Annotated in this window: 112 protein-coding genes, 3 tRNA genes and 1 pseudogene (2 of these 116 running past the window's edge); 51 read left to right on the plus strand and 65 right to left on the minus strand. The window is 62.8% G+C overall.

From position 1 onward, the window contains the following. Window positions 1-3,070, minus strand: partial view of a DUF3971 domain-containing protein gene (locus tag EJ079_RS27285; protein WP_127810666.1) — the 5' portion only. The gene continues 311 nt to the left of window position 1, outside the view; the window shows 3,070 of its 3,381 coding nt (coding positions 1-3,070); it begins with the start codon at window positions 3,068-3,070; its stop codon lies off the left edge, out of view. 95 nt (window positions 3,071-3,165) lie between these two features. Here EJ079_RS27285 and EJ079_RS27290 point away from each other — a divergent pair, with 95 nt between their 5' ends. Both EJ079_RS27290 and EJ079_RS27295 read left to right on the plus strand, forming a co-directional pair. Further along, entirely contained in the window at window positions 3,166-3,633 is a 468-nt protein-coding gene (locus EJ079_RS27290) for a peroxiredoxin (protein WP_127810667.1), read from the plus strand. A gap of 151 nt (window positions 3,634-3,784) precedes the next feature. Then, window positions 3,785-5,089, plus strand: coding sequence for a M23 family metallopeptidase (locus EJ079_RS27295; RefSeq protein WP_127810668.1), 1,305 nt, complete (start codon window positions 3,785-3,787; stop codon window positions 5,087-5,089). A 49-nt stretch (window positions 5,090-5,138) separates the two neighbouring features. On the opposite strand, the gene EJ079_RS27300 is transcribed toward EJ079_RS27295, so the two are convergent. Next, a complete protein-coding gene (locus EJ079_RS27300) occupies window positions 5,139-6,368 on the minus strand; it encodes an amidohydrolase (RefSeq protein WP_127810669.1) in 1,230 nt (409 codons plus the stop codon). Next, complete coding sequence (locus EJ079_RS27305; RefSeq protein ID WP_127810670.1) at window positions 6,355-7,533, minus strand: M24 family metallopeptidase; 1,179 nt, start codon at window positions 7,531-7,533, stop codon at window positions 6,355-6,357. Before EJ079_RS27305 ends, EJ079_RS27300 begins: the two co-directional genes overlap by 14 nt. A gap of 221 nt (window positions 7,534-7,754) precedes the next feature. Here EJ079_RS27305 and EJ079_RS27310 point away from each other — a divergent pair, with 221 nt between their 5' ends. From EJ079_RS27310 to EJ079_RS27330, 5 genes are all read left to right on the plus strand, one after another. Next, window positions 7,755-8,921: an ROK family transcriptional regulator gene (locus EJ079_RS27310; RefSeq protein ID WP_127810671.1), complete on the plus strand. Its 1,167-nt coding sequence runs from the start codon at window positions 7,755-7,757 to the stop codon at window positions 8,919-8,921. Next, window positions 8,918-9,682, plus strand: a complete 765-nt coding sequence (locus EJ079_RS27315) for an ATP-binding cassette domain-containing protein (protein WP_127381266.1) — start codon at window positions 8,918-8,920, stop codon at window positions 9,680-9,682. The genes EJ079_RS27310 and EJ079_RS27315 overlap by 4 nt, the downstream gene beginning before the upstream one ends. Before the next feature lie 39 nt (window positions 9,683-9,721). Continuing rightward, on the plus strand, window positions 9,722-10,762 hold the full coding sequence (locus EJ079_RS27320) for a sugar ABC transporter substrate-binding protein (protein WP_127810672.1): 1,041 nt from the start codon (window positions 9,722-9,724) through the stop codon (window positions 10,760-10,762). 147 nt (window positions 10,763-10,909) lie between these two features. After that, a complete protein-coding gene (locus tag EJ079_RS27325; RefSeq protein ID WP_013532177.1) occupies window positions 10,910-11,905 on the plus strand; it encodes an ABC transporter permease in 996 nt (331 codons plus the stop codon). Window positions 11,906-11,918: 13 nt separating this feature from the next. Continuing rightward, complete coding sequence (locus EJ079_RS27330; RefSeq protein WP_127810673.1) at window positions 11,919-12,689, plus strand: SDR family NAD(P)-dependent oxidoreductase; 771 nt, start codon at window positions 11,919-11,921, stop codon at window positions 12,687-12,689. A gap of 63 nt (window positions 12,690-12,752) precedes the next feature. On the opposite strand, the gene EJ079_RS27335 is transcribed toward EJ079_RS27330, so the two are convergent. After that, window positions 12,753-12,828 (minus strand) — tRNA-Val (locus EJ079_RS27335). Between the two features lie 216 nt (window positions 12,829-13,044). Here EJ079_RS27335 and EJ079_RS27340 point away from each other — a divergent pair. Further along, window positions 13,045-13,121 (plus strand) — tRNA-Asp (locus tag EJ079_RS27340). A 145-nt stretch (window positions 13,122-13,266) separates the two neighbouring features. Here the strand turns inward: EJ079_RS27340 and rbsK are convergent. From rbsK to ugpC, 3 genes are read right to left on the minus strand one after another with little or no spacing between them, the layout of a single operon-like run. Continuing rightward, window positions 13,267-14,211 (minus strand): ribokinase, encoded by a 945-nt coding sequence (gene rbsK, locus EJ079_RS27345; RefSeq protein ID WP_127810674.1) that lies wholly within the window; start codon window positions 14,209-14,211, stop codon window positions 13,267-13,269. Window positions 14,212-14,215: 4 nt separating this feature from the next. After that, window positions 14,216-14,668: an RbsD/FucU family protein gene (locus tag EJ079_RS27350; protein ID WP_127266590.1), complete on the minus strand. Its 453-nt coding sequence runs from the start codon at window positions 14,666-14,668 to the stop codon at window positions 14,216-14,218. A gap of 21 nt (window positions 14,669-14,689) precedes the next feature. After that, window positions 14,690-15,748: a sn-glycerol-3-phosphate ABC transporter ATP-binding protein UgpC gene (gene ugpC / locus EJ079_RS27355; protein WP_127266589.1), complete on the minus strand. Its 1,059-nt coding sequence runs from the start codon at window positions 15,746-15,748 to the stop codon at window positions 14,690-14,692. A gap of 288 nt (window positions 15,749-16,036) precedes the next feature. Between ugpC and EJ079_RS27360 the strand changes: the two genes are divergently transcribed. The 3 genes from EJ079_RS27360 (at window position 16,037) to EJ079_RS27370 (ending at window position 19,855) form a co-directional block, all read left to right on the plus strand. Beyond that, a complete protein-coding gene (locus tag EJ079_RS27360) occupies window positions 16,037-17,701 on the plus strand; it encodes a sugar ABC transporter substrate-binding protein (protein ID WP_013532183.1) in 1,665 nt (554 codons plus the stop codon). A gap of 88 nt (window positions 17,702-17,789) precedes the next feature. Further along, window positions 17,790-18,911: a sugar ABC transporter permease gene (locus tag EJ079_RS27365; RefSeq protein ID WP_127273345.1), complete on the plus strand. Its 1,122-nt coding sequence runs from the start codon at window positions 17,790-17,792 to the stop codon at window positions 18,909-18,911. Between the two features lie 26 nt (window positions 18,912-18,937). Next, window positions 18,938-19,855 carry a carbohydrate ABC transporter permease gene (locus tag EJ079_RS27370; protein ID WP_127268003.1) on the plus strand — a complete coding sequence of 306 codons (918 nt, stop codon included), beginning with the start codon at window positions 18,938-18,940 and terminating at the stop codon, window positions 19,853-19,855. Window positions 19,856-20,115: 260 nt separating this feature from the next. Here EJ079_RS27370 and EJ079_RS27375 read toward each other — a convergent pair whose 3' ends face one another. Further along, a complete protein-coding gene (locus EJ079_RS27375) occupies window positions 20,116-20,859 on the minus strand; it encodes a creatininase family protein (RefSeq protein WP_127395744.1) in 744 nt (247 codons plus the stop codon). A 3-nt stretch (window positions 20,860-20,862) separates the two neighbouring features. After that, window positions 20,863-21,429 carry an SIS domain-containing protein gene (locus tag EJ079_RS27380; RefSeq protein WP_127395745.1) on the minus strand — a complete coding sequence of 189 codons (567 nt, stop codon included), beginning with the start codon at window positions 21,427-21,429 and terminating at the stop codon, window positions 20,863-20,865. Window positions 21,430-21,607: 178 nt separating this feature from the next. On the opposite strand from EJ079_RS27380, the gene EJ079_RS27385 reads away from it, so the two are divergent. Continuing rightward, entirely contained in the window at window positions 21,608-22,630 is a 1,023-nt protein-coding gene (locus tag EJ079_RS27385; protein WP_127810675.1) for an aldo/keto reductase, read from the plus strand. Window positions 22,631-22,776: 146 nt separating this feature from the next. Here the strand turns inward: EJ079_RS27385 and hupB are convergent, their stop codons facing one another. Beyond that, window positions 22,777-23,049, minus strand: coding sequence for a DNA-binding protein HupB (gene hupB / locus EJ079_RS27390; RefSeq protein ID WP_127268007.1), 273 nt, complete (start codon window positions 23,047-23,049; stop codon window positions 22,777-22,779). Window positions 23,050-23,346: 297 nt separating this feature from the next. Next, the gene (lon, locus tag EJ079_RS27395) at window positions 23,347-25,758 is read right to left on the minus strand and encodes an endopeptidase La (RefSeq protein ID WP_127810676.1); all 2,412 of its coding nucleotides are present in this window, start codon (window positions 25,756-25,758) and stop codon (window positions 23,347-23,349) included. A gap of 231 nt (window positions 25,759-25,989) precedes the next feature. Here lon and EJ079_RS27400 point away from each other — a divergent pair, with 231 nt between their 5' ends. After that, the gene (locus EJ079_RS27400) at window positions 25,990-26,607 is read left to right on the plus strand and encodes a hypothetical protein (protein WP_127320391.1); all 618 of its coding nucleotides are present in this window, start codon (window positions 25,990-25,992) and stop codon (window positions 26,605-26,607) included. Window positions 26,608-26,716: 109 nt separating this feature from the next. On the opposite strand, the gene clpX is transcribed toward EJ079_RS27400, so the two are convergent. Next, window positions 26,717-27,991, minus strand: coding sequence for an ATP-dependent Clp protease ATP-binding subunit ClpX (gene clpX / locus EJ079_RS27405; RefSeq protein ID WP_013532190.1), 1,275 nt, complete (start codon window positions 27,989-27,991; stop codon window positions 26,717-26,719). A gap of 297 nt (window positions 27,992-28,288) precedes the next feature. Continuing rightward, window positions 28,289-28,918: an ATP-dependent Clp protease proteolytic subunit gene (locus tag EJ079_RS27410; protein WP_127412021.1), complete on the minus strand. Its 630-nt coding sequence runs from the start codon at window positions 28,916-28,918 to the stop codon at window positions 28,289-28,291. A gap of 338 nt (window positions 28,919-29,256) precedes the next feature. Between EJ079_RS27410 and EJ079_RS27415 the strand changes: the two genes are divergently transcribed. After that, complete coding sequence (locus EJ079_RS27415; protein WP_127810677.1) at window positions 29,257-29,847, plus strand: hypothetical protein; 591 nt, start codon at window positions 29,257-29,259, stop codon at window positions 29,845-29,847. Between the two features lie 16 nt (window positions 29,848-29,863). On the opposite strand, the pseudogene EJ079_RS27420 reads toward EJ079_RS27415, so the two are convergent. Beyond that, window positions 29,864-30,966: pseudogene (locus EJ079_RS27420) on the minus strand (FAD-dependent oxidoreductase). 103 nt (window positions 30,967-31,069) lie between these two features. On the opposite strand from EJ079_RS27420, the gene EJ079_RS27425 reads away from it, so the two are divergent. Beyond that, window positions 31,070-32,320, plus strand: a complete 1,251-nt coding sequence (locus tag EJ079_RS27425) for a cytochrome P450 (RefSeq protein ID WP_127810678.1) — start codon at window positions 31,070-31,072, stop codon at window positions 32,318-32,320. Between the two features lie 73 nt (window positions 32,321-32,393). Here the strand turns inward: EJ079_RS27425 and EJ079_RS27430 are convergent, their stop codons facing one another. From EJ079_RS27430 to EJ079_RS27460, 7 genes are all read right to left on the minus strand, one after another. Beyond that, entirely contained in the window at window positions 32,394-32,744 is a 351-nt protein-coding gene (locus tag EJ079_RS27430; protein WP_127810679.1) for a cupin domain-containing protein, read from the minus strand. Window positions 32,745-32,750: 6 nt separating this feature from the next. Then, window positions 32,751-34,031: an O-acetylhomoserine aminocarboxypropyltransferase gene (locus EJ079_RS27435; RefSeq protein ID WP_127370880.1), complete on the minus strand. Its 1,281-nt coding sequence runs from the start codon at window positions 34,029-34,031 to the stop codon at window positions 32,751-32,753. A 225-nt stretch (window positions 34,032-34,256) separates the two neighbouring features. After that, window positions 34,257-34,778: a CoA-binding protein gene (locus EJ079_RS27440; protein WP_127269926.1), complete on the minus strand. Its 522-nt coding sequence runs from the start codon at window positions 34,776-34,778 to the stop codon at window positions 34,257-34,259. Then, window positions 34,765-35,529: a GNAT family N-acetyltransferase gene (locus EJ079_RS27445; RefSeq protein WP_127810680.1), complete on the minus strand. Its 765-nt coding sequence runs from the start codon at window positions 35,527-35,529 to the stop codon at window positions 34,765-34,767. Before EJ079_RS27445 ends, EJ079_RS27440 begins: the two co-directional genes overlap by 14 nt. Then, on the minus strand, window positions 35,526-36,302 hold the full coding sequence (locus EJ079_RS27450; protein WP_127329671.1) for an AAA family ATPase: 777 nt from the start codon (window positions 36,300-36,302) through the stop codon (window positions 35,526-35,528). Before EJ079_RS27450 ends, EJ079_RS27445 begins: the two co-directional genes overlap by 4 nt. Further along, window positions 36,302-36,724, minus strand: a complete 423-nt coding sequence (locus EJ079_RS27455; protein ID WP_127322812.1) for a VOC family protein — start codon at window positions 36,722-36,724, stop codon at window positions 36,302-36,304. Before EJ079_RS27455 ends, EJ079_RS27450 begins: the two co-directional genes overlap by 1 nt. 10 nt (window positions 36,725-36,734) lie before the next feature. Then, entirely contained in the window at window positions 36,735-37,556 is an 822-nt protein-coding gene (locus EJ079_RS27460) for an enoyl-CoA hydratase (protein WP_127810681.1), read from the minus strand. A 150-nt stretch (window positions 37,557-37,706) separates the two neighbouring features. On the opposite strand from EJ079_RS27460, the gene EJ079_RS27465 reads away from it, so the two are divergent. From EJ079_RS27465 to rpsI, 3 genes are all read left to right on the plus strand, one after another. Then, on the plus strand, window positions 37,707-38,171 hold the full coding sequence (locus tag EJ079_RS27465) for a PaaI family thioesterase (protein WP_127810682.1): 465 nt from the start codon (window positions 37,707-37,709) through the stop codon (window positions 38,169-38,171). A 215-nt stretch (window positions 38,172-38,386) separates the two neighbouring features. After that, window positions 38,387-38,851, plus strand: a complete 465-nt coding sequence (gene rplM, locus EJ079_RS27470) for a 50S ribosomal protein L13 (protein ID WP_013532205.1) — start codon at window positions 38,387-38,389, stop codon at window positions 38,849-38,851. Between the two features lies 1 nt (window position 38,852). After that, window positions 38,853-39,335, plus strand: coding sequence for a 30S ribosomal protein S9 (gene rpsI / locus EJ079_RS27475; protein ID WP_023810272.1), 483 nt, complete (start codon window positions 38,853-38,855; stop codon window positions 39,333-39,335). Between the two features lie 194 nt (window positions 39,336-39,529). Here rpsI and EJ079_RS27480 read toward each other — a convergent pair whose 3' ends face one another. Beyond that, window positions 39,530-40,429 carry a LysR family transcriptional regulator gene (locus EJ079_RS27480; protein WP_127810683.1) on the minus strand — a complete coding sequence of 300 codons (900 nt, stop codon included), beginning with the start codon at window positions 40,427-40,429 and terminating at the stop codon, window positions 39,530-39,532. 91 nt (window positions 40,430-40,520) lie between these two features. On the opposite strand from EJ079_RS27480, the gene EJ079_RS27485 reads away from it, so the two are divergent. After that, on the plus strand, window positions 40,521-41,408 hold the full coding sequence (locus EJ079_RS27485) for an aldo/keto reductase family oxidoreductase (protein WP_127810684.1): 888 nt from the start codon (window positions 40,521-40,523) through the stop codon (window positions 41,406-41,408). A gap of 158 nt (window positions 41,409-41,566) precedes the next feature. On the opposite strand, the gene EJ079_RS27490 is transcribed toward EJ079_RS27485, so the two are convergent. Together EJ079_RS27490 and EJ079_RS27495 are read right to left on the minus strand one after the other, a co-directional pair. Beyond that, on the minus strand, window positions 41,567-42,625 hold the full coding sequence (locus EJ079_RS27490) for a glycerophosphodiester phosphodiesterase family protein (protein ID WP_127810685.1): 1,059 nt from the start codon (window positions 42,623-42,625) through the stop codon (window positions 41,567-41,569). 97 nt (window positions 42,626-42,722) lie between these two features. Continuing rightward, window positions 42,723-43,931: an acyltransferase gene (locus tag EJ079_RS27495; RefSeq protein ID WP_127397416.1), complete on the minus strand. Its 1,209-nt coding sequence runs from the start codon at window positions 43,929-43,931 to the stop codon at window positions 42,723-42,725. 123 nt (window positions 43,932-44,054) lie between these two features. On the opposite strand from EJ079_RS27495, the gene speB reads away from it, so the two are divergent. The 3 genes from speB to EJ079_RS27510 are packed head-to-tail and all read left to right on the plus strand — an operon-like array spanning window position 44,055 to window position 46,858. Continuing rightward, a complete protein-coding gene (speB, locus tag EJ079_RS27500) occupies window positions 44,055-45,062 on the plus strand; it encodes an agmatinase (RefSeq protein ID WP_127810686.1) in 1,008 nt (335 codons plus the stop codon). A gap of 30 nt (window positions 45,063-45,092) precedes the next feature. Then, entirely contained in the window at window positions 45,093-46,019 is a 927-nt protein-coding gene (argC, locus tag EJ079_RS27505) for an N-acetyl-gamma-glutamyl-phosphate reductase (RefSeq protein WP_127810687.1), read from the plus strand. Then, window positions 46,016-46,858, plus strand: coding sequence for an aminoglycoside phosphotransferase family protein (locus EJ079_RS27510; RefSeq protein ID WP_206622045.1), 843 nt, complete (start codon window positions 46,016-46,018; stop codon window positions 46,856-46,858). Before argC ends, EJ079_RS27510 begins: the two co-directional genes overlap by 4 nt. A gap of 27 nt (window positions 46,859-46,885) precedes the next feature. Here the strand turns inward: EJ079_RS27510 and EJ079_RS27515 are convergent, their stop codons facing one another. Further along, window positions 46,886-47,977, minus strand: a complete 1,092-nt coding sequence (locus tag EJ079_RS27515; protein ID WP_127810689.1) for a COX15/CtaA family protein — start codon at window positions 47,975-47,977, stop codon at window positions 46,886-46,888. A gap of 198 nt (window positions 47,978-48,175) precedes the next feature. Here EJ079_RS27515 and EJ079_RS27520 point away from each other — a divergent pair, with 198 nt between their 5' ends. After that, complete coding sequence (locus EJ079_RS27520) at window positions 48,176-48,391, plus strand: DUF2842 domain-containing protein (RefSeq protein ID WP_023810263.1); 216 nt, start codon at window positions 48,176-48,178, stop codon at window positions 48,389-48,391. Between the two features lie 15 nt (window positions 48,392-48,406). Here EJ079_RS27520 and EJ079_RS27525 read toward each other — a convergent pair whose 3' ends face one another. Beyond that, window positions 48,407-49,465 (minus strand): polysaccharide deacetylase family protein, encoded by a 1,059-nt coding sequence (locus tag EJ079_RS27525; RefSeq protein WP_127810690.1) that lies wholly within the window; start codon window positions 49,463-49,465, stop codon window positions 48,407-48,409. A gap of 91 nt (window positions 49,466-49,556) precedes the next feature. Here EJ079_RS27525 and EJ079_RS27530 point away from each other — a divergent pair, with 91 nt between their 5' ends. Both EJ079_RS27530 and EJ079_RS27535 read left to right on the plus strand, forming a co-directional pair. Beyond that, on the plus strand, window positions 49,557-50,780 hold the full coding sequence (locus tag EJ079_RS27530) for a GNAT family N-acetyltransferase (RefSeq protein WP_127810691.1): 1,224 nt from the start codon (window positions 49,557-49,559) through the stop codon (window positions 50,778-50,780). 4 nt (window positions 50,781-50,784) lie between these two features. Continuing rightward, window positions 50,785-51,621, plus strand: coding sequence for a GNAT family N-acetyltransferase (locus tag EJ079_RS27535; RefSeq protein WP_127810692.1), 837 nt, complete (start codon window positions 50,785-50,787; stop codon window positions 51,619-51,621). 46 nt (window positions 51,622-51,667) lie between these two features. Here the strand turns inward: EJ079_RS27535 and EJ079_RS27540 are convergent, their stop codons facing one another. Next, window positions 51,668-53,938 carry an exopolysaccharide transport family protein gene (locus tag EJ079_RS27540; RefSeq protein WP_127810693.1) on the minus strand — a complete coding sequence of 757 codons (2,271 nt, stop codon included), beginning with the start codon at window positions 53,936-53,938 and terminating at the stop codon, window positions 51,668-51,670. 260 nt (window positions 53,939-54,198) lie between these two features. Here EJ079_RS27540 and EJ079_RS27545 point away from each other — a divergent pair, with 260 nt between their 5' ends. From EJ079_RS27545 to EJ079_RS27565, 5 genes are all read left to right on the plus strand, one after another. Continuing rightward, window positions 54,199-54,762, plus strand: a complete 564-nt coding sequence (locus EJ079_RS27545; RefSeq protein ID WP_013532220.1) for a polysaccharide biosynthesis/export family protein — start codon at window positions 54,199-54,201, stop codon at window positions 54,760-54,762. Between the two features lie 10 nt (window positions 54,763-54,772). Beyond that, window positions 54,773-55,903 carry a glycosyltransferase family 4 protein gene (locus tag EJ079_RS27550; protein WP_127810694.1) on the plus strand — a complete coding sequence of 377 codons (1,131 nt, stop codon included), beginning with the start codon at window positions 54,773-54,775 and terminating at the stop codon, window positions 55,901-55,903. 94 nt (window positions 55,904-55,997) lie between these two features. Continuing rightward, window positions 55,998-57,533 carry an undecaprenyl-phosphate glucose phosphotransferase gene (locus EJ079_RS27555; RefSeq protein ID WP_127267065.1) on the plus strand — a complete coding sequence of 512 codons (1,536 nt, stop codon included), beginning with the start codon at window positions 55,998-56,000 and terminating at the stop codon, window positions 57,531-57,533. After that, a complete protein-coding gene (locus EJ079_RS27560; RefSeq protein ID WP_127397444.1) occupies window positions 57,530-58,798 on the plus strand; it encodes an O-antigen ligase family protein in 1,269 nt (422 codons plus the stop codon). The genes EJ079_RS27555 and EJ079_RS27560 overlap by 4 nt, the downstream gene beginning before the upstream one ends. 56 nt (window positions 58,799-58,854) lie before the next feature. Next, window positions 58,855-58,931 (plus strand) — tRNA-Pro (locus tag EJ079_RS27565). 116 nt (window positions 58,932-59,047) lie between these two features. Here the strand turns inward: EJ079_RS27565 and EJ079_RS27570 are convergent. Both EJ079_RS27570 and EJ079_RS27575 read right to left on the minus strand, forming a co-directional pair. Beyond that, window positions 59,048-59,509 (minus strand): YbaK/EbsC family protein, encoded by a 462-nt coding sequence (locus EJ079_RS27570; protein WP_127810695.1) that lies wholly within the window; start codon window positions 59,507-59,509, stop codon window positions 59,048-59,050. Window positions 59,510-59,696: 187 nt separating this feature from the next. After that, window positions 59,697-59,981 (minus strand): helix-turn-helix transcriptional regulator, encoded by a 285-nt coding sequence (locus EJ079_RS27575; protein WP_127810696.1) that lies wholly within the window; start codon window positions 59,979-59,981, stop codon window positions 59,697-59,699. 284 nt (window positions 59,982-60,265) lie between these two features. Between EJ079_RS27575 and EJ079_RS27580 the strand changes: the two genes are divergently transcribed. Both EJ079_RS27580 and EJ079_RS33430 read left to right on the plus strand, forming a co-directional pair. Continuing rightward, window positions 60,266-60,880 carry a hypothetical protein gene (locus tag EJ079_RS27580; protein WP_127810697.1) on the plus strand — a complete coding sequence of 205 codons (615 nt, stop codon included), beginning with the start codon at window positions 60,266-60,268 and terminating at the stop codon, window positions 60,878-60,880. Window positions 60,881-61,080: 200 nt separating this feature from the next. After that, entirely contained in the window at window positions 61,081-61,272 is a 192-nt protein-coding gene (locus EJ079_RS33430) for a hypothetical protein (protein ID WP_164781747.1), read from the plus strand. Window positions 61,273-61,615: 343 nt separating this feature from the next. Here the strand turns inward: EJ079_RS33430 and EJ079_RS27590 are convergent, their stop codons facing one another. From EJ079_RS27590 to EJ079_RS27620, 7 genes are all read right to left on the minus strand, one after another. Continuing rightward, the gene (locus tag EJ079_RS27590; RefSeq protein ID WP_127270978.1) at window positions 61,616-61,918 is read right to left on the minus strand and encodes a hypothetical protein; all 303 of its coding nucleotides are present in this window, start codon (window positions 61,916-61,918) and stop codon (window positions 61,616-61,618) included. A gap of 93 nt (window positions 61,919-62,011) precedes the next feature. Next, window positions 62,012-62,551 (minus strand): MerR family transcriptional regulator, encoded by a 540-nt coding sequence (locus EJ079_RS27595; protein ID WP_127270980.1) that lies wholly within the window; start codon window positions 62,549-62,551, stop codon window positions 62,012-62,014. Window positions 62,552-62,676: 125 nt separating this feature from the next. Beyond that, the gene (locus EJ079_RS27600; protein ID WP_013532231.1) at window positions 62,677-63,000 is read right to left on the minus strand and encodes an integration host factor subunit alpha; all 324 of its coding nucleotides are present in this window, start codon (window positions 62,998-63,000) and stop codon (window positions 62,677-62,679) included. Between the two features lie 103 nt (window positions 63,001-63,103). Continuing rightward, window positions 63,104-64,075 carry a beta-ketoacyl-ACP synthase III gene (locus EJ079_RS27605; protein ID WP_127320649.1) on the minus strand — a complete coding sequence of 324 codons (972 nt, stop codon included), beginning with the start codon at window positions 64,073-64,075 and terminating at the stop codon, window positions 63,104-63,106. 9 nt (window positions 64,076-64,084) lie between these two features. After that, window positions 64,085-65,155: a phosphate acyltransferase PlsX gene (gene plsX, locus EJ079_RS27610; RefSeq protein WP_127396161.1), complete on the minus strand. Its 1,071-nt coding sequence runs from the start codon at window positions 65,153-65,155 to the stop codon at window positions 64,085-64,087. A 113-nt stretch (window positions 65,156-65,268) separates the two neighbouring features. After that, window positions 65,269-65,817, minus strand: a complete 549-nt coding sequence (locus tag EJ079_RS27615; RefSeq protein WP_027162417.1) for a DUF177 domain-containing protein — start codon at window positions 65,815-65,817, stop codon at window positions 65,269-65,271. After that, complete coding sequence (locus EJ079_RS27620) at window positions 65,814-66,362, minus strand: ubiquinol-cytochrome C chaperone family protein (protein WP_127329707.1); 549 nt, start codon at window positions 66,360-66,362, stop codon at window positions 65,814-65,816. The genes EJ079_RS27615 and EJ079_RS27620 overlap by 4 nt, the downstream gene beginning before the upstream one ends. 114 nt (window positions 66,363-66,476) lie before the next feature. On the opposite strand from EJ079_RS27620, the gene EJ079_RS27625 reads away from it, so the two are divergent. Continuing rightward, window positions 66,477-66,989 (plus strand): outer membrane protein assembly factor BamE, encoded by a 513-nt coding sequence (locus EJ079_RS27625; RefSeq protein WP_127267855.1) that lies wholly within the window; start codon window positions 66,477-66,479, stop codon window positions 66,987-66,989. Window positions 66,990-67,267: 278 nt separating this feature from the next. Here EJ079_RS27625 and EJ079_RS27630 read toward each other — a convergent pair whose 3' ends face one another. Next, complete coding sequence (locus EJ079_RS27630) at window positions 67,268-69,409, minus strand: sodium-translocating pyrophosphatase (RefSeq protein ID WP_127381998.1); 2,142 nt, start codon at window positions 69,407-69,409, stop codon at window positions 67,268-67,270. Window positions 69,410-69,766: 357 nt separating this feature from the next. On the opposite strand from EJ079_RS27630, the gene EJ079_RS27635 reads away from it, so the two are divergent. Both EJ079_RS27635 and EJ079_RS27640 read left to right on the plus strand, forming a co-directional pair. Beyond that, on the plus strand, window positions 69,767-69,967 hold the full coding sequence (locus EJ079_RS27635) for a type II toxin-antitoxin system HicB family antitoxin (RefSeq protein ID WP_127329711.1): 201 nt from the start codon (window positions 69,767-69,769) through the stop codon (window positions 69,965-69,967). After that, window positions 69,964-70,170 carry a type II toxin-antitoxin system HicA family toxin gene (locus EJ079_RS27640; protein ID WP_127396164.1) on the plus strand — a complete coding sequence of 69 codons (207 nt, stop codon included), beginning with the start codon at window positions 69,964-69,966 and terminating at the stop codon, window positions 70,168-70,170. Before EJ079_RS27635 ends, EJ079_RS27640 begins: the two co-directional genes overlap by 4 nt. A gap of 11 nt (window positions 70,171-70,181) precedes the next feature. Here the strand turns inward: EJ079_RS27640 and EJ079_RS27645 are convergent, their stop codons facing one another. The 18 genes from EJ079_RS27645 to EJ079_RS27735 form a co-directional block, all read right to left on the minus strand. Continuing rightward, complete coding sequence (locus EJ079_RS27645; RefSeq protein ID WP_127810698.1) at window positions 70,182-70,931, minus strand: ABC transporter permease; 750 nt, start codon at window positions 70,929-70,931, stop codon at window positions 70,182-70,184. Next, the gene (locus tag EJ079_RS27650) at window positions 70,928-71,866 is read right to left on the minus strand and encodes an ABC transporter ATP-binding protein (protein WP_127267858.1); all 939 of its coding nucleotides are present in this window, start codon (window positions 71,864-71,866) and stop codon (window positions 70,928-70,930) included. Before EJ079_RS27650 ends, EJ079_RS27645 begins: the two co-directional genes overlap by 4 nt. After that, on the minus strand, window positions 71,863-73,026 hold the full coding sequence (locus EJ079_RS27655) for an ABC transporter permease (protein WP_127810699.1): 1,164 nt from the start codon (window positions 73,024-73,026) through the stop codon (window positions 71,863-71,865). The genes EJ079_RS27650 and EJ079_RS27655 overlap by 4 nt, the downstream gene beginning before the upstream one ends. A gap of 55 nt (window positions 73,027-73,081) precedes the next feature. Further along, window positions 73,082-73,993: an ABC transporter substrate-binding protein gene (locus tag EJ079_RS27660; protein WP_127397086.1), complete on the minus strand. Its 912-nt coding sequence runs from the start codon at window positions 73,991-73,993 to the stop codon at window positions 73,082-73,084. A 177-nt stretch (window positions 73,994-74,170) separates the two neighbouring features. Further along, a complete protein-coding gene (locus EJ079_RS27665) occupies window positions 74,171-75,388 on the minus strand; it encodes an MFS transporter (RefSeq protein ID WP_127810700.1) in 1,218 nt (405 codons plus the stop codon). Further along, on the minus strand, window positions 75,385-75,885 hold the full coding sequence (gene nusB, locus EJ079_RS27670; RefSeq protein ID WP_127322245.1) for a transcription antitermination factor NusB: 501 nt from the start codon (window positions 75,883-75,885) through the stop codon (window positions 75,385-75,387). Before nusB ends, EJ079_RS27665 begins: the two co-directional genes overlap by 4 nt. Beyond that, window positions 75,882-76,376, minus strand: coding sequence for a 6,7-dimethyl-8-ribityllumazine synthase (ribH, locus tag EJ079_RS27675; RefSeq protein ID WP_127810701.1), 495 nt, complete (start codon window positions 76,374-76,376; stop codon window positions 75,882-75,884). Before ribH ends, nusB begins: the two co-directional genes overlap by 4 nt. A gap of 256 nt (window positions 76,377-76,632) precedes the next feature. Beyond that, a complete protein-coding gene (locus tag EJ079_RS27685) occupies window positions 76,633-77,250 on the minus strand; it encodes a riboflavin synthase (RefSeq protein ID WP_127810702.1) in 618 nt (205 codons plus the stop codon). A 12-nt stretch (window positions 77,251-77,262) separates the two neighbouring features. After that, entirely contained in the window at window positions 77,263-78,378 is a 1,116-nt protein-coding gene (gene ribD / locus EJ079_RS27690; RefSeq protein WP_127810703.1) for a bifunctional diaminohydroxyphosphoribosylaminopyrimidine deaminase/5-amino-6-(5-phosphoribosylamino)uracil reductase RibD, read from the minus strand. Window positions 78,379-78,380: 2 nt separating this feature from the next. Then, window positions 78,381-78,860 carry a transcriptional regulator NrdR gene (gene nrdR, locus EJ079_RS27695; protein ID WP_023810227.1) on the minus strand — a complete coding sequence of 160 codons (480 nt, stop codon included), beginning with the start codon at window positions 78,858-78,860 and terminating at the stop codon, window positions 78,381-78,383. A gap of 157 nt (window positions 78,861-79,017) precedes the next feature. Further along, window positions 79,018-79,668: a hypothetical protein gene (locus EJ079_RS27700; protein ID WP_127810704.1), complete on the minus strand. Its 651-nt coding sequence runs from the start codon at window positions 79,666-79,668 to the stop codon at window positions 79,018-79,020. 76 nt (window positions 79,669-79,744) lie between these two features. After that, the gene (gene glyA, locus EJ079_RS27705; protein WP_013532252.1) at window positions 79,745-81,058 is read right to left on the minus strand and encodes a serine hydroxymethyltransferase; all 1,314 of its coding nucleotides are present in this window, start codon (window positions 81,056-81,058) and stop codon (window positions 79,745-79,747) included. A 179-nt stretch (window positions 81,059-81,237) separates the two neighbouring features. Beyond that, on the minus strand, window positions 81,238-82,884 hold the full coding sequence (locus EJ079_RS27710; RefSeq protein WP_127810705.1) for a Na+/H+ antiporter: 1,647 nt from the start codon (window positions 82,882-82,884) through the stop codon (window positions 81,238-81,240). A 141-nt stretch (window positions 82,885-83,025) separates the two neighbouring features. After that, window positions 83,026-84,279: a L,D-transpeptidase family protein gene (locus tag EJ079_RS27715; protein WP_127329923.1), complete on the minus strand. Its 1,254-nt coding sequence runs from the start codon at window positions 84,277-84,279 to the stop codon at window positions 83,026-83,028. A gap of 357 nt (window positions 84,280-84,636) precedes the next feature. After that, window positions 84,637-85,047, minus strand: a complete 411-nt coding sequence (locus tag EJ079_RS27720) for a hypothetical protein (RefSeq protein ID WP_245481746.1) — start codon at window positions 85,045-85,047, stop codon at window positions 84,637-84,639. Between the two features lie 173 nt (window positions 85,048-85,220). Continuing rightward, window positions 85,221-85,736 (minus strand): winged helix DNA-binding protein, encoded by a 516-nt coding sequence (locus tag EJ079_RS27725; protein WP_008875359.1) that lies wholly within the window; start codon window positions 85,734-85,736, stop codon window positions 85,221-85,223. Between the two features lie 238 nt (window positions 85,737-85,974). Next, window positions 85,975-86,397: a DUF6163 family protein gene (locus EJ079_RS27730; protein ID WP_127272646.1), complete on the minus strand. Its 423-nt coding sequence runs from the start codon at window positions 86,395-86,397 to the stop codon at window positions 85,975-85,977. Beyond that, the gene (locus tag EJ079_RS27735; protein ID WP_127810706.1) at window positions 86,394-87,437 is read right to left on the minus strand and encodes an enoyl-CoA hydratase/isomerase family protein; all 1,044 of its coding nucleotides are present in this window, start codon (window positions 87,435-87,437) and stop codon (window positions 86,394-86,396) included. Before EJ079_RS27735 ends, EJ079_RS27730 begins: the two co-directional genes overlap by 4 nt. 196 nt (window positions 87,438-87,633) lie before the next feature. Between EJ079_RS27735 and EJ079_RS27740 the strand changes: the two genes are divergently transcribed. The 5 genes from EJ079_RS27740 (at window position 87,634) to EJ079_RS27760 (ending at window position 91,159) form a co-directional block, all read left to right on the plus strand. After that, a complete protein-coding gene (locus tag EJ079_RS27740) occupies window positions 87,634-88,461 on the plus strand; it encodes a DUF2066 domain-containing protein (RefSeq protein WP_127810707.1) in 828 nt (275 codons plus the stop codon). A gap of 89 nt (window positions 88,462-88,550) precedes the next feature. Continuing rightward, a complete protein-coding gene (gene hemB / locus EJ079_RS27745) occupies window positions 88,551-89,588 on the plus strand; it encodes a porphobilinogen synthase (RefSeq protein ID WP_127810708.1) in 1,038 nt (345 codons plus the stop codon). Between the two features lie 40 nt (window positions 89,589-89,628). Beyond that, window positions 89,629-89,925 (plus strand): nucleotidyltransferase domain-containing protein, encoded by a 297-nt coding sequence (locus tag EJ079_RS27750; RefSeq protein WP_127810709.1) that lies wholly within the window; start codon window positions 89,629-89,631, stop codon window positions 89,923-89,925. Next, a complete protein-coding gene (locus EJ079_RS27755; RefSeq protein WP_127810710.1) occupies window positions 89,925-90,275 on the plus strand; it encodes a HepT-like ribonuclease domain-containing protein in 351 nt (116 codons plus the stop codon). The genes EJ079_RS27750 and EJ079_RS27755 overlap by 1 nt, the downstream gene beginning before the upstream one ends. Window positions 90,276-90,511: 236 nt before the next feature. Further along, window positions 90,512-91,159: a dihydrofolate reductase family protein gene (locus EJ079_RS27760; protein WP_127270469.1), complete on the plus strand. Its 648-nt coding sequence runs from the start codon at window positions 90,512-90,514 to the stop codon at window positions 91,157-91,159. 48 nt (window positions 91,160-91,207) lie between these two features. Here the strand turns inward: EJ079_RS27760 and ppk2 are convergent, their stop codons facing one another. Further along, on the minus strand, window positions 91,208-92,128 hold the full coding sequence (gene ppk2 / locus EJ079_RS27765) for a polyphosphate kinase 2 (RefSeq protein WP_127270468.1): 921 nt from the start codon (window positions 92,126-92,128) through the stop codon (window positions 91,208-91,210). 277 nt (window positions 92,129-92,405) lie between these two features. Here ppk2 and EJ079_RS27770 point away from each other — a divergent pair, with 277 nt between their 5' ends. Further along, window positions 92,406-93,449 carry an aldo/keto reductase gene (locus tag EJ079_RS27770; protein WP_127323004.1) on the plus strand — a complete coding sequence of 348 codons (1,044 nt, stop codon included), beginning with the start codon at window positions 92,406-92,408 and terminating at the stop codon, window positions 93,447-93,449. A 176-nt stretch (window positions 93,450-93,625) separates the two neighbouring features. Beyond that, window positions 93,626-93,778 (plus strand): hypothetical protein, encoded by a 153-nt coding sequence (locus EJ079_RS27775; protein ID WP_013532262.1) that lies wholly within the window; start codon window positions 93,626-93,628, stop codon window positions 93,776-93,778. Between the two features lie 66 nt (window positions 93,779-93,844). Here EJ079_RS27775 and EJ079_RS27780 read toward each other — a convergent pair whose 3' ends face one another. Then, on the minus strand, window positions 93,845-94,078 hold the full coding sequence (locus tag EJ079_RS27780; RefSeq protein ID WP_244506945.1) for a DUF982 domain-containing protein: 234 nt from the start codon (window positions 94,076-94,078) through the stop codon (window positions 93,845-93,847). Window positions 94,079-94,191: 113 nt separating this feature from the next. Beyond that, complete coding sequence (locus EJ079_RS27785; RefSeq protein ID WP_127810711.1) at window positions 94,192-94,857, minus strand: GntR family transcriptional regulator; 666 nt, start codon at window positions 94,855-94,857, stop codon at window positions 94,192-94,194. Between the two features lie 180 nt (window positions 94,858-95,037). Here EJ079_RS27785 and EJ079_RS27790 point away from each other — a divergent pair, with 180 nt between their 5' ends. Further along, window positions 95,038-96,300, plus strand: coding sequence for a multidrug efflux MFS transporter (locus tag EJ079_RS27790; protein WP_127810712.1), 1,263 nt, complete (start codon window positions 95,038-95,040; stop codon window positions 96,298-96,300). 38 nt (window positions 96,301-96,338) lie between these two features. Continuing rightward, a complete protein-coding gene (locus tag EJ079_RS27795; RefSeq protein WP_127810713.1) occupies window positions 96,339-96,713 on the plus strand; it encodes a DUF423 domain-containing protein in 375 nt (124 codons plus the stop codon). Between the two features lie 34 nt (window positions 96,714-96,747). Here EJ079_RS27795 and EJ079_RS33605 read toward each other — a convergent pair whose 3' ends face one another. Both EJ079_RS33605 and EJ079_RS33610 read right to left on the minus strand, forming a co-directional pair. After that, entirely contained in the window at window positions 96,748-96,897 is a 150-nt protein-coding gene (locus tag EJ079_RS33605; protein WP_127321981.1) for a hypothetical protein, read from the minus strand. 62 nt (window positions 96,898-96,959) lie between these two features. Further along, window positions 96,960-97,103, minus strand: a complete 144-nt coding sequence (locus tag EJ079_RS33610; protein ID WP_126068772.1) for a hypothetical protein — start codon at window positions 97,101-97,103, stop codon at window positions 96,960-96,962. Between the two features lie 155 nt (window positions 97,104-97,258). Between EJ079_RS33610 and EJ079_RS27810 the strand changes: the two genes are divergently transcribed. Next, complete coding sequence (locus EJ079_RS27810; protein ID WP_127810714.1) at window positions 97,259-98,338, plus strand: substrate-binding domain-containing protein; 1,080 nt, start codon at window positions 97,259-97,261, stop codon at window positions 98,336-98,338. Window positions 98,339-98,340: 2 nt separating this feature from the next. Here EJ079_RS27810 and EJ079_RS27815 read toward each other — a convergent pair whose 3' ends face one another. Beyond that, window positions 98,341-99,597 carry an OpgC family protein gene (locus EJ079_RS27815; RefSeq protein ID WP_127810715.1) on the minus strand — a complete coding sequence of 419 codons (1,257 nt, stop codon included), beginning with the start codon at window positions 99,595-99,597 and terminating at the stop codon, window positions 98,341-98,343. A 202-nt stretch (window positions 99,598-99,799) separates the two neighbouring features. On the opposite strand from EJ079_RS27815, the gene EJ079_RS27820 reads away from it, so the two are divergent. Continuing rightward, entirely contained in the window at window positions 99,800-100,468 is a 669-nt protein-coding gene (locus EJ079_RS27820; RefSeq protein ID WP_127810716.1) for an alpha/beta hydrolase, read from the plus strand. A gap of 26 nt (window positions 100,469-100,494) precedes the next feature. Here EJ079_RS27820 and sthA read toward each other — a convergent pair whose 3' ends face one another. Further along, window positions 100,495-101,883, minus strand: coding sequence for a Si-specific NAD(P)(+) transhydrogenase (gene sthA, locus EJ079_RS27825; RefSeq protein WP_127267508.1), 1,389 nt, complete (start codon window positions 101,881-101,883; stop codon window positions 100,495-100,497). Window positions 101,884-102,091: 208 nt separating this feature from the next. On the opposite strand from sthA, the gene EJ079_RS27830 reads away from it, so the two are divergent. The 3 genes from EJ079_RS27830 to EJ079_RS27840 all read left to right on the plus strand — a co-directional run bounded on the left by EJ079_RS27830 (window position 102,092) and on the right by EJ079_RS27840 (window position 104,493). Further along, window positions 102,092-102,562 carry an RDD family protein gene (locus tag EJ079_RS27830; RefSeq protein ID WP_127322646.1) on the plus strand — a complete coding sequence of 157 codons (471 nt, stop codon included), beginning with the start codon at window positions 102,092-102,094 and terminating at the stop codon, window positions 102,560-102,562. Between the two features lie 140 nt (window positions 102,563-102,702). After that, complete coding sequence (locus EJ079_RS27835) at window positions 102,703-103,467, plus strand: arginyltransferase (protein ID WP_023810205.1); 765 nt, start codon at window positions 102,703-102,705, stop codon at window positions 103,465-103,467. Between the two features lie 129 nt (window positions 103,468-103,596). Further along, window positions 103,597-104,493, plus strand: coding sequence for a DMT family transporter (locus EJ079_RS27840; protein ID WP_127810717.1), 897 nt, complete (start codon window positions 103,597-103,599; stop codon window positions 104,491-104,493). 12 nt (window positions 104,494-104,505) lie between these two features. Here EJ079_RS27840 and EJ079_RS27845 read toward each other — a convergent pair whose 3' ends face one another. Both EJ079_RS27845 and parC read right to left on the minus strand, forming a co-directional pair. Continuing rightward, window positions 104,506-105,720: an AI-2E family transporter gene (locus EJ079_RS27845; RefSeq protein WP_127810718.1), complete on the minus strand. Its 1,215-nt coding sequence runs from the start codon at window positions 105,718-105,720 to the stop codon at window positions 104,506-104,508. 241 nt (window positions 105,721-105,961) lie between these two features. Next, a complete protein-coding gene (parC, locus tag EJ079_RS27850; RefSeq protein WP_127408842.1) occupies window positions 105,962-108,214 on the minus strand; it encodes a DNA topoisomerase IV subunit A in 2,253 nt (750 codons plus the stop codon). Here parC and EJ079_RS33440 point away from each other — a divergent pair. Beyond that, window positions 108,170-108,439, plus strand: coding sequence for a hypothetical protein (locus EJ079_RS33440; protein ID WP_145967439.1), 270 nt, complete (start codon window positions 108,170-108,172; stop codon window positions 108,437-108,439). The genes parC and EJ079_RS33440 overlap by 45 nt on opposite strands. Before the next feature lie 103 nt (window positions 108,440-108,542). Beyond that, window positions 108,543-109,733, plus strand: a complete 1,191-nt coding sequence (locus tag EJ079_RS27855) for a hypothetical protein (RefSeq protein ID WP_127395851.1) — start codon at window positions 108,543-108,545, stop codon at window positions 109,731-109,733. Between the two features lie 232 nt (window positions 109,734-109,965). On the opposite strand, the gene aspS is transcribed toward EJ079_RS27855, so the two are convergent. After that, window positions 109,966-111,536 carry the 3' portion of an aspartate--tRNA ligase gene (aspS, locus tag EJ079_RS27860; protein WP_164873999.1) on the minus strand. 217 nt of this gene lie beyond the right edge of the window, so only the last 1,571 of its 1,788 coding nucleotides appear in the window; the start codon falls outside the window, past its right edge; its stop codon occupies window positions 109,966-109,968.

The raw sequence follows: 111,536 nt of genomic DNA on the forward strand, positions 1-111,536 counted from the left end.
TGTCGATCTCGGCGTAGCCGCGTTCGAACTTCACCCGCGACGTGTCGAGCTTGCCCTTGACCGCCTGATTGAGGCTGCGGTTGTCACCGGCCGGCGTGGTAGACACGATGGAGGCCAGCTTCGGTTCGTTGACGACGAAAAAGTTGCTGGTGTCGACCTTGCCCTTGAGCGATCCGTCGCTCGGCCCGGCAAGCGCCAGGATGATCGTTCCGCCTTCCATATGCTCGTAGATATTGAGGAATCTCAGGATGGCGCCGGCGTCCGCGGACTGCATGTTGAGCGAGCGCTGGCCGGCACCGGTGGTGTTGCTGATTGAAATGGCGGCGCCCGAACTTGCCGTGGCGCTGACCTTCAGCCCGTTCACCCGCGAACCGGCAGCACTGTAGTCGAGCTTCAAATTGGACAGTTGCTCGTCATGGAAACCGGTCAGCCGGTCGACATCGGCGCTGACGGAAATGGCATCGGAACCGGTGGTCTTGGTAGCCGTGTCGACGTCCGAGGTGAACTGCTTGATCAGCGAGCGGGCATCGAGCGCGTTGCCCGATATGTCGACCGCATAGCCCTTGCCGGACCGCTTCACCGACACGGCAACGTCGTCGCCCCTGTTCAAGGTGACCTTGCTGAACCGCGCCGACGACAAGGCGCCATTGACCAGCACGATGCTGCCGTCGACGGAGAACGACTTTCCGTCGAGATCGAAGTCGGACAGCGTCGTGGTGTCGCCGGACTTGGTCATGACGAAGGTGACATTGGCAGGAACCCCTGCCCCCTTGCTCCAGCCGGCCCAGGGAATGTCCAGCCTGGCGTTGGTCAGATCGGCCGAGACGTTCTGGTCGCCGCCGCCGTTCTTGTCGATCGCCACCTTCACCGTTCCGGCAAGCAGCGGCTTCAGGCCGGGCATGGCGGCGGCGCGGATCTTGTCGTCAAGCACCAGAGCCACTTTGCGGCTGCGCGCCGGCCCGTCATCCCTGAGCGGCTCGACCAGATCGAGTTCGGCCGGAATGCCGTTCAGCAATGCCTTGGCGGAGATCACCGCCTTCTCGGGATCGACCGTGATCGAACCGTCGGCATCCGTTACGATCTGGCCCTCGAAGGGCTTGGCCAATGACATGCCGCTGTAGTCGAGCGATACCAGCCAATCGAGCTTCGAGGAGTCGACACCGGACTGCAGCGGAATATCCGCCTTGACGTGGCCGGTGACGCTGCCCGACAGGTCTTCCGGCAGGATGCCGACATGGCGCATGGCGTTGATCGGCTCGTAGGATGCGAGTTCGGCGACGGCGGACGCTTCGCCGTCGACGTCGATATCGAGCGCGCCGACGACCGGCGGGCGGTTGGCCGCCTTGACCGTCAGCGTGCCGTTGCTGGCCGCCACGGTGCGGCCGCTGGGCATGTAGACGGTGCCCGAGGATAGCGAGATATCGACATCGTTGCCGTGGAAACCGACGACGCCGACCGCGTCGCGTATCGGCGGAATGCGGCCGGCGGTGTCGAAGCGCGATCCCTCGATCTGGAAGCGGCCGAACACCTCATCGGCCGAAAGCGGCACGCCGTTGCCCAGGCGGCCCGGCACCACCTGGAACTGAAGGTTGGCGTCGACGACACGGCCGCCGAACAGATTGGCCAGCACCCAGAGCCGGGCATTGCGCGCCGAAAACCACGGCCACAGCTGCTTGACGTGAGAGACCTGCATGTCGTGGATGTTGAACGCCAGATTGATCCCCGGCACTTTGCCGTCGACGAACGCCACGGCGGCGGTGCCAAGCATCTCGCCGGAGCCGGCTGACCGGAGCGCGATCTGCTCGGCGACCAATTTGTGGCTCACCGTGTTGTAGACGCCGGCAATCCGGGCCAGGAAGGTGAGCGCCGGCTCGGGCGACTCCGAAGGCGCAAGCGACGATCCGTCGCTGGTCAGGTCGTAGCGATAGGAGGGTTCTTCACCCACCGCTCCGCTTGCCGGCTTCGGCCCGATCGAACCGGCGAAATCGAATGTCGAGCGGCCGGTCTTCAGCAGCAATCTGTCGACCTGGATCTTGTTGCTGCCCGCAACCAGCGTCGCATTGATATCGACGTCCGCCGGCAGCAGTCCTCGCGTGCCGAGATCGAGGACAGAACCCGTCGACGACAAAGCGGCCGTCAGCCGCGATGCGTTCGCGCCGAACCCTTCCGATCCCGTCAGCTTCAGCGCGACGGTTCCCAGCTTGCCGGCAGCGGCCGCCATATCGCCGGCATCGGCCAGATCGACGCTCGCATCCAGTGCCGTGACGCGGTGCGCCGCGATATCGCGGGAGGCGGAAGCGGCAACGGTAGCCGTCCTGCCGTCGATGTCCGCCGTGGACGAGAACTGCATGCCGCCCGGGCCCGACTGCACGACGGTGGCGTCGGTGATCTTGACGAGCTTGATCGCTCCGGTTTCAGGCAGCACGAATTCGACATTGCGAAGATCGATCCGGCGCAGCGAATCCTCCCGCACGGCATCGAGTGCGTGGTTGATGTTTCCGAACACCGCGGCGGACAGCTTCTCCGGATCGATGAGGCCGTCCGCATTGCGCAGGCCGGCGGTCCAGTCGCCGCCGGACGGCATCGCAGCCACGACGATGCGGGCGTCCGAGATCCTGGCGCTGGTCAACCGCACGTCCCCCCACAGCAGCGGGAACAAACGCACGCCGAAGCGCACGCGGCCGGCATCGGCCATCGGCTTGCCGTCCGAAGTCTTCAAGCTGACGTCGCTGACCTGAAGCGCGATGAAACTCGAACCGTCGAGCGTGATGCGGGCAGGCCCGACCGCGACATTGACATCGACGCCCGCCAGTTTCTCGAGCGCCGTTTCCGCCTCGGTGCGAAGCCGGTCGGCTCCGATGCCGGAGGCGCCAACCAGATAAACGAGTACGGCGGCCAGCAGCACGAAAGCGACCAGACCGGCGAACAGTCGCGACAGGATGCGAAAACCGCGTCCGATCGAAGCCTGACCGAGCGGCGGCACACGGCAGGCGGACGGAAAGGTCCCCAGGTCGGTGATCTCATCACGCCTGAACCGGATCTTCTCGTGCTGCGGTCGCTCCTGATCCACGCAATTTTCCGTTGTACGAAGTCGATCGTGGACGAATCCCCGTCCGACACTATATCGGTGTGGCTTCGCGCGTAACCTCAAACAAGGGCATCGGTATGGCTGACCTCGACGTAGGCGATCTCGCGCCGCAATTCGACCTGCCGCGGGACGGCGGCGGATCAGTCAGCCTTGCCGCATCGTCCGGCAAGCCCATCGTGCTCTATTTCTATCCGCAGGACGACACAACAAGCTGCACGCAGGAGGCGATCAGCTTCTCGCAGCTGAAGCCGGACATCGAGAAGGCCGGCGCTGTGGTGATCGGCCTGTCGCCCGACCCCGTCAAGAAGCACGACAAGTTCAAGTCGAAGTACAATCTCACCATCGACCTCGCCGCCGACGAGGAGCGCAAGGTGATCGAAGCCTACCATCTGTGGGTCGAGAAATCGATGTATGGTCGCAAGTATATGGGGGTCGAGCGCGCGACGTTCCTGATCGGCCGCGACGGGCGGATCGCCAGGATTTGGCGCAAGGTCCGCGTCAAGGGCCATGCGGAAGAGGTGCTCGAGGCCGTTCGCGCGCTTTGAGGTTTTGCCGGCGAGGTTGGCCCGGTTTCCCTTACAACCATACGCACGCCTGGCGGGCGTTCGCTGCGGGCAAGCCGGCCCTGCAAGCCTTTGTTAACCTTAATAATGTGTAGTCAAGCTGTCGTGGTGTCGTAAACGAAAGCTTGGTCCCGTGAACGCAACCGGTCAGTCCGCAGTCTTCGGCACGCGTAAGGAGCCCCATACGGTCATCATCGCCCGGGGCAACGAGATCAGACATTTCACGATCCGACCGTGGCTGGCGGCCTTTGTCGGCTCGGCGTTGGCCGCCATTGCCGTCGGCTACCTCATGGCCACCTCCTATCTCGTGCTGCGCGACGATCTGATCGGCGCCACCACGGCGCGCCAGGCGCGCATGCAGCAAGCCTATGAAGATCGCATTTCGGCGCTTCGCGCCCAGGTCGACCGCATCACCAGCCGGCAGTTGCTCGACCAGCAGCTGATGGAAACCAAGGTCAGCGAACTGCTTGAACGGCAGAGCCAGTTGAGCCAGCGTCACGGCCGCCTTGGCCCGCTGCTCGAACGCGCCGAGAGCGAGGTCGGGGCAGCGCCGGCCGAAGATCCGGCAGCGGTTGCGAAGCCGGACAAACGCGCCGAAGTGACCGGCAGTATTAAGGAGCCCGCGCGGAACTATGCGGTCGCCAGCCTGAGCGCCGGACCCGGCGCCGGCGACACAAGGCCGTTCTCGCTGTGGTCGACCCGCTCCGATCCGCTGCCCAACGATTCAGCCGCCGATCGTGCCGACAAGCTCTTCGTCTCGATCAACCAGTCGCTGAAATCCATCGAGAGCGACCAGTTGACCCGCATCAGCACGCTTGCCGACAATGCCTACAAGAGCGCCGATGCCATCACCCAAGCGCTCGAGGCGGCCGGACTGCCCGTCGACAGCGACTTTGGCAAGGGCGACAGCGATGTCGGCGGACCGCTGATCCCGCTCGACAGTTCGATGATGTTCGACAGCAAGGTCAAAGAGTTGGACGAAGCGCTTGACGCCCTCGACCATCTCAAGAAGGAAGCGCGCCAGTTGCCGCTGACCAACCCCGCACCGGGCCACTCCGTCACCAGCCCGTTCGGCGTGCGCACCGACCCGATCCTCGGCACCGCGGCACTGCATTCCGGCATGGATTTCAGGGCCCCGATCGGCATGGCCGCCAAGGTCACTGCACCCGGCACCGTCACCAAGGCCGGCTGGAACGGCGGCTATGGCCGCATGGTGGAAGTCGACCACGGCAATGGTTTTGCGACACGTTACGGGCATCTCAGCGAGATCGACGTCACCGTCGGCGAGAAACTGGACGCCGGCGCCGTCATCGGCAAGACCGGCAGCAGCGGCCGCTCGACCGGCCCGCATCTGCACTACGAAGTCCGCCACAATGGCGAAGCGATCGATCCCTTGCGCTTCCTCACGGTCGGCAAGAAGGTCGCCCAATATCTGTAAGAGATGCTAGGCTCCTGCCCCATGCGCCGATGACCATCATGATGGCTGACTAAGGCGCTCCCGTCGACAGAAACGCCGTCACTGCCGCAACCAGGGTGGCCGCGCCGACCTTCAACGCGGCCTCGTCGACACGAAACCGGGCGTGATGGAGCGGGAAGACCGATCCGATCTCCTCGTTTCGGATTCCCAGCCGAAAATAGACCGAAGGACGTTTCTCGCTGTAGTAGCCAAAGTCGTCCGCGATCGTCCATCCGGGCGTGCTGAGGACGTTGTCGGCACCGATGCAGGCCTTGGCGCTGGCGGCAATCAGCTCAGTCATCTCGACATCGTTGACGACACCAGGTTCGCCCTTGTGGATGTCGACCTCGACACGCGCGCCGTGGCTCGTCCCTATTCCCTCGGCTATCGTACGGACGCGGCGCCAGGCCCGCTCGCGGGTTGCATCGCTGCCGCTGCGGATGGTGCCTTTCAACGTGACCTTGCCGGCGGTGACATTATAGGCGTTGCCGCCATTGATGGCCGTCACGGAAATCACCAGCGGATCGTACGGGTCGATCTCGCGCGAAACGATCTTCTGCAATTCGCTCACCAGGGAGCAAGCCACGGCCAACGCATCGACACCTTCATGCGGTTTTGCCGCGTGCGCGGCCGAGCCGATGACGACCACATTGAACGTGTCACAGGCCAGAGTGTATGGACCGGAGCCGACGGCGATCTTGCCGGACGGCGTGTAGGGATCGACGTGGACGCAGATGGCGGCGTCGATGTCGTCCAGAAGCCCCTCTTCCACCACCCGCCTGCCGCCCGACGGTTCGTCTTCCTCGGCCGGCTGGAAGATCAGGCGAACGGTGCCGCCAAAACTGTCCCGCGACCGGTGAAGATGCGCGGCCACCGCGAAAGCCATCGATGCATGGGCGTCGTGACCGCAGGCATGCATCACGCCTGGATTCGTCGATGCATAATCGACGCCGGACTCCTCCTCGATCGGCAAGGCATCGATGTCGGCGCGAATGGCGATCTTTCGATTTGACGGCTTGCCGGTGCCGACAATATCGACGGCAAGGCCAAAGCCGGCAACGTCGCGAATGTCGGCAATTCCCTGATCCACCAGCATCTGCCTGAGATAGCGCTGCGTGCCGGCCTCCTGGTTCGAAAGCTCGGGATTGCGGTGCAGGTGGCGGCGGACCTCGATCATCCGATCGAGAATTCCGGCGTCGATATCGGTCGTCACGGTTTTCGCAACACCACCCGCCGTGGCCGAACCCTCAGGATTTGACATGGATCTCTCGCGGGAACTTCGTCAGGGTCTCATGGCCGGTTTCGGTGACCAGGATGGTCTCGCTGATCTCGATGCCCCAGCCGTCCATCCACATGCCGAGGATGGAATGAACGACATTGCCCGGTTCAAGCACGGTCTTGTCGCCCGGCCTGAGGCTGATCGTATGCTCGCCCCAGTCCGGCGGATAGGCGACGCCGATGGAGTAGCCGATGCGCGATTCCTTCTTCAGTCCGTAGCGCTGGATGACCTTGCGCCAGGCGGCTTCGACGGCTTCGGCTGATGTTCCCGGTTTGACCGCGTCGAGCACCGCATCCATGCCCTCGATCACCGCTTTTGCCGTGTCCGAAACATTTGTCGGCGTCTTACCAAGCTGCATGGTCCTGGCGAGGCCTGCGGCATAGCGGCGGCAGACGCCGGCAAGTTCCAGCGCAATCGTCTCGTTGTCTCCGAACCGCCTGTCGCTCCACATGATGTGCGGCGCCGAGGCATTCTCGCCACCGAGGATTGTCGGGGGAAGAGCGGTGATGTCGCCGGCAAAATCCGGGCTGCCCGCAATCTGCGCCGCCTGGATGGCGGCGATGGCATCGCACTCGCGAACACCCGGTGCGATCACCTCGAAGGCCCGCGTGACGGCCGCTTCGGCCAAGATGGACGCCTTGCGCAAATACGCGATCTCGGGCGCCGATTTGACCGCGCGGATCCAGTTCACCAGCAGGTCGGCATCGTGCCATTTCGCATTGGGCAGTCCCGCGACAAGCCGGGCATGCCCTTTCGGAGAGAAATAGTAGGCTTCGAGTTCGATGCCGATATGTCTGCTACCCCAGCCCTTCGAGACGATCCAGTTCGCGATCCAGTCCATGGGATGGCGATCGACGCGCTGAACATGATCTTCCGGAAAGCCAACCACGTTTTCCGGTTTCATCCAGGCGGTCAGAAGACCGCCGGCCGCATCCATGGCGCGCCCGATCCAGACCGGCTCGACCTCCTCGATTGGAACCAGCACCACCTGCGGCGTGTAGAACGACCAGCCATCATAGCCGGTGATGTAATGCTGGTTGGCAACGTCGTTGACGACAAGGAGCTCGAGACCGCGCTTCGCCATCTCGGTGCGGATCTTGCGAAGCCGCTGTTGGTACTCGTCGCGGGCAAACGGCAATTCGATCATCTTTGCTCCATCTTTGTCAGATCAACGGTCGCGGGGTTCGCTCACCATTGAAGGGGTTTCGCCACGGCGGCAATCGGCCAGGGCGACGCGTGGGCAGGTCCTGAACCGAATAGGCCCTACACGGCCTTCCCAGGAAAACTTCGTCGTGAATTTATTTTTGAATTCCATTTGACTGAATAAATAAGCAATGCAAAGCTGCGCTCTCCTAAGGGGCGCAAGGCATGGCACTGCGGGGGACCAATCAGGAGTTCGGGCGGCCGTACAATCGGCGCATCGTGCTTGAGTCCATCCGCCTTTATGGACCGATCGCCCGCGGCGAGATCGCCCGGCGCGTCGGCCTCACCGTCCAGACGGTGTCGACCATCGTTCGCGAACTGGAAGATCAGGGCTACATCCTGTCGCTGCGCGAAGAGCCGAAGGGGCGCGGCCTGCCGCCGGCGACGCTGCGGATCAACCCCGAGGGCGGCTATGCCGTCGGCATCCACATCACTCCGCTTGGTATCAGCGCCGCCTTGATCAATCTGAGCGGCGACGTGATCGAGAGCATTTACCGCGAAGCGCCGAATGCGACGCCGGACCACGCCTTCGAGCTGATCGGGGCGCTGGTGGTGGAATTGACCAGACTGCGGGCTGGCGGACGGGTGCTCGGGGTCGGCATGGCCCTGCCCGGCCCATTCGACGTGGAGTCCATGAGTTTCGTGGGGCCAACCACCATGACCGGCTGGAAGGATGTGGCGCTGCGCGAACGGCTGGCGGCCTCCACCGGATTGCCGGCCTTCTTTGAAACCGATATGGCCGCCGCCGCCATGGGCGAGCGCCTCTACGGCCTCGGCGCCCAGTTTTCCGAATATTACTATCTCTATTTCGGCGTTGGCCTTGGCGGCGTCATGGTTCATGAGGGCAGCGCCTTGCGCGGCGCCTGGGGAAATGCCGGCGAGATCGGGCACATTCCCGTTATTCCGGGCGGCGAGGCCTGCCCGTGCGGCAACAGCGGCTGTCTCGAAAGATATTTGTCGCTCGAGGCGCTCCGGCACTGGAACGGCAGCGAGGCGGATTGGGTCGCCGCAGTCGCACCGATCTTTCACAACGCCGTCGCCGTCATCGAGAACCTTTTCGACCCGGAGACGGTCATCCTCGGCGGGCTGGCGTCCACCGACCTGCTCGAAATGCTGGCTGGTTCGGCCGGAGGCCTGCACAACTCTGTCTCGGCCCGCAAGGACCGCACGACGCCCAGGGTTGTGGTCGCGCGCGGCGGACAGCATTCCGTGCTGCGCGGCGCCGCCGCCCTTGCGGTTTCCGGGGTGCTGTCACCTCGCTTCGGGCAGATGTTCGCGGCCGAACGCGAACGCGAGCGCGACCTTCTCAAAGGCAGGGAGATTGCGGCATGAGTGAACCCCTGCTGGTGCTCGACAACGTCACCAAGAACTATGGCGCGATCGAAGCGCTCAAGGGGATCAGCTTCTCGATCGGCAAGGGCGAGGTCGTGGCGCTGCTCGGCGACAACGGCGCCGGCAAATCGACACTGGTCAAAATCATATCAGGCGGGCTGGAGCCGACCTCCGGGCGCATGCTGTTCGAGGGCAAGGAATTCCTTGCCAAATCACCGGCCGAGGCCAAGGCGGCCGGCATCGAGACCGTCTACCAGGATCTCTCTCTGTGCACCAATGTCGACGTGGTCGCCAATTTCTTCATGGGCCGTGAGATCACACGCAAGTTTCTCGGCATTCCCGTGCTCGACGAGCACGCCATGGAAGCCGTCGTTGGAAAGGCGCTGGCCAATGCCGGCACCCGCATTCCCTCGCTGCGGGCCAATGTCGAGCATCTCTCGGGCGGCCAGCGGCAAGCCATCGAGCTCAACCGTTTCGTGCACTGGGGCGGCAAGCTGGTGCTGCTCGACGAACCGTTCGCCGCCCTCGGCGTCGAACAGACACGGCGCGGCCTCGACATGATCCGCCAGGTGGCGAACCAGGGCATCGGCGTCGTCATCATCACCCATATCATGCAGCAGGCTTTTCAGGTCGCCGACCGGATCGTGGTGATCCGCCAGGGCGTCGTGGCCGGCGATGTCGCACGCAATAAAACAAGTCCCGATGCGGTGATCAACATGATCACCGGTGAGACGCTTGCCGGTGCCGGACCGACAGGCTGAGGGACAAAAGAGGGGTCCGGCTTAAGAGGAGCGAACGACATGAAGCGAATACTTCTTGCTGTCTTCGGTATCCTTGCACTGGCCTTTGCCACGCTCACGCCGGCATTCGCCCAGTCCAAGGGTATCGTCTACTATATGGTGCCGACGCTGCTGGACGAGTTCCAGACCGGCTCGGTGAGCGCGCTGGAACTGTTCCTGAAGCAGACCGGCTACGAGATGAAGACGCTGAACGCCGACAACAAGACCGACGCCCAGCAATCGCAGATGAACGATGTCATCGCGCTGAAGCCGGCGGCCATCATCCTGGCGGCAGTCGACTTCAATGCCCTGAAACCGTCGATCGAGGCAGCCCGGGCCGCCGGCATCCCGGTGGTCGAGTTCGACCGCCAGATCACCTCGACGCCATCCGACTTCACCTCTGTCGCCGGAACGGTCGAGATCGGCTACGTCGCCGCCGACCAGGCCGAGAAGCTGCTGAAGGCAAAGCACGGTTCGGTGAAGGGCAAGGTGCTGCAGGTCCTCGGCGACCCCGGCGACCCCTATACGCTCGACATCCAGAAGGGCTTCGAGGAGAAGATGAAGGCGTTTCCGGACGTCAAGATCATCTCGCTTCCGGCCATGCAATGGGAAGCCAGCAATGCCGGCACAATCGTTGCCGACCAGATGCTGGCCAACCCCGACATCGACCTGATCTTCAGCCATGCCGCGCACCTTTCGGTCGCTGCCGTCGCCTCGCTCGAGGCGGCCGGCAAGAAGCCGGGCGACGTCATGCTGATGAGCTCGAACGGCGCTCCGGTCGGCCTCGACCTGATCCGCAAGGGTTGGCTCAACGCCGAAATCGAGCAGCCGCTCTACGCGCAGGCCGCGGCTGTCGCCATGTTCATGGACAAGATCGTCAAGAAGCAAGAGATCAAGCCCGGTGAATACGACGTACTCGGCTTGAAATCGACCGTGACCAAGGAAGCCTGGGGTCCGAACATCAAGATCCCCGGTGCCGCCATCATCAAGGAAAACGTCGACAACCCGGCCTTCTGGGGCAACCAGAAGCCGCCGACGGACACCGTCAAATCGGTCGAATAGTCATTGAAAGCGCTCCGGGCCGTTACGGCCCGGAGCCTGCCCTTTCACAACGCCGCGTCCAAAAGACGCCGTGGCGAATTTGAATCCGCGCCCGAACCCGACGAAATCGAATTGATTTCGCGGGGCATGCGCCAACCGGATCAGCCCATGAACCCGCGCACACGCAAAGCCCTGGAGTTCGTACTCGACAACCTCGTCTGGTTCATGTTGCTGTTCGTGCTGGTGGTCTTCTCCATCTTCGTCCCGAACTACTTTCAGCTCGGCATCTTCGCCAACATCATCGAGGCTTCCAGCGTGCTCGGCGTCATGTCGATCGGCCTGGCGCTGGTGATCATCGCCGGCCACATGGATCTGTCGGTCGAATCCGTCGCAGCGCTTAGCGCCATGGCGGTCGGCATCCTGTTTTGCTCGTCGGGCATCGGCATGGGCGTGCAGTTGCATCCCGAATGGCTGATGGTTCCGGTTTCGCTGCTGCTGGCGCTGGCAGTCGGCGGCCTCATCGGCGCCTTCAACGGCTATCTGGTGGTCAAGGTGAAGATGAGCGCTTTCATCATCACGCTGGCGTCCTACATCTGGGTGCGCGGCCTCGTGCTGGTCGTGTCGGGCGGCCGCTCGGCGCAGGATCTTGCACCGGCCATCCGCTGGTTCGGCATCCAGCGCCTTGTCGGCCTGCCGCTCACCGCCTGGATCGCGGTTGGCTGTTTCGTGGTCTTTTCGCTGATCATGGCCAAGACGCCATTCGGCCGGCATCTCGTGATGATCGGCGGCAACGAGACGGCGACCTTCCGCGCCGGCATCCGGGTGAACCGTAATCTCATCATCGCCTTCGTGCTTGCCGGCGCGATTGCCGGCCTTGCCGGCTGGCTGCTGGCGATCCGCACCTCGGGCGCCACCGCCAATCTTGGCGTCGGCTTGCTGTTCAACGCCTTCGCCGCGGTCGTCATCGGCGGGGTCAGCCTGAAAGGCGGTGTCGGCACCCTCCCCGGCGTGTATGCCGGCGTACTTTTGCTCTCGGCCATCAACACGGCGATCAATTTGATGGGCCTGCCGGCCAATTTCACCCAGGTGATCCACGGCCTGCTGGTGTTGGCCGCAGTGCTGCTCGACGCCTTCAAGCAAACCATTCGCCAAAGACTCGCATGACAGGACGGCTCGCATGACCAATCGGTTACAAGACAAGGTAGCGCTGATCATCGGCAGCGCCCGCGGCATCGGCAAGGGCATTGCGCTACGCTTTGCCGAGGAAGGCGCAAGGCTGGTGCTGGCCGACACCGAGGCCGAGGCCGGGCAAGCCACCGCTGACGAACTGGGCGCCCCCTTCATCCGCACCGACATCTCGCAAATGAGCGACGCCGAGGCCGCCGTGGCGCTGGCGCTGAAGCAGCATGGCCGCCTCGATATCATCGTGCAGAATGCCGGCATCTATCCCTGGCAGCTGATCGAGAACACCAGCGCCGACGACTGGGACCGCGTCATGGCGGTCAACCTGCGCGGCACCTTCAATGCCAGCCGCGCGGCCTTGGTGCCGATGAAGGCGCAAGGCTTCGGCCGTATGCTCTACACCTCGTCCATCACCGGCCCGCATGTCACCAGCCCCGGCCACGGCCACTATTCGGCCAGCAAGGCCGGCATCAACGGCTTCATCCGCGCCGCCGCGCTCGAATTCTCCGGCTACGGCATCACCGTCAACGGTGTCGAGCCCGGCAACATCCTGACCGAAGCCATCGAGCTGCATCGCGGCGCGGCCTACATCAAGAACATGGAGGACTCCATCCCGCTCGGCCGCCTCGGCAGCCCGCGCGACGTCGCCAACGCCTTCCTGTTCCTCGCCTCCGACGACGCCAGCTACATCACCGGCACGACCATTGTTGTCGATGGTGGGCAGCTGTTGCCGGAAGGCAATGATTTTCGGCTGCTGCCGCCGTGATTGCAGCATCTACCGAACGACTCGGTTCCGTGTCTTGGCAACATTTTGAATGGACTAATGGAATGGTGGGCGATGACGGGCTCGAACCGCCGACATCTTCGGTGTAAACGAAGCGCTCTACCAACTGAGCTAATCGCCCGCTCCGGGCCGGACCTTTAAGCGGTCAGGGTCCGCTTCGCAAGGCCAAATGAGCGCAGGATGCCCTGGTTGGATGCCGGTTTTGCCAACAAAACGCCGGCTGTCAAAAAACCTTCTCCTGTTTGCTGTTATGCTGTCCTGTCACGCTTGACACCCGGTGGCGAACCCCTTATCCAGCGCCCCAACGACGAACACGGCTGACACGTGTTCGCCATGCGCGGGTGTAGCTCAGTTGGTTAGAGTGCCGGCCTGTCACGCCGGAGGTCGCGGGTTCGAGCCCCGTCACTCGCGCCATTTCTCTCAAGGGTATCAAGCTCTTGGCTTCAGAGAAATGTCGACATTGATTGTCAAAAACATTGTCTTGCAAGAGACCTGAGGTCCAAGAGACCTGAGGTCACTCAGGTCCTTTCAGCCCTTGCCTACGCTTGGCCCTGCAAGATCACCCCCTCGCCAGCAGTGCCTCGACCTCCTGCAATGTCGGCATCGACGGTGCAGTCCCCGGTCGCGTCACGGAGATACCGGCGACGGCGCAGGCGAAGCGCACCGCCTGCAGCGGCTCCACGCCCCTCGAAAGTGCTGCGGCAAGCCCGCCATTGAAGGCATCGCCTGCCCCCGTGGTTTCGACCACCGGGCCGGCGCTGACGGCTGGAAGATGGTCGGAGCGCTCCTTCGAGTGCAAAAGCGCGCCCTTGTCGCCGAGCGTGACGATGACCGTGCCGACCCCCTTTTTCAGCAGACTGTCCGCGGCGGCTCGCGCCTCGTCGACCGAGGACACCTTCATCCCGGTCAGTTCCTCCGTCTCGGTCTCGTTGGGCGTGAGATAGTCGCACAGCGTGTAGATGCGGTCGGGAAGCTTTGCCGCGGGGGCCGGGTTGAGGATCGTCGTCACCCCTGCCCCACGCGCGATCTCCAGCGCCCGCATGGCTGCTTCGATCGGCTGTTCGAGTTGGGTGACAAAGACGCCGGCATTGCTGATCAATGCAGCATTGGCTTCGATATCGGCTGGAGAGATCAGCATGGCAGCACCGGGGCTGACGATGATGGCGTTGTTGCCGGTGGTCTCCTCGACGAAGATGTAGGCCGCACCGGTGTAGCTTTCCGGCGTATCGATGACGGCATTTTTCACGCCCGCCTGCGCCCAGGTCTGCCTCGCCATGTCGGCGAAGGGATCGACGCCGAGGCGGGTGAGGAAGGTGACGTCGGCGCCGAGCTTGCCGGCGGCAACCGCCTGGTTAGAACCCTTGCCGCCCGGCCCCAGCGTGAAGGATGTGCCGAGGATGGTTTCGCCCATGCGCGGCTGCCGCTGCGCCCTGTAGGCGGTGTCGGCGACGAACACACCCAATATGACGACAGGCTTCATGACGACCGGCTTGCCCGAAGCCATGCCGCTACTGCGCATCCGGCGGCACGACGCCCTTGCGAAAGGCGAAGCAGCCGTAGAAGCGGCGCTCACCTGTCTGGATGACGCAATAGGCCTGTTTGGCGCGCTCGTAGAAGGCATAGCGCTCGACCGCGATCATCGGCCACGACTTGCCCTCGGCCTTGTCGACCTCCCTTTGCACTTCGCTTTGTACGGGCGGAATTTCGTCGGGCTTGCCGACGATTTCCATGCGCGCGGCCGAGTCGTCGACGAATGTATCCAGTGGGTAGAGCGACAGCACCGCCTTGACCACTTGCGCCGCCGAGGCATCGATGCGCAGCACGCGGCCGAGCGCGGTCTGGCGCGCCACCGAATCGGACGGAAAATTGGTGTCGGCGATGATCAGATCATCGCCATGCCCCATTGCCCGCAATGCCTGCAGCACGTCGGCATTGAGCAGCGGGTTGATGCCTTTGAGCATGGTATTCCTCGTGAGTTGGGATCAGAGACGCTTGCCGGTCTCTGCGTCGAAAAGATGGATCTGGTCGAGTCGTGGCTTCAGCTTCAACGTATCGCCCGGCTTGAAGTCGTGACGCTCGCGAAACAGCGCCACCATCTCGCCTTCGCCGAAGCGCAGGAACACCAGCGTTTCCGAGCCGGTCGGCTCGACCACCGAAATCTTCGCCGGCACGCCGTCGGGATGGATTTCGAGATGCTCCGGTCGCACGCCATAAACGACGGCTTGCCCGTCCTGTGCGGCGTTGCCCGATGCGATCGGGAACAGCGTGCCCGCGATGTCGACACCGGGCTTGTCGCCTTTGCGCATGGTGCCCTTGAGCAGGTTCATCGACGGCGAGCCGATGAAGCCGGCGACAAACAGGTTGGCCGGTCTGTCGAACAGCTCCAGCGGCGCGCCGACCTGCTCGATGCGGCCGTCGCGCATGACGACTATCTTGTCGGCCATGGTCATGGCCTCGATCTGGTCGTGGGTGACATAGATGGTGGTGGTCTTCAGCCTCTGGTGCAGTTCCTTGATCTCGGTGCGCATCTGCACGCGCAGCTTGGCGTCGAGATTGGACAGCGGCTCGTCGAACAGGAAGACCTGCGGATTGCGCACGATGGCACGGCCCATGGCCACGCGCTGTCGCTGGCCGCCGGAAAGCTGGCGGGGATAGCGCTTCAGATAGGGATTGAGGTCGAGGATATCGGCGGCGCGCTTGACCCGCTCGGCGACCAAGGCCGGATCGGTTTTCCTGAGCTTGAGCGCGAAGGCCATGTTCTGCTCGACCGTTTTGTGCGGATAGAGCGCATAGTTCTGGAACACCATGGCGATGTCGCGCTTGGCCGGCGGCAGATGATTGACGACGCGGTCGCCGATGGCGATCGTACCGGCGGAGACGGTCTCCAGCCCAGCCACCATCCTGAGCAATGTGGACTTACCGCAACCCGAAGGGCCAACCAGCACCACGAACTGTCCGTCTGCGATATCGACGCTGACTTCGTGCAGAACCTTGACCGTTCCAAAGGCCTTGGCCACCTTGCTGATCGCGACTTGCGCCATGTCTCCCCCATCGGCTCCATTAGCCGTAGGCGCAGAAGCTAACCAACGCGACCTGTCAGGGCAAGTCGGTCCCTTATAGATAAAAACCCGTTCTCGTTGACACGGCGTTTGGTTGTGAGAATAGTGGCTGGCGCTGGTCAAAATGTCGGTACCCGATCCGCAGGGAAATTCAATCGACGCAGGGTGGGGTCCTGCCTAATTCGTTTCCGAAACGGGAGCATCGTTGGCGCTCCGGCGTCCGACAGTTGGCCGATTTATTCACACTGATGTTCTGGGAGGAAATAGGCGATGAGAACGGGTCTTTACGACAAACTGGTTCGAGCCGGCGCCACAAGGCGCGACATATTGAAGGGCGCGGCCAGCATGGCCGCGATCGCAGCCGCATCCGGCGCCGGACTTGGCGCCTTGACGCGCCCGGCCTCAGCGGCAAGCGAATTGCGCACAAAAATCCTGCAGATCCCAGGCGTCGGCAAAGGCCAGCCGACGGACGCCGATTTCCAGAAGGTCGGGGAACTCTGCCTCGAGGCGACCAAGGCCAATGTCAAGGAAGGCGAATTCGCCGGCGTCGAGCTGACCTTCATGGGTCTCAACAACCAGAACCTGCACAATGTGCTGTTCCGCGGCTTCCTGAAGCCGTGGGAGACCTACACCGGCGCCAAGATCAACTGGATCGACCTGGCGCAGGCCGATTACAACGCCCGCCTGCAGCAGTCGATCGCGACCGGCACCGTCGATTTCGACATCATCGAAATGGGCGCGCCGTTCGAAGGCGATGTCTGCGGCAAGGGCCTGACGTCGGAAATGCCCGACTGGGTCAAGACCCAGATCGATTTCGACGATCTGGTCAGCTACCTGAAGCCGCCGGTCGGCACCTGGGACGGCAAGCAATACCGCGTGACCGTCGACGGCGACGCGCACAACTTCAACTACCGCACCGACGTGTTCGCCGATGCCGACCTCGCCAAGGCCTGGAAGGACGGCGGTGGTGAAGGTGAATGGGGCGTGCCGAAGACCTGGCAGCAGGTTCAGGCAGTGACCAAGTTCCTCAAGGGCAAGAAGCTCAAGGACCAGGACGTCTATGGCTATCTGGACGCGCCAAAGCCCTGGGGCGGCTTCGGCTTCTATTTCCTTGGCAGCCGCGCCACCGCTTATGCCAAGCACCCCGACGACAAGGCCTGGCTGTTCGACGCCGACACGATGAAGCCGCGCGTCAACAATCCGGCCTGGGTGCGCGCCATCCAGGACGTCATCGACGCGCTGCCGTCCGAACCCGCCGACCAGATCAATGCCGATCCGAACACGACCGCCTTCCAGCAGTTCCTGGCCGGCACCGGCTCGATGGTCACCTGGTGGGGCGACGTCGGCTCAAACGTCAAGACCAACGACTCTTCCGTCGTCGGCGACGTCACCGGCTTCTCGATCCTGCCGGGCTCCGACGATGTCTACAATGCGAAGACCGGCGCCTGGGACAAGCTTGCCAGCGGCCCGAACTATGCGCCCAACTGCGCCTATCTCGGCTGGGGCGTCTATGTGATGGCCCGCGTCGATGCCGACGAAAAGAAGAAGAAGGCGGCATGGTCCGCCGCCGCCCATCTCGGCGGCAAGGACCTGTCGATCTGGACGGCGATGTATCCGTCGGGCTTCCAGCCCTACCGCAACTCGCATTTCGACATTCCCGAATGGGTGGCGGCCGGCTACGACGAGGCCTTCATCACCTCCTACCTCAAGTCGGAATCAGACAGCTACAACCATCCGAACGCGGCGATCGAGCCACGCATCCCCGGCATCTTCCAATACTACAGCGCCGCCGAGGACATCCTGGCCAACACTTTCGCCGGCAAGATGAAGGCGCAGGAAGGCGCCGACGCCATCGCGGCGGCCTGGGAGAAGCTGACCGATCAGATCGGCCGCGACAACCAGATCAAGCTCTACAAAGCCTCGCTCGGCATGTAGGCTGGCCTATGAACCGTGGTCCGGCGGCAACGCCGGACCACTTTAGACCGGCTCCGGCTCCTCGAGAGCCTGCAAACGGGCGAGATTTGTGGCTGACCAGACTTCGACCGCGAACCAGTGGCCGGCAGATGCCGGCCCTTCCGATCTGATCTCTCCAGGCCGCAAACGCCTTGGCTGGACGCTAATGGCCGTTGCGACGCTTGGCCTGCTGGCGACGATCGTGCTGGAGATCCTCTACAAGGGCAGCGCCGATACGATCGGCTTCGAGACCTGGCGCCCCGTCGTCTATGCCTATGTGCTGTGGGGTGTGGCGATCGGCGTCGGCCAAGTGCTGACGCGTGGCGAAGACGGACAGCGTGCCCTGTTCCTGCTGCCGGCGCTGCTGTTCACCATCGCCATGGTGATCTTCCCGACGCTGTTCGGTTTCTACATCGCCCTCACCGACTGGAACCTCAGCTCGTTCAGCGGTCGCAAGTTCAACGGGCTTGACAATTTCTGGCAGATGCTGGCCGATCCCTACTACCGCAACGCGCTGTTCAACATGGTGCTCTATGTGCTGGCAGTGGCGGTCGAATATGTCATCGCCTTCGGCCTGGCGCTGCTGCTCAACGCGCAGATCCGGGCGCGAAAGTTCTTCCGCGTCGTCTTCCTGATGCCGCTGATGCTGTCGCCGGTCGCGGTGTCGTGGATGATCGGCAAGTCGCTGATGGAATACCGGTTCGGACCGGCCGCAACGCTGGCGCGCCATCTCGGCTGGGAAAATCCGGCCTTCTTCTCCGACCCGATCATCGCCCGCATATCGATCATGATACTGGATGCCTGGACCTTCATCCCATTCATGATGATCATGCTGCTGGCCGGGCTGCAGGCGATGTCGCGCGAGGTGCTCGAAGCCGCACGCGTCGACGGCGCCAACGCGTGGCAGACCTTCTGGCAGGTCACCTTCCCGCTGATGCTGCCGGTGTCGGTGACGGCGGTGATCCTGCGCATCATCTTCAAGCTGAAGCTTGCCGACATCATCATCACCGTGACATCCGGCGGCCCCGGCGGCGCCACCGATTCCGTGTCGAGCTTCATCTATCGCGAATATCGCGACCGCTCGAATGTCGGCTACGGAACCATGCTGGCGATGGCCTATCTGGTGATCATCGTCGTGTTCGTCACGTGGCTGTTGAAATTCGCCAACCGTTTTGTCCGCAATGTCAATTAAAGCAAGATGGGGGTGAATTGAGCCCGATGAGCGTTCAGACCACCGAATATGTCGCCTCGGAGATCCGCTCGCCGGCGAGCTTCCTCGCCAGCCGCGTTTTCATCTATGGGGCACTGGCCTTCTGGGCGTTCATCTGCCTGTTCCCGATCTACTGGACGGTGACAACCTCGTTCAAGACCGCGGTCGACGTCACGCAAGGCCATCTCATCCCCTTCGTCGACTTCCAGCCGGACTGGAAAGGCTGGCGCTCGCTCGGCCTGTCGCCGGACTCGATCTTCCAGACCTCAACGGTGCGCGAGGAGTTCCTCAAGCGCTTCATGAATTCGGTGATCACCTCGGTCGGCGCATCGAGCCTCGCCATCGTCATCGGCAGCCTCGCCGCCTATGGGCTCACCCGTTATCGCTATCATTTCGCCTGGTTCAAAAACGAGGACATCTCGTTCTTCTTCCTGTCGCAGTTGATCCTGCCGCCGGTGGTGCTGGCGCTGCCCTTCCTGGTGCTCTATCGCGAGGTCGGACTGCTCGACACGCGCATCGGACTGATCCTGCTTTACACGCTGATGGTGCTGCCGATCGTCATCTGGATCATGCGCGACCAGTTCAATTCGATTCCCGTCGAGCTCGAGGAAGCAGCCCTGGTCGACGGGCTGTCGATCTGGGGCGCGTTCTTCCGCATCGTCATGCCCATCGCGCTGCCGGGCATGGTCGCCGCCTTCATCCTGGCGATGGTGCTGTGCTGGAACGAGTATTTCTTCGCCGCCCTTTTGACCTCGACCGACGCCAAGACGATCCCCGTCATGGTGGCGAGCCAGACCGGCTCGCAAGGCATCAACTGGTGGTCGATGGCAGCGCTCGCGACGGCGGCGATCGCGCCGCTGGCGGTGATCGGCATCGCGCTGGAGCGCTATCTGATCATGGGCATGACCGCGGGCGCGGTGAAGTAGCAGGGCCGGCCTTCCCTTCTCCCCCTGTGGGGTGAGCAGCCGGTTCGCCGAAGGCGAATTCATCGTGCCAGTGGCACGATGAAAGGCCGGCGAACGCCGGGACGCTGCGAAGCAGCGGGGACCCGGCAGGGTGGATCGACTAACCACGCCCGGCCCTTCGCAGGCTCAGGGCGTTCGAAGCTCGAAAAGCCAAGCAATTGGCTTTTCGTCCGCGACGCGGACCGCTTCTCACCCCACAAGGGGAGAAGGAAGAACCGCTGCTAGCGTCCCAAGATCGCTCGCAGATGGTCCATGATCATGGCGACGCCCTTCTGCCCAAGCTCGGCCGAAGCATCCTCGGCGCTCGCCGTGTACCAGCTCTTGTTGTTGCCGAAATGAGCGGCATCTACAGCCTCCGGGCATAGCGCCAGCATCAGCGAGGTCTCACCGATGCCGGCATGATCGAACGGGTACTTGCCGTTCATGTCAGCCGACATCAGCGGATGCACCTGCACCCAGTTGAAGAAATTTTCACCCGCGGCGTGCCCGGAATAGTAGTCGGCCATCGCCTGCGAACCCCACCAGCCCTCGCCGCGCTGCTTTTCGAGGAAACGGAAGATCGCCTGGCGGCCGGCGGTCTTGAACGCCAGATCGGTCGGCATGCCGGCGGCAAAGTTCTCGGTCTGGTGGTGGATGATGGCGTGGATATTGCGAAAGCCGATGCGCAGCAGGCTGTAGAACAGCTCCTCGCCGAACGGCGCCAGCGCATTGCCGCCGACCTGCACCGAGCCGCTGCCTTCCGGCGGCGCCACCGCATAGCTCGCAGCACCGTAGTAGAACGGCGGCAGGATGACGACGTCCTTCTCCTTTTCGAACAGCTCCAGCGTCTTGACGACGGCCAGCGTGTCCATGCCGACAGCCATGTGCTCGCCATGGTATTCGAGCACGCCGAGCGGCAGAGCGACCGGCCAATTCTCGGCGATCGCCCTGCGGATCTGGTGTGGCAGCATCAGTTCGTAGCGCATGATCTATTCCATGTTGGTGTGGCGGGCGCGCATCGCTTCAGGCGACGCCCCAGTCAATTCCCTGAGCTTCAGCACCATCACCTCGAACAGCAGGAACAGCGCGCCTTCGAACACTGAGCCCATCGGCAGGACCGATGTTTTTTGCGCCCCCTGATCGTTGGCCATGGTCTGCGCGGGAATGAGCAGGGTGAAGTCGGCAAGCCTTGCCGCGCTGCCCTCGGCCTGGGCGGTCAGCAGGAGATTGGTTGCACCTGCTTGGCGCGCGACCTGCATCAAGGTCAGCACGGTCGAGGTCTCCCCTGGCCCGGAACTGACCAGGAAGACATCGCCCTGCCCCAGCGGTGGCGTGTTCATGTCGCCGACCACGGAAACCGGCAGGCCCAAATGGTAGAGCCGCATGGCAAAGCCCTTGACCTGCAAGGCCTCGCGGCCGCAGCCATAGACGACGATCCGTCGCGCGCCGGCCAGCATTTTGCAGGCGGCATCGATCCGGCTTTCGTCGATGCGTGCCAGCACGCCGCCGAGCTCCTCAAGCGCGGTCTCGAACAGGCTTTTGCTCTTGTCGCTCACCGCGATCCTGCCATCAAAAATCACCCCTGGGATTTGCCGCCCTTGCTGCCACGAACAGCTTGATTTCGTTCATGCTAGCAACCGCGAAAATGCGTGTCCAACGCGCAGCTATGCTTTTGCCTGATCACAGGCGTGATAGTGTCATGTCAGACAAATCAAGCGAGGCAAGCAGCAGGATATGAAGACACGGCATTTCGACCGCATCGGCAATGGCGGCATCAGTTTCACCGAGCTCGGCTTCGGCGCGGCGCCGCTCGGCAACCTTTATCGTGCCGTCTCCGACGAGGACGCAAACGCCACGCTGGAGGCCGCCTGGGCGACCGGCTGCCGCTACTACGACACCGCGCCGCTCTATGGGCTCGGCCTGTCGGAAACGCGGCTCAACCCGTTCCTGCGCGGCAAGAAGCGCGACGACTATGTGCTGTCGAGCAAGGTCGGCCGCATCATGCGCGCCTGCCCGCCCGAAGAGCGCACCGGCATCGGCAAGTTCTTCGACACGCCGTCGCGCCGCGAAGTGTACGACTACAGCTATGACGGTGTCATGCGCTCGTTCGAGGCCTCGCTTGAGCGCCTCGGCGTCGACCGGATCGACATCCTCTTCGTGCACGATGTCGACATCTTCACGCATGGCAGCAAGGAAGCCTCCGACCGGCGCATCGAGGAGTTCATGCGCTCGGGCTATTACGGCCTGCTCTCGCTGCGCGACCAGGGCGTGATCAAGGCGTTCGGTGGCGGCATCAATGAGTGGCAGGTCGCACAGACGCTGGCCGAGCGCGGCGACTTCGACCTGTTCCTGCTGGCCGGACGCTATACGCTCCTGGAACAGGAGGCGCTGACGTCCTTCCTGCCGCTCTGCCAGGCACGCGGCATCGGCATCGTTCTCGGCGGACCCTACAACTCCGGCATCCTGGCAACCGGACCGAAGCCCGGCGCCTACTACAACTACTCCGAAGCGCCGAAGGACATACTCCATCGGGTCGCCGGCATCGAAAGCGTCTGCAAGCGTCATGGTGTCAGGCTGATCGAGGCCGCCCTGCAATTCCCGCTGCTGCACCCCTCGGTCGTCTCAGTGGTTCCCGGTGGCCAGCGGCCGAGCGAAGTCGAGAGCAATCGCTCGCTGCTCGATGCGAAACTGCCCGCAGCACTTTGGGCCGATCTCAAGAAGGAAGGTCTGATGCGCGCCGAGGCGCCGACCGCGTAAGCCGGCCGCCGTCGCGTCATCGTCGGGCACAAAAAATGAAAAGCCGGGCAAGCCCGGCTTTTCTGGTCGCATGTACCCGCGTAGGGCGCCAAAATGAAAAGCCGGGCAAGCCCGGCTTTTCTGAGGTCTCTGAAAAGAAAAAACGCTTAGTTGACTGCGTCCTTGAGGCCTTTGCCGGCCGAGAACTTCGGCACGGTGCGCGCCGGGATCTTCACTTCGGCGCCGGTCTGAGGATTGCGGCCGGTCGACGCCGCACGCTTTGACACGGAGAAATTGCCAAAGCCGACAAGCCGGACATCGCCGCCCTTCTTCAGTTCGCCGGTGATCACGGAAAATACCGCATCGACCGCCGACTGCGCGTCACCCTTCGAAATGCTCGCGGCGTCGGCGACAGCGGACACCAGTTCGTTCTTGTTCATAAAAATTCCCTTCCATGAGAACACCGGAACTATCGACTCATCCGGCAGGAAACGGACTTTAGAAAGAAGCGCTCCCGCAACCAAGTCGAAAAGGCAGGAAAAAAGCGGAAAAAGCCCGGAAATGCTGGGTTTTTCACATGAAAAAGCCGGGCTCGAGGCCCGGCTCTCCGTTTGTGCGCTGCAACCTTGACGAAAACCAGCGCATGACATCGAAAACCGCAGTCGGTTTCGGAAAGGGCCATGCGCAAGCTTGAGCGTCAGACCGTCCTTTGTGCGTCCAGATGGACGCCCGGCACTCTAATGCGCCAGGGACTTTCCAGCGTCGTCGGCACTGTCTGTCGAGGCCGGCGGATTGACCGGTTCGACCCATTCGATCGGCTCCGGCATACGCACCAGCGCGTGGCGCAACACCTCGCCGACACGTGAGACCGGAATGATCTCCATGCCGTTCTTCACATTGTCCGGGATCTCCGCCAGGTCCTTGGCATTGTCTTCCGGGATCAGCACCTTCTTGATGCCGCCGCGCAGCGCGGCGAGCAGCTTCTCCTTGAGCCCGCCGATGGGCAAGATGCGGCCGCGAAGCGTTATCTCGCCGGTCATCGCCACATCCGCCCGGACCGGAATACCCGTCAGTACCGACACAATGGCTGTCGCCATGGCAGCACCCGCAGACGGACCGTCCTTCGGCGTGGCGCCTTCCGGCAAGTGCACGTGGATGTCGCGCTTGTCGAACAGCGGCGGCTCGATGCCGAAATCGACGGCGCGCGAGCGGACATAGGAGGCCGCCGCCGAAATCGATTCCTTCATCACGTCGCGCAGGTTGCCGGTCACCGTCATGCGGCCCTTGCCGGGCATCATGACGCCTTCGACCGTCAGCAGTTCGCCGCCGACTTCCGTCCAGGCAAGACCTGTAACGACACCGACCTGATCGTCAGCCTCGACCTGGCCGAAGCGGTAGCGCTGCACACCAAGGTAATCGGAGAGGTTCTCCGCCGTGATGCTCACCGTCTTCTTCTTCGTCTTCAGGATCTCGGTCACCGCCTTGCGCCCGAGCTTCATCAGCTCGCGCTCCAGGCTCCTGACGCCCGCTTCGCGGGTGTAGGTCTGGACGATGGCGCGGATCGCGTCCTCACCGACGGAAAACTCCTTCGGCTGCAGCGCGTGATCGCGGATCACCTTCGGCATCAGGTGCCGCTTGGCGATCTCGATCTTCTCGTCCTCGGTGTAGCCGGCGATACGGATGATCTCCATGCGGTCCATCAAGGGCGCCGGGATGTTCAACGTGTTCGCCGTCGTCACGAACATGACGCTCGACAGGTCGTATTCGACCTCGAGGTAATGGTCCATGAACGTCGAGTTCTGTTCCGGATCGAGGACCTCGAGCAACGCCGATGACGGATCGCCACGGAAGTCCTGGCCCATCTTGTCGATCTCGTCGAGCAGGAAGAGCGGGTTGGACTTCTTGGCCTTCTTCATCGACTGGATGACCTTGCCGGGCATCGAGCCGATATAGGTGCGGCGGTGGCCACGGATCTCGGCCTCGTCACGCACGCCGCCAAGCGCCATGCGGATGAATTCGCGACCGGTCGCCTTGGCGATCGACTTGCCGAGCGAGGTCTTGCCGACGCCGGGAGGGCCGACGAGGCACAGGATCGGCCCCTTCAGCTTCTTCTGGCGGCTTTGTACAGCGAGATACTCGACGATGCGCTCCTTGACCTTGTCGAGGCCGAAATGATCGGTGTCGAGCACGTTCTGCGCAAAAGCCAGATCCTGCTTGACCTTGGAGTTCTTGCCCCACGGAATCGACAGGATCCAGTCGAGATAGTTGCGCACGACGGTCGATTCAGCCGACATCGGCGACATCGTCCGGAGCTTCTTCAACTCGGCTTCCGCCTTTTCGCGGGCCTCCTTGGAGAGCTTGGTCTTCTTGATGCGCGCCTCGATCTCGGCGGCCTCGTCGCGGCCGTCCTCGCCTTCGCCGAGCTCCTTCTGGATCGCCTTCATCTGCTCGTTGAGGTAGTATTCGCGCTGCGTCTTCTCCATCTGGCGCTTGACGCGCGAGCGGATGCGCTTCTCCACCTGCAGGACGGAGATTTCGGCTTCCATGAAGCCCATAGCCTTTTCCAGCCGCTCCTTGACCGAGAGCGTGGCCAGCATTTCCTGCTTCTCAGGGATCTTGATGGCGAGATGCGAGGCAACCGTGTCGGCGAGTTTGGAATAGTCGTCGATCTGGCTGGCTGCACCCACCACTTCGGGCGAGATCTTCTTGTTCAGCTTGACGTAGTTCTCGAAGTCGGTGACGACCGAACGCGCCAGCGCCTCAACCTCGACCTCTTCCTCGTCCGGCTCGACCAGCGCCGCGGCGCGGGCCTCGTGGAAGTCCGGACGGTCGGTGAACGAGACGATTTTCGCACGCGAAGCGCCTTCGACCAGAACCTTGACGGTGCCGTCGGGCAGCTTGAGCAATTGCAGCACATTGGCGAGCGTGCCGATGTCGAAGATGGCATCGGGCTCGGGATCGTCGTCGGCGGCGTTCATCTGGGTGGCAAGCAGGATCTGCTTTTCCTGACCCATCACCTCTTCCAGCGCCTTGATCGACTTCTCACGCCCGACGAAGAGCGGAACGATCATGTGCGGAAACACCACGATGTCGCGCAGTGGGAGGACTGCGAAGACGCCGTCGCTGGGTGCCTTGGATACTTTGGCCATTGTCCAACCTTTCATGTCGCGGCCGCTAATTGAGCCAACCGCGAATCTTATATTAACGACCGGGGATCGTTCCGCCTACCACCGTTTGTGACGGGAGTTTTACAGCACAGAAATCGGGCACCTCGGCCTTCTCCGATTAAGTGGATGCACGGCGCCCAAAGATCAAGTGTCGAACAGGCCCGGAAATTCACACTTAACCACATCGCAATTCGTATTTCCTAGACATGCGTGATGAGCTTGCTCGATTACGCCCCTCGATTGCAGCCTGAATATGACGCCTCCGAGGTGCGACTGCGCATGCGTCTCTCCCGCAAGCGATCTCTGGCCCTGCTGGCCGTCGTCATCTTCACCGCTGCGGCTCTTTTGTTCATCTACACCACCGCTGTCGATCCAGATTGGCACCCGAAACGCATTCGCGGAAAAGGTGCTTGGTTAGTGCTGCTGCTTTTTCTCCTACCTGTTCTCTGGCGCGCCATCGCATTGTGGACGTTCGGCGGCGTCGCAGCACTGGGATTGATCATGAGAACCGTTCGCCTCGCCGATCGGCGGATCGACTACGTCATTGGGCCGGACGGAATTACCAATGTCGGGCTTTTCTATTCGCGTAGGGTCGCTTGGAAATACATCGATAGGATCGAGGTATACAAAGACCGAAATCTGACGAGTGCTTGGGTCAAGCCGGTACGCGGCCACAGAATTGATGTCGTCGAGAGATTTCCAGGAACGTCGAGGCTGCACCTGTTTCGGGCGGGCTCCATTCTGATCCCACTGGAATTGGTCGACCTTTCAATCGACCAATTCGCCGACATCGTGCATCGTTTCCGACCGGGTTTAGCGGTCGGCGACTGATCTGGGTCCGCACCAACGTCAATCAAGCGCTGGCGCCACCGTTTCAATACACCAAAAGGAAACGGCGCCCGTAGGCGCCGTTCCATAAAAGTATGGGCCAGATGCCAGGTCAGGCGCTGACATTGCCCTTCTTTTCCTTCTGCTCGGAGTAGATGTAGAGCGGCCGGGCACTGCCGGTCACCACCTCCTCCGAAATCACCACTTCGCGCACGCCTTCGAGTGCGGGAAGTTCGAACATGGTGTCGAGCAGGATCGCTTCCATGATCGAGCGCAGGCCGCGCGCGCCGGTCTTGCGCTCGATGGCGCGCTTGGCGATCGCCGAGAGAGCGTTCTCGTGGAAGGTCAGGTCGACATTCTCCATCTCGAACAGCCGCTGATACTGCTTGACCAGCGCGTTCTTCGGCTCGGTCAGGATCTGGATCAGCGCCGGTTCGTCGAGGTCTTCCAGCGTCGCCAGGACCGGCAGACGGCCGACAAATTCGGGGATAAGACCGAACTTCAACAGATCCTCGGGCTCGACCAGGCGGAAGACATCGCCAGTGCGGCGATCTTCCGGCGAAGCGACGACGGCGCCGAAGCCGATCGAGGTCTTGCGGCCGCGATCCGAGATGATCTTGTCCAGCCCGGCGAAGGCGCCGCCGCAGATGAACAGGATGTTGGCCGTATCGACCTGCAGGAACTCCTGCTGCGGGTGCTTCCTGCCGCCCTGCGGCGGCACGGAGGCGACCGTGCCTTCCATGATCTTCAGCAGCGCCTGCTGCACGCCCTCGCCCGAGACGTCGCGGGTGATCGAGGGATTGTCGGACTTGCGCGAAATCTTGTCGATTTCGTCGATGTAGACGATGCCGCGCTGGGCCCGCTCGACATTGTAGTCGGCCGACTGCAGCAACTTCAGGATGATGTTTTCGACGTCCTCGCCGACATAGCCGGCTTCGGTCAGCGTCGTTGCGTCAGCCATGGTGAAGGGCACGTCGATGATGCGGGCCAGCGTCTGCGCGAGCAGCGTCTTGCCGCAACCGGTCGGGCCGATCAGCAGGATATTGGACTTCGCCAGTTCGACATCGTTGTTCTTGCCGGCATGCGCGAGGCGCTTGTAGTGGTTGTGAACCGCCACCGACAGCACGCGCTTGGCGTAGGGCTGGCCGATGACATAGTCGTCGAGAACCTTGAGGATCTCCTGCGGTGTCGGCACGCCTTCGCGCGACTTCACCATCGAGGTCTTGTTCTCCTCACGGATGATATCCATGCAGAGTTCGACGCACTCGTCGCAGATGAAGACCGTCGGACCGGCGATCAGCTTGCGCACTTCGTGCTGGCTTTTGCCGCAAAACGAGCAGTAAAGCGTGTTCTTGGAATCGCCGCTGTTGTTGCCGACCTTGCTCATTTTCATGTCCTTTCATGGCCGCCCGCCGATGGTCTGGCTGAAAGGGCGCATACTCTATCTATCGCGGGAATCCGCCGCCGCCAGTGTGTCCCGGCTCCCGCAACGCATTCCGTACGAAACACAAATCAGAAAACGTGGCAATGATTCGCGACAACCCCGCATAAAGCTAAGCCGCCGAAACTCAACATAGCCTTAACGTAGGCAATCCTGTCCCCCGAGGGAACAGCCAATTGTGGCCGAAATGCCGCAAGACGCGCCAAAAGCGCGTGATGCCGCCATCCAACTGCCAATAAGCCCTTATGCCACGACGCCTTCAGCCGGCTCGCGCGACGAAATGACCTTGTCGATGAGGCCGAAATCCCTGGCTTCGTCGGCGGTCATGAAATGGTCGCGGTCGAGCGTTTTCTCGATCTCTTCATAGCTCTTGCCGGTGTGCTTGACGTAGACCTCGTTGAGGCGACGCTTCAGCTTGATGATATCCAGGGCATGGCGCTCGATGTCGGACGCCTGGCCCTGGAAGCCGCCGGAAGGCTGGTGAACCATGATGCGGGCGTTCGGCGTGGCAAAGCGCATGTCCTTGTGACCGGCGGTCAGGAGCAGCGAACCCATCGAAGCCGCCTGGCCGATGCAGAGCGTCGACACGGCCGGCTTGATGAACTGCATGGTGTCGTAGATCGCCATGCCCGAGGTGACGACGCCACCCGGCGAATTGATGTAGAGGTTGATTTCCTTCTTCGGATTCTCGGCTTCGAGGAACAAAAGCTGTGCGCAGACCAGCGTCGCCATGCCGTCCTCGACCGGACCGGTGATGAAAATGATGCGCTCCTTGAGGAGGCGCGAGAAAATGTCGTAGGCCCGCTCGCCGCGATTGGTCTGTTCGACCACCATCGGAACGAGGTTCATGTAGGTTTCGACGGGGTTCTTCATCAGATATCTCTTATCTCGCGGTGGGATTCCGGCGCCGGGAATGCCGGCAGATCGGGCAGAATCGGTTCTGGATCGTTATTCCGTAAATAGGATGCCGGCTCATCCTTGTGCAAGGCCGACCCCTCCTAGCCATCTGGGTAAGTCGAATCAAGCTTTCTGACCAAGGATTCGCGGGCGGCGGATGCCTCCGCGGGTCCGGAGCCGCATGGCCGGCCCCGCAAGGTAGCAGTTTCTTAACCGCGTCACTTAACGAAATGCGCCGAAATCGCTTTTCTCGGAAACGGCTTCCTCTACAATTCAACGTTGAGCTTATGCGTAGAGTTCAACAGGGGAGTGTCATGCCCGGGAAAACCGCATGCTTCACCATTGCCGCGCTGACCGTGCTCGGCACGATTTCGCAGACGGCGGCCGGCGGCCGCGCCGTTGAATGTTATGAGCCGGTCCGCAGTCCGGCTGTTTACGACACGGTCTATGAAGACGTGATGATCAGTCCGCCCGGTCAGCAGGTCGACTATATCGCCCCTATCTATGGCACGCGCGAGCGCGTCGTGATGACCGTTCCGGCGCAAGTGACCTACCAGGTCGTGCCGGCCGTCACCCGCACCGTCTACCGCACGGTCCGGATCGATGGCGGCGGCTATTCCTGGGAATGGCGCGTCATCCATGGCCGCAAAGTGCTGTGCAAGGTCTGGCACAAGGCGCGCTACGAACGTGTTGCCAAAACCGTGGTGATCCAGCCCGAACGCACGCGGCGCGTGGTCATCCCCGCACAATACGACAGGATCGCCCAGGAGGTGCTGGTGCGGCCGGAGCAAAGGCGCATCATCGATGTTCCCGCCTCCTACCAGACCGTCGCGCGTCGTGTGCTGGTTCGCGAGGGTTCATCGGGCTGGCGGCGGGTGCATATTCCCAGGCATTGCCAGGATTAGGTCATCCCGGCGGCGGTCAGGCGACCTCCGCCCGCAGCCATGCCTTCAGGCCGGCAATATCCCCATCGCCGACAGCAGCGGCAACGCGCCTGCCGACCGCCGCGCCGAACTTGTAGCCGTGACCGGAGCATGCCGAGACGACAAGGCATTTGCCCTTTTCATGCGCCATGAATTTTTCGTCTGATGTGAAAGTGTAGGCGCAGGTGACGACCTCGGTCACCCGATAGTCCTCGATGCGGGCGATCGGCGGCGAAAACAGGTTGCGGATCGCCTCGCCCTCGCCCGCCACCGGCTGACGGTTCCAATCGGCGTCGCTGGTCGGCACCCTGTGCAGCCCGGACCCGAATTTCATGCCGGCGCCGCCGGAGGGCGGGATCACATAGCCGTCGACCGCGCCGCCTACATCGAGGACAACCGGTGCCGCCTGCCAGGCCGCCTCGAGGTCGGCCGGCGGTTCGACATAGGCAAGTGCGGTTCGATAGGTCTTCAGCTCGCCGTCCAGCTCCGGAAACAGTTTTAGCACCCAGGCGCCGGCGGCGACAACGATGCGGTCGGCCTGCATGGTCTCACCGCTTTCGAGCACGATGTGGCCGGCTTCGGCGTCGACTTCGACGACCTTGCTATTTTCGTAGACATTGGCGCCGTTGGCGCGCAGCCACTTTGCCAGGCCGGACGCGATCTTGCGGCAATGCAGGGCGCCGCCTTCGGTTGAGAAATAGGCGTAGCGAAACGACCCGGCTTCCAGAAACGGCCAGCGCTTCACGGCTGCATCCGGCTCCAGCAATTCGAACGGAAAATTGCCTTCTTCCAGACCCTCGCGATATTCCTCGGCCTCGTCGCCCGGCTCGCGCGAAATGCAGACAAATCCTCTGGGATCGAGGTGGCTTTCGCCGAGATCGGCCCACATCTCGTCCCAGGCCTGGTAGGCTTCGGTGATCAGCCGGCCATAGCCGGTCCCGCGCGGTAGGCGCGGCGGATGATGCGATGATGGTCGCCCGACGCGGCCATCGGGTTTGGGATCGGCCCTTGCTCGACGATCGAAACGCTGTGGCCGGCCTTAACCAGCGACCACGCCGTCGAGAGACCGGCAATACCCGTACCGACAACGATCACCTTCATCAAATCAGACTTTCCGCAGCCGGTTGGCTGGCTCAACATATTGGATTGCGGGCGCCAACATACGGTCTGGAACCAAGCTGGCAAGCCGCGCTATTGGTCTGGCATGAGCAAATTGACGCCTACCGCCCTGGCCTTTGATCCAGCCACTCGACATCTGCGGCTCGACCCGCACGAGCCGGCCTTTTTTCAAAACCCTTATGATGCCTATGCTTTCCTGCACGGCGTATCGAATGCATTCTTCTGGGAAGAATTCGGCTTCTGGTGCTTTGGCGGTTTCGACGACGTCAACCGGCTGCTGCGCGATCGCCGCTTCGGCCGGCAGAACCCGGCCGGCATTCCAGACAGCCGCGGCATTGGACAGGACCGCAGCCATCTCAGGGCCTTCGACGGCGTCGAAGCCAATTCGATGCTGGAACTGGAGCCGCCGGTGCACACGCGGCTGAGAACACTGGTCAACCGCGCCTTCGTCTCGCGTCAGGTCGAACGGCTGCGGCCGCGTGTCGAGGCTTTGGCCAACGAGTTGATCGACCGTTTCGAACCAGGCAAGACGGTCGACCTGTTGCCTGCTTTCGCGGCGCCCTTGCCGATCACCATCATTGCCGAAATGCTCGGCGTCCCGGTCGAAATGGGGCCGCAACTGCTCGACTGGTCGCACCAGATGGTTGCCATGTACATGCATGGCCGCACACGCGCGATCGAAGAGACGGCCAACCGCGCCGCCCGCGAATTTGCGGATTTCCTCCGTGGCTACGTCACCGAGCGACGCCGAAATCCCGGCGACGACCTTTTGTCGCTGCTGATCTCGGCGCAGGAGGACGGTGAGAGGCTGTCGGAGGACGAGATGGTGTCCTCGGCGATCCTGCTGCTCAATGCCGGCCATGAAGCGACCGTGCATCAGACCGGCAATGCCGTCCGCGCGATTCTTATGCAAGGTGGCGATGTCAGCCGCTTCTTCGGTTCGCCCGAAACGACCGCGGCAACGGTCGAGGAATGCCTGCGCTTCGACGCGCCGCTGCACATGTTCGCGCGCTATGCCTATCAGGAGATCGAGGTCGCGCCCGGCATCGTCGTGCAGCCGGGCCAGACGATCGGGCTGCTGCTGGGCATGGCCAATCATGACCCACGCGCCTTCGCCGATCCTCTCGCCTTCCGGCCCGACCGTGCCGACCAGAAGAACGTCTCCTTCGGCGCCGGTATCCATTTCTGCATCGGCGCGCCGCTCGCCCGGCTCGAATTGCAGGTGTCGCTGAAAACCCTGTTCGAACGGCACCCGAAGCTGCATCTTGCCGAACGGCCAAGCTTCCGCAACACTTACCACTTCCATGGGCTGGAAACGCTCGCCGTCGGCTTTTGACGATCGCGGGCCTGCCTTAAGCTTCCATGACAAGGCGCCGGAAGGCTGCCTCAGCCAGTTTCCGGGGAAGTGATCAAAGCCTGATCACATACTCCTTGCGAGTCGTTTCAAGCACTTCCCAGCTGCCTTTGAAGCCGGGCCTGAGCACGAAGCTGTCGCCGGCCTTGACGGTACGCGCCTGCCCGCCGTCTTCCGCGATCACCGAAACGCCGGACAGGATGTGGCAGAACTCCCATTCGTCATAGACGATGCGCCATTTGCCCGGGGTCGATTCCCAGATGCCGGCGTAAAGGCCGCCGTCGCGCTCCTCGACATTCCAGGTGAGGAATTTGGGATCGCCCGAGATCAGCCGATCCGGCGTCGGCGCGCCCTGTTCGGCGTCGACASTGTCGACGCCGATGGCAAGAAATTTTGACTCGCTCATGATCGGTCAGACCTTGGCTAGCGCCTGTTCGAGGTCGGCGACGATGTCGTTGACGTCCTCGATGCCGATCGACAGCCGCACCGTGTCCGGTCCTGCGCCGGCCTTGACCTTCTGCTCGTCGGAAAGCTGGCGGTGCGTGGTCGAGGCCGGGTGGATGACCAGCGACTTGGTGTCGCCGACATTGGCCAGGTGCGAGAACAGCTCGAGCGCCTCGACAAATTTCACGCCGGCGTCATAGCCGCCCTTGAGAGCGAAGGTGAACACGGCACCGGCGCCCTGCGGCGAGTATTTCTTCTGCAGCGCATTGTTCTTGTCTGAGGGCAGGCCGGGATAGTTCACCGACGCGACCTTGGGGTGGTTGGACAGCCAGGCGGCAACGGTGACGGCATTGTCGCAATGGCGCTGCATGCGCAGCGGCAGGGTTTCCAGGCCGGTCAAGATGAGGAAGGCGTTGAACGGCGAGATCGCCGGGCCGAGATCGCGCAGGCCGAGCACGCGCGCGGCAATGGCGAAGGCGAAATTGCCGAAGGTTTCGTGCAGGACAAGACCGCCATATTCGGGGCGCGGTTCCGACAGCATCGGGTATTTGCCCGACTTCGACCAGTCGAAGGTGCCGCCGTCGACGATGGCGCCACCGATCGAATTGCCGTGGCCGCCGATGAACTTGGTCAGCGAATGGACGACGATGTCGGCGCCATGCTCGATCGGCCGGATCAGGTAGGGCGAAGCCAGCGTGTTGTCGACGATCAGCGGCAGGCCATGCTTGCGCGCGATGTCGCCGATCTTCTCGATGTCGACGAAAGTGCCGCCCGGATTGGCCAGGCTTTCGATGAAGATCGCCTTGGTCCTGTCGTCGATCTGGCTCTCGAAGGTCGAGATGTCGTTGGTGTCGGCCCAGCGCACCTCCCAGCCATAATTCTTGAAGGCATGGCCGAACTGGTTGATCGAACCGCCATAAAGCTTGTTGGCGGCAACGAAATTGTCGCCCGGCTGCATCAGATTGTGGAACACGATCACCTGCGCGGCGTGGCCGGAAGCGACCGCGAGTGCCGCCGTGCCACCTTCGAGGGCCGCCATGCGCTCTTCCAGCACCGCCTGCGTCGGATTCATGATGCGGGTGTAGATGTTGCCGAAGGCCTTCAGCCCGAACAGCGACGCGGCATGGTCGGCATCGTCGAAGACGAAGGAGGTCGTCTGGTAGATCGGCGTGGCACGCGCGCCGGTCGCCGGATCGGGCTTGGCACCGGCATGGACGGCGAGCGTGTTGAAACCTGGCGTGCGGGTCACTGAAAACCTCCCTTTTGAAACTCTTGAAATCGCCGGGCATTCTTGGCGAAGCATGAGCGCGAATGCAAAGAAGAAAATGCCCTTCGGCGAACGATCTGCGGCCGAGGCCCGAGAAAATGCACTGGTCTAAGGAATAATTTTGCGCCCAAGGCGCATTGCGCATCAGGCCTTGCTTTTGGTGCACGTCGTTATCCCAAAACCGCCGCGCACTTTTGAGCGACTGTCCTACTTCTGGCGCACGCCAAAACTCTGGAATCCCGACCGCATCAGCGGCTTCTTCGACGACAGCACACCGGAATTGACGCCGGTCCAGCCGATCTCGCCGGACAGCTTGCCGTATTCGATTTTGGGGCAGCGGTTCATCACCACCTTGATGCCCGCCGCCTCGGCGCGTGCGGCGGCCTCGTCATGGCGAACGCCAAGCTGCATCCAGATGACTTTCGGCAAGGGATCGAGACGCAACGCCTCGTCGACGATGCCGGGCACCGCCGCCGGCGCGCGAAAGACATCGACCATGTCGATCGGCTCGGGAATATCCGCGAGCCTCGCATAGGTCATCCGGCCGAGGATCTCCTTGCCGGCCTGGCCAGGATTGATCGGAAACACCGAAAATCCCTTGGCCAGCAGATATTTCAGCACGAAATAGCTTGGCCGCACGTCATTGGCGGACGCGCCGACCATGGCGATGGTCTTCACCGAATTGAGGATGCCGGCGATGTAGGTGTTGTCGTAGCTATCGTGGTTCATGCGGCTTCCTGCGGTAGTGGTATCGGTAAAGTTCACGGCTGAACCCAAGCGAGGCATAGAGAGCGCGAGCCGGCGTGTTGTCGACCACCACCTGCAAGCATGCGGCGTGAGCCCCTGCGCGCCGCGCCCAGCCGATGAGGCCGCCGACAGTCTTGCGGCCCAGACCTTGCTGCCTGAAACGGCCATCGGTTTCAACCGATTCCACCACAAGCAGGCCATTGCGGATGACGCCATATGCCAAGGCGGCAATTTCGCTGTCGCGTTCACAGGATACGAACGCCCGGTCGCCGACGATCAGCCCGGTCATCTCGCGAAAGATGCGGCACTCGGCGTCGTCAAAGGTCCCCATGCGGAACCGCGCCGCGAGCCAGTCCTCGCCCGGCACTTTCGAAACGGTGACCTGCTCATCGCGGACTTCAGCCAGGTCGCCGATCCCGGCATGGAGATGGATCGTGCCGCCTTCCGGCTGGTAGCCGCGATGGTCGAGTGCGGCTTCGAGCTCGCCGGCGATGTCGGGAACCCGAAACAAGGGCGTCTGGCCGTGGCCGATGTAGAAGGACTCGGCGGCGCCGATGACTGCATCAGGCGCGCCACGCTGGCCGCGCAAGGGATTGGCCGAATTGGTGCGCCGGATCCGTCCGCCGGAGCGCCGCAGGAGCCAGCCATCAAAGACCGCCCCGGTCGCCGCCGGCCAGCCTTCGCGGCATGCCTGCTCGACGCGCCAGTTGAGATCATCGTCGCCGGCGCTCACGCGTCATCCTCCCGCAGCGCTTCCTCCATGAACGCCTGCGGATCGGTACAGAAGTCGCGCATCATGCGAAAATGATCGGTATCGCTGAAATCGGTGGGGTCGAGCCCGAAGCGGCTGATGCGGAACAGCCGCGCGCCGGGACAAGCCATCAGCAACGGCGAATGCGTCGCCATGATCACTTGCGCGGTGCCCGACTGGTCCATGCGCCGCAGCATCTTGAGCAGCTCGATCTGTCGCGTCGGCGACAGTGCGCTCTCGGGTTCGTCAAGGATGTAGATGCCCTGCCTGCGGCAGCGCTCCTCGAAAAATCGGATAAAGCCCTCGCCATGCGACCAGGACAGGAAGTCCGGCGGCGCCCCGCCAGATTCCAGCGCTGCCTGATCGAGATAGCGGGCCACGGAGTAGAAGGATTCGGCGCGAAAGAACCAGCCGGCGGTGACTTTCGGCAGCCAGTGACCACGGAATGCGTTGGCCAACGCAGCACCACTCTTGTCGATGGCGCTGGAATGGTCGACTGGCATATATCCCTTGCCGCCGCCGGCTTCGTCATAGCCGGCCAGTGCGCCGATCGCCTCGAGCAGCGTCGATTTGCCGGTGCCGTTCTCGCCGACAATGATGGTGATCGGCGTGGTGAATTCGAGTTCGAACTCATGGCCGCGAAACAGCGGCAGGTTCCAGGGATATTTCTCCCAGTCCGCCACGCGCTCGGCGTCGAGCAGGATGCGCTTCAGATAGGGAGCCTTTAGCCGCGTCAGCTGCTTGCGATGGGCCATCAGCCGGGTAGCGAAATCGTGCCGTCTTCCGCGATCGGAAAGGCCGGATTGTGCGCCACTTCCCAGACATGCCCGTCGGCGTCGGCGAAATAGCCGTACCAGCCGCCCCAAAAGGCCCGGCCGGCCGGCTTGACGATGCGGCCGCCGGCTTTTTCCGCCCTGGCGAGCACGTCGTCGACTTCGGCGTCGGAACGAGTGTTGTAGGCGAGGTAGACCGCCGATGGCGCCGCGGCGAAGGCGATGCCGGAATCCTCTTCTGCGCTGGCGCGCGGGAACAGGCCGAGGATGACACCGCCCATCTGGAAGAAGGCGACCCCGTCGGTGATGCCGGCATGCCGCTTCAAGCCCATCTCTTCGTAGAAGCGCACGGCGCGGTCTAGATCATCGGTAGCAATGGTGATGATGGAGATGCGCGGCTCCATGACGTTCTCCTTACTCGTCCTTCCATTCCGGCTTGCGCTTGCCGATGAAGGCGCCGATGCCCTCCTCCGCGTCGCGCGCAAGCATGTTCTCGACCATGATCCGGCCGGTATAGGCATAGGCGTCGGCCAGCCCCATTTCAGCCTGGGCGTAAAAGGCTTCCTTGCCGGTCTTGACCACCAAAGATGATTTGGAAGCAATGGTTTGCGCGTATTTGGTGACGATCTGATTCAGGTATTCGCGCGGCACGACGCGGTTGACCAAGCCGAACTCCTTGGCGGTCGCCGCATCGATCGTCTCTCCGGTCAGCAGCATCTCCATGGCATGCTTGCGCGAAACGTTGCGCGACAGCGCCACCATCGGCGTCGAGCAGAACAGCCCGATATTGACGCCCGGCGTGCAGAAGGTAGCCTCATGTGAGGCGATCGCCAGATCGCAGCTGGCGACCAGTTGCAGCCCGGCGGCGGTGGCCAGGCCGTCGACTTCCGCGATGACAGGCAAGGGATGCCGCACGATGGCCTGCATCAGCGTCGCACAAGCGGCAAACGTCTCTGCGAAGAAGGTCTTGCCATGATCGGCGTCAGTGCGGCGCGCCGTCATTTCCTTGAGATCATGGCCGGCGCAGAACACCTTGCCGGCCGCCGACAAAACGATGACGCGAACGGCCTTGTCGGCCTTGGCGCGCTCGAGTTCGGCCGTCAGCGCCGCCATCACCGCCAGCGACAGCGCATTGGCGGGCGGATTGGCGAGCGTCAGGCGCAGCACGCCCTTGTCCAGTTGTGCAACAACCGGCCCTTCAACGGCGGCAGGCTTGATGGCAAGGATTTCGGCCATGGATAAGGTCTCCGCGATTCCGCCTGGGGCTGCCAGAGTATCTAATACCGGATCAGGTTTCGTCCAACACCGATCGCTTGCGCCAGGGGACGAAGGTTGTCAGAAATGCCGCGCCGCGCCCATACAGGTCGGCCAAAACGAGGGACCGACATGCCCGCCCAAATCAATTTGAAGCCGGTTCTGACCGCGCAACAAGTCAATGCGCTGATGGAGACCGTCTATCCGCAGCTCAACGAGCAGTTCAAATATTTCGAGGCGATCGACGTGTTCCCCGGCGGCTGCACCGTGCGGCTCAACGCCGGCGAGCGGCACTTGCGTCCGGGCGGCACGGTGTCCGGCCCTTCGCTGTTCACGCTGGCCGACATTGGCGGCTACGTCTGCGTGCTCAGCCATGCCGGGCCGGATGCGCTTTCCGTTACCGTCAACCTCGACATCAATTTCGTGCGCAAGGCCGAGGCCGGACCGATCGATGGCCATTGCCGCATCCTGAAGCTGGGCAAGAGCCTGATGGTGTTCGACATCGACATCGTTGCCGGCCCGGACGGGCACACGGTGGCGCACGCCACCGGCACCTATTCGATCCCGCCGAAGCGGAATGGCGATGTGGTAAAATAATACCTTTCACTTAACTTATTGTTTTCGCCGCATTTTGTCAGATATTCTCCTTTTCGCGCGCCTTGACGCGATCACCACCCTCGCCTATAAGCCCTCACGAAGCAGCGGCCCGCAAAGGCCGCCGTTTTGTTATTGGCGGCGGACAGCGTCCTTCCGACAATCCAAGCAACAAGAAACGCCTTCTTTTATGAAGGTCAGAACCGAGAGCAGAAAACATGACAACCTTTTCGCAGAAGCCTGCGGATGTGGTGAAGAAGTGGATCCTGATCGACGCCGAAGGTCTCGTCGTCGGTCGTCTGGCCACTGTCATCGCCAATCATCTTCGCGGCAAGCACAAGCCGACCTTCACCCCGCATGTCGACGACGGCGACAACGTCATTGTCATCAATGCCGACAAGGTGGTGTTCACCGGCAAGAAGTTCACCGACAAGGTCTATTACTGGCACACCGGCCACCCAGGCGGCATCAAGGAGCGCACCGCGCGCCAGCTGCTCGAGGGTCGTTTCCCCGAGCGTGTCGTCGAGAAGGCCGTTGAGCGCATGGTCCCACGTGGCCCGCTCGGTCGTCGCCAGATGAAGAACCTGCGCGTCTATGCAGGTGCCGAGCATCCGCATGTCGCACAGCAGCCCGTCGTGCTCGACGTGGCCAAGCTGAACGCCAAGAACAAGAAGGTCGCATAAGATGGCTGAGCTTTCCTCGCTCGCAGAACTGGGCGCCGCCACCGGCAACACCAATACCCAGCCGGCAGCCCCCGTCCACGTCCAGAAGCTCGACAAGTCGGGCCGCGCCTATGCCACCGGCAAGCGCAAGAACGCCATTGCGCGCGTCTGGGTGAAGCCGGGTTCCGGCAAGATCATCGTCAACGACAAGGAATTCGCGACCTATTTCGCGCGTCCGGTCCTGCAGATGATCCTCAACCAGCCGATCATCGCCTCCAACCGCGCCGGCCAGTACGACATCGTCGCGACCGTTGTCGGCGGCGGTCTCTCCGGCCAGGCTGGCGCCGTGCGTCACGGCATCTCCAAGGCGCTGACCTATTACGAGCCGACGCTGCGCGCCGTGCTCAAGAAGGGCGGCTTCCTGACCCGCGACAGCCGCGTCGTCGAGCGCAAGAAGTACGGCAAGGCGAAAGCCCGTCGTTCGTTCCAGTTCTCGAAGCGCTAAGCACTTCGCAGCTTCAGACAATCGAAAAGGCCGCCTCCCGGGCGGCCTTTTTGTTTGCGGCTCGGCAGTCACCCCACCCGCGCCTGCGCGACCTCCCCATCGAGGGGAGGTAGAAGAGCGCGACGCCCTACCTCCCCTCGATGGGAAGGTCGGCGCGTAGCGCCGGGTGGGGTGAAGGCGCCGGCATAAACAGGTCAGGCCTTGCCGCCCTTGATATAGTCGATGAACGCCCGCAGCGGGGCCGGCACCAGCCGCCGGCCGGGATAATAGAGGAACGGTCCGGGAAAACTCGGCCACCACGGTTCGAGAATGGGCTCAAGCGCGCCGCTTTCGAAGTAGGGGCGAAGCCAGCCCTCGAAGAGGCCGATGATGCCGGTGCCGGCGATGGCCGCATCGACGGCAAGATCGGTCGCGCCGCCGATCCGCACGATCAGCGGCCCTGTCGGATCGACCCGCACCACCTCACCGTCGCGCTCGAACTCCCAAGGCAGCATCGCACCGCTGGAAAAGCGCCCGCGCACGCAAGAGTGGCCAAGCAGGTCGCTCGGGTGTTGCGGCCGCCCATGACGAGCAAGATAGGCAGGGCTGGCAGCGGTGGCGAAGCGCTGCACGCGCGGTCCGATCGGCACCGCGATCATGTCCTGCTCCAGCCGCTCGTCATAGCGGATGCCGGCGTCACACCCGGCCGCCAGCACATCGACAAAGTTCTCATCGGCGATCACTTCCAGACGGATGCCGGGATAGGCGGCGAGGAAACCCGGCACGATATCGGGCAAGATCAACCGCGCGGCGCTGACCGGCACATTGAGACGCAGCGAGCCCGCCGGCCTGTCGCGAAAGCCGTTCACCACGTCCAGCGCCGCCTCCACCTCCGACAGCGCCGGACCGAGCCGCTCCAGCAGGCTGAGGCCCGCCTCGGTCGGGACAACGCTGCGCGTCGTGCGGTTGAACAGCCTGACACCGAGCTGCACTTCCAGGCGACGCACCGCCTCACTCAAGCCGGAGGCGCTGCCGCCGCTCGCACGCGCGCCATCGCGAAAACCGCCGGCGCGCGCCACCGCCACGAAGGCGTTCAGATCGCTGAGGTCCATCATTGTTCGCCATTCCGCACGGCCTGTGTGGATTGTACCGGATTATCACGAGGTTGGGCAGCGCCTATCTCTGCCTCCTCAAAGGAGATCAATCATGTCCAACATCCAACAATCCGGCACCTTCGCCCCCGCCACCTTCAAGCTTGGCAGCCACACCGTGAAGCGGCTCGGCTACGGTGCCATGCAACTCGCCGGACCCGGCGTGTTCGGGCCGCCCAAGGACCATGACGCGGCATTGGCCGTGCTGCGCGAGGCCGTGACGCAAGGCGTCGACCACATCGACACCAGCGACTTCTATGGACCGCACGTCACCAACCTTTTGATCCGCGAAGCGCTGGCGCCCTACCCTGACGATCTCGTCATCGTCACCAAGATTGGCGCCCGGCGCGGCGCGGATGGATCGTGGTTGCCGGCCTTTTCCGTGGAAGAGCTGACCCAGGCCGTGCATGACAATCTAAGCAATCTCGGGCTCGAGGTGCTCGATGTGGTCAATTTGCGCATCATGTTCGATACCCATGGTCCAGCCGAAGGGTCGATCGAAGCGCCGCTCACCGTGCTGGCCGGGCTTCAACAGAAAGGCCTGGTCAAACATATCGGGCTGAGCAACGTGACGCCGGCGCAGATCGCCGAAGGGCGCCGTATCGCCGAGATCGTCTGCGTGCAGAATCAGTACAATCTTGCGCATCGCGGCGACGACGCCCTGATCGACGACCTTGCCCGCGACGGCATTGCCTATGTGCCGTTCTTCCCGCTCGGCGGCTTCAACCCGCTGCAATCCTCCACCCTGTCGGACGTCGCAACACGCCTCGGCGCCACGCAAATGCAGGTTGCGCTCGCCTGGCTGCTGCGCCGCGCGCCCAACATCCTGCTGATTCCCGGCACATCGTCGGTCGGACATTTGCGGGAAAACCTCGCTGCTGCCGAACTCAAGCTTTCGGACGATGTGCTCAACGAATTGGATGGGATGGCTAAGGCGGCGTAAAGCGCGCCAATCTCCCCCCTTGAGGGGGAGATGTCGCCAAAGGCGACAGAGGGGGTCGGCACGACCGGGCGCGACCTCCTGCGGCAGATGAAGGTTGGCGCTCTGTGCGCGGCGACCCCCTCTGGCCTGCCGGCCATCTCCCCCTCCAGCGGCGAGCCTCAATTGATACTCGCCGTATTCGCCGGCTCAACCGGCCGCTCCCCATCTGTATAAGGCACGCGAAAACCATTCGCCGTCAGCCATACGATGGCTGCCTTCGGCTCGTCCGTCTGAATGATTGTGGCGCCGCGATCGGCCCAAAAACCCCAGACTTCGCGCGGCAGGCTGGCCTGCACCGCCAGTTCGTCGCCGCGGCCGCCGGCCAGGAAGCCGCCCGGCTTGCCAGCGATGGTGTAGGTGTCGGCCCAGATGTGCCAGTTGCCCCTGACCGCGGCCGCGCGCATGCGCGTGCTGAACAACGGCCCGCCGGTCTCGGTCAGCGTCTCGGCGCCTGCCCGCCAGTTGATCAGCTCGATTGCGCGCGGCGAAAAGGCATGGCCGACCGTCCGGGCGAAGCCGGCATCACGCACCGCGTCATCGGCGATGATCGGCATGAACTGGAAGCCGCCGCCGATAGCGGTCATTGCCGCCTGGACCGTGGTGATCCGGTTCTGGTTCCACAAATTCTCCTTGACGATAACCTGCTCGGCCATGCCGAGATCGCGAGCCACCGCGATCATGCCCGAGAGGTCGCCGACGTCGAGCTTGTTGTCGAGGTTGATGAGGGTCCTGTCCCTGGTCGCCATCAGCATCTCGCGCAGCGTCGAGACTGTTTCACCCGTCACCGCACCGGTGCCTTCGACCACCAGCCTGCAGGTCTTCAGTTCGGCCAGGGTGTATTTGACCACCTCGCCCTTGCAGGTGGTGGTGCGGTCGAGCCAGCTGTCATGCATGACGACGAACTCACCGTCCTTCGAGCGCCTGATATCGACCTCGACGATTTCTGCGCCCATGGCGATCGACCCCTCCACGGCGGCAATCGAATTTTCCGCGTAGAGCGTCTTGCCCGCCTGCATGCTGCCGGCGCGATGCGCGACCACCATGACGTGGTCGCGCCACTGGTTGGCGTGCTCGAAGCGGTCAAGAATCTGCCTGGCGCGGGTCTCGCCGGCCAATGACTGGTCAGAAAAGGCCACAAGTGCCGAGGAAAACAGAAGGCTCAGCCAGATGGTCCGCATCGAGAATCGCTCCTTGCCGGATCGAGATCGGGATAGGCGACCCTCGTGACATCCAGGTGAACGAAGCCGGCTAGCGGTTGTTCGCGGGGAGTGCGCGTCAGATGCGTTTCGAGAGCCGGCGGAACCACGCCATGGCCGGCATCTCGACAAACCGCCAGGTGATCCAGGAGGCGGCAATGGTGGCCGCGAGCATGACGACGATCGCCAATGCTCCGGTCCAGCCGGCGCCGAAGCCGGTGGCAGGCTGGCCGCGCAGCATGAAATCGCCCATCAGGCCGAGGCCGAGCTTGCGCTCGACGAGCCCGGCGATGTTGATCAGGCGCGCCTGGACGAAAATGTGGACCATGTAGATCGAGTAGGACAGCGCGCCGAGCGTCAACATGAACGGGGTTCTCAGCAAGGCGCTGATCCAGCCGCCCTCATGGGCGAACAGGAACAGCGCCAGCGCGAACACCAGGGGTGCCGCGATGCCGAAATCATTGCCGCCCGCCAGCGAGACGAAAAGCACGATGACGGTCACCATGACGATTTCGGCAAGGGTCCAGTCCATCCGCGGGCCGCTCCTGGCGAGGGCCTGTCGCGCCCCTGCAATGGAATCATGCTGAAACCAGGCCAGCAAGGCGCCGAGCGAGAAGCCGTACAGGCAGCGGATGAAGCCGAAATCGAAGGACACATCCATATGATGGGTCGAGAAACCGAGCAGGAACAGCGGCGCGGTGACGGCGGCGGCGACGAACCATATCCAGGCGCGCGCGCCGGCGACGAAGACCACGCCAGCAAACAGGAGATAGGCGAAGAACTCGGCCGAAATGCTCCAGCTTGGCGCATTCCAGGTCAATTGATCCTCGAAACCGACACCCTGGAGCAGAAGAAGATTGGCAAGCAGGCTGCCGAGGTCGAAGCCTCCGCTGAAGGGGGCAGCCCCGGTGCCGTGCAATTGCGGCAGCATCAGCCGCAGCAACTCGAAGCCGGCGAAGGCGGCAAGCATGAGCAGATGCAGCGGGTAGATGCGGCCGAAACGGACCAGTGCGAAGCGCGCGACCTGTTCCGGCTGGTTCAGCCGATCGCCGTAGCTGCTGGCGATGACGAAACCGGAGAGGACGAAGAAGAAATCGACGAACAGGTAGGACGAACCGATGAAGGCGCTTTGCGAAATCGTCGAAGCGGTCGGAAAGTGAAACAGCGCCACCAGAAGCGCGCAGATGCCGCGCCACGAATCGAGCACCAGGAAGCGTTCGCCGGCGACCGTGCCGGTGCGGGCCGACGCCACGACAAGGGTGGGGTTGAGAAACGCGGTCTGCGTCATGATGATACAATCCTGTCTTGCCGTGGCACTCGGGCAGCGCCATTCCGTCTCGCCAAGCTGTGACTGGCATCTTCCGTGCCGGTTCTGTAGTTGTTGCACCCCGATGAAAAACGAGGATCCGTAATGGCGAACAACAACATCGACAACGCCTTCACCGCCCGTTCCAAAACGGGCGCCGCGTTCGAGCCGACCTATTCCGGCGCGCTGTCGTTCATGCGCCGCAAATACACAAAAGACGTGAAGGGCGCGGACGCGGTGGTGTGGGGTATTCCCTTCGATGCCGCCGTCACCAACCGGCCGGGCGCCCGCTTCGGGCCGCAGGCGATCCGCCGCGCCTCGGCGATCCTCGATAACGACCCGCAATATCCGTTCTCACGCGATTTGTTCGAGCATCTGGCGGTGGTCGACTATGGCGATTGCCTGCTCGATTCGGGCAATCACCAGAAGACACCCGGCACGATCGAACGTGAAGCGGCCAAGATCCTGAAATCCGGCGCCTTCCTGCTGACGCTCGGCGGCGATCATTTCGTCACCTGGCCGCTGCTCAAGGCGCATGCCGCCATCCATGGTCCGCTCGCCTTGGTGCAGTTCGACGCCCATCAGGACACCTGGCCGGACGACGGCAAGCGCATCGACCACGGATCCTTCGTCGGCCGCGCCGTCAAGGAAGGCATCATCGACCCCGACCGCTCGATCCAGATCGGCATCCGCACCCATGCACCCGACACGTTCGGCATCAAGATCCTCCATGGCCATGAAATCGAGGAGATGCGGGCGTCCGATATCGCCTACGCCATCGTCGACCGCACCGGCGGCAAGAAGACCTACCTCACCTTCGACATCGACTGCCTCGATCCGGCCTACGCGCCTGGCACAGGCACGCCAGTTGCCGGCGGGCCGTCCTCGGCGAAGATCCTGTCGACGCTGCGCCAACTCAACCAGATCGATATTGTCGGTGCCGACATCGTAGAGGTTGCGCCGGCCTATGATCACGCCGATATAACGGCGATCGCCGGCTCGATGGTGGCCATGCAATATCTCGGCCTGCTGGCTGAGCGAAAGGCCCGGCTTGAAGAGTTGAACAACGGCAACCACAATGGTGCCGCAGTGATTCAAGGTCAGGGCATATAATCTTGAAATATCAGGGAATTTGATCAACCCATGAAACCGAAAATCTTCATCGACGGCGAACACGGCACCACCGGCCTGCAGATCAGGGCGCTGCTTGCCGAGCGCATTGATCTGGAGATCATTTCCATCCCGACCGAACGCCGCAAGGAAACGGCGGCGCGCGCCGAGTTTCTCAACGCCGCCGATGTCGCGATCCTGTGCCTGCCTGACGACGCGGCGAAAGAAAGCGTCTCGCTGATCGCCAACGACACCACCAAGGTCATCGATGCGTCGACCGCGCATCGCGTGGCGGAAGGCTGGGCGTATGGTTTCGCCGAGATGGACAAGGACCAGGCAAAGGCGATCGCCTCGGCAAAACGCGTCGCCAATCCAGGCTGCTGGCCGCAGGGACCGATCGCCACGCTACGGCCGCTGGTCACGTCAGGCCTGCTGCCGGCGGATTTCCCGATCACCGTCAACGGCATTTCGGGCTATTCGGGCGGCGGACGGCCGATGATCGAGGACTATGTCGCCAAGGGCGAGGAAGCCTCGGAATTCCTGCCCTACGGCCTCACGCTTCAGCACAAGCACGTGCCGGAATTGAGGGCCTATGCCAGGCTGTCGCATGATCCGATCATGCAGCCGGCGGTCGGCAATTTCGCGCAAGGCATGATCACCGTGGTGCCGTTGCAGCTTGGCAGCCTCGACCATGTGCCGACCGGTGCGGAGCTGCATGCGGCGATTGCCGACCATTTCGCCGCCATCAAGGGCGGCGTGGTCGAAGTGGCGCCCTATGCGCATTCGGAGCGCATGCCGGAGATCAATCCCGAGGTCTACAACGGCACCAACCGGATGAAGGTCTATGTCTTTGCCAATGACAAACGGGCGCAGGCCCTGCTGCTGGCGGTCTATGACAATCTTGGCAAGGGTGCCTCGGGTGCCGCCGTGCAGAACATGGACCTGATGCTCGGCCTCTGATGGACGCGCCAGCCTTTCCGGCGCGCTGGAAAGTCAGCGCGCCCGAACTCATTGCCGAGACCTTTTCGAGCCGCATCTGGAAGGTTTTGCGCGAAGACGGGTCGCCGGCGATCGTCAAGGCGCTCAAGCCTTTCGACGACGTCGCCGACGAGTTGCGCGGCGAGCATTATCTCGCCTGGCGGCGCGGCGAAGGCGCGGTGCGCCTGCTCGGCCGCGACGGCCACAGCATGCTGCTGGAATATGCCGGTGAAACGCTGCTTCAGCAAGTTCTCGACGAACAGGGCGACTTTGTAGCGACCGCAATTGCGGCCGAGGTGATGGCGAAGCTGTTTTCACAGGGGAAAGACCCCTTCCCGCCCGAACTTCAGCCGCTCCGGGAACGCTTCGCCAGCCTGTTCAACAAGGCGAATGCCGATCGCGACGCCGGCCATGACGGCCTCTATGTCGAGGCCGCCACTATTGCCGACCGGCTGCTGACCGATCCGCACGATATCAGGCCACTGCATGGCGACCTGCATCACGAGAACATCCTGCACGGACCGCGCGGCTGGCTGGCTATCGATCCGAAGGGCGTGCTCGGCGACCCCGGCTTCGATGCGGCGAACATGTTCTACAACCCGCTCGAGCGGGACGATCTCTGCCTCGACCCCGAGCGGATCGCTGGTATGGCCGGGATCTTTGCCAACACTCTGGGCCAGACACCGGCCGCTATCCTTGATCATGCCATCGCCTATGGCTGCCTTTCGGCATCCTGGCATCATGAGGACGACAATGCGGTCGAGGAGAACCGCGAATTGTCGGTCGTCAAGGCGATCCGGGCGGTACGGGCAAGCTTCTGATCCGGACCCGGTAGATCAGCTCCAAGATCAGCCCCTGAGCGCTATTCCCGCCGGCAAGGGATAGGCGCCCTTGGTGCCGCGCCAGTGTGCGGCGGCAAAACCCAGCACGATCAGCGCAAATCCCTGATGGGTCAGCGCCATATGCAGCGGCACATGCATCAGCAGCGTGCCGATGCCGATCGAAGCTTGGACCAGCACCAGTAGAAACAGCAGCGTCGCGCGCCGCGCATGCGTTGTTTCAGGCAGCCGCCGGCGCGTGGCGATCATGTGCCACAATACCACGACGAATACCGTGTAGGCGCCAAACCGATGGACGAACTGCACCGTCTTCGGGCTCTCGAAGAAGTTGCGCCACGCCGGCTCGAGGATCAGCAGATCGCCAGGGATGATCTTGCCGTCCATCAACGGCCAGGTGTTGTAGCTTAAGCCCGCGTCGAGCCCGGCGACCAGGCCGCCGAGATAGATCTGGATCAGCGCCAGCAGCACGATGAACCCGGCCAGCCTCTGCGTCGACCGATCGGCGGCGGGTTCGGAATGCGGCGCCAATCCTCGCGCGACCACCATGGTGGCGGTGAAGATCAGCGCGGCGAGTGTCAGGTGGGTCGCCAGCCGGTACTGGCTGACGGAGACCCGGTCGACCAATCCTGAAGCCACCATCCACCAGCCGATGGCGCCTTGCAGGCCGCCGAGCAGGAGAATGCCCACCAGCTTCGCTCCCAGGCCGCGTTCGATGCGGCGCGTCGCCCAGAAGAACAGCAGCGGCAGGGCAAAGACCAGGCCGACGCTGCGCGCCAGGATGCGGTGCGCCCATTCCCACCAGAAGATCGACTTGAACGCCTCGATGCTCATGCCCTTGTTGAGCTCGGCATATTGCGGGATCTGCTGGTAGAGCTGGAATTCCTCTTGCCACTCGGCATCGTTGAGCGGCGGGATCACGCCATGGATCGGCTTCCACTGCGTAATCGACAGGCCGGAATCGGTGAGCCTTGTGGCGCCGCCGACCAGCACCAGCGCAAACAGCACCAGAAGCACCACATAGAGCCAGCCGCGCAGCAGCGCCCGGTTATGCAGGTCGCGGTCGCGGGCGACGTATGGCGCGGCAGCTGATATGGCAGCCATGATCTTGTCCCGGCAGGTTGATTTGGCGGATTGGTGGACCATCGCACCCGTGCTGGCAAGACCATACGGCGCGGCACGCCGTCGCGCCGCGTCTCACCGGTTGCACAGTCTCGCCTCAAGGCCTATGCGAGGCCGATACCCCTTGAGCCTGCCAGGCCTCTTGTGCGAATTCCGGCATGCTCGATCAGGAGACCAGCCATGCCCCTGCGCCTGAAAAAGCTGATCGGAATGTTTCTGCTGGTCGCGCTGGTCATCGTCTATGCGCTGGTCGCATCGATCTTCGCGGTCGCCCGGCTGTCGGAGTCGGGTCCGTGGGTGCATTTCCTGTTCTTCCTGCTCAGCGGCCTGCTCTGGGTGCTGCCGGCAATGGGCATCATCAAATGGCTGATGCTGGAGCCGAGGGCCAAGCGATAGGCGAAACCGCCAGCGTCAGATGGTGACGACCATCTTGCCGGCGTTGGCGAGCGGCGTCGTCACGCCCGACAGCATGGTGCGGATGTGGGCGAGGCTCTGGTAGCGGCCGTTGACGGAAATGCGCGGCAAGGCGTGCAGGAACCCGGCATGCTCGGCGCGCAGCACGCCGTGGCGCGTCGTCACGGCGGAGATATAGCCTGCATCGCGGGCAAAACCCACTTCGCGGCAGCCGACAGCGCTGGCATAGCCATAGGGATAAGCGAAATGGCGGGGCATTTCGCCCAGTTCGGCCTGCAACATGGCGCGCACGGCGCCAACCTCGTGCCGGGCAACGGCTTCGGAGAGCCGCTTCAGATTGCTGTGGTTGATCGTATGGGCGCCGATCGTCACCAGCGGATGCGCGGCGATGCGACGGATTTCATCCCAGCTCATCAATGTGCGCAGGCGCGGACCGTCGGCGTCGACGCCATTTGCGCGAGCCAGATCGCGCAACACCGCCTGCAGGTCCTCCTCGCGTATTTCGGAGGTGAGATAGGCGTGCAGGCGTGCATTGGCCTGCAGCTTCTTCGCGGGGGTCGAGCAATCGATCGTCAGCGGACCATTCGGCCGCGTCAGCGTCAAGGTATCGCGCGCGTTGACGATGTCCTCGACAACGTCCCACCACAGGTCGGCGGTGCCGTTGATCAGCCCGGGTGCGACATAGATGGTGATCGGCGCGCCATGCTTCTCCAACACCGGCAGCGCCTCGACCATGTTGTCGCGATAGGCGTCGTCGGCGGTGATGGTGGCAAACTGACCGCCCTTGCCGCCTGCTTTGATGCGCTCAACGGCTTCGTCCATGGAGACGAAGGCATAGCCATGCGCCTTCATGTCCGCGATCATGGCGTCAAGGAAGCCGGGCGCGATATTCAGATGCCGGTTGACGCTGTCCGGCTTTTCCGGCGTCGCGGTAACACGGTGCAGCATCAGGATGGCGCCGATGCCGCCGATGAACGGCTTGGCCAGCGGTGCAAGGCCGGTATAGCGGGCGACGTTCAGCGCCAGTTTCCGGATTGCCTCCCCGCCGTCGATCATTCATTCACCTTTTGCGCCTAGGCTGATCCAAGCACGGAATGCGCCTATGCGAACCCCCAAATCGCGATCAATACGTCCTAAGGATTGAGGTATGGTTGACGCAACCGCGTCATTTGACGGCAATCGGCTTGCGGCGACCGAGGCATCGTCGCGCGCCTTGCCACGGGACCATGCCGGCCTGTCGATTTCAGTGGCGTCCACGGACGGACTCGCGGCCTATGCCGAGTTCTGCCGCTCGGCCCTGTTTGGGCCGGCGCAGAGTGCTGCCTGGGTCCAGAACTGGGCGACCGAGACACGACCGGACCTGCTCGTCGCGACGCTGAGTGCCGAGGGCAAACCGGTTTTCTCGCTGGCGCTGGAGGTTGCCGCCAGGGGGCCGTTCCGGATCGCCCGCTTCATGGGTGGGCGCCACGCCAACGGCAACTTCGTCGCCGCGGACCCGAACTGGCTGGCCAAAGCGGATATACCGGCCCTCCGATCGGTGCTGGCGGCCATCGCCAAGGCACGCCCGGACATCGATCTGGTCGCGCTCGAGCGGTTGCTGCCCGATCTCGACGGCGTCGCCAATCCGCTCGCATCGCTTGAGTATTTTTCCAGCCCCAACCTGTCGCTGGCCGTCGATCTCGCCGGCGGCTTCGATGCGCTGCTTTCCCGCGCCAGCGGCAAACGCAAACGCAAGAAGCACCGGTCGCAGATCCGGAAATTCGAGGCCGTAGGCAGCTATCGGCGCATCGGGGCCCGCACCCCCGACGAGGTGGGCAGGCTGCTCGACGCCTTCTTCGAGATGAAGGAACTCCGCTTCCGCAAGATGGGCATCGCCAATGTTTTTGGCGACGCACAGGTACGCGGCTTCTTCCGCGCGCTGTTCATGCAGGCGCTTGCCGAGGACAGGCCTTCCTTCGTGCTGCACGGGCTCGAGGTTGCCGGCAAGCTGCGCGCCATCACCGGTTCAAGCCGCTTGGGCAAACGCCTGATCTGCGAATTCGGAGCGATCGCCGAGGACGATCTCGGGCATGCCAGCCCCGGCGATTTCCTGTTCTTCGACAACATCCAGGAAGCCTGCGAGACCGGTTTCGAGGTCTATGACTTTTCGGTCGGAGATGAGCCTTACAAGCGGCTGTGGTGCGATATCGAAACGCGGCATTTCGAAGTGCTGGTCCCCTTGACCATGAAGGGCCGCATGCTGGCGCTGACGCTTCGGCAAGGCGCGCGGCTGAAAGCCTTCGTCAAGAACAGCCCGACGATCTGGAAGCTGACCAAAGTGCTGCGCCGCAAAGCCGCCGGCCAGGCAGCGCCCGCGGAAGAAGATAGCTGACGCCATGAAGCCGATCATCCGCACACTGTCCCTGCAGGAACTGGCGCTTCTCGTCGACTGGGCGGCCGCGGAAGGCTGGAACCCAGGTCATGAAGACCCGGCGATGTTCCAGGCCGCGGACCCCGAAGGCTTCATCGGCGCCTTTGTCGGCGACGACATGGTCGCGGCAATTTCGGCCGTGGCCTATGGAAGCGAATTCGGTTTCATCGGCCTCTACATCTGCCGGCCTGACATGCGCGGCATGAGCTACGGCAAGGCCGTGTGGGACGCCGGCATGAAAAGGCTTTCGGGCCGGACTGTCGGCCTCGACGGCGTCGCCGAGCAGCAGGCCAATTACCGGCGCAAGGGCTTCGCGCCGGCCTATGAGACCATCCGCTTCACCGGGCGCACGGCAGGCCAGCCGGTCAGGGCCGATGGGTTGCGGATGATTACGACGCAGCTCCTGTCCGGCATCGTCGCCTATGACGCCCATTGCTTTCCGGCGCCCCGAGGCACCTTTCTGAAGCGATGGCTGCAGGAGCCGCATCATGGGCTAGCGGCGATCGGTTCGCGCGGCGTGACCGGTTTTGGCGTGGCGCGCCGCTGTCGATCCGGCTTCAAGATCGGCCCGCTGTTTGCCGACGACACGGAGATCGCTTTGCAACTCCTGGAGGGACTGGCCGGCGCCTGCGAGGGCGGCGAGCTGCACATCGACGTCCCCGCCGATAACGCCGGCTTCATAACTGCGCTCGATGCGGCCGGCTTTGCGCCGACCTTCACCACCACGCGCATGTACATGGGGCCTGCCCCGGAACTGGACCTGCGAAGGGTGTTCGGCGTAACGACGCTTGAACTGGGATAGATCGGGCGAACCGCAGAACGGCCCCGCCGGCGATCCGGGGCTCCCCTCAGGCAGCGGCAGTGCGCCTTCCCGGCACCGGATTGCCGGGCGGTTCGTGGCCGAGCGGCGTCACCAGCGTGAGGTCGGGGTAGCCGTTCTCGATCAGCTTGACCGCAGCCTGCGTCACCTCATCGTCGGCCTCCAGCATGGAGAGAAAGACCTCGGTGGCATCGCCGGTCAGGCGGCCGATGCCTTGTGCGTCGGCCGGTCCGCACTCGACCACGACCAGGTCGTAGGCTGTCGTCAGCGACTGCATGATGATCGGCAGCCGGTCGGCGGCACGCATGGCACGAACCGGATCGGCGGTTCCGACCGGGATGACGTGACAGTCCGAGTAGAGATCGGCATGGATGACGTCGCTGAACTGCGCTTCCGAAGCGAGCAGGTTGGTGATGCCCGGGAAAAGGCCGCTGTCCAGCATCGGCCGCGAGGCGGCCCCCGACGCGGTGAGGTCCAGCAACAGCACGCGCAGCCCGGCGTCGGCGACCTCGCGCGCCACCAGGATCGCGGATGCAGCCGCCTCGTCGCCTTCCGGCGAGACGAATATGGCGCGCGCCGCACCGCTGGAGATCAGCTTTTCGGCAGCCTTCTCGATATCGATCTCGCCCAGGGTGGAACGCGCCGGTTCGGGCTCGACAGCCGTCTGCTCTGTCGCCGTCGTATCGGGCATTGCGACCACATCCGGTGCCTCGGCCATGGCCGGCATTCCGGCGGCATAGGGCTCCGCATCTGTTTCATCCGCACGTTCAGGCAGCTCCTGGCCAACCAAGGGGTCCTGCAGGACGGCAGGCTCGTGGCGGACAAATGGCTTGGCGACCGGCGCCTGCGCCACCTGGGGCATCGCGACCTCATCGATCCGTTCGAAACGGGAACCGCTCGCCGGCCGCATCGCGCGGCCTGAAAACAGCTCCCGCAGAAGCGTCACGATCGCCATGATCAGCAGCGATGCGGCGAAAGCCGCGCCGACGATCGGCCCGACCTTCGGGAAATAGGCCTCGGAGGGAACCGAAGCCTTCGAGGCGATCCGCGCGTCGACCGGCAGATAGTTGCGATCCTGGCGCGAAGCGGCTTCGCGGTAGTTGGTCAGGTACAGCTCGAGTTGCTGTCGCTTGGCGGTCGCGTCGCGCTGCAGTGCGTCGAGATCGACCTGTTGTTCGCCGGCCTGCGCCGAAGCGGCTTTCAATGTGTTGACGTCTGCGACAAGCTGGTTCTCGCGGGCCTTTGCCGTCTCGGCCTGCATCAACAGGCCTTTCATGATCTTCTGGGCCTCGCTGCGGATCTGTGCGTCGAGATCGGACAGTTGCGATTTCAGCGCGCGAATGCGCGGATGGTTGCCTAGCAGTGTCGTCGACAGATCGGCGATGTTGGAGCGCAATTCGACCTGTCGCTCACGCAAGCGCTGGATCAGGTCCGACGACAGAACCTCCGGCACAGCATCCAGCGAACCGCCATTCTGCAGCGCCCTGCGCACGCCGTCGGCGGTCGCTTCGGCCGCGGCGCGGTTGGCGCGCACTTTCGACAGTTCGCTCGACAGTTCCGAAAGCTGCTGGGTGGCCAGCACCGAATTGTTGCCACCCATCAAAAGATCGGACTGGGCGCGATAGGCGGCGACCTTCGCCTCGGCATCCTTGACCTGCCGCTGCAGGTCGGCGATCTCGGGCGCCAGGAAGTCTGCCGCGGCGCTGTTCGATTCGAGCTTGGCCGCCCCTTGCCCCGCTATATAGGCGGCGGCGATGGCGTCCGGTACGGCGGCCGCGAGCTTGGGATCTTCCGATGAGAATTCGATGGCAATGATGCGGGTCTTCTCGACGCCATAGACGTTGAGCTTCTCGTGCATTTTCTTGAGCACGCGCTCTTCCGTCGGAATTTCCATCGGGTCGCTTTTCAGGCCGACCAGGACCAGAGCGCGGCTCAGCGCCGACATGTCGAGCGCTTCATTGAACTCGGGCAGTTTTTCCAGACCAAGCTTTTGCGAGACCTGCTTGAGGATTTCGTTGGAGGAAATGATCTGGACCTGGGTGGCGACGCCCTGTTCGTCGAGGATAGGCTTGTCGGTGTCGTTGTTGTTGCTGGCCGGCCGCGTGTAGATGGATTCGCGCGGCGCGATCTCCACCTGCGTCTCGGCCTTGTAGTGCCGGGTTGCCAGCGAGGCGAAAGCAAAGGCCAGCCCGGTTGCCAACAGGACGACGAGGACTATACGCAGCCAGTTCCTCGCCAGGCTGGCGAAGAGCTGCCTGAGATCGACATCGACATCTGCGGCCGCGGACTGAACGGACATGCATCCCTACTCCGATACTGGGTCAGCACGCACCGTAAACAACTATGGTAACTCAGCCGTTAAGATCGTGGTAAGTTTCCGTTAGGGTTTACTGGCGGGCGGCAAACAAAACCGCCAAGAATCACAAAAACTCTTGCCGATGCGCCACGCGTCGGCCGCTCCCTTTACCGGCCATTAACCCTAACAGGATGATAACGGGCCTCGATCCCTGATGTTTGCTGCGACGCCGCAGCGGCCCAGTCGAAGGTACTTGTCCGGTCATGAAAAGCACTGCTTCCCTGTTTCGCGCGCTGCTTGCCGTATCGATGCTGGCTGGCTGTTCCAGCTACCGGCCGACGCCGGCCGCCTTCCATGAGGTGCTCGATCAGCCCTACCGTCTTGGCGCCGGCGACCGCGTCCGCGTGACCGTGTTCGAGCAGGACGGGCTGACCAACACCTACAGTGTCGATCAATCCGGCTATCTCTCCTTCCCGCTTGTCGGCGCCATACCGGCGCGCGGCCACACCGCGCAGCAGATGGAAAAGGAGATCGCCGACAAATTGCGGCAAGGCTATCTGCGCGATCCCGACGTTTCGGTCGAGATCGACCGCTACCGGCCGATCTTCGTCATGGGCGAAGTGGGTGCCGCCGGCCAATATTCCTATGTTCCCGGCCTGACGGTGCAGAAGGCGATCGCCATTGCCGGCGGCTTCACGCCGCGCGCCAACCAGGAAAGCGTCGACATCACCCGCGACATCAACGGCAAGGTGATGACCGGCCGCGTGGTCACCTCCGATCCGCTGCTGCCGGGCGATACGGTCTACGTCCGCGAACGTCTGTTCTGACAGATACCAAGTGGCGGACAGGCTCAGGATCGTCCATTGCTTTCGCTCACCCGTCGGAGGAATTTTCCGGCATGTGCGCGACCTGGCCGAGGCGCAGGTCGCCGCCGGGCATTCGGTCGGCATCGTCTGCGATTCGACGACGGGCGGCGCGTTCGAGGAACATTTGTTCGAGCAGATGAAGGGCATGCTGGCGCTCGGCATTCATCGCACGCCGATGCAGCGCCATGTCGGTCCCGGCGACCTTGCCTCGGCTTGGCGCACATACAGGATCATCAAGGAATTGCGGCCGGACGTACTGCATGGGCACGGCGCCAAGGGTGGCGCCTATGCCCGTCTGTTCGGCTCATTGTTGCGGGTATCAAGGTCTCGCGTAGCCCGCCTTTATTCGCCGCATGGCGGCTCGCTCCACTATGACGAGAGCACGGTCATCGGAAAGCTGTTCTTCGCGCTCGAGCGATTCATGGCTCGCTTCACCGACTATCTGCTGTTTGTCTCGGACTATGAGCGGCGGACCTATCGCCACAAGGTTGGCGAGCCTCCCATTCCCAACACCCTCGTCTATAACGGCCTGCGCGCCACTGAATTCGAGCCGGTGATCACCGAGCCCGACGCAGCCGACCTGCTTTATATCGGCATGATGCGCGACCTGAAGGGACCGGATATCTTCATCGACGCATTGGCCCTTGCCGGCCCACGGTTCGGCCGCGCGCTGACCGCGGTGATGGTCGGCGACGGCGACGACCTTCTGCGTTACCACGGGCAAGTGAAACGCCTCGGGCTCGAGCGCCATGTCCGCTTTCTGCCGCCGATGCCGGCCAGGGAGGCCTTTGCCCTTGCCGCGCTTATCATCGTTCCCTCGCGCGCCGAAGCCATGCCCTATATCGTCCTGGAAACGCTTGCCGCGGGAAAGCCGATGATCGCAACCGCGGTCGGCGGCATCCCGGAGATATTCGACACCGGTTCCCCTGCCCTGATCCGACCTGACCCGATCGAGCTCGCCGACAGGATGAGCCAGGCGCTGGCCGACCCGGTCGCCTATCGCGACCTGATGCCCGATAGCGCCAACCTCAAGGCACGCTTCGGCGCCGATGTGATGGCCGCCGACATCGAGAAGGCCTATTTCGCAGCGCTCGACAGGTAGGCACAGGGCCAAGCCGTTCCAAAGCCATACGTTGTTTCAAGGGTTTCTTAGCTCTCTTTTGCTATGACCGTGGGGAAGTTTGCGGAAAGCCCTCATGAACGAGATCGACCCCGCGCGCCGCTTTTCAGCAGAGGCGGTGCGTAAATTCGACGGCCCGGCCGATGGCGACACGCCAAGCGGCATGAACGATGTCGCCCGCCAGGTCGCCTCGCAGTACCGGCGCGATACGATGTCACCGATCATGGTCAGCGGTGTCCTGCGCATGGTCGAATTCGGCTTGCTGTTCCTGTCCGGGCTCGCCGTCTATTTCCACTATGTCGGTTTCTTCAATTATCTCGCCTGGCAATATCCGGTGACGATCGCAGCCGGCTCGTTCCTCGCCGTGGTGCTGCTCGACGTCACCGACTGCTACCAGATCGTCGCCCTGATGCGGCCCATCGCCAATTTCGGCCGCGTGCTGCTGGTCTGGGCCGGCACATTCGCCCTGATGGCGCTGACGGCATTCGTCATGAAGATGTCGCAGGACTATTCGCGCCTATTGTTCGGCAGTTGGTTCGTCATCGGCTTCGTTCTCATCTTCGGCCTCAGGCTGGTGATGTCGAAGCTGATCCGGGCCTGGGCGCGCGATGGCCGCATGGAGCGGCGCGCCGTCATCGTCGGCGGCGGCAAGGCGGCGGAAATCCTGATCCGCTCGGTCGAAAAGCAGCCCTACAACGATATCCGCATCTGCGGCATCTTCGACGATCGCGGCGACAAGCGCTCGCCGCCCATCGTCGCCGGCTACCCCAAGCTCGGCACCATTTCGGAACTGATCGAGTTCGCCCGCATCGCCCGCATCGACATGCTGATCGTATCGCTGCCGCTGACCGCCGAATCGCGCGTTCTGCAGCTGCTGAAGAAGCTGTGGGTGCTGCCGGTCGACATCCGGCTATCGGCACATTCCAACGCGCTGCAATTTCGCCCGCGCGCCTATTCCTACATCGGCGCGGTGCCGATGCTCGACATCTTCGACAAGCCGATCAACGACTGGGATTCGGTCGCCAAACGCGCCTTCGACATCGTCTTCAGCCTGATCGGCATCGTCGTGTTCTCGCCGGTCATGCTGGCGACCGCCATCGCCATCAAGCTCGACAGCAAGGGTCCGGTGCTGTTCCATCAGAAGCGGCACGGCTTCAACAACGAGATCATCGAGGTCTACAAGTTCCGCTCGATGTATACGGACAAGGCCGACCCGACCGCCAAGCAGACGGTGACCAAGAACGATCCTCGCGTCACCCGCGTCGGCCGCTTCATCCGCAAGACCTCGATAGACGAGCTGCCGCAGTTCTTCAACTCGCTGCTCGGTTCGCTGTCGCTGGTCGGCCCGCGTCCGCATGCCATCGCCGCGCAGTCGCACAACCTGCTCTACAACGAGGTGGTCGACGGCTATTTCGCCCGCCACAAGGTCAAGCCCGGCGTCACCGGCTGGGCGCAGATCAATGGCTGGCGCGGCGAGATGGACACCAACGAGAAGATCCGCATGCGGACCGAGTATGATCTCTACTACATCGAGAACTGGTCGCTGCTGTTCGATTTGCGGATCCTGTTCCTGACGCCGCTCCGGCTGCTCAATACGGAAAACGCCTATTGAGTGCGATCAGCCATGATCTGCCGCGCGCGGCGGTCAACGCCAAGCTGGTCGCGCTGATTTCGTCGGGCGCGGTCTTCCTCGGCATTCTGCTGTCGGGCTTCGTCATCAGCGAGCCGGCGCCCTATGAGCTCTACATGGCCGGCCTGATCGCCATCTGGGCGCTTTTCGGCCTGAGGATTTCCCGCGCGGCCACGCCGCTGCTGGTGCTACTGGTGATGATGAACATCGGCGGCATGATCTCCATGACGCAGATGGCGGACCTCGCCAACACGCCGCTCTATCTCGCCGTGTCGCTGTTTCTCGCCTTCAGCGCGGTGTTCTTCGCATCGATCACCGCCGTACAACCGAGCCTATACCGGCTGATCTTCATTGCCTATGTGGTCTCGGCCGTGGCCACCTCGCTGCTTGGCATTGCAGGCTATTTCCATGCCTTTCCGGGCGCGGAGATGTTCACCAAATACGATCGCGCCGCCGGCGCCTTCCAGGACCCGAACGTGTTCGGCCCGTTCCTGGTGCTGCCCGGCATCTATCTACTCTATCTGCTTTTGACCGGACCGGCGACACGCATGCCGCTGCTGGCGGTGCCGCTGCTGATCATCACCGCCGGCATCTTCTTCTCCTTCTCGCGCGGCGCCTGGGGCATGTTCACCGTCTCGGCCGTCCTGCTCACCGGCTGCCTGTTCCTGCAGAGCGCCAGCGGCAAGTTCCGGCTGCGTGTGGTGGTGATGACGATTGCAGCACTGGCGCTGCTGGTCATCGCCATCATCGTCATCCTGCAGCTGCCCGGCGTGTCGGAGATGTTCTCCAACCGTGCCCAGCTCGAACAGAGCTACGACACCGCCCGCCTCGGCCGCTTCGCCCGCTACGGGATCGGCTTCCAGATGGCGATGGAGCATCCGTTCGGCATCGGCCCGCTGGTCTTCGGCACGATCTTCGGCGAAGACACCCACGACATCTGGCTGAAGATGCTGATGGATTATGGCTGGCTCGGCTTCGTGTCGTTCCTGGCGCTCGTCTTATGGACGATAGCAGCCGGCTTCCGCATCCTGCTGCGCGACCGGCCGTGGCAGCCCTATCTCCTGTGTGCCTATGTCGCCTTCATCGGCAATATCGGGCTCGGCACCTTCATCGACATCGACCACTGGCGCCATGTCTACCTGCTGCTCGGCCTGATCTGGGGCGCCATCGCGCTGGAATACAGGCACCAACGGCTGTTGCGGCCTGCCTTGCAGGGCTCGCCGGCACCGGCAATCGCAGCGGTATAAAAGTCGCGGAATTCGGTTGACCCGCACGGGGTTATCACGATACATCGCGACCGGTCCGGAGTGTAGCGCAGCCCGGTAGCGCACTTGACTGGGGGTCAAGGGGTCGTCGGTTCGAATCCGGCCACTCCGACCAATTCAAAGCAGGACTTTCCCCCGAAGTCCGCCCCTCCAGATGCCCCGGTCAGCCCGGCCAAATCTCGGATCGGGGCACCATGTCCTGTGCGCTTGAGCTCCGGCTTGGTGCTAATGCTACCTCTGGCACACATCCACCCACTCAGCGCCGGTAATCTCAACCATGCGCTGCGGCGCAATCCGCACCGCGGCGTTGGTGGCGCCTGCCGCAGGCACCACCTCTTCAAACTCGCGCAGCGATACGTCGAAATAGACCGGCAGCGGCGCCGGCAGGCCGAACGGGCAGACGCCGCCGACCGGATGGCTGGTCGCTTCGACAACTTCGGCGGCGTCGAGCATGCGCGGCTTGCCGCCGAACTGGTCCTTGAACTTACGGTTGTCCAGCCTGGCGATGCCGCTGGTCACCACCAGCATGGCGCGGTCGCCGACGCGCAGGCAGATCGTCTTGGCGATCTGGGCCGGCAGGACGCCATGCGCCTCGGCCGCCAACATCACCGTCGCCGAGCTCGCCTGCGTGACGATGACGTCGATGTCGGGCGCGTGGGCGGCGAAGAAGGCACGAACGGATTCCAGGCTCATATCGAAAACCCATGGCTCAAAAAGCTTGATGGACGGCAGATTGCGGTTCGGCAGCCGGGGGCCGCCGCGCGTATAAGCACGTGCGATAGACGGATCGGCAAGCCCCAGGCTGAAGCAGACGCTGCGGCAGATACAAAGAAACCCGCCAAGGAGCCTTGGCGGGTTCTCTGGAATGCGTGGTGCGGATCTACGCCAGCGATCGGCCTTGCGCCGCCGGCGTCGGCGCAGCCGGGGTGATCAGAGCCTCCTGGGGAAGGTGAAGCGCGGACACAATACGACGCAGCTTCGACGGGTCGGTCACTCTGCCGCTTTCGATATCCTCAATCTCGTCCACCGCCAGGCCGCATGTCAGGGAGAGCTCTTCCACGCTGTAACCGCGGGTCTCCCGCATCGCTCTGAGGGTATTGTAATTTGGCCCGCTTCCGTTGGTTGCCGGTTCGGAGTGGGCTTCGCTTTTCGCATTATGGGGCATTGGCAACTCCATGACTGAAAGAGTTTGATCAAATGAGGAGTGTTGCCTGAGACGGTCGGGAAGATGCCCTCTCGCCGGCGATTTGCCAAGAGCCAAAAGGGCCGTCACGGGATCGTGAACCAGGTGCCTGGCGCGGCCCTCTCGCGCACACGTCGCGATCAAGTTGTTTTGAAGGTCCGATCAGCCTTTTGCCGGCAGTTTCGCCGCGCTCGTTCGTTATCTCCGGGTCGCTGGCGTGAAACCATCCGGTTCCAGCCGGCTCGTTCCCGGAAGGATTTTTTGCAATGAACCTGAAGACAGTCATGGTCGTGCTCGGCACGATTTCCAGCCTTTCCGTCGCCGGCGCGGGCGCCGCCCAGGCCGCAGACGCGCTGCGTGTGCGCGGCACGGTGGTCAGTTTCGAGCCCACGCTGCTCACCGTGAAAACGCGCCAGGGCGATACCGATGCGATCAAGCTCAAGGCTGGCTGGAAGATCTCGGGCGTCGCCAACGCCTCGGCAAAGGATATCAAGCAGGGCGATTTCCTCGGCATTGCCTCTGTTTCGAAAGCGGATGGCGGCAGCGGCGCCCTGGAGGTGGTGGTCTTTCCGGCCGCGCTGAAAGGCACTGGCGAGGGCGACCGTCCCTGGGACCTGCAGCCAAACAGCCGGATGACCAACGGCACCGTCGCCGACGTTACCGATATAAGCGGGCGATCCGTCACCCTGACCTATGACAATGGCCAGACCAAGAAGATCTCGATCCCCGACACCACGCCCGTCGTGACCTTCGCGCCGGCGACGCCTACCAACCTCAAGCCGGGTGCGACGGTCTTCGTCACCGCTGAGCGGGGCAGCGACGGCGCGCTGAGCGCCAGCCGCGTCGTGGTCGGAACCAACGGCGTCGTGCCACCGATGTAGTCGAACAGGCGGCCCAATGGCCGTCTCTCTCGATCTTGCCGTGCATGGTGGCGGGAGGCTGGATTGGGCAGAAACAGTCCAGAAACAAAATTCTACAATCGGGAAATACTGACGAAAAAATTCAGGCGCGTAATTCCATTCGCGGCGGCCGGGCTATCGCCTCGATCCGTATGCGCCCGCGAAACAAAAGGAAACCATCCATGAAGAAGTCCCTCCTCTCGGCCCTCGGGCTTGCAGTTGCATTGGCTTTCACGGTGCCCGTCATCGGCGCGACGAGCGCGGATGCGGCCCCGATGGCCAAGCATCATCGTCACCACCATCATCACCGCCACCATGTCCGCCACCACCATCATCACCGCCACCACCACCATGTGATCGGAAACAAGGCCTAAGCACCGCAGACTGCCACCGAGAAGACCGGCCTTGGCTTCCTGTCCAAGGCCGGCTACTCCGCCCCGCGAGGCTCGATCTCGGACTGGATCAACAATTCACGCAAATCCACGCCGCGACGTCGTCGTCTATCCCGGCGCTGGTATGGCACCACGACCAATCCGGCATTCGCCAGCGAAATCGAGCGGCTCTGGCGGCTCGACCAATCGCATTGCGCCGGCGGCACAGAGGTGCGAGGCGCCTCCAGCGACAACAGACATAGCCGACCGCAAGGAAAATGACGGATCACCTTGAGGCGAGCCGTCACTTCTCCTGCTCGTATCCCCGGGATTTGGGTTCTAGAATTCAGCGCCGGCTGAACAGCAGACTGGCGACAAGACCGAGCACCACAAGGCCCACCGCCGCGGCAGCCGCCGGATGGTCGCGGGCCGACCTCTCGATCACCCTGCCCTGTTTACGGATTGCCGGCATGGCGTCGCGCAGGCGCCCGGCGAGATCGGAATAGGTGTCCAGCGCGGCATCGCGACCGTCCTCGTAATACGCGCCGCCTCGCCTTGCCACGGCCCTCTTCAAGCTGGCCAGTTCCTTGGTAAGAGCCGCGACCTGCCTGTCGAGATCGATGTCGGAGAGGGTCGAAAATGATGCCATTGGTATGTTTCCTTCACTTGCAGAAGGAAGCGTAACGCCTCACCGGAAGACGGGTTCCGGCTTTCGAACTATCGATGTCGCGTCGGGCCGCGGTCAGCGCACCTGGTCAAGCAGGCGCTTGCATTCCAGGAGGTCGAACAGCGCCTCCTGCAGCAAGGCCCTGTTGTCGCGCGAGAGTTTCGATGCATCCGGCTGCACCGGACCCTCCTCGTCGCTCTTGCCCAGGCCGAAAAAGCGGCGGCTGGGCTTCACCCGCGGCTGGCCAACCAGTTCGTCGTCCATGCCGCGCGGCTGAGCCGCCGGCGTCAGCGGCACTTGGTCAGCCTGCTTTCGCTGCGAGATCGCCTCTACGGCGGCCATGTCGCCATTGCCGATGGCAACCAGGAAATGGTTGCCGTTCTCGCGCAACAGCTTCTGCACGCCCTTGATGGTGTAGCCCTGGTCGTAGAGCATGTGGCGGATGCCCTTGATCAGCTCGACATCCTGCGGCCGGTAGTAACGACGGCCGCCGCCGCGCTTCATCGGCTTGATTTGGTTGAAACGCGTTTCCCAGAAGCGCAGCACATGCTGCGGCAGATCGAGATCTTCGGCGACCTCGCTGATGGTACGAAAGGCGTCGGGGCTCTTGTCCATGGGCGAATCCTCACGCTGGACGATGATCCGGCCTACCTGCCGAATCGGGGCTTATTTCAGCGGTTTATGAAGCAATATTCAAGCCCGGCGTCATGGCGGCGACGGTTTTCAACCGCGCAGTAGGACTACTTGCCGCTTTTGGCCTTGCCGCTCTGATGGGAGCGCAAGATACGGCTCTTCAGCACATTCGACGACTTGAAGGTCATCACCCGACGCGGCAGGATCGGCACTTCCTCGCCGGTCTTGGGATTGCGGCCGATGCGTTCGTTCTTGGAGCGGACGTGGAATGTCGCGAAGGACGACAGCTTCACCGTTTCGCCGCGCACGATGGCTTCGCAGATTTCATCCAGCACCGCTTCGACGAGTTCGGCCGATTCAGTGCGCGACAGGCCGACCTTCCGGTAAACTGCCTCGGCAAGGTCGGCGCGCGTAAGTGTCTTTCCCCCCATGCGACCGTCCCATCAGCTCAAAACATAAAATTCGGCACAACAACGGCAGAGCCTAAGTAATTGATCCGTCAAGGTCAAGGACCGAAACTGGACCGTTCGGCACTTACCAGCGAACCAGGACAGCGCCCCAGGTGAAGCCGCCACCCATCGCTTCCAGGAGGACGAGATCGCCCTTCTTGATGCGGCCGTCGGCGACGGCCACCGACAGCGCCAACGGCACGGAAGCAGCCGAGGTGTTACCGTGCAAATCGACCGTAACCACCACCTTTTGCTCAGCTATCCCGAGCTTCTTGGCGGAAGCGTCAATAATTCGTTTATTGGCCTGGTGGGGCACGAACCAGTCGAGATCATCGGCCGAGATACCGGCTTGCGCGAACGTCGCCTCGATGACATCGGTGATCATGCCGACCGCGTGCTTGAAGACTTCGCGGCCCTCCATCCGGAGGTGGCCGACCGTACCCGTGGTCGACGGCCCGCCGTCGACGAAAAGCTTGTCCTTGTGCGTGCCGTCGGAGCGCAGGCTGGCCGCCAGAACGCCATGGTCGGCGATCGCGCCCGTCCCCTCGCCTGCTTCCAGGATCATGGCACCGGCGCCGTCGCCGAACAGCACACAGGTCGAGCGGTCGCTCCAGTCGAGGATGCGCGAGAATGTTTCCGAACCGATCACCAGGACACGCTTGGCCAGGCCGCCGCGGATGTAGAGATCGGCGGTGGTCACGGCATAGACGAAGCCCGAACAGACCGCCTGCAGGTCGAAGGCAAAGCCGTGATGCATGCCGAGCCGGTTCTGGATCTCGACGGCAGTGGCCGGGAACGTGTTGTTGGGCGTCGAGGTCGCCAGCACGATCAGATCGATGTCGGCGGGCGTGAGGCCCGCATTGGCAAGTGCGGCACGTGCCGCTGCTTCCCCCAGCGAAGCCGTGGTCTCGTCGTCACCAGCGATATGGCGCTGGCGAATACCGGTACGCTGGGCGATCCACTCGTCGGAGGTCTCGACCATGCCTTCGAAATCGGCATTCTTCATGATTCGGCGGGGCAGCGCGGCGCCCGTGCCGCGCACGACTGATCTGATCAAAGTTCTTTCCTATTCCTTTGCGTCGGTGACGACGTCGGATTTCCTAGATGACAGGGCACGCGGGTTGCGCGCATGAAACAGGTCCAGATCGGCCTCGATGCGGTCGAGGAGGTTGTTGCGGACCATGTCATAGCCGAGTTCGATCGCGGCGGCGAACCCGTCAGAATCAGCACCGCCATGGCTTTTGACGACGATGCCGCTCAACCCCAGGAAAACGCCGCCGTTGGAGCGGCCGACATCCATCTTTTCGCGCAGGCGATCGAAGGCGCCCTTGGCGAAGATGTAGCCGATCCTGGCCATCAGAGTCCGGCTCATCGCCGCGCGCAGATAGCCACCGATCTGGCGCACCGTGCCTTCCGCCGTCTTCAGCGCGATGTTGCCGGCAAAGCCTTCGGTGACGACGACGTCGACCACGCCCTTGCCGATATCGTCACCCTCGACGAAACCGTGATAGTTCATCGAGGCCATGTTGGCTTCGCGCAGCATGCGCCCGGCCTCCTTGACCTCTTCCTGGCCCTTGATCTCCTCGACGCCGACATTGAGCAGGCCGACGCTGGGCCGGGCTATGCCGAAGACCGAGCGCGCCATGCCGGTGCCGAGAATGGCAAAATCAATGAGCTGTTGCGCATCGGCCCCAATGGTCGCGCCGACGTCCAGCACCACGCTTTCGCCGCGCAATGTCGGCCAAAGGGCTGCAATCGCCGGGCGATCGATGGTGGCCATGGTGCGCAGGCAAAATTTCGACATCGCCATCAGCGCGCCGGTGTTGCCGGCGGAAATGCAGGCGTCGGCCGTGCCGGCCTTGACCGCTTCGACGGCCTTCCACATCGATGATTTCCAGCGGCCGTGGCGCAGCGCCTGGCTCGGCTTGTCGTCCATCCTGACCGCAACTTCGCAATGGAAGAATTCGCTGATCTCGGCGAGCTTGGGAAATTTGGCAAGTTCGGGGCGCACGACTTCCTCACGCCCGAAGATGACGAAGCGGACGTCGGGACGACGGGTCGCGACCGTCATGAGCGCTGGTATGACCACGGCTGGTCCGTGATCGCCGCCCATGGCATCGATGGAAATCCTGATCACGCGGTATTTATCTCACGGTTAGGCGGCAGGTCGCTTGAGCGACCGCGAAGGTTCGGCGAAAATAACGGTTTTGGGCTGCCGCACAACCGACTTTTCCGTCGCGGGCGAGCTTTTCAGGATTTTCCCAGCAAGGATCGCAGTTTTTGCTGAAATTCATTCTCCGCCGGTTCGGTCTCGCTGCCGGCATTGAGCGATGCGCCCTGCTTACGCGGATAGGGGTCGATGGCGAGCCCGAAATACTGTTCGGCGAGTGCCCCGACATCGATCGTGTCACCGGAAAATGTCTCTGGACTGTCAGGGCCTTCCGCATCGAGCAGGATCTCGCCGCCACCATCGAAGCCCTGCCGTCCGAGCTTGGAATCCTCGGGCAGCAGCAGCGCTTCGACCGGTTCGTCGATATGCGCTTCGACAGGCTCGAGCGTGACGATGCAGGCCTGAGTGATGTCGGCCTCGACGCGGCCGCTGATCTTCACGCCATTGCGCTTCCATGACGCGACCAGAAGCTCGGCGCGATAGGATTCGACCGAAATCAGCCCGTGCTCCTCGGCCAGTGCCGCACGCTGTGCGGCATCGGCCTCGATAACCAGCGGCAGGCCCTTCTGCGGCAGGCGCGTAATGTTGGCGCGGAAGGAGACCGGGCTTTGCGGGTCAACATGCTTCATTGTTCAACCTCCTTGGCGGCGGGAAAGGTCAGCGTGCCGGAGACAATCGATTCGGATGGCTGCGCGGCCAGATGACTGCGCGCGTCGGTAACATAGTTGGCCAGCAGCGATGCTTCCAACCAGGCGCCCGCGTCAGGCCGGACATTGCGGGCAAGAGCCGCGGTCAGCCCGTCATGGTCGTTTCTTTCCAAGGCATCGTCATAGGCAGCGGTACGGCCATAAAACATCTTTGCCAGCTTTTTCATGCGTTTGGGCACGCCAACGTCGCCAATGCCCAATTCCCGCAACGAATGGTCGACGTCGAGGAAGAACTCGTCGATCAGCACCTGGGCGACCTCCTGCGCCGCACCGCTCTCCCCGCGCAACCTGTGCTGGAACAGGAACATGTGCAGCGACAGCATCTCGAAACGGCCAAGCGGCGTATCTGGCACATTCCAGTGGGAATAAAACACAGTCTGCCGCGCCGCCGCCACGATTTGTGCGTAAAGCGCCTCGGTGATAGCGCGGTTCGCGTAGCGTTCGCGGCCAAAAAAGCGCTGGAACATTGGGGATGGTCTCCTGGGGACCGTTTGTTGAAGTGGGCTTGTTGCATCGGCAAGCAAGCTGGTTTACCGGTTTCGCGGCCCAGCGCAAGTTGCGGCCAGCTAATGGAGTTGTTGTTGCGCGCGCTGAATTTCAAGTCGACCTTCTCGTCCAGGCCCGCCGGCGCGATCTCGCTGCTGATGATCGTTTCGGCACTGTCCGCCTGCCACACCTCCAAGATGATGGGCGATCTCAGCCCGAGCGAGACGCTGACGCAAGGTTACGTCATAGACCAGCAGGCAATCGACCTGGTGCCGGTCGGTTCGAGCCGCGAGCAGGTGCTTCTGGCGCTCGGCACGCCGTCGACGACCGCGACCTTCGACAACGAGGCATTCTATTACATTTCGCAGACGCGCAAGCGCTACGTCGCCTTCGACAAGCCACGGCTCATTGACCAGCATGTGCTGGCTGTCTATTTCGGCGCCGATGGCCGTGTCACCCAGATCGCCAATTACGGGAAGAAGGATGGCAAGATGTTCGACTTCATCTCGCGCACCACACCGACCGGCGGCAAGGACCAGAACTTCCTCAGCCAGGTCATCAACGGTGCCAGCAAGCTGGCGCCCGGCATTCCCGGCGGCGGCGTCTAATTCCCTTCGGCTTCCATTCCCGGAAGCCTCGTCATCTCAGGCGACCAAAAACCCGCGGGAGCGATCCTGCGGGTTTTTGTTATGGGTCACCAGTCGGGCACGGCCACTGGCATGCTGCAGTGGCCACCACTGAAAACACGACGCTGGGCCCGGCATAAGGTGCCAGCGCACGCATTGCGAAGACCGGGCGAAAGCGAGCGCTGAAGGATAGTTTGGCTTTGCCTCAACAAAAAACCCGCGGGATCGCTCCCGCGGGTTTTTTCGGGCTGAAGCCTTGATCAGCCGTGCGCGAGCACCGCCAGCAGCAAGAGTGCGACGATGTTGGTGATCTTGATCGCCGGGTTGACGGCCGGGCCAGCGGTGTCCTTGTAGGGATCGCCGACCGTGTCGCCGGTCACCGAAGCCTTGTGCGCCTCGGAACCCTTGAGATGCTTGACGCCGTCCTTGTCGACAAAGCCGTCTTCGAAGGACTTCTTGGCGTTGTCCCAGGCACCGCCGCCAGAGGTCATCGAGATGGCGACGAACAGGCCATTGACGATGACGCCGAGCAACGAGGCACCCAGCGCTGCAAAGGCGGACGCCTTCGAGCCCGAGATCAACAGCACGCCGAAATAGACCACGAGCGGTGCCAGCACCGGCAGCAGCGACGGGATGATCATCTCGCGGATCGCCGCCTTGGTCAGCAGATCGACCGCGCGTGCGTAGTTCGGCTTCGAGGTGCCGGCCATGATGCCCGGATCCTCGCGGAACTGCTTGCGCACTTCCTCGACGATGGCGCCCGCCGCGCGGCCGACGGCCGTCATGGCGATGCCGCCGAACAGATATGGGATCAAGCCGCCGAAGATCAGGCCGGCGACGACGTAGGGGTTGGAGAGATCGAAGGAGATCTCGCCCATGCCCTGGAAGTAGGGATATTTGTCGCCATTGGCGGCAAAGAACTTCAGGTCGTTCGAGTAGGCGGCAAACAGCACCAGTGCGCCGAGACCGGCCGAGCCGATGGCGTAGCCCTTGGTCACCGCCTTGGTGGTGTTGCCTACCGCGTCGAGCGCGTCGGTGGAGTGGCGCACTTCCTTGGGCAGGCCGGCCATTTCGGCAATGCCGCCGGCATTGTCGGTGACCGGGCCGAAGGCGTCGAGCGCAACGATCATGCCGGCAAGACCGAGCATCGTCGTGACCGCGATCGCCGTACCGAAGAGGCCGGCAAGCTGATAGGTCGAGATGATGCCGCCGACGATGACGATCGCCGGCAGCGCCGTCGATTCCAGCGAGACCGCAAGGCCCTGGATGACGTTGGTGCCGTGACCGGTGACCGACGCCTGAGCGATGGAGTTGACCGGGCGCTTGTTGGTGCCGGTGTAGTACTCGGTGATGACGACGATGAGACCGGTCACCACGAGGCCGATCAGGCCGCATATGAACAGGTTCTTGCCGGTGATGACCATGCCGGCGACTGTGCCGATCTCGCCCCAGCCGAGCGTCACCTGTGTGGCGACGCCGAGGCCGACGATGGACAGCAGGCCGGTGACGATCAGGCCCTTGTAGAGCGCGCCCATGATCGAGCCGTTGGAACCGAGCTTGACGAAGAAGGTGCCGACGATCGAGGTCAGGATGCAGGCGCCGCAGATGGCGAGCGGATAAAGCATGGCCGCACCCAGCACGGCGGTGCCGCCAAAGAAGATGGCAGCCAGAACCATGGTGGCGACGACGGTCACCGCATAGGTTTCGAACAGGTCAGCGGCCATGCCGGCGCAGTCGCCGACATTGTCGCCGACATTGTCGGCGATGGTGGCCGGGTTGCGCGGATCATCTTCGGGAATGCCGGCTTCGACCTTGCCGACGAGATCGCCGCCGACGTCGGCGCCCTTGGTGAAGATGCCGCCACCGAGACGAGCGAAGATCGAGATCAGCGATGCGCCGAAACCGAGCGAGACCAGCGAGTCGATGACGATGCGGTCATTGGGCTGGAGGCCCATGAAGTGGGTCAGGATGAGGTAGTAGATCGACACGCCGAGCAGGGCCAGGCCAGCAACCAGCATGCCGGTGATGGCGCCCGATTTGAACGCGATGTCGAGGCCGGCAGCGAGGCTGTTCGATGCGGCCTGCGCCGTACGAACGTTGGCGCGAACGGAGACATGCATGCCGATGAAGCCGGCGGCGCCCGAAAGCACCGCACCGATCAGGAAGCCGATCGCGGCGGTGATGGACAGCAGCCACCAGGCGAGCACGAGGACGACGACGCCAACGATGGCGATGGTGGTGTATTGACGCGCCAGATAGGCTTGTGCGCCCTCGCGGATAGCCGCGGAGATTTCCTGCATGCGTGCATTGCCTTGATCGGCCGCAAGGACCGAACGTGTCGCCCAGATGGCGTAAAGGATTGAAAGCAGGCCGCAGGCGATGACGGCGGAAATAATTGTCATTGCCGGATTTTCCTCGATTGATGGCCCAAAAGAACCCCTCCCTGGGCCGTTGAGACAAAGACCGGATTCCGCGCACGGAATCCGCCTCTTCGCATCGGTGTATGCGAAACAGGGCTGCGAACGTCAAGATATTGTTCGGTTTTTGCCCGGCTTTCGCCTAAATGGTTTAGACGGCGGCGTGCTTGGCAATGATGTCGCCTGATTAGATCGATTGAAATGACGCTGCGGCACTGAGCTGTCAGCTCCTCCCACCCGATCCGCTAGCGACGTGGAGCGTGAACGCGTCCGCCGGCGCCTATGCTTCTTTGCAAAGACCTGTAGGGTAGCCTATCTTCAGGATGGAACCGGAGCTAGCCTATGAATTTCAAAGCTATTATCCACGAAGCCGACGAAGGCGGGTTCTGGGCAGAGGTGCCGGCAATTCCGGGCTGCGCGACCCAGGGCGAAACCATGGAAGAACTTGTCCAGAATTTGCGTGAAGCGATCGAAGGCTGCCTCTCAGTAGAGCCGCTGTCATTCACGTCGGAGCCTGGGCGGATCGTGGAAATCGCTGTTTGAAGTCCATTTCCGGCAAGGAATTTGCGCGTGCCGTCGAACGGCAAGGCTGGAAGCTTTTGCGCATCGCCGGAAGCCACCACATCTATGGCAAGCAGGGAAGCATTGTTCGGCTTTCAATCCCTATTCATGCCAATAAACCGCTCAAAACCGGACTTCTACGACATCTCCTAGCGCTCGCTGAAATGAACGAGCGCGATATCTGAGATACTGTCGACTATTCGGCCTCTCTGCCCATGCGGCGCGCCGTGTAGCGCTCGATCGCCGACAGACCGTCATAGATCAGCACGGCAAGCGCTGCCACGATCAGGCCGCCTTGCAGGATGAAGGCGAGATTGTTGGACAACAGCCCGGCGATGATCACTTCGCCCAGCGTTTTGGCTGCCACGGTCGAACCGATGGTCGCGGTGGCAAGACTGATCACCACCGACAGCCTGATGCCGCCGAGAATGATCGGGGCGCTGAGCGGCAGCTCGACCTTGGTGAGCCTTTGCCAACCGGTCATGCCGGCGCCGCGCGCCGCCTCGACGACATTGGCCGGCAGCGTCGTCAGGCCGGTCAGTGCATTCTCGAAAATCGGCAGCAGGCCATAGAGAAACAGGGCGATCAGTGTCGGCTTCTCGCCGAAGCCGACGGCCGGTACGGCAAGCGCCAGCACCGCCACCGGCGGAAAGGTCTGACCGATGTTGACGAGGCTGCGCGATAGCGGCAGGAATTCAACACCGGCCGGCCTGGTGACCAGGACGGCAAGCGCCACCGCAACGATGGTTGCCGCCACGGTGGCGATCAGAACCGTGCGTAAGTGCAGCAGGGTCAGCGTCAGCAGACTGCCCTGGTTGTAGATCACCGGCGCGTTGTTTTCGGTCAGCGGCTTCAGCAGCGGCACGAACCACCCGGGATTGGTGACGAAGGCGACAAGCAGCACCACCAATGCTAGCCTGAGCAGCGATGGAAGCCAGGCCTTCATGCCGGCCTCGCCGCACGCTTCACCAGCCCTTCGACGGTCACGCGGCCAAGCGGCTTGCCGTCGGCGCCTTTGACCGGCAGCGCCGGCCGGCCCGACCACAACAATTCGGCCAGCGCGTCGCGCTGGCTCGCATCGCCGGGGATCGCCTCACCTTCGGCGGAGCCCTTCTCCACGGCATCGCGGACACGGCCGAGCGACAGCAACCGGAACGGCCTTTCGCTGGCGCCAACCAGGGTCTCGACGAAGGCGCTTGCCGGCTTTGCCAGGATCTCGGCCGGCTTGGCGTATTGCACCAGCTTGCCGGCATCCATGACCGCGATCTTGTCGCCCATATGCACGGCCTCTTCCATGTCGTGGGTGACGAGGATGATGGTGGTGCCGAAGCGCTTCTGGATCGCCAGCAGATCTTCCTGCGCCTTGGTGCGGATGATCGGGTCGAGGGCGCCGAACGGTTCGTCCATCAACAGCACGTTGGGTTCGGCGGCGAGTGCGCGGGCAACACCGACGCGCTGCTGCTGGCCGCCGGACAGTTCGTGCGGGTAGCGAGGCCCGAAGGCTTCGGGATCGAGCTGATAGAGCGTCATCAACTCGTCGACCCGGGCCTTGATACGGTCCTTGTCCCAGCCAAGCAGCACCGGCACGGTGGCAATGTTCTGTGCCACCGTGCGATGCGGAAATAGGCCGTGGCCCTGGATAGCGTAGCCGATGCTGCGGCGCAGCTCGTAGCCGGGCAGCGAACGATTGTCGGCGCCGTCGAGCTTGATGATGCCTGAGGTCGGCTCGACCAGCCGGTTGATCATGCGCAGCAGCGTCGTCTTGCCGGAACCGGACGTGCCGACAATGACGGCGATGGTGCGCGGCTCGATGACCATCGACACGTCATCGACCACGGTCGTCGCGTCATAGCGCTTGGTGATGCCTTCGATCTCGATCATGCCGTTTCAACCCTGCGCCTGGTGGCGGTCATTTCGATCACCGCATCGAGGATGATGGCGGCGGCAAAGGCGAGCGCGACCGTTGGCACCGCGCCAAGCAGCACAAGGTCCATCGCCGTCTGGCCCACACCCTGGAAGACGAACACGCCGAAACCGCCGCCGCCGATCAGCGCGGCAATGGTGGCGAGGCCGATGTTCTGCACCAAGACGATGCGGATGCCGGTGAGGATGACAGGAAAAGCCAGCGGAAACTCGACGCCGAACAGGCGCTGCCTGTCGGTCATGCCCATGCCGCGCGCGGCGTCGTTGGCGGCGCGCGGCACGCCGGCGAGACCGACCACGGTGTTGGCCACTACCGGCAGCAGCGAGTAAAGGAACAGCGCCACAAAAGCCGGTGCGGTGCCGATGCCGCGAATGCCGAGCGCGGCAGCTCCCGGCACATGCGTGGCAACCCAGCCGAGCGGCGCGATCAAAAGGCCGAACAGCGCGATCGAGGGAATGGTCTGGATGATGTTGAGCACGTTGAGAACGCCGGCGCGCAGACTTTCGACACGATGGCAGAGAATGCCGAGTGGCAGGCCGACGACCACCGCCGCAAGCAGCGACCCTAGCGCCAGCGTTACATGCTTGGAGCCCTCTACCCAGAAACTGCCGGCGCGGTTGAAATATTCCTTCAGGATCGACAGATTGTCCCAGCTTCCCGAAATCAACAGCAGCCCGATCGCCAAAGCCGCGACCACAAGCACGCCAACCCGCGCCAATGGGGACAGGTTCAGCCTTGTCAGCACGTCGGCGAGCAAAAGCGTGAAGGCAAAGATCAGAATCCAGAAACCGGAGGCTGGCGAAACTCTGGCGAAGGTGTTGCCCGCCGGCGTGAGAAATGTTCCGGCGACACCGATCAGCAGCGCAAGCGCGGCCAGCGCCATCACGCTGGCGGCAAGGCGCAGCACAAGTGGTGTCTTGAACAGCGCAATGAGTGCTGCGGCGACAATGATGGCGAGCAGCAGCGTTCCGGTCGTTGCCGGCAGCGCATCGAGAATCGAGCGCGCCTGGCCGGGGACGATGCGGTTGGCACGGAACGTGGCAAAGGGGGCGGCGAAGGCCGCATATGCTGATATCGCGGCGATGACCACGCCGAGCTTGTCGAAGCGGCTGTTCACGCTCTGCCCCGTCAGTCGATCCGGCGCGCCACGAAAGCGACGCGCCGGAATCCTCCTACTTCAGGAAGCCGTTCTTCTTCAGGAAGTCCTCGGCGACGCCCTTGACCGGCTCGCCGCCGACCTGCACGCGACCGTTCAGCTCCTGCAGCGTGACGAGGTCGAGCTTGGCGAAGACCGGCTTCAGCAGCGTCTCGATCTCGGGATGCTCCTTCAGCACCGCTTCGCGGATGATCGGCGCCGGCTGGTAGACCGGCTGCACGCCCTTGTCGTCGTCGAGCACGACGAGCCCGGACGGTGCGATGCCGCCATCGGTGCCGTAGACCATGGCCGCATTGGCGCCGTTGGTCTGGTTGGCGGCCGCGGCAATGGTTGCCGCCGTGTCGCCGCCCGAGAGCGTGATCAGCTGGTCCGGCTTCAGCGTGAAGCCATAGGTGGTCTGGAAGGCCGGCAGTGCAGCCGCCGAATTGACGAACTCGGCGGAAGCCGCCAGCACCACCTGTCCGCCGCCCGCGACATATTTGCCGAAATCGGTGAGCGTGGCGAGCTTGTTGGTTTCGACGACTTCCTTGCGCAGCGCGATCGCCCAGGTGTTGTTGGCGGGCGACGGCGACAGCCAGACGATCTTGTTGGCGTCGTAGTCGAGCTTCTTGGCCGTTTCATAGGCCTTGGCGGCGTCTTTCCAGACCGGGTCGTCGGCCTTTTCGAAGAAGAAAGCGGCGTTGCCGGTATATTCGGGATAGATGTCGATCTCGCCGGCGGTGATCGCCTTGCGCACCACCGGCGTGCCACCGAGCTGGATACGGTCCGATGTCTTGATGTTGTTGGCGTTGAGCACGAGCTGGATGATGTTACCGAGCACGCCGCCCTCTGTGTCGATCTTGGAAGAGACAACCACCTGAGCATTGGCGGAAGCCACCGTGATGCCGAGCGCCAATGCCGCGCCGGCCAGAAACTTGACTGAAAACATTGTGAAACCCCTTGCTATGAACCGAAACGCGGTGACCGCATATGAGCATGGCTTCAACGGCCAGTCGGGGCACACGGTTTCATAACAGTAGGTACAGACGCAATATTTTTGTTCCGAAGCGGTAAATTCGGCCGACATCGTGCTGACAGCGCCGTGTCAGGTGAAACGGCGGATGGATCAGGCTTCAGCTTTGCGCAAGCTCGTCAGCTTGAGCGCGCCGAGCGCCACGAAGCACAGGACGGTGACCGGAAAGACTATCCAGTTCAGCATCTCCCAGCCCCAGGCGTTGTAGACCATGCCCGACATCAGCGAGGCGCAGGCGACGGAGCCGAACAGGACGAAGTCGTGGAAGCCTTGCACCTTGCCCTTTTCCGACGGCCGGTAGGTGGCGGCAACCATCGCGGTCGCGCCGATGAAGCCGAAGTTCCAGCCAAGGCCCAGCAGGATCAGCGACGTCCAGAACTGCCACAGCGCCAGGCCGGACAGAGCGACAATGGCGCAGCCGATGAGCAGGATCAGGCCGGTGGCCACAATGCGTTCGGCGCCGAAGCGATGGATCAGCGAGCCGGTGAAGAAGCTTGGCGCGAACATCGCCATGACGTGCCAGGAGATGCCGAGCGTCGCGTCGTTTTCCGAAAGGCCGCAACCGACCATGGCCAGCGGTGCGCCCGTCATGACGAAGCTCATCAGCGCATAGCTGCCGACCGCGCAGAAAAGCGCGGCGACGAAACGCGGCTGCGTGATGATTTCAGCCAGTGGTCTGGCGTCGCTGTCGGCGATCTCCACCTTGCCGGATGCTTTCGCCGGCAGCCGCAGGAACGACAGGATGATGGCGCCGACGGCGGCCAGCGGCAGGATGGAAATGAACGAACCGGCAAACATGACCGGCGCAAGCAATTCGCGGGTGAAGATGACGATCTGCGGCCCGAGGATGGCGGTGACGACGCCGCCGGCCAGCACGAAGGAGATGGCGCGCGCCTTGAATTCAGGCGGTGCGTTGTCGGCGGCGGCAAAGCGGAACTGCTGGACGAAGGCGCCGCCGACACCGATCGTGAGCAAGCCGAAGGCAAACAGCCAGAAGCCGCCCTGAAAAAGCGCCAAGGAGGCGATCAGGCCACCAAGCGCCGTGACGATCGTGCCGGTCATGAAGCCGCTTCGCTGGCCCATGCTGCGGATGATGGCCGCTGCAGGCAGCGCGCCGAGCGCCACGCCGATGTTGAAGCCGGTGATCGGCGCTGTCGCCAATGACTTGTCGGGACCAAGCAGATATTGCCCGGCCAGCGCGCCCACGGAGATGGCGATGGGGGCCGCCGAGCCGATGATCGCCTGCGAGGCGGCGAGGATCAGCGCGGTGCGGCGCGCCTCCTGACCGGTCTCGAGGGCGATCGCCGTCATGATGCGTCCTTGCCGCGCCCCTCGCCACGCACCCGGCGAGACACACGGTCGAGCACGGCATTGACCAGCTTCGGCTCGTCTTCCTCGTAGAAGGCCTTGGCGATGTCGACATATTCGGAGACGATGACGGCGACGGGGACATCCTCGCGCTTCATCAGTTCGTAGACGCCGGCGCGCAGGATGGCGCGCAGCGTCGAATCCAGCCGCGACAGGGGCCAGTCCTCGGTCAGCGCCTGGCGGATGATCGGATCGATGGTCTTCTGGTTCTCGACGACACCCGCCAGGATGGCGCGAAACCATTGCGCATCGGCCTCGCGATAGAGCGCGCCGTCAACTTCCTTGCCGAGACGAAAGGCCTCATATTCGGCGGTGATCTCGAAGACACCGCTGCCGGCGACATCCATCTGATAGAGCGCCTGCACGGCGGCCAGACGGGCAGCGCCGCGCTTGTTGGCGTGGCGCACCGTGGGCTGGCCGGGCGAAGCGGGTTCGCTCACGATCGCGCTCCCAATTGTTCCTTGAGGGCAATCATGGTCAGCGCCGCACGCGCGGCAAAGCCGCCCTTGTCGCCTTCCGAGCGCTTGGCGCGAGTCCAGGCCTGGGCGTCATTCTCGGTGGTGAGGATGCCGTTGCCGATGCAGACAGAGTCCTGCACGCTCAAATCCATGAGCGCTCGGCTGGATTCATTGGCGACAATGTCGAAATGATAGGTGTCGCCGCGGACGACGGTGCCGAGCGCGACAAAGCCGTCATAATGTGTGCCGCCTTCCGTTGCGCCGTCCAGTGCAAAGGTGATCACCGCGGGGATCTCGAGCGAACCTGGAACGGTGATGACATCATAAGTCGCGCCCGCTTCATCGAGCGCGCTTGTCGCGCCATCGAGCAGCGCGTCGGCAAGGTCGTCATGAAAGCGCGCTTCGACAATGAGCAGATGCGCCTTCGCCTTCGGACGAATGAAGGCTTTGCCGTGTTGGGATGTACCAGCCATAAAAGTCTCCGGGGAGTTGCCGGTGACTTAGGCCGAAGCCGGGTTCATCGCAAGCGAAGATGTTGCGCACGCCCGGTTTGCCGACCTATTCAGGTTCACCAACCTCGTTTTTGAGATGGCCGTCGAGGCTCTCAACCCAAGCCAGCACGGCCTGATGATCAATCACACGACCAGCGTCCACATCGGCCAGAGCCTCGAGCGTCCGTCGCCGGTATTCCCCCTTCCGGTACAGCCGAGATCCGTCTATTCCTGACCATCAAAGCCCCTCTTTCGTCGCCTCCACCAGCCGCGCCGCGTAGCGGGCCATGGTGTCGATCTCGAGATTGACGCGGTCACCGACCTTGCGCTCACCCCAAGTGGTCACGGTCAGCGAATGGTGGATCAAAAGCACGTCGAAGCGCGCGCCTTCGACCTTGTTGACGGTGAGCGAGGTGCCGTCGAGCGCGACCGATCCCTTGGGCGCAATGAACTTCGCCAGGTCGCGCGGCGCCTCCAGCGTGAAGCGCACCGCGTCGCCCTCATCCTTGCGCTCGACGATTTCGGCCATGCCGTCGACATGGCCCGAAACGATGTGGCCGCCGAGTTCGTCGCCGATCTTCAGCGCCCGCTCGAGATTGACTTTGGTGCCGGATTTCCAGCCCGAGGCCGTGGTCAGCCGCAAGGCTTCCTCCCATGCTTCAACCTCGAACCAGCGCGCATTCGAGCCGCTGTCGGGCAAGGCCGTCACCGTCAGGCAGACGCCGCCGCAGGAGATCGAGGCGCCGATGGCGATGGTCTGCGGGTCATAGGCTGTGTCGATGCGCAGCCCCACCCCTTCCCTGAGCGGCTTGACGGAAGCGACAGTGCCGACATCGGTGACAATTCCGGTAAACATCGGTGTTGATCCCTAGAGGTCTCTTATCCACTCGGCGTAGCTGTCTTCGCCGAAACGCATGTCGCGCAGCTTGCGAAATCCTGCCGGGATATGGTCGGCGTCGATTGGCGATGCAATGCCGTCGTCGCCGATCGCTTCCGGCCCCTGGAACAGCACAATGCGGTCGACCAGCCCATCGGCCAGGAAGGCGCTCGCCACCCTGGCGCCGCCCTCGACCAGCACGCTGGCCATGCCGAGCGCGGCCAGATCCTCGAGTAGTTCCGGCAAGGCTACGCCGCCCTCGTGCGTTTCCGTGCCGATGAAGCGGACGCCGGCGCGTTCGAGTGCTGCGCGCCGCAGCGGATCGGCCTCCAGGCAGGCGGCGACATAGAGCGGCACCCGGTCGACGCCCGAAACCAGCTTCGAGGCCTCCGGCAACCGGATCTGGCGGTCGAGCACGATGCGGGCAGGCGAACGGTTCTCCAGCCCCGGCAAACGCACCGTCAGGGCCGGATCGTCCTCAAGGGCCGTGCCGATACCAACCAGTATGCCATCCGCCTCGGCCCGCATCAGATACACTTCGCGGCGCGCGATATCTCCGGTGATCGACACCTGCCCACCGCCTTCCCTGCCGATCTTTCCGTCGCTGGAAAGCGCAAGCTTGAGAACCACTTCTGGGCGTTTTCTCAACGAACGAATCAAATAGCCGGCCATCTGCTCGGAGGCTTGCTCGGCCAACACCTTCTCGACCACCTCGACACCGGCGGCACGCAGGATCGCGTAGCCCTTGCCGGACACGCGCGAATCGGGATCGCTGGCCGCACCGACGACGCGCGCGACACCGGCATTGACCAGCGCATTGGCGCAAGGCGGCGTGCGGCCGTGATGGGCGCAAGGCTCCAGCGTGACGTAAGCGGTGGCGCCGCGCGCGAGCTCGCCGGCCTCGGCCAGGGCCTCGGTCTCGGCATGCGGGCGGCCGCCGACAGCGGTGACGCCGGTGCCGACGATCATCGGACCGTTGCCGTCATCGCGTACGATCAGCGTGCCGACGGACGGGTTGGTCGCGGTGCGCCCGGCATTTTTTCGCGACAGTCTGAGTGCCGCCGCCATGAAGCGGCGATCAAGGGCGGCCTGTTCGCTTGCAGTCATGCTCAGCTGGCTTCCTCTTCACCCTTGATTTCGTCGCCCTTGAGCTCGCCCAGCAATTCATGGAAATCCTTGGCCTCGCGAAAATTGCGGTAGACCGAGGCAAAGCGGACATAGGCGACGTCGTCGAGCGACTTCAGCGCTTCCATGACCAGCCGGCCGACTTCTCCCGAAGCAACCTCCGTCTCGCCGGAACTTTCGAGTTGGCGCACGATGCCGGTCACCGCGCGGTCGATGCGCTCGGGATCGACATTGCGCTTGCGCACGGCGATCTCCACGGAGCGCAGCAACTTGTCGCGGTCGAAGGGCACTTTGCGGCCCGATTTCTTGACCACGACGAGGTCGCGCAACTGCACGCGCTCGAAGGTGGTGAAGCGACCGCCGCAATCGGGGCAGACACGCCGCCTGCGGATCGCCGCGCCATCCTCTGCGGGGCGCGAATCCTTCACCTGCGTATCTTCTGACTGGCAATAGGGACAGCGCATGGAGAAGCCTTTGGTTGGCGAATCTGGTGAAGGGAAAGGCTTAGAGGTTTTTGCAGCGATGGCAAAGTGTCGCCAACAGCCCCTTGCGCTTCAGAGATAGCGAGGCGCAAGCAGGATTGCCAGCCTCGCCAGGCAGCCGCACCGCGTACCGATGTTTTCAGGGAGCTACGTCGGCGGTCGGGAATCCGCACGATGCACCGAGGCTGCGATAGGCCTTGGTGAAGCCATCCATGGATATGCTTCCAACAGGTGCGTCGCCAAAGGAGACATCAAGTACCGATGCCCGGCGCATGGCGCGCAGGAGCGCCAGGCTGATCTTGGCCTGATTGTCCACGGTCCAGCTGAGCCGGCCGTTGACGGCGCCATCGGAATGGAGTTTGGCGGCGACACGGCCCTTGTCATCGCCGAAGGTGGCGGCAATCGACTTGCCGGCCGGCAGACCCTTGTTGTCGACGGCGATGGTTATGGAGGGGTAGGCATCCGGCGGCAGTGCATCGCCGTTCGTGATGACGAGCGTCAAGGTACCGGGCACGCCGCCCGCGCCGATAAAGGCGGTCGAGGCAGCGCAGGTCTTGCGCAGATCCTCACCGGTGTCGACCTCGTCGACCAGGGTCGACCATCTGCCGAACGTTTCGAGCTTGGGTGCCGCCTGGGCGGGCGCCGCCGGCTCGGCCTGAGGTGCGGGTTGCGCGGGCGCGGGTTGAGCAGAGGCGGTTTGCGCCAAGGCGACGCCGGGGAAAGGCACGGCGATCAAAGCGGCCAGAGCGCCAACGGCACCAAGGTTGGCGAAACGAAACGGTCGCATCATCAAGGCTCCTGCCGGTCGCCCCGGCCTGCTGAAACGACGCTTGTCGTTGCAGCAGGCGGTAAGCCTTCCTATCGCCTCAGCCGAGATAGGGATAGAGCGGGAAGCGATCGGTCAGCGCCACGACCTTGGCCTTGACCGCAGCTTCGACAGCGGCATTGCCCTCGTCGGAATTCGCAACCTTGAGACCGTCCAGCACTTCGGCGATCAGCTTGCCGATCTCGCGGAATTCGGCCTGGCCGAAGCCGCGCGTGGTGCCGGCCGGGGTGCCGAGACGCACGCCCGAGGTGACGAAAGGCTTTTCCGGGTCGAACGGGATGCCGTTCTTGTTGCAGGTGATGTTGGCGCGGCCAAGCGCCGCCTCGGCGCGCTTGCCGGTGGCGTTCTTGGGCCTGAGGTCGACCAGCATGAGATGGTTGTCGGTGCCGCCGGAGACGATGTCGAGACCGGTCTCCTTGAGGCTGGAGGCCAACGCCTTGGCGTTGGCGGCAACGCTCTCGGCATAAACCTTGAAGCTTGGCTTCAGCGCTTCGCCGAAAGCGACAGCCTTGGCAGCGATGACATGCATCAGCGGGCCGCCCTGCAAGCCGGGGAACACCGCCGAATTCATCTTCTTGGCGATGTCCTCGTCATTGCACAGGATCATGCCGCCGCGCGGGCCGCGCAGCGATTTGTGCGTCGTGGTGGTCACGACATGGGCATGCGGCAGCGGCGACGGATGCACGCCGCCGGCGACGAGGCCGGCGATGTGCGCCATGTCGACCATAAGATAGGCGCCGACCGCGTCGGCGATCTCGCGAAAACGCTTCCAGTCCCAGACGCGCGAATAGGCGGTGCCGCCGGCAAGGATCAGCTTCGGCTTGGTCTCATGCGCGGTCTTCTCGATGGCGTCCATGTCGAGCAGATGGTCGTCCTGGCGCACGCCATAGGACACGACCTTGAACCATTTGCCGCTCATGTTGACCGGCGAACCGTGGGTCAGATGGCCGCCGGAATTGAGGTCGAGGCCCATGAACGTGTCGCCCGGCTGCAAAAGCGCCAGGAACACGGCCTGGTTCATCTGGCTGCCGGAATTCGGCTGGACGTTGGCGAAGTTGCAGCCGAACAGCTTCTTGGCGCGCTCGATGGCCAGTTCCTCGGCCACGTCGACGAACTGGCAGCCGCCATAGTAGCGTTTACCCGGATAGCCCTCGGCGTACTTGTTGGTCATGATCGAGCCCTGCGCTTCAAGCACGGCGCGGGAAACAATGTTTTCCGAGGCGATCAGCTCGATCTCGTGGCGCTGGCGACCGAGTTCGTTGCGGATGGCGCCGAAAATCTCCGGATCGGCATCGGCCAGCGTGGTTTCGAAGAAGGATTCGAATTTGTTCGACACTGCCGCTGCTGTTGCCATGGCCTGAAATCCTCGAGGTTCGGGGGCAATTTTTGATTTATGCATGTCGTTGTCCCAAAACCGCTGCACACTTTTGGGCGACATGCATTTGCCGCGCCATTAACACAGTTGTTTTCGCCCCGCCACGTTTGCGGCGCGAAATTTGCTGGCCGGATTGCGCCAGCCTGGCCCGCGGGTCGTTATTTCCGAGCCTTCCGGCCTTTCAGCAAGGCCTCGGTGAGCGTGATCTCGGTAAACAGCGCTTGCGACGTATGGTCGTTGATCTCGCCGCTGCGAAACATGGCGCGCACGGCCTCGCGCTCGGCTTCGATGCCCGCAAATCTCAATTCGAGCTCCAGCCTTCCGGCTTCGCGCGCCTCGGCGCGGGCCTCATCGGCTTCGTCCGAGGCGGCGATGCGGCGCCGGTAGCCGGCGACGATGCTGTCGGCAGCGGCAAGCCTGGTGCCGGGCACCTCGCCTCCCTCATCATCGGCGGCTCCGGCAATGCTCTCGATGCGCGCGATTGCCGCCTTGGCGGCGCCGACGCGCGCCAGGCGCTCCTCGGCGGCGCCGGCATCCTCACCGGGCTCGACCAGCCCCCTGGCGATCGTCGGCAGAGCGAGGCTGGCGATGACCAGCGAGCAGATGATGACGCCGGCGGCCAGGAAAATGACCAGGTCGCGCGCCGGAAACGGCGAGCCGTCCGGCATGGCGAGCGGCAGTGACAGGATGCCGGCCAGCGTAATGGCGCCGCGCACACCGGCCACCGAACCGGCGAGCCGCACGCGCAGCCCGAACGGCTCCACCTTGCGCTTGCCCAGACGCGCAGCGATGCCGGCGGCGATATCGCCCACCCAGATCCGCAGGAAGCGCAACGCGATCAGGCACAGCGTCAGCGCGATGACGGTCGCGATCGGCTGGATGATCGGGTGCAGGCTCATGAGTTCCGGCGGCACATGGCGGATGATGTCGGGAAGCTGCAGGCCGAGCACGATGAAGAGAGCGCCGTTGAAAACGAAGGAGAGCGTCGTCCACAGCGACATCGTCTGCATGCGCGCAGAGACGCCGAGGAAGCGAAACACGCCGGAGCCGCCGGTGAGCAGGCCCGCGGTGACAGCCGCCAGAATGCCGGAAGCTCCGACATGCTCGGCGCCGAGATAGGCGATGAAGGGCAGCAGGACCATCACCAGCACCTGCGCTTCGGCCGGCACGCCGCCGATCCGGTTGAGCAATTGCAGCAGCTTGGCGGCAACGAACAGCGCCGCCACGCCGATCAGGATGCCGATCGCCACAGCATAGAGAAAACTGAGCGAAGCCGCCGCAAGGGAAAAGCTGCCGGTCAGCACCGCCGCGACGGCAAAGCGGAACATGACCAGCCCGGACGCATCGTTGAGCAGCGACTCGCCTTCCAGAATGTGCATCAGCCGCGCCGGGACGACATTCCTGTCGACGATCGAGGACACCGCCACCGCGTCGGTCGGCGACAGCACCGCGGCTAGCGCAAAAGCAACCACCAGAGGGATGCTCGGCACCAGCCAATGCAAGGCGTAGCCGAAGCCGACGATGGTGAAGAAGACCAGCCCTATGGCCAGATCCAGGATCGGTCGGCGCAGCGCCATCAGTTCACGCTTCGGCGCGCCATAGGCATCGCCGAACAGCAGCGGCGGGATGAACACCAGCAGGAACAGTTCCGGATTGATCTCGACATGGATGCCGCGCACCGGCCACGCAAGCGCGGCACCGATCGCAATCTGCAGCACCGGCAACGGCACCCGTACCAGGCGAACCAGAGCGCCGGAAAGCGCCACGAAGACGAGCACGACCAGAATGAAGACGGCGACTTCCATGGTCCGGTTCCAGGCTTTCCGCCGACCATGCGCAAAGCCGGCCGATCCGTCCAGCCGCCCGTCCCGTGAAAAACGCCGCGGCACCCAATCAATGAAAAAGGCCGCCCTGAGAGGCGGCCTTTTTAGCTAGGAATCAAATGTTTACAGCGCGGACGTGATCTGCAGTTCGTTGTTGCCATCAAGCGCGTAGACGTCGTCGCGGAACTGCACGACGCCCGGACCGGTCGACCAGGCCGAGAGATAGAGGAAATGGACCGGCACCGGATTGGTGACCTGGATCGGCGTGTTTTCACCCGTCTTGATCGCCGCTTCGAAATGCTGGCGGTCCCAGCCAGGCGTGTCGCGCAGGATCCAGGTGACGAGGTCGCGCACATTCTGCACGCGCACGCAGCCCGAGGAATCGAAACGCAACATCTTGCCGAACAGGCTCTGCTGCGGCGTATCGTGCATGTAGACGCCGTCAGGGCTCGGGAAATTGATCTTCACCGAAGCCATGGCGTTTTCCGAGCCGGGATCCTGGCGGAAACGGTACTTGGCGGCGTCGTCGGTCGACCAGTCCACATTCATCGGATCGACTTCGCTGCCATCCGGTGCGAACAGGCGGATGTGGCTGTCCTTCAGATAATCGGGATTCTTCCGCATCAGCGGAATGATGTCCTTGCGGACGATCGAGACGGGCGCGTTCCAGTATGGATTGACGATGATCTCGTTGATCTTGGAATTGACGATCGGCGTCTGCCGGTCGATCTTGCCGACGATCGCGGTGTGGCGAAGCACGACGCGGTCGTTCTCGACCGCTTCGACCTGCGCTGCCGGAATGTCGACCAGCACGTAACGGCTGCCCAGCGTGCCGGCCTTCTCGCGCAGCCGCTGCAGATTGGTCTGCAACTGGCCGAGCCGGATCTGCGCCGAAACGTTCATCGCCGCATAGGTGTATTTGCCGAGCGCACCATCGGCAGGCAGGCCATGGCGCAGCTGGAAACGCTTGACCGCCGAGTCGACATAGGAATCGAAGGCCGTCGAAATGCCGGCACTCTGCGACAGATCGCCGGAAACCATCAGCCGCTTGCGCAACGGCACCACATCCGGGTCATCGACGCCGAGCTGCAGCTTCTTGGTCGCGGGAACGTCGACCCAGCCACCCTGCCCGACAATGTTCTGGTATTGCCCGACCGCCTGTTCCGTGAAGGCGACGGTCTGCGGGCTGAAGATCGGCAGCGTCGAGGCCACCTTGCCGCCCTCGCTGGCGCGGGCATCGAACTGGTCGTCCCAATTGCCGCGCGCGGAGGATTTCAGGATGTCACCGATCACATCCTGCGCATTGGCGCCGCCGGCGACCACTGCGGCTGCGAGCGCGGAGGCTCCGGAGAGGAAAAAACGACGGCTGGTTCTCATGGACGTTCCAGACATTTGTAGCAGTTCGATCACTTGCTGCGTTGATCACCGGGCGATCTCGCCCGCACTGTAAAATTGGCAATCTTAACAATTAGCCAACCATGCTCCGTATCACCTTGGTGTGACAGCGCCCAGGCGCGATACGGATTGCGGGTGAACGCATGGTCTTCACACCAGCATCACTGCCACTCTCGGTTCCACTGGAATATGGCGGCAACGTGGCCTAGCGCCCGAATCCGACTGACCGGCATTCCGAAAAGGACGGACCGATGCTTTTGGGTATCGGGTCGGAGCGTCGCCGACATGGGGTCGACTGCCGCGCGGCAGGACCGGCAGCCAGCCGCGAACGACCCTGGCTCAAGGCTTCGAACCCGGAGCCTCCAACTCGGAACATCGTTGCAGCACTTGGTTCTCAGGGTAACGCAATATCTTGCTGTCATCGAGTTTGAGCAGCAGCGCCCGCCTCTTTTCCACACTGTCGTTATCGTCCGAGCAAGTCAGGTCCAAAATGACGGCGTCCAGGCCTTTGATCTTCTGGACTTTGTCGATTGTGCAGCCGACTTCCCACATTTCCACCGACTTATCGGTGAACGTCACTCTGGAGTCATTGCCGTCGCACGGGCTGCTGCCTTCCATGGCGAAGGCATCCTTCCACCATTCCTCGGCGAAAGCCGTTTCTGACGCAAGCAGTAGCGCCGCCGCGACAAAACAGATCTTGAAACGCCTGCTTCGACCCATCATGCCCCCTTGTGCGGCGACATTAGGCATTGTGGAAGCGAAAGCAAAGCGTGGCCCACGGGGTTGCGGTCAGCCGACAAACAGATGAACTCAAGTCGCCGTCAGTCGCTAGAAAAAGGCCGATGCCTCTCGGCACCGGCCCTGACTGAAGGTCGATATTTCGGCCGCGTTTCTGTGGCGCGGGCCGGATCCGATGCGGCGCCTTACATCCGGTAGGCGATAGTGTCGTTCCAGAAGCGGTCGAGCCGCTGCAAAGCACGGTTCATCTGCTTGAACTCGTCGGTGTTGATGCCGCCGACCTGCTCGATCGAGCCGACATGACGCTCGTAGAGGCCGGCAACGACCTCCGCCACCTCGTTGCCCTTCGGCGTCAGCGAGACACGGACCGAACGGCGGTCGATGCGCGAGCGCTGGTGATTGATGAAGCCGAGATCGACCAGCTTCTTCAGATTGTAGGAGACGTTCGAGCCGAGATAGTAGCCACGCGAGCGCAACTCGCCGGCGGTCAGCTCGGAATTGCCGATATTGAACAGCAGCAGCGCCTGGATGGCATTGATGTCGGAACGGCCGTTGCGGTCGAATTCGTCCTTGATCACATCAAGCAGGCGGCGGTGCAGCCGCTCAACAAGCTGCAGCGATTCCATGTACAGGGAACGGATAGCCTCGCGGCGATCGTCGGATACGTTGGCGGTCTTCGCCGCCGGACGCGAATTGATCATTGTCTTTGCCTCTTGTTTGTCGCCCTGGTGATTTTTTGTTTTTCACCTTGATCGCGACACTATCGAATACTCATAAAATTCGACTTAAACGCTAGGGCTAACAAGAGCTTACCGGTAAGGGGTTTCGGAAGAGGCTTAACGAACGGTCACCCGAGCAAGGATAATTAACCTAAAGATTTCGGCAACGATTGCGGGGCTCATTCGAGGCGACAGCGGGGCCGCCAATGGGTTCAACGGCTTAGTGGCGGACCGGGCGCTTCTGCAGGTAGATGACGACACGGAAGACGATGTAGAGCAGCGCCACCGCCGCATGCGAGGCGACAATCAGCAAGCGGTGGCCGAATAGCTCGGGAAAGCCGGCATACATGACCGTCTCGGTCACCGCGCAGATGAACCAGATCACCGGCCCCCAGGACGCCAGCATCCACAGGCCGGCAGCGGCAAAGGGAAAGAACACGGCGAGCACCACCGCAGCCACCTGCCAGTGCACGGGCATCAGGTCGAACCGCCACAGCGTACCCGGATAAAAGCCGATCAACCTGATCCAGTAGAGAATGCCGAACAGCAGGCAATAGCCCGATATGACGCGCTGGAACCAGGCGAAGATCACCTCCACCCCGGAGGGCTGCAGCACGACGCGCCTCGAGGTCACCTCGCTCATATCAAGAGTTCCCGTTCGCCGAGCGGAGCGAAATAGGCATCGACATCCGCTTCGCTGACCGCAGCGAGGCTTGCCGGCCGCCATTGCGGCTTCGAGCCCTTGTCGATGATCGCGGCGCGGATGCCTTCGTAGAAATCATGGCCCGCGAGCATTCGGTTGAGGATGCGGAACTCCATCTTCATGCAGGCTTCCATGGACAGCGTCAGTCCGGCGCTGATCTGCCGCCAGGCGACGCGCAGGCTGGTCGGCGAGCGGGTGCGGATCGTCGCCAGTGTCTTTGCCGCGAACTCGTCGGCGTCGGCCGCACGCTCGAGGCTGTCGATGACGCGGTTCAGGGACGGTCGCGAAAAATGGCGAACAATCGCCTCCAGCGTCGGCCTGTCGGTTTCGCGCCTTGCCTGCACGAAGAAGCCGCGCAGCACCGATTCCGGATCGCCGGTCAGCGCCAGGCGGTCGAGAAAGCCAGCCTGGTCCTCGGCCTTGATGGTGTGGGTGGCCAGCCCCGACCACAGCGCATCGCCATAGCGGATGCGATTGCCGGTCAGCGCCAGATACATGCCGAAGGAGCCGCCGAGATCAGGCAGCAGGTGGCTGGCGCCAACATCCGGAAAAAAGCCGATGCCGACCTCCGGCATGGCAAATTGGGCATTCTCGGTCATCACCCGGTGCGAGCCATGGAAGGAGATACCGACGCCGCCACCCATGACGATACCGTCGATCAGGGCGACATAAGGTTTCCTAAAACTGTTGATGCGGGCATTGAGGCGATATTCATCGGCGAAGAACTCGACCGGCGGTTTTCCCGCGCGGCCTGTCTCATAGACATGCAGGATATCGCCGCCGGCCGAAAAGGCCCTGCCCTCTGCCTTGACGACGATAACGTCGATGCCCTGGTCGGCTTCCCAGGCGGAAAGAGCAGCGTCGAGCGCCCTGATCATGCCGTGCGTCAAGGCATTGAGCGCCTGCGGCCGCGTCAAGGTGACGACGCCGGCCCGGCCCAAATGTTCGAAGCGGATCTCGTCGCCTCCGCCAAAATCCATCGTGAAGAATCCCTCCCCCGGCCGCCGGGATTGAAGTGCTAAAGCGTGGCGCATGGGTGCGTCAATGGCGAGCACACCGGTGCAAGCTCTGGCCCGGACCAGGAGCGAGTGCTAAAAATCGAGCTGCAATACTGAAAAACTGGATAGAGTTCATTGCAGCGCAGCTCTGGCGGGTCTTCGAACGGGACGGTTGTTTATGACTCGATTTTCGCGCCTTGCGCCGGTGGCAATCGGGCTGAGCATCTGCTTGACTGTTCACCCGGTCATGGCGGCGACTTTGGAAGATCTCTACAGCTCGCAGACCATCGTCAACGGCAAATACGAGAAGAACCGCCAGTCCGGCTTCAAGCGCTGCCTCGACGCGGTTCTGGTGCGGGTTTCCGGCGATCAGCGCCTGCCGGCGAAACCTGAAATGACGGCATTGCGCGACAAGGCCGGCAGCTTCGTCGCCAGCTTTCGCTACCGCGACCGCATGGAAGGCATTCCCAACCATGACGATCAGGGCACGTACGATCGGCCCCATAACCTTTACTGCCAGTACAAGCCGGCTGAAATCGACCCGGTGCTGGCTTCGCTCGGCAGCAGGCCGTGGCTGACTGAGCGGCCGCGGCTGGCGGTGTTTTTGACGACCGAGCGCGGAACAATGCATTATGCGCTCGATGCCGACGACGACCGTGGCATGCCGATGCGCGAATCGTTCGGCAATGCCGCCGTACCGCTGGCCATGCAGGTGGCTTTTCCCACGGCGGCGCAGCTGTCGCGGGCCGGATTGGACGATCAGGCGCTTCGCAATGCCGAGATGACGAAGCTCGACACACTGGCGAAGAAGGCCGGGGCCAACCAGGCGCTTTCCGGCAGTCTCGTCTGGAGCGACAAGGAACTGGGCTGGATCGCCTATTGGCAGCTCAAGGCGGGCGACGAGACCTACCGCTGGCAGGTGCGCGGCGTCAATTTCGACGAGGCTTTCCGTGTCGCCATCAGAGGCGCGGCACAGATTCTGTCAGGCAATGGGCAACCCGAATAGACTTCGGCCGGATCGCTGGCACAATCGTGCCGCATTGGTCAGCAGCGGGAGCTCGTGGTAAAAGCCTGCCCGAACGAGAGTATTTGGCGATGAACAAATTCACCCCCGCAAAGCCCGCCGGCGCGCGCGGCGTCGACGAGATCACCGGCAGCCGCCGTCTGCGCCGCATGCGCAAGGCCGACTGGTCGCGCCGTCTCGTGCAGGAGAACCGGCTCACGGTCGACGACCTGATCTGGCCGATCTTCGTCGTCGAGGGCAAGGGTGTCCGCGAGCCGATCGCCGCCATGCCCGGCGTCTTCCGCCTGTCCATCGATCTCGCCGTCAAGGAGGCCGAGCGCGCGGCGAAACTCGGCATTCCGGCACTCGCCACCTTCCCCAATGTGGACATCTCGCTGCGCGACCAGACCGGCTCGCATATCCTCGATCCCGACAATGTCATCAACCGCGCCACCCGTGCGATCAAGGATGCGGTGCCGCAGATCGGCATCATCACCGACGCCGCGCTCGACCCATTCACCAGCCACGGCCATGACGGCATCCTGCGCGACGGCATCATCGTCAATGACGAGACGGTGGAACAGGTGACCGCCGCTGCCGTCATCCAGGCGGCCGCCGGCGCCGACATCATCGCGCCATCCGACATGATGGACGGCCGCATCGGCGCCATCCGCGACGCGCTCGACGCCAATGGTTTTCAGGATGTGGCGATCATGTCCTATGCGACCAAATTCGCCTCGGCCTTCTACGGTCCCTATCGCGAGGCGGTGGGCACCGCCGGTCTGCTCAAGGGCGACAAGAAGACCTATTACATCGACCATGCCAATTCCGACGAGGCGGTGCGAGAGGCCGAACAGGACATCGCCGAGGGCGCCGACATGCTGATGGTCAAGCCCGGCCTGCCCTATCTCGACATCATCCGGCGGCTGAAGGACGAATTCCGGATGCCGACCTTCGCCTACCAGGTGTCGGGCGAATATTCGATGATCAAGGCGGCAGGCGCCAATGGCTGGATCGACGGCGAGAAGGCAATGCTGGAATCGCTGCTCGCCTTCAAGCGCGCCGGCTGCGACGGCATTTTGACCTATTTCGCTCCGGAAGTGGCGGAGATGCTGAAGGGGGGCCGCTAGGTAGCTTTGGAATTTTAACGCAATCCGCTAGAATGAATTCATGAGCAGGAATGAGGTCATAAAGCGGTTGCAGAGAAATGCAGATGCCATCAAGGGCATGGGCGCGACTTCGCTTTATCTGTTCGGATCGATTTTACGGGGCGACGCAGGGCCTGACAGCGATCTCGACCTCTTCATCGATTATGATCCTGCAAGACGCTTTTCGCTGATTGATCTGGTCGGCATCAAGCAATTTCTTGAGGAGAAGATGTCAGCGGAGATCGATATCACCACCCGCGACAGCCTCAATCCCATCTTGAAGGCCGACATCGAACAATCTGCTGTGCGCATATTTTGATGGCAGTGCGCCGGATCGAACCGATTCTAGCCGAAATCATGGAGGCCCTGGACGGCATCTTGCTGCCGCCGCGGGCAAGACGCTGGATGACTTCAAATAGCGACTGGCTGCTCCGACATGGCATCGAGCGCGGGATCGAAATCATTTCCGAAGCTGCCCGCCACATTCCCGATGATTTGGCAGCCCTTGCTCCCGAGATTCCATGGAAACAAGTTCGTGGGATAGGCAACGTTTTGCGTCACGAATATCACAAAACCTCCGGTGCGATAGTATGGGCGGTGGTGACCGACAGCCTGCCGCCACTGCGTCTTGCTGTCGAACGTATGCTCGAAGCGTCGCAGCGCCGATAGTTGTGGCTGACACTTGCGGCAGCATCCTGTTCGCGTCGCAAGGAAGGAACCGCGATATTTCTCTCGTCATAAGCAATTGCATGGCAACGGAACATTTGCTCGCGTCGAGACTGCCGGATCTTTCTGCTCTGCACGTGCGGTGCGGCAAAGTTCTTTGAAAATACCGGTTGCAATTCACAATCAGCTTGCTACAAACAACTGCTTGCAAAATACAATCGGTTATCGAGGAGGCTCGCATGTCCAAACTTCGCGTCAACGCTTTCACCCTGTCGCTCGACGGCTATGGCGCCGGTCCCGATCAGGATCTGCAAAATCCTCTCGGCGTCGGTGGGGAATCCTTGCACAAGTGGTTTGTCGACACCTGCACCTTCCGCGAGAAGGTGCTCGGACAAGATGGCGGCACCACCGACGTCAACGAGGCGTTCGCGGCGCGCAGCTTCGAGAATGTCGGCGCCTGGATCCTCGGCCGCAACATGTTCGGGCCGATCCGCGGCGAGTGGCCTGACGACAGCTGGAAGGGCTGGTGGGGCGACAACCCGCCCTATCATGTGCCGGTTTTCGTGCTCACCCATCACAAGCGGGAACCGATCACGATGGAGGGCGGCACGACTTTCCACTTCGTCACTGACGGTATCCATTCAGCTCTTGAACAGGCTAAGGCTGCCGCTGGCGGCAAGGACGTGCGGGTCGGCGGCGGCGTCGCCACCATCCGGCAATATCTGCAGGAAAAACTGATCGACGAGATGCATCTGGCGATCGCGCCGGTGCTGCTCGGCTCGGGCGAGAACCTTTTCGCCGGCCTCGATATGCTCAAGCTGGGCTATATCTGCAGCGAGCAGGTGGCGACGCCGCTTGCCACGCACGTCACCATCAAGCGGGCGTAGTTACAGCTTTTTCTCCCCGTCACTATACGGGGAGAAGGGAGCGATCCATCAATACTTCTCCGGCACGTAGAGCTCGCGCGGCAGCACCTGGCGCTCGTATTCGGGGTTGAAGACGCGCTCCGGCAAAGTGATCTCCTCGTGCGGCACTTCCTCGTAAGGCAGCTGCTTGAGCAGATGGTCGATGCAGTTCAGCCGCGCGCGCTTCTTGTCGTTGCCCTCGACGATGAACCAAGGCGCTTCCGGGATGTTGGTGCGGGCGAAGGTCTCTTCCTTGGCCTTGGTGTACTGCTCCCAGCGCACACGCGACTGCAGATCCATCGGCGACAGTTTCCACTGCTTCATTGGATCATGGATGCGCATCAGGAAGCGCATCTGCTGTTCCTCGTCGGTGATCGAGAACCAGTATTTGACCACGGTAATGCCCGAGCGGACCAGCATGCGCTCGAACTCCGGCACGTCGTGGAAGAATTCTTCGACCTGATCGGGCTGGGCAAAGCCCATCACCCGCTCGACGCCCGAGCGGTTGTACCATGAGCGGTCGAACAGCACGATCTCGCCGCCGGCCGGCAGATGCGGGACATAGCGCTGGAAATACCATTGCGACTTTTCGCGCTCGGTCGGTGCCGGCAGTGCCACGACACGGCAGATGCGCGGGTTAAGCCGCTGGGTGATGCGCTTGATGACACCGCCCTTGCCGGCCGAATCGCGTCCCTCGAAGATCACCACCAGCTTCTTCTTGTGGTAGGCGACCCAGGACTGCAGCTTGATCAATTCGGACTGCAGGGTGATCAGGTCGCGAAAATATTGCATGCGATCGATCGAAGGCGGATGCGAGTTCTTGTAGATCTTGGCGATCTCCATCGACAGCGCCGGCTCCGACATTTCGAGCTCATAGTCTTCGTCGAGCGTGTCGGCGAGCTCGGCTTCAAGCCAATCCCTGGCCGGAGAATTCTGTTTTAGCTCGGTCATTATCGGCTGCTCCACTTGCAAGCTCTGTCGATCCACGTCCGGCGCCCCAAACTCCGGCTTACAGCCCGGAACGGCAACGCCTGAGCCGACTTCAATATAGGCCTGCAATGACGGTTTTATTGCAGCCCGAGCGTGATCGCCGCCGCTGCCAATCCCGCCAGGCATGATCGATCCGGCGTCCTGGCATGGCGACAAGTCGCGCAAATTGTCCTACAAATAGCGGCCACATTCGGGCACCCTCCCCAGCCCCTTTTCCAACGCAATCGCGAGGATCGACATGGAATACCGCACACTCGGCCGTTCCGGCCTGAAAGTATCGACGCTGACCATGGGCACCATGACTTTCGGCGGCGCCGGCGCGTTTTCGGCTGTCGGCAAGACCGACCTCGACGAAGCGCGCCGCATGATCGACCTCTGCATCGACGCCGGCATCAATGTCATCGACACCGCCAACGTCTATTCGAATGGCATTTCCGAAGAAATCATCGGCGAAGCGCTCGGCGGCAAGCGCAAGGGCGACGTGCTGATCGCCTCCAAGGCACGGATGCGGATCGGCAAAGGCCCGAACGATGAAGGCCTGTCACGCCATCACCTGATCCGCGAATGCGAGAAAAGCCTGAAGCGGCTCAGGACAGACGTCATCGACATCTATTTCCTGCACGAATGGGATGGCGTGACACCGCTGGAGGAAACCATCGGCGCGCTCGACACGCTGGTTGCCCAGGGCAAGATCCGCTATGTCGGCTGCTCCAATTATTCCGGCTGGCAGGTGATGAAGGCGCTCGGCATCAGCGACAGCCATCATCAGCCGCGCTTCGTCACGCAGCAGATCCATTACACGCTGGAAGCGCGCGAGGCGGAGTACGAACTGCTGCCGATTTCCGTCGACCAGGGGTTGGGCGTCCTGGTCTGGAGCCCGCTTGCCGGCGGATTGCTGTCCGGCAAATACCGCCGCGACAGCCCCACCGCCCGCCAGCTTGCCGGCTGGTCCGAACCGCCGATCCGCGACGAGGACCGGCTGTGGCGGATCGTCGACGTGCTTGTCGAGATCGGCGCGCAGCGCGGCGTGTCGGCAGCGCAGGTGGCGCTGGCCTGGCTGCTTGGCCGGCCGGCCGTCAGTTCGCTGGTGATCGGCGGCAGGACGGAAACGCAGTTCCGGGACAACATCGCGGCGGCAAGCCTGATGCTCTCCGGCGAGGAGCGCGAGCGCCTCGACGCGGTCAGCCGGCCACCCTTGCTCTATCCCTACTGGCACCAGCAGCTGACGGCAAAGGACCGTTTTGGTGCCGCCGATCTGGTGATTGACCGAAGCGGCATCTGACCGGCAAATCGATGGCGATAGGTATCGGCCGCCGCAATGATGAACCTGGCCTCTTCATTGCAACGCACATCTTGCAAGCCTGGCCATCATCGACGCACTATCGCTTCAGCTGTTGTGTTTGACGGCTAATGCTCCTAGGCAGGACCAGAGCCGCAAGGCAGTGAAAAGGAGCCGATATGGCGCGACCACCAAACTACGATCAGGAACGCAAGGAACGCGACCGCCAGAAGGCGGCCAAAAAGGCCGAGAAGCTGGCAGCCAAGGTTGCAGCGCGGGAACGTTCGAAGCCCGAAGACGAGACTGAAGCCGAAACCGAAACGGCAAAGTGACGGCAAACGGCCCGCAGATGCGGGCCGTGCCTCAATCCAGATTGCCGCCTCAAATGTCGGCTTGTGTCAGGCGGGCGCCTTGTCGCTGACGAACACGTCCACTTCGCGTGCTGCCGCGATGAAGGCGCGCCTGGCGTTCATCGCCGGCTTGTCGCCGGCGAGTGCGTCATGGCAGGCCTGCAGGGCCGCGCGATGCTTGGGGCTGCGCTTGCCGGGCCAGCTGTTGAGGAGGTAGTCGGAAGCCTCACGCGCCGTGCGCAAGAGCTGAGTGCTTCCCGCCGCGACTGACTTCACAGTCACAGGTGTTTCAAATCGGTTGTTTTCCATGGCCGCTCCTTACGCCATCGGCGTCTGCGAAGCGAGGCGAAAGTGCGCATACGTCCAGACGCCGCTTTGCGCCCCTTCATCCACCTTTAAGCAGCAACGACGGCAAAGCCTCTGGCGCGAAGACCGCGCCGATCGTTGGCGAGCGACGTCACCAGTCGGTCGCGGCTGCCGACGATGTGGCCTGACAGCAGGCGCGCGGCTTCATCGGCGTCGCCAAGGCGTGCCGACGCGAGTATGGCGCGATGTTCGGCCCAGGCGCGGCTGAGGGCCGCTTCGTCGCGGACCTCCAGCCAGCGCGCCCGCGACAGGCGCGTCATGGCATCGCGCACCGCCCGGAACAGGAATTCATTGCCCGACAGACGAGCCAGTTCGATGTGAAAATCCATGCCGACGCGATGCCATTCCTCGCGCGGCGTGTCGTTGTCGCAGGACTCGAGCATCGCCTCGATGACATCGACGGCGCTCCGGTCCGCCAGGCCGCATGTCAGGCGAAGTGCCGCAACCTCGACCGCCTCCCTGTAGACGGCGATCTGCTCGAGTTCAGCCAGATTGATCGGCGACACCGTCCAGCCACGTCCGTCCCTGCCGACCAGGCCCTCGGTCTCAAGCCGCAGAAGTGCTGCCCTGACCGGGGTTCGCGACGCGCCGAAGCGGCTCTCGATCCAGCGCTCGGTCAGCTTCTCGCCGGGACCGATCTCGAGGCCCAGGATCATTTGCCGAAGCTGTTTTTCGACGCTCTGCATCTGCGACATTGTCGTTTCCATTTTCTGATCGTTGCTGGCGATCGTCTTGCCGGCCGCCTTTTCCGATCACGTTTGAGACGGTCGCATTGACAGCGGTCAAGCTTGCGTCCATCAGGGGCACCATCTTGGTATCCCAAATTGGTATCCGCAGCAAGCATCGATAAGAGTTGCTGGGACAGGACATATGACATGCAGCAGCAGAACACGCCCCCGGCGACCGACAGCACCTACAACATCCACTGGCGGCGCAATCTGTTCGTGTGCGTTGCCGGATCGTTTTCGACGCTTGTCGCCATGACGCTGCTTTTGCCGTTCCTGCCGCTCTATATCGAGCAGCTCGGCGCCGAGGGCCACGCGGCGATCGTGCAATGGTCGGGGATTGCCTATGGCGCGACGTTCTTCGCGGCGGCGCTGGTGGCGCCGCTCTGGGGACGTCTCGGCGACCGCTACGGCCGCAAGGTGATGCTGGTTCGCGCCAGCTTCGGCATGGCCATATGCATGTCGCTGACCGGCATGGTGCAGACGGTCTGGCAACTGGTGCTGCTGCGGCTGCTGATCGGGTTTGCCGGTGGCTATTCCTCGGGATCGACCATCCTCGTTGCCATGCAGACGCCGAAGGAACGCTCCGGCTGGGCGCTGGGCCTGCTGTCGGCCGGCATCACGGGTGGGGCTCTGGTCGGCCCACTGGTGGGCGGCGCCCTGCCGCCGCTGATCGGCATCCGCGCCACCTTTCTCCTCTCCGGCGGCGTCATCTTCCTGGCGTTCCTGGCGACCACGTTTCTGATCAAGGAGAATCCCCGGCCGAAAACAGCGGACGCCGCAGCGAAGCAGAAGCAGAAAGGCGGCTGGGCACAAATCCCGGACAAGCGGCCTGTCGTCGCCATGCTGGCGACCGGCATGCTGTTGAGCTTCGCCACCATGTCGATCGAGCCGATCATCACCGTCTATGTGCAGCAGCTCATCGAGGACCAGAGCCGCGTCACGCTGATATCAGGCGTCGTCATGTCGGCGGCGGCCCTTGGCGCCATCCTGTCGGCTTCGCGCCTCGGCAAACTCGCCGACCGCGTCGGCCACTGGAACGTCATCATCGGCGCGCTTGCCGTCTCGGCACTGCTGCTGATCCCGCAGGCCTTCGTCACGCAAAGCTGGCAACTCATCGGCCTGCGTTTCCTGATGGGCCTGGCGCTGGGCGGGCTCTTGCCCTGCATCACCAGCGTGATCCGCCACAATGTTCCCTATGGGGTCGGCGGCAATGTGCTCGGGTTGTCGATTTCCGCCCAGTATGTCGGGCAGGTCGCCGGTCCCCTGCTCGGCGGCTTTGCCGGTGGCCATTTCGGCATGCGCTCGGTGTTTCTGGGCACATCCGTCTTGATGGCCGGGGGCGCGGTGTATAACTGGCTGGCACAGTCGCGCCGCGAGCAGGACATGCTCGCCAAAGCCGGCAAGTCCTGACGGGATTGGGCATCCCCTGATATCACGGAGCCATGGACATGAGCACGGCCGAACGACCTTCCGATAACAGCGGCCGTATCCTCGTCCTGGCCGGCGGCCTGTGCGGCGGCGCCGGCGTGGCGCTGTCGGCCGCGGCAGCGCATCTGGGCGGCGCCTTCGTCGGCACCGCCGCGTCCTTCCTGCTGATGCATGCGCCGGTCTTCCTTGCCGCCGGATTGCTTGGGGCGAACCGGATGCTGCGCATCGGCAGCCTGATCCTGCTGGTTGGGCTTCTGCTGTTCTGCGGCGATCTGCTGGCCCGCGATTTCATCGGGTCGCGGCTGTTCCCGCTGTCGGCGCCGATCGGCGGCACGCTACTCATTACCGGCTGGCTGGCGATCGCCGCCTCGGCGCTGGTGCGCATGCGTTCCTGACGCCTGCCCGCGCCAAATGTAAAAGCGTGGGCTGCTAGTCCTGCCGGCGCTCGGGCTTGATGAGCAATTCGCGATTGCGTCGCCGCAGCTTCGCCAACCAATGCCGTTCCGGCCTCTTGGAGGCCGGCGCGATGCCCCAATAGTTGCGGTAGATGTCTTCGAACAGATAGCTGACGGGATGCATGATGTGCGCTCCTTCTAGTCCTTGAATCGATCCAATCGACAGGCGCGAAAAACCGACCCCGATCAGCTCCGCTTGCGCTCCACAAGGAACCGCAACTCGCGAACCCATGGGCTGGCTTTGCCACGGCGCTTCTGCGTCGTGGTGTTCGACGAGATGCTCCAGTCGTTGCGGTAAATATCTTCGAAGAGAAAATTGACGGGATGCATGGCACAACTCCCCTAAATATGTTGAATCGATCCAATTTAGAGAACCGCCGTTCGCTTGGATCGATTCAAACATACGCCTTGCCGAGACTGTGATCAAGTCAAAATTTGAACCGATCCAACGAAAGTGTTAGATGGGAGGAATTCAGGAGACGAAGATGGCGCCATTGACCTCTGCAAAGACAAGACCGGTCCGTCTGGCGGACATTGCCAAGGCGGCCGGCGTGTCGCACGGCACCGCGTCCAACGTGTTCGCCCGGCCGGAGATCGTGCGCGAGGAGGTCCGCGAGCGGGTCAAGGCGGCAGCCGAGGCCATGGGATATGGCGGACCGGATCCCAAGGGCCGGCTGCTGCGCGCCGGCAAGGTCAATGCCATCGGTGTCGCGACCGCGGAACCCCTCTCCTATTTCTTCGACGACCCCTTTGCCCGGGTGATGATGGCCAGCATCTCGCAGGCCTGCGACGCGACCGGTGCGGGGATTTCGCTGGTCTCCGCAGCCAACAACGAACAGCTTGCCTGGAACATACAGAGTGCGTTGGTCGACGGTTTCATCGTCTTTTGCGTCGATGGCGGTTCAAGGCTGGTCGAACTGGCGCGTGAACGCAAACTCCCTTTTGTCGCGCTCGATCTCGATTCGGACGACGACGACGCCGTCGCGGCGATCGGCGTCGACAACATTGCCGGGGCTGGCCTGGCCGCCCGCCACCTGACCGAACTCGGACATCGCCGCTTTGCCGTGCTTACCCTGCCCTGTGCCGACGCAGGCTTCGGCCCTACCACAAGGGAGCAGGTGGAAATGGCCCTCTACTCCGCTACGCGCGACCGCTTGCGTGGCTATTTCGCTGAACTCTCCCGGGTCGGCGTCGACGTCTCGCGGGTGCCTATCTACGAAACCGTCAATGACGAGAAGAGCGTTTGGGCCGGCCTCGACCATATTTTCGCCGGTGCCGAGACGCCGACAGCCATTCTGGCGATGTCCGACAGGATGGCGCTCCATGCGCTGGACTGGCTGCGGCAGCACGACATTGCGGTGCCGGGCGATGTTTCGGTCGTCGGCTTCGACGGTGTTCCGGAAGGGGCGATTTCCAAGCCGCCGCTGACCACGATCGTCCAGCCGATCGCCGAGATGGGCCGCCTTGCCGTCAAGGCGATCCTTGAAAATGACGGTTCGTTCAGCCGGCAATCGCTGCCGGTCCAACTCGTGGTGCGAGCCTCATCCGGCCCCTCGCCCGCCTGAGCTCAACGGCCCATTCTTGTAGCCATGGCCGGCATCGCGAAGGATGCAGCATGGACGGGCGGTGCGGCGTTGTGAGCCGGCCTGCTTTTGCCGGACCAGCCAAGGCCCGATAGCCATTCGAGATAGTAGGCGAGCGCGAACTGCATGACGATGCCGGCCGATATCAACAGGCTGTCATAGGCAAATCCGCCCGGATTGATCAGCTTCAACACTTGCGCCGCCATTGCAAGCACCGTGCCGGCAATGAAAACCGGCAGCGATCGTTTGCCCAATATGGCAAGCGGATGATCGCGTCCGGTGCGAAACAGGTTCGAGACCGCCGGGAATGCCACGATCAGGTAGCTCACCGCCAATATATGCAGCAGCCTCGGCAGCGACAGGAACGTCTTGTCGAAGCCGGTCAGCACCGGAGGCAGGCCAAACCAGGAGATATGCCCCCAAAGCGGGCTGTGCACCCAGACCAGTGCCACAGCGGTGTAGGCCAAGGCCCCGCCAACCAGCCAGCGATTGACCGGGATGGTACCGCCGCGACGCACATGCAGCGTGCCTGCCAAGCCGATGTTGAAAAGGAACTGCCACGACAGCGGGTTGAGAAACCAGAAGCCGGGCTCGGGATAGTTGGGCGGGGCAATTTGGTAAACCCCCGCGACCAGCCACAGGGCGCCGGAGGCGACCAGTGCCAAGACCGGCCGATAGCTGACAATGAGCAGGAACACCGGCGTCAGCAAGAGCAGCACCGCATAGACGGGCAGTATGTTGTTGTAGCCGAGTTGGTGGCCGAGCGTCACGATGCCGATCAGCACCTGCGGCGTATTCTTGATCAACGGCTCGATGTTGATCATCGTCAAAAGCTCCGGCCGCCTGGCAAACACCGCCGCAGCGCAGAACATGGCCATCACCCCCATGGTGGTGACGATGTGGGTGGCATAAAGCACACCGGCGCGGCGCAACATCTTCAGGGTTGCCAGCAGCCGGTTTCCGGGCTCGAATTTCCTGCCATAGGCGAGCGCGACCGAAATGCCGGAGATCAGCACGAAGACTTCCGCCGCATCGGAAAAGCCGAAATTCTTGTAGGTCAGATACTCGAAGGCGGTACCTGGCACATGGTCGACAAAGATTGTCAGCAGAGCGAGAGCGCGGAACACATCTATGCGCGTATCGCGCTCAGTGCGATCCGGGATACGCGAATCGCGATCCGACACGCGCGACTCGCGGTCTGGGACACGCGCATCGCGGTCCGGGGAAATCTGGGTGGTCATCGACAAAAAGGCCTCAAAGGTGGTTGTTCATGCCGGGCAATGCGACCCCCGGCGCACCGCTTCGATTCCTCCCGAAGGAATGTTATCGGCGGAGAAACGGACTGTAATGCGCCCGGTTCAATCAACTTTCGCGGAGCTTGAAAATATTGCGTTTTGAAGCCGGCAAATTGAGCGAAACCTCATATAATCAAGAGGATGCGCGATGATCGAAGAGACCTCACAAGATGGTGCGCTGCGGCGTGATCTGGCCTTCAGCTACCGGCTTTACAGCCCGGCGGATTCAACCGGCGAATGTCTCTTCCTGCTGCATGGATCGGGTGTCGACGAGACGACATTGGTACCGCTGGCGCGAGAGATCGCACCGCGGGCCAAGCTGATCGCGGTGCGTGGCCGCATTGTCCAGGAGGATGGTTTCCGCTGGTTCGCGCGCATCACGCCGACGCGCTTCGAACAGCACAGCATCCGCACCGAAACCGATGCCTTTGCGGGCTTCGTCGCCGACACGGCCACACACCACCATCTCGATCTCTCACGCGCGACGTTCCTCGGCTATTCGAACGGCGCCAATCTGGTTTCAAGCCTGATGCTGCTACATCCGGAGCTCGTCGAGCGCGCCGCGCTGCTGCGGCCGATGCCGGTGCTCGATCACGTGCCAGCGACGGATTTGTCAAAGGTGCGCGTCCTGATGATCGCCGGCGCCGCGGATCTCACCTATTCGCCCTTCGCCCCTGCTCTGGTGACATTGCTCAGCCAGCATGGCGCCGAGATCGACGCCCGGATTGTCCCATCAGGTCATGAATTCGGCAGCGCCGACGCCGCAATCGTCAGGCAATGGCTGTCGGGATCCGCGGCGGTGGCGCAGGCAAGCTGACAGGCTCGCCGCCACGACCAGCCGGCCTACCCTCGTCCCATCCTGTTCCAGGCGTCCAGCCCTGCAATCTTGTAGGCTTCGGCGAGCGTCGGATAGTTGAAGGTGTTGTTGACGAAGAAGTCGACGGTGCCGCCGAGATTGATCACCGCCTGGCCGATGTGGATGAGCTCGGTGGCGCCCTCGCCGATGATGTGCGCGCCGAGCAGACGGCGCGTTTCGACCGAGAACAACAGTTTCAGGAAACCGGTGTTGACGCCCATGATGTGGCCGCGCGAGGTTTCGCGAAAGCGCGCCACGCCGATCTCATAAGCCGCACCGCTCTCACGCACCTGTTCCTCGGACTGGCCGACCGTCGAGATTTCCGGCACCGCGTAGATGCCATAGGGAAAGGTCTCCGGTGGTGGCGGCAACGGCACGCCGAAGGCATGGCAGGCCGCCACTCTGCCCTGCTCCATCGAAGTCGAGGCCAGGCTCGGAAAGCCGATGACGTCGCCGGCGGCGTAGATGTTGGGCACGCTGGTCTGGAACGTATGCGGGTCGACCTTGATACGCCCTCTGGAGTCGGCATCGATGCCGACGACATCCAGGCCCAGGTTGCCGACATTGCCGGTGCGGCCGGCGGCGTAGAGCACGACCTCTGAACGAATGGTGCGGCCATCGGCCAGTTCCACTTCGGCGGCGTCCGGCTTGGAGCGGATTTCCTTCACCGCGCTGCCCAGCCGGATGGTCATGCCGCGATCGCGCATCTGGTGGATGAAATCGTCGACGATCTCGCGGTCGACGAAATCTAGGATGGAGTTCCGCGGCTCGACCAAGGTTACCGGCACGTCGAGCGCGGAAAAGATCGTTGCATATTCGACCCCGATGACGCCGGCGCCGATCACCGTCAGCGTGCGCGGCAAGCGGTCGAGTTCCAGCATCTCGTCGCTGTCGAAGATTCGGGTCTTGTCGAAAGGCACATCGCGCGGCCGGTGCGGCCTGGTGCCGACCGCGATCAGCGCATTGGCAAAACCGACCTCGCTGTAATCGCCGGTGTCGGTGGTCAGGCTGACCTTGTTGGGGCCAAGGAATTTCACCGCAGCCCGGGCGCTCTTGACCGTGTTGCGCATGAACTGGTGCTGCAGCACCTCGACCTCATGGTCGAGCGTCTTGTGCAGGCGCTCGACCAGATCGCCGACCGAGATATCCTGCTTGACCCGGTAGCCGCGCCCGTAGAAGCCGCGCTCACGCCAACCCGAAAGGTTGAGCACCGTTTCGCGCAGCGTTTTCGACGGGATGGTGCCGGTATGCACCGAGACACCGCCCAGACGCCGGCCGCGATCGACCACCAGCACCGATTTGCCGAGCTTGGCCGACTGCACCGCGGCCCGGCGACCGGAAGGGCCGCTGCCGATGACCAGCATGTCGTAGTCCATATTGCCCCGTCCCCTGCCATGTGCGCTTTTGCTGCGCCGCAGCAAGCTAATGCTATCCGCGCCGCAAATTCAACCGGTTCAGATTGCGCCTGGCGCCTTGAAGGCCGGCGCACCGCAAGAAGCCCGATCTTGATTCCGCCACAGGCCTTCACCATTTCATGGCTGAACGGTCCGCACCCTATGTCGGACCTTGTTACGAGGAAATGACATGAACGCGCGCGTTCTCGACGGCGAAATCATCACCAGCAGGCTCGACGATGTCAGGGCCTATGACGGCGTGCGCACGAAGCGCATCCTGGCTTTCGTGATCGACTATGTCATCGTCGCGCTGCTTACCATTCCGTTTGCCATTCTGGTGTTCTTCCTCGGGCTTTTGACCCTCGGGCTTGGCTGGATGCTGTTCGGTATCCTGTTGCCGACTGTGGCCATCCTCTACATCTGGAACACGCTGGGCAGCACCGACCAGGCCACCACGGGCATGAAGATGGTGGGCATCCGCCTCGACCGGCTCGACGGGAGGCCGATCGACGGCCTCACCGCGGTCGTCCATTCGGTGCTGTTCTGGGCCGGCAATGTCATCCTGTCGCCGCTCGTCCTGCTGGTGACGCTGTTTTCCGACCGCAAGCGCACCTTGCACGATCTTTTGCTTGGCACGGTCGTCAGCCGCACGGACCGCTGAAACGGCCCTCTGAAGAGCAGTCGCAACCGATTGAGCACAAATGTGAAGGCGTCGAGTCGACCACGCTGACATAATCCTGTTGAATTTTTCGCCGTCCGCGCCAAAGGTAGAGCGATTCGAAGGAGTGTTTCCAAGGCTCGATGACGCAGCATCCGACCCAGTCGCCGCAGTTCTTCCTGACCGCGCCGTCGCCGTGCCCCTATCTCGACGGCCAGTTCGAGCGCAAGGTGTTCACGCACCTGGTTGGCGACAAGGCGGCGGAGATGAACGACCTCTTGACCCAAGGCGGCTTCCGGCGCTCGCAGAACATCGCCTACAGGCCGGCCTGCGAGACCTGCCGCGCCTGCGTTTCGGTACGCATCCTCGCCCAGGAATTCGTCGCCAGCCGCAACATGAAGCGCGTGCTGCAGCACAATTCCGATCTCGTCGGCCACATGCACAATGCCGAGCCTTCGACCGAACAATATTCCCTGTTCCGCAGCTATCTCGATGCCCGCCACCGCCGTGGCGGCATGTCCGATATGACGGTGCTCGACTATGCGATGATGGTCGAGGATACCCATGTCGACACCAAGGTGATCGAGTATCGGCGGCGTGGACCAGACACGTTCATCACCGGCAAGGGACAGGGCGAGCTGATCGCGGTGGCGCTCACCGACAAGATGGCCGACGGCCTGTCGATGGTCTATTCCTACTTCAATCCCGATTTCGAGGAACGGTCGCTCGGCACGTTCATGATCCTCGACCACATCGCCCGCGCCAGGGCGATGGGCCTGCCCCATGTCTATCTCGGCTACTGGGTCAACGGCTCGCGCAAGATGAATTATAAGATGCGCTTCATGCCGCAGGAGCATCTCGGCCCGAAGGGCTGGGAGCGCTACACCAACGAAGCGGTCGCGCGCTGATTACTCTTTCCCAAGTCCGGGCTTAAACATTTTCAATCGAGACGATGCTGGTCTTTCCGCTGATTGGCGGAGAGCGTGCGATTGCGCCGGTCCGCCATCCTCTCCCGAATTCATTGTGAAAGTCGCTGCATGTCGTCTCACGATACTCACACCAAAGGACTTCTGCTCACCGCATTTGGCGGGCTGACGCTGACCGTGGACATCCCGCTGATCCGGCTCGCCCACGGCGAGGCGTGGACAATCTTGCTGCTGCGCACCGGCTGCACCTTGGCCGCGGCACTGATCATGTGGACCATCTGGCGCTCGTTCAGCAAGGATGCGCCGCAGCTGATACCTGGCTGGTCGGGCCTGATCGTTGCCGCGATCTACGGGCTCGGCGCGATTGCGTTCATCACAGGCGTCTACAACACCTCGACCGCCAACCTGGTGTTCATCCTGGCCTTCACAACCATGTTCGCCGCGCTGCTTTCATGGGTGTTCCTGAAGGAGCGACCGCGGCCGCTGACCTTTGCGGCATTGGCCATGATGATTGTCGGCGTCGTCATCATCGTCGGCGATTCCGTCGGCACCGGATATCTGTTCGGCGACCTGATGGCGTTGTGTTCGGCCTTCCTGATCGCCTGCGCCATCACCATCTCGCGCGCCAGCGGCAAGGATATGGGCTTTACCTCACTGATCGGCGTCGTCCTGCCTTTCGGGCTGGCGGCGTTCATGGTTTCCAAGACCGGCTTTCAGGTCGAGGCGCCCTGGTGGATCATCCTCAACGGCGCCGTCATCATGCCGATAGCGTTCTTCTGCCTTGCCGCCGGGCCGAAATACATTTCGGGCCCTGAAGTGGCGATGTTCTACCTGCTCGAAACCGTGCTGGCGCCGGTCTGGGTGTGGATGATCTTTGCCGAAACACCGACGCGCAACAGCCTGATCGGCGGCGCGATCCTGATCGTCACCCTGATTGCGCATTCGCTGTGGCAGCTTCACGAAGGACGCAAGCGGCGTGGCGACCTTGCGGTGCAACATCCGGTCTAAGGCGCGTTGAGATCAGGCGCTGGCCTTCTTCGCCACGTCAGGTTCCGGCAAGGCTTCTATTTGCAGGCCGGCTTCGATTTCGGCTGGCGAGCCGGGGGCGATTTCGTCGGCCAGTTCCACCTCGCGAAGCCATTCGCGCCAGATTGCGACCAGCAGGGCCATCAGCACCGGGCCGATGAACAGACCGAGAAACCCCATGGTCTTGACGCCGCCGATGAGGCCGAAAAACGTCGGCAGGAAGGGCAGTTTTATCGGCCCGCCGACCAGCTTCGGGCGCAGTGTCTTGTCGACGATGAACAGTTCGACCGCGCCCCAGAGGAACAGCGCCAGCCCGGCCATCGGCGACCCGCTGGCGGCGAGGTAGATCGAGACCAGTGTGAAGGACAGTGGTGCACCGCCCGGGATCAGCGCCATGACGCCGGTCAAGGCGCCAAGCGTGACCGGCGACGGCACGCCGGCCAGCCAGTAGGCGATGCCCAGCACCAGGCCTTCGCCGATGGCGATCACGGTCATGCCGGTCACCGTCGAGGAGATCGTCGCGGGCACGACGCGCGAAATCCGTTCCCATCTGGTCGGCAGGATGCGTTCGCCGAGACGATCGACCTGGCCGGCAAAATGCTCGCCGTCGCGATAGGCGAAGAACAACGCGATCATCATGAACAACAATGTCAGGAGCAAGCCGAAAGCGCTGCCGCCGGCGGCCAGCACACCGCGATAGATGCTGCCGATGTTGGCGCCGCTGACCAGCTGGATCAGTTCACCAATGCCGCCTGGATGGCCGAAATTGGTCGTCCATTGCTCGTTCAGCCACTCGCCCACGACAGGCATGGTGGCGATCCAGTGCGGCGTCACCGCGCCGTGACGGTTGGTCTCGATCGCCCAGGCGACCCATTCGCGGACCTCGTTGATCGCATAGGTGCCGGCGAGCGCGATCGGGATCACCAGGAAGGCGAGGATGAAGAGGATGGCTAAGGTCGCGGCGATGGTGCGGTTGCCACTGACCGCGACAAGCAGGCGGCGGTAAAGCGGCCAGCTGGCGAAAGCGATGACGAGCGCCGCCAGCACCGGAAACAGGAAGCCGTGGAAGAAATAGACGCCGGCGGCGACGATCAGCACCAGCAGCCAACGCGCCGCCGACAGCGGCGGAATGACGGCAGCCCTGAGCGGCGTCGACAGGCCGAACAGGCGCTGTTGCCGTTCCGGTTTCTGGATTTTTGCTTCCTTCAAACGCCTGGCTCTCCCAAACACCCCTCCTGTCTATGCACTGATATAGTGCAGCAATCGTGACGATAGTCCAAATGATTGGGGATCTCCCCCCTCGAGAGGGAGATGGCCGGCAGGCCAGAGGGGGTCGCCGCGCGTGAAGCGCTAGCATTCTCTGTTCGCAAAGCAGGAGGTCGCGTCCAGTCGTGCCGACCCCCTCTGTCGCCTTTGGCGACATCTCCCCCTCGAGGGGAGATTAGCAGCGCTACCCAAATTTCCCCGTCCTCGGGAATCCCTTCGGCACCATCCGTCCGGCCGACGCACGGGCACCGATCCACTCGGCCAGTTCCTCGCGTGACCTTGTGAAGGTGCGGTCGGCCGAATCCTGCCAGGAGAGGCCGGTCTCCAGCGTGAACGGTTTGAGATCGAGAAGGCCGCCATCCTTGTATTTCTGCAGCCGCACGCCCTTGCCGCGGCCCATCTCCGGAATCTCGGCGAGCGCGAACACCAGCATCTTGCGATTCTCGCCGACGATGGCGAGATGGTCGCCGGTGACCGGGATGCAGCGCTTGGCTTCGTCCGGCGCCTTGACGTTCATCACCTGCTTGCCCTTGCGGGTGTTGGCGACGACCTCCTCCTCCGGCACGATAAAACCGTTGGCGTCGTGCGAGGCCAGCAGCAGCTTGCGCTTCGGGTCGTGGACGAAGGCGGTGACGATGTCCTGGTCATTGTCCATATCGACGATGATGCGGATCGGCTCGCCATGGCCGCGCCCGCCAGGCAGCCGGTCGGCGCCGATGGTGTAGAATTTGCCGCCGGTGGTGAAGACCAGCACCTTGTCGGTGGTCTGGGCATGGAAGGCGAGCTTGAGGCTGTCGCCCTCCTTGAAGGTCAGCGTCGAGAGATCGGCCAGATGCCCCTTCATCGCCCGCAGCCAGCCCTTTTCCGAGACAACGACGGTGACCGGCTCGCGCTCGATCATGGCATGTGCGATGTCGGTCAGATCATGCTCGGGCGCGTCGGCGAACTGGGTGCGGCGCTTGCCGAGTTCGGTCTCCGGGCCGAACTTGTCGCGGATGTTGGTGACTTCCCATTTGATCGTCGCCCACTGCTTCTCGTTCGAAGCAAGCAGTGCCTCGATCTGCTTTTTCTCGGCGCTCAGGCCGTCGAATTCCTTGCGGATCTCGAATTCTTCAAGCTTGCGCAGAGCGCGCAACCGCATATTGAGGATGGCTTCGGCCTGGGTGTCGGTGAGCGACCAGCGGGCCATCATCACCTGCTTTGGCTCATCCTCCTCGCGGATGATCCTGATCACCTCGTCGATGTTGAGGTAGGCGATCAGGTAGCCGGCAAGTATCTCCAGCCGTCTTTCGATCTCGCCAAGCCGATGTTTCGAGCGGCGGATCAAAACCTCGCGGCGATGCTCGAGCCACTCCTGCAGTACGCCCTTCAGCGACAGCACGTTGGGCACCTTGCCGCGCGACAGGACGTTCATGTTGAGCGGGAAGCGGCTTTCGAGCTCGGTCAGCTTGAACAACGATTCCATCAAGATGCCGGGATCGACCGAACGGCTCTTCGGCACCAGCACGACGCGGACGTCCTCGGCGCTTTCGTCCCTGATGTCCTCGAGCAGCGGCAGCTTGCGTGCCATCAGCAGTTCGGCGATCTTCTCGATCAGCCGCGCCTTCTGCACGCCGTAGGGTATTTCGGTGACGACGATGCTCCAGGTGCCCCTGCCCTGGTCCTCCTGGAACCACTTCGAGCGCACGCGAAAGCCACCGCGGCCGGTTTGATAGGCTTCGAGGATCGAGGCGCGGCTGTCGACGATGATGCCGCCGGTCGGGAAATCCGGCCCCTGGACAAACTCCATCAGCTTCGCCACCGGCGCGTCCCGGTTTTCGATCAGGTGAAGTGCGGCATCGCAAAGCTCGGCGGCGTTGTGGGGCGGGATCGATGTCGCCATGCCCACCGCGATGCCGGACGAGCCGTTGGCCAGCAGATTCGGAAAGGCGCCGGGCAAAACCACCGGCTCCTCGTCTTCTTCATTGTAGGTCGGCCGATAATCGACGGCATCCTCGGTGATGCCGGACAAGAGTTCGGTCGCCACATCGGTCATGCGCGCTTCGGTGTAGCGCATGGCGGCGGCGTTATCACCGTCGATGTTGCCGAAATTGCCCTGCCCGTCGACCAGCGGATAGCGCATCGAGAAATCCTGCGCCAACCGCACCAGCGCGTCATAGATCGACTGGTCCCCATGCGGGTGGAACTTGCCCATCACCTCGCCGACGATGCGGGCGCATTTGGCAAAGCCCTGGTCGGGGTTAAGCCGCAGCAGACGCATGGCGTGCATGATGCGGCGATGGACCGGCTTCAGTCCGTCGCGCACATCGGGCAGTGCCCGGTGCATGATGGTCGACAGCGCATAGGCCAGATAGCGCTCTTCCAGCGCCTTCTTCAGATCGACCGGTTCGATATGATCGCCACCGCCATTTTCAGGCGGCAAAAGCCTTTTTCCCATGGGCTCGGACTAGCCGAGCGGGTGATTCGCGGCAAGAGCCCGACAGAGATACCGGCCCTTCTGCAACATGAAACCGCACCCCGGGGGATGTTGGCCAACATCAGCCTGTTACATGCGGGTTCTATGGCCAAGCGCGACGGTATCCGGCTATCGGCTCTTCATGACAAATTCACCGGTTTGCGCAAAGACGGTGGGATCGGGTTTGCCTTTCACCGCGATTTTTGACCAATGTGCCGGGACACGCCTTTTTCCGGTCCAGTTCGTCACGGAATGGTGATGGCGCAAATAATTGAAAAAACAATTTCAGGACACTCTCAGGGACCTTGCGATGACAATCAAACGCTCAACTCTCAGGAAATTAGCCCTTTCGACCTTCTTGCTCACGCTGCCGCTGAATGCGGCCCTCGCACAGGATACGGCAGTGGCCGACCGGCTGAAGGCCGCGCTTGTCGCACAAGGTGTCGACATCACCTGGACTGGCGTGACCGGCGACAACACCAACATGGTGCTGCAGGGCGTTGCCATCAAACCGGCGGCGGAGAAGGAAGCGCTTCCCATCGGCGACGTCAAACTCGAAGGTGTGACCGAGGCAAATGGCGGCTATGACATCGCCACCGTATCGACGGCTGCCTTCACACACAGCAAGGACGGCGTCACCCTCGACCTCAGCCCCTTCGTCATTCATGACATGACAGTTCCGGCCGACGGCGCCACCGGCCCGCTCGGCTCGCTGATGATGTACAAGTCAGCCGAACTCTCGAACATGACCGTCAAGGTAGCCGACAAGACCGCCTTCTCGATGGACGGCCTTGCCATCGAAATCACGCCGCCGGCGGACGGCAAGGCGATGGAATTCACGGCCACCACGGAGAAATTCAACGCCGACCTGACGCTGGTGGACGATCCGAAGTCCAAGGAAGTCATCAACGCGCTCGGCTACCAGAACATCGCGGGCAATCTCGAAATGGCCGGCACCTGGCAGCCCACGGACGGCAAGATGGAACTGTCGAAATACGACATCTCGGTCGAGAATGCCGGCACGCTCGGCATGACCTTCAATCTCGGCGGCTACACGCTGGACTTTATCAAGTCGCTGCAGGAAATGCAGAAGAAGATGGCGGCACAGCCTGAAGGCGCCGACAATTCGGCGCAAGGCATGGCCATGCTCGGCCTGTTGCAGCAGCTTTCGTTCAACAGCGCCTCGATCCGCTTCGACGACGATTCGCTGACCAACAAGGTTCTGGACTATGTCGGCAAGCAGCAAGGCATGTCCGGCAAGGACATCGCCAACCAGGCCAAGGCGATCGTGCCGTTTGGCATGGCGCAGCTCAACAATCCGGAACTGACGGCGCAGGTTACGGCCGCGGTCAGCAAATTCCTCGATGATCCGAAGAGCCTCGAAATCTCGGCCGAGCCGCCGGCATCCGTGCCGTTCGCACTGATCATGGCGGGCGCCATGTCCAACCCGCTCGACCTACCGAAGACGCTCGGCGTCACCGTCAAGGCCAACGAAGACTGATCGAAGTAGTTCCCTTCTCCCCGTCACTATACGGGGAGAAGGTGCCGGCAGGCGGATGAGGGGCAGCGCCGACGCCTACAAATTGCAATTCATGCCGAACCGATTGCCTGTCAGAAGGCGTCAGCTGCAACGGCCGTTCGCCAATTGCCCGCATCCGCGCTGCCCCTCATTGTCCTGCCGGACATTTTTCCCCGTATAGAGACGGGGAGAAAGGGCAGTTGCAACGCCGCCGTCAGTCCTTCTTGGGCACGGCAACGCGCAGCGCCAGGTCGCGAAGCTGCTGCGGGCTCGCTTCCGACGGTGCGTTCATCAACAGATCGTAGGCCTGCTGGTTCATCGGGAACATGGTGATCTCACGCAGGTTCTTGGCGCCGAGCAGCAGCATGACGACGCGGTCGACACCGGCGGCCATGCCGCCATGCGGCGGCGCGCCATACTGGAAGGCGCGGTAGAGGCCGCCAAAGCGCTCCTCGACCGTGGCGCGATCCAGCCCGACCGTCTCGAATGCCTTGACCATGGTTTCGGGCAGATGGTTGCGGATACCGCCGCTGGCGATCTCGAAGCCGTTGCAGACCATATCGTACTGGAACGCCTTGATGCCGAGCAGGTCCTCGCCATTCAGCGCATCGATGCCACCTTGCGGCATCGAGAACGGGTTGTGGGCGAAGTCGATCTTCTTCTCTTCCTCGTTCCACTCGAAGAACGGGAAGTCGACGATCCAGCACAGTTCGAAACGCTCGCGGTCGACAAGGTTCAGCTCCTCGCCGGCACGGGTGCGCGCAGCCCCCGCGAAGGAGACGAACTTCTTCGGATCCCCGGCGACAAAAAAGGCCGCATCGCCGTCGGCAAGGCCGAGTTGAAGGCGGATCGCCTCTGTGCGCTCCTCGCCGATGTTCTTGGCGAGTGGGCCGGCGCCTTCGAGCTTGTCACCCTCCTTGCGCCAGAAGATATAACCCAGCCCCGGCTGGCCCTCGCCCTGCGCCCAGGAATTCATGCGGTCGCAGAAGGCGCGGCTGCCGCCGGTCTTTGCCGGAATGCCCCACACCTCGGCCTTCGGATCGTTGGCCAGGATGTTGGCGAACACCTTGAAGCCGGAATCGCGAAAATGGTCGGAAACGGCCTGCATTTCGATCGGGTTGCGCAGGTCCGGCTTGTCGGAACCGTATTTGCGCATGGCCACATCATAGGGGATGCGCTGGAAATTCTGCGTCACCGGCTTGCCGTTGGCGAAGGTCTCGAAGACCCCGCGCATGACAGGTTCCATGGTCGAAAGCACGTCGTCCTGCTCGACGAAGCTCATTTCAAGGTCGAGCTGGTAGAACTCACCAGGGAGACGATCGGCGCGCGGGTCCTCGTCGCGGAAGCAGGGCGCGATCTGGAAGTAGCGGTCGAAGCCCGACACCATGATCAGCTGCTTGTACTGCTGCGGCGCCTGCGGCAGCGCGTAGAAGGTGCCGGGATGGATGCGCGACGGCACCAGGAAGTCGCGCGCGCCCTCGGGCGACGACGCGGTGAGGATCGGCGTCGAGAATTCGGTGAAGCCGACCTCGCCCATGCGCTTGCGCATTTCCGCGATGATTTTTGTACGCGCAATGATGTTCTTGTGCAGCGTCTCGCGGCGCAGATCGAGGAAGCGGTATTTCAGCCTGATATCCTCGGGATAGTCAGGCTCGCCGAACACCGGCAGCGGCAATTCCTTGGCGGCCGACAGCACCTCGATCTCGCGGGCGAAGATCTCGATCTCGCCGGTCGGCAAATTGGCGTTGGCGGTCTCGGGCAAACGCGCCTTGACCTCGCCGTCGA

The organism is Mesorhizobium sp. M7A.F.Ce.TU.012.03.2.1, assembly GCF_004006095.1.
In the GTDB taxonomy this organism is placed as follows: Bacteria; Pseudomonadota; Alphaproteobacteria; order Rhizobiales; family Rhizobiaceae; genus Mesorhizobium.

What these genes read in the sequence shown, in the direction of transcription:
- EJ079_RS27375 (WP_127395744.1), bottom strand. Translation starts at nt 20,859, where the DNA reads ATGCGCTACGAACTGATGCTGCCACACCAGATCCGCAGGGCGATCGCC.
- hemB (WP_127810708.1), top strand. Translation starts at nt 88,551, where the DNA reads ATGAACAAATTCACCCCCGCAAAGCCCGCCGGCGCGCGCGGCGTCGAC.
- EJ079_RS27315 (WP_127381266.1), top strand. Translation starts at nt 8,918, where the DNA reads ATGAGTGAACCCCTGCTGGTGCTCGACAACGTCACCAAGAACTATGGC.
- EJ079_RS27600 (WP_013532231.1), bottom strand. Translation starts at nt 63,000, where the DNA reads ATGGGGGGAAAGACACTTACGCGCGCCGACCTTGCCGAGGCAGTTTAC.
- EJ079_RS27480 (WP_127810683.1), bottom strand. Translation starts at nt 40,429, where the DNA reads ATGATGGACCTCAGCGATCTGAACGCCTTCGTGGCGGTGGCGCGCGCC.
- EJ079_RS27730 (WP_127272646.1), bottom strand. Translation starts at nt 86,397, where the DNA reads ATGAGCGAGGTGACCTCGAGGCGCGTCGTGCTGCAGCCCTCCGGGGTG.
- EJ079_RS33605 (WP_127321981.1), bottom strand. Translation starts at nt 96,897, where the DNA reads ATGCATCCCGTCAGCTATCTGTTCGAAGACATCTACCGCAACTATTGG.
- glyA (WP_013532252.1), bottom strand. Translation starts at nt 81,058, where the DNA reads ATGGCAACAGCAGCGGCAGTGTCGAACAAATTCGAATCCTTCTTCGAA.
- EJ079_RS27710 (WP_127810705.1), bottom strand. Translation starts at nt 82,884, where the DNA reads ATGGAAGTCGCCGTCTTCATTCTGGTCGTGCTCGTCTTCGTGGCGCTT.
- EJ079_RS27580 (WP_127810697.1), top strand. Translation starts at nt 60,266, where the DNA reads ATGAACCTGAAGACAGTCATGGTCGTGCTCGGCACGATTTCCAGCCTT.
- rbsK (WP_127810674.1), bottom strand. Translation starts at nt 14,211, where the DNA reads ATGGCTTCGGGCAAGCCGGTCGTCATGAAGCCTGTCGTCATATTGGGT.
- EJ079_RS27715 (WP_127329923.1), bottom strand. Translation starts at nt 84,279, where the DNA reads ATGAGAACCAGCCGTCGTTTTTTCCTCTCCGGAGCCTCCGCGCTCGCA.
- EJ079_RS27740 (WP_127810707.1), top strand. Translation starts at nt 87,634, where the DNA reads ATGACTCGATTTTCGCGCCTTGCGCCGGTGGCAATCGGGCTGAGCATC.
- EJ079_RS27810 (WP_127810714.1), top strand. Translation starts at nt 97,259, where the DNA reads ATGGCGCCATTGACCTCTGCAAAGACAAGACCGGTCCGTCTGGCGGAC.
- EJ079_RS27775 (WP_013532262.1), top strand. Translation starts at nt 93,626, where the DNA reads ATGGCGCGACCACCAAACTACGATCAGGAACGCAAGGAACGCGACCGC.
- EJ079_RS27400 (WP_127320391.1), top strand. Translation starts at nt 25,990, where the DNA reads ATGAGCTTGCTCGATTACGCCCCTCGATTGCAGCCTGAATATGACGCC.
- lon (WP_127810676.1), bottom strand. Translation starts at nt 25,758, where the DNA reads ATGGCCAAAGTATCCAAGGCACCCAGCGACGGCGTCTTCGCAGTCCTC.
- sthA (WP_127267508.1), bottom strand. Translation starts at nt 101,883, where the DNA reads ATGGACTACGACATGCTGGTCATCGGCAGCGGCCCTTCCGGTCGCCGG.
- EJ079_RS27425 (WP_127810678.1), top strand. Translation starts at nt 31,070, where the DNA reads ATGAGCAAATTGACGCCTACCGCCCTGGCCTTTGATCCAGCCACTCGA.
- EJ079_RS27575 (WP_127810696.1), bottom strand. Translation starts at nt 59,981, where the DNA reads ATGCCCCATAATGCGAAAAGCGAAGCCCACTCCGAACCGGCAACCAAC.
- EJ079_RS27630 (WP_127381998.1), bottom strand. Translation starts at nt 69,409, where the DNA reads ATGACAATTATTTCCGCCGTCATCGCCTGCGGCCTGCTTTCAATCCTT.
- parC (WP_127408842.1), bottom strand. Translation starts at nt 108,214, where the DNA reads ATGGGAAAAAGGCTTTTGCCGCCTGAAAATGGCGGTGGCGATCATATC.
- EJ079_RS27495 (WP_127397416.1), bottom strand. Translation starts at nt 43,931, where the DNA reads ATGACGCAGACCGCGTTTCTCAACCCCACCCTTGTCGTGGCGTCGGCC.
- EJ079_RS27370 (WP_127268003.1), top strand. Translation starts at nt 18,938, where the DNA reads ATGAGCGTTCAGACCACCGAATATGTCGCCTCGGAGATCCGCTCGCCG.
- EJ079_RS27615 (WP_027162417.1), bottom strand. Translation starts at nt 65,817, where the DNA reads ATGAAGCATGTTGACCCGCAAAGCCCGGTCTCCTTCCGCGCCAACATT.
- EJ079_RS27620 (WP_127329707.1), bottom strand. Translation starts at nt 66,362, where the DNA reads ATGTTCCAGCGCTTTTTTGGCCGCGAACGCTACGCGAACCGCGCTATC.
- EJ079_RS27735 (WP_127810706.1), bottom strand. Translation starts at nt 87,437, where the DNA reads ATGGATTTTGGCGGAGGCGACGAGATCCGCTTCGAACATTTGGGCCGG.
- EJ079_RS27820 (WP_127810716.1), top strand. Translation starts at nt 99,800, where the DNA reads ATGATCGAAGAGACCTCACAAGATGGTGCGCTGCGGCGTGATCTGGCC.
- EJ079_RS27795 (WP_127810713.1), top strand. Translation starts at nt 96,339, where the DNA reads ATGAGCACGGCCGAACGACCTTCCGATAACAGCGGCCGTATCCTCGTC.
- EJ079_RS27450 (WP_127329671.1), bottom strand. Translation starts at nt 36,302, where the DNA reads ATGGCCCATCGCAAGCAGCTGACGCGGCTAAAGGCTCCCTATCTGAAG.
- EJ079_RS27410 (WP_127412021.1), bottom strand. Translation starts at nt 28,918, where the DNA reads ATGAAGAACCCCGTCGAAACCTACATGAACCTCGTTCCGATGGTGGTC.
- EJ079_RS27770 (WP_127323004.1), top strand. Translation starts at nt 92,406, where the DNA reads ATGGAATACCGCACACTCGGCCGTTCCGGCCTGAAAGTATCGACGCTG.
- EJ079_RS27665 (WP_127810700.1), bottom strand. Translation starts at nt 75,388, where the DNA reads ATGACGGCGATCGCCCTCGAGACCGGTCAGGAGGCGCGCCGCACCGCG.
- EJ079_RS27520 (WP_023810263.1), top strand. Translation starts at nt 48,176, where the DNA reads ATGCCCCTGCGCCTGAAAAAGCTGATCGGAATGTTTCTGCTGGTCGCG.
- EJ079_RS27525 (WP_127810690.1), bottom strand. Translation starts at nt 49,465, where the DNA reads ATGATCGACGGCGGGGAGGCAATCCGGAAACTGGCGCTGAACGTCGCC.
- EJ079_RS27555 (WP_127267065.1), top strand. Translation starts at nt 55,998, where the DNA reads ATGAACGAGATCGACCCCGCGCGCCGCTTTTCAGCAGAGGCGGTGCGT.
- ugpC (WP_127266589.1), bottom strand. Translation starts at nt 15,748, where the DNA reads ATGGCGCAAGTCGCGATCAGCAAGGTGGCCAAGGCCTTTGGAACGGTC.
- EJ079_RS27300 (WP_127810669.1), bottom strand. Translation starts at nt 6,368, where the DNA reads ATGTCAAATCCTGAGGGTTCGGCCACGGCGGGTGGTGTTGCGAAAACC.
- EJ079_RS27535 (WP_127810692.1), top strand. Translation starts at nt 50,785, where the DNA reads ATGAAGCCGATCATCCGCACACTGTCCCTGCAGGAACTGGCGCTTCTC.
- EJ079_RS27720 (WP_245481746.1), bottom strand. Translation starts at nt 85,047, where the DNA reads ATGCCTAATGTCGCCGCACAAGGGGGCATGATGGGTCGAAGCAGGCGT.
- clpX (WP_013532190.1), bottom strand. Translation starts at nt 27,991, where the DNA reads ATGAGCAAGGTCGGCAACAACAGCGGCGATTCCAAGAACACGCTTTAC.
- EJ079_RS27830 (WP_127322646.1), top strand. Translation starts at nt 102,092, where the DNA reads ATGAACGCGCGCGTTCTCGACGGCGAAATCATCACCAGCAGGCTCGAC.
- EJ079_RS27440 (WP_127269926.1), bottom strand. Translation starts at nt 34,778, where the DNA reads ATGAACCACGATAGCTACGACAACACCTACATCGCCGGCATCCTCAAT.
- EJ079_RS27815 (WP_127810715.1), bottom strand. Translation starts at nt 99,597, where the DNA reads ATGACCACCCAGATTTCCCCGGACCGCGATGCGCGTGTCCCAGACCGC.
- EJ079_RS27360 (WP_013532183.1), top strand. Translation starts at nt 16,037, where the DNA reads ATGAGAACGGGTCTTTACGACAAACTGGTTCGAGCCGGCGCCACAAGG.
- EJ079_RS27590 (WP_127270978.1), bottom strand. Translation starts at nt 61,918, where the DNA reads ATGGCATCATTTTCGACCCTCTCCGACATCGATCTCGACAGGCAGGTC.
- EJ079_RS27305 (WP_127810670.1), bottom strand. Translation starts at nt 7,533, where the DNA reads ATGATCGAATTGCCGTTTGCCCGCGACGAGTACCAACAGCGGCTTCGC.
- EJ079_RS27835 (WP_023810205.1), top strand. Translation starts at nt 102,703, where the DNA reads ATGACGCAGCATCCGACCCAGTCGCCGCAGTTCTTCCTGACCGCGCCG.
- EJ079_RS27325 (WP_013532177.1), top strand. Translation starts at nt 10,910, where the DNA reads ATGAACCCGCGCACACGCAAAGCCCTGGAGTTCGTACTCGACAACCTC.
- EJ079_RS27465 (WP_127810682.1), top strand. Translation starts at nt 37,707, where the DNA reads ATGCCCGCCCAAATCAATTTGAAGCCGGTTCTGACCGCGCAACAAGTC.
- EJ079_RS27310 (WP_127810671.1), top strand. Translation starts at nt 7,755, where the DNA reads ATGGCACTGCGGGGGACCAATCAGGAGTTCGGGCGGCCGTACAATCGG.
- EJ079_RS27685 (WP_127810702.1), bottom strand. Translation starts at nt 77,250, where the DNA reads ATGTTTACCGGAATTGTCACCGATGTCGGCACTGTCGCTTCCGTCAAG.
- rplM (WP_013532205.1), top strand. Translation starts at nt 38,387, where the DNA reads ATGACAACCTTTTCGCAGAAGCCTGCGGATGTGGTGAAGAAGTGGATC.
- EJ079_RS27700 (WP_127810704.1), bottom strand. Translation starts at nt 79,668, where the DNA reads ATGATGCGACCGTTTCGTTTCGCCAACCTTGGTGCCGTTGGCGCTCTG.
- EJ079_RS27725 (WP_008875359.1), bottom strand. Translation starts at nt 85,736, where the DNA reads ATGATCAATTCGCGTCCGGCGGCGAAGACCGCCAACGTATCCGACGAT.
- EJ079_RS27490 (WP_127810685.1), bottom strand. Translation starts at nt 42,625, where the DNA reads ATGCGGACCATCTGGCTGAGCCTTCTGTTTTCCTCGGCACTTGTGGCC.
- EJ079_RS27755 (WP_127810710.1), top strand. Translation starts at nt 89,925, where the DNA reads ATGGCAGTGCGCCGGATCGAACCGATTCTAGCCGAAATCATGGAGGCC.
- EJ079_RS27660 (WP_127397086.1), bottom strand. Translation starts at nt 73,993, where the DNA reads ATGTTTTCAGTCAAGTTTCTGGCCGGCGCGGCATTGGCGCTCGGCATC.
- ribD (WP_127810703.1), bottom strand. Translation starts at nt 78,378, where the DNA reads ATGACTGCAAGCGAACAGGCCGCCCTTGATCGCCGCTTCATGGCGGCG.
- EJ079_RS27515 (WP_127810689.1), bottom strand. Translation starts at nt 47,977, where the DNA reads ATGGCTGCCATATCAGCTGCCGCGCCATACGTCGCCCGCGACCGCGAC.
- EJ079_RS27840 (WP_127810717.1), top strand. Translation starts at nt 103,597, where the DNA reads ATGTCGTCTCACGATACTCACACCAAAGGACTTCTGCTCACCGCATTT.
- EJ079_RS33440 (WP_145967439.1), top strand. Translation starts at nt 108,170, where the DNA reads ATGATCGCCACCGCCATTTTCAGGCGGCAAAAGCCTTTTTCCCATGGG.
- EJ079_RS27650 (WP_127267858.1), bottom strand. Translation starts at nt 71,866, where the DNA reads ATGATCGAGATCGAAGGCATCACCAAGCGCTATGACGCGACGACCGTG.
- speB (WP_127810686.1), top strand. Translation starts at nt 44,055, where the DNA reads ATGGCGAACAACAACATCGACAACGCCTTCACCGCCCGTTCCAAAACG.
- EJ079_RS27460 (WP_127810681.1), bottom strand. Translation starts at nt 37,556, where the DNA reads ATGGCCGAAATCCTTGCCATCAAGCCTGCCGCCGTTGAAGGGCCGGTT.
- EJ079_RS27570 (WP_127810695.1), bottom strand. Translation starts at nt 59,509, where the DNA reads ATGAGCCTGGAATCCGTTCGTGCCTTCTTCGCCGCCCACGCGCCCGAC.
- hupB (WP_127268007.1), bottom strand. Translation starts at nt 23,049, where the DNA reads ATGAACAAGAACGAACTGGTGTCCGCTGTCGCCGACGCCGCGAGCATT.
- EJ079_RS27635 (WP_127329711.1), top strand. Translation starts at nt 69,767, where the DNA reads ATGAATTTCAAAGCTATTATCCACGAAGCCGACGAAGGCGGGTTCTGG.
- EJ079_RS27350 (WP_127266590.1), bottom strand. Translation starts at nt 14,668, where the DNA reads ATGCTCAAAGGCATCAACCCGCTGCTCAATGCCGACGTGCTGCAGGCA.
- rpsI (WP_023810272.1), top strand. Translation starts at nt 38,853, where the DNA reads ATGGCTGAGCTTTCCTCGCTCGCAGAACTGGGCGCCGCCACCGGCAAC.
- EJ079_RS33430 (WP_164781747.1), top strand. Translation starts at nt 61,081, where the DNA reads ATGAAGAAGTCCCTCCTCTCGGCCCTCGGGCTTGCAGTTGCATTGGCT.
- EJ079_RS33610 (WP_126068772.1), bottom strand. Translation starts at nt 97,103, where the DNA reads ATGCATCCCGTCAATTTTCTCTTCGAAGATATTTACCGCAACGACTGG.
- EJ079_RS27645 (WP_127810698.1), bottom strand. Translation starts at nt 70,931, where the DNA reads ATGAAGGCCTGGCTTCCATCGCTGCTCAGGCTAGCATTGGTGGTGCTG.
- EJ079_RS27530 (WP_127810691.1), top strand. Translation starts at nt 49,557, where the DNA reads ATGGTTGACGCAACCGCGTCATTTGACGGCAATCGGCTTGCGGCGACC.
- EJ079_RS27855 (WP_127395851.1), top strand. Translation starts at nt 108,543, where the DNA reads ATGACAATCAAACGCTCAACTCTCAGGAAATTAGCCCTTTCGACCTTC.
- EJ079_RS27455 (WP_127322812.1), bottom strand. Translation starts at nt 36,724, where the DNA reads ATGGAGCCGCGCATCTCCATCATCACCATTGCTACCGATGATCTAGAC.
- EJ079_RS27330 (WP_127810673.1), top strand. Translation starts at nt 11,919, where the DNA reads ATGACCAATCGGTTACAAGACAAGGTAGCGCTGATCATCGGCAGCGCC.
- EJ079_RS27785 (WP_127810711.1), bottom strand. Translation starts at nt 94,857, where the DNA reads ATGTCGCAGATGCAGAGCGTCGAAAAACAGCTTCGGCAAATGATCCTG.
- EJ079_RS27540 (WP_127810693.1), bottom strand. Translation starts at nt 53,938, where the DNA reads ATGTCCGTTCAGTCCGCGGCCGCAGATGTCGATGTCGATCTCAGGCAG.
- ppk2 (WP_127270468.1), bottom strand. Translation starts at nt 92,128, where the DNA reads ATGACCGAGCTAAAACAGAATTCTCCGGCCAGGGATTGGCTTGAAGCC.
- EJ079_RS27595 (WP_127270980.1), bottom strand. Translation starts at nt 62,551, where the DNA reads ATGGACAAGAGCCCCGACGCCTTTCGTACCATCAGCGAGGTCGCCGAA.
- EJ079_RS27415 (WP_127810677.1), top strand. Translation starts at nt 29,257, where the DNA reads ATGCCCGGGAAAACCGCATGCTTCACCATTGCCGCGCTGACCGTGCTC.
- argC (WP_127810687.1), top strand. Translation starts at nt 45,093, where the DNA reads ATGAAACCGAAAATCTTCATCGACGGCGAACACGGCACCACCGGCCTG.
- EJ079_RS27290 (WP_127810667.1), top strand. Translation starts at nt 3,166, where the DNA reads ATGGCTGACCTCGACGTAGGCGATCTCGCGCCGCAATTCGACCTGCCG.
- EJ079_RS27385 (WP_127810675.1), top strand. Translation starts at nt 21,608, where the DNA reads ATGAAGACACGGCATTTCGACCGCATCGGCAATGGCGGCATCAGTTTC.
- EJ079_RS27485 (WP_127810684.1), top strand. Translation starts at nt 40,521, where the DNA reads ATGTCCAACATCCAACAATCCGGCACCTTCGCCCCCGCCACCTTCAAG.
- ribH (WP_127810701.1), bottom strand. Translation starts at nt 76,376, where the DNA reads ATGGCTGGTACATCCCAACACGGCAAAGCCTTCATTCGTCCGAAGGCG.
- EJ079_RS27750 (WP_127810709.1), top strand. Translation starts at nt 89,629, where the DNA reads ATGAGCAGGAATGAGGTCATAAAGCGGTTGCAGAGAAATGCAGATGCC.
- EJ079_RS27320 (WP_127810672.1), top strand. Translation starts at nt 9,722, where the DNA reads ATGAAGCGAATACTTCTTGCTGTCTTCGGTATCCTTGCACTGGCCTTT.
- EJ079_RS27760 (WP_127270469.1), top strand. Translation starts at nt 90,512, where the DNA reads ATGTCCAAACTTCGCGTCAACGCTTTCACCCTGTCGCTCGACGGCTAT.
- EJ079_RS27790 (WP_127810712.1), top strand. Translation starts at nt 95,038, where the DNA reads ATGCAGCAGCAGAACACGCCCCCGGCGACCGACAGCACCTACAACATC.
- nrdR (WP_023810227.1), bottom strand. Translation starts at nt 78,860, where the DNA reads ATGCGCTGTCCCTATTGCCAGTCAGAAGATACGCAGGTGAAGGATTCG.
- EJ079_RS27545 (WP_013532220.1), top strand. Translation starts at nt 54,199, where the DNA reads ATGAAAAGCACTGCTTCCCTGTTTCGCGCGCTGCTTGCCGTATCGATG.